At 71.5% G+C, this 104,074-nt stretch carries 107 protein-coding genes, 2 pseudogenes and 1 riboswitch; of the genes and pseudogenes, 55 read left to right on the plus strand and 54 right to left on the minus strand.

Translation table 11 applies throughout. The features are described 5' to 3' along the window. The 3 genes from J1M64_RS05850 to J1M64_RS05860 all read right to left on the minus strand — a co-directional run. Positions 1–192, minus strand: a 192-nt coding sequence (locus tag J1M64_RS05850; protein ID WP_206473433.1) for a hypothetical protein, incomplete at its 3' end; no start/stop codon positions are given. A gap of 130 nt (positions 193–322) precedes the next feature. Beyond that, entirely contained in the window at positions 323–1,459 is a 1,137-nt protein-coding gene (locus J1M64_RS05855) for an ArsO family NAD(P)H-dependent flavin-containing monooxygenase (protein WP_206473434.1), read from the minus strand. Beyond that, positions 1,456–2,613: an acyl-CoA dehydrogenase family protein gene (locus tag J1M64_RS05860; RefSeq protein WP_206473436.1), complete on the minus strand. Its 1,158-nt coding sequence runs from the start codon at positions 2,611–2,613 to the stop codon at positions 1,456–1,458. The genes J1M64_RS05855 and J1M64_RS05860 overlap by 4 nt, the downstream gene beginning before the upstream one ends. A 111-nt stretch (positions 2,614–2,724) precedes the next feature. Here J1M64_RS05860 and J1M64_RS05865 point away from each other — a divergent pair, with 111 nt between their 5' ends. Continuing rightward, a complete protein-coding gene (locus tag J1M64_RS05865) occupies positions 2,725–3,504 on the plus strand; it encodes a PIG-L deacetylase family protein (protein WP_082924063.1) in 780 nt (259 codons plus the stop codon). A gap of 7 nt (positions 3,505–3,511) precedes the next feature. On the opposite strand, the gene J1M64_RS05870 is transcribed toward J1M64_RS05865, so the two are convergent. From J1M64_RS05870 to J1M64_RS05880, 3 genes are read right to left on the minus strand one after another with little or no spacing between them, the layout of a single operon-like run. After that, positions 3,512–4,237 (minus strand): APA family fibronectin-binding glycoprotein, encoded by a 726-nt coding sequence (locus J1M64_RS05870; RefSeq protein WP_206473438.1) that lies wholly within the window; start codon positions 4,235–4,237, stop codon positions 3,512–3,514. Then, entirely contained in the window at positions 4,234–4,935 is a 702-nt protein-coding gene (locus J1M64_RS05875; RefSeq protein WP_067719108.1) for an alpha-ketoglutarate-dependent dioxygenase AlkB, read from the minus strand. The genes J1M64_RS05870 and J1M64_RS05875 overlap by 4 nt, the downstream gene beginning before the upstream one ends. Beyond that, positions 4,932–5,822 carry an inositol monophosphatase family protein gene (locus J1M64_RS05880; protein WP_206473440.1) on the minus strand — a complete coding sequence of 297 codons (891 nt, stop codon included), beginning with the start codon at positions 5,820–5,822 and terminating at the stop codon, positions 4,932–4,934. Before J1M64_RS05880 ends, J1M64_RS05875 begins: the two co-directional genes overlap by 4 nt. Before the next feature lie 133 nt (positions 5,823–5,955). On the opposite strand from J1M64_RS05880, the gene J1M64_RS19760 reads away from it, so the two are divergent. From J1M64_RS19760 to J1M64_RS05900, 5 genes are all read left to right on the plus strand, one after another. After that, complete coding sequence (locus J1M64_RS19760) at positions 5,956–6,600, plus strand: ABC transporter permease (protein ID WP_067719103.1); 645 nt, start codon at positions 5,956–5,958, stop codon at positions 6,598–6,600. Continuing rightward, positions 6,597–7,775: an ATP-binding cassette domain-containing protein gene (locus J1M64_RS19765; protein WP_307872381.1), complete on the plus strand. Its 1,179-nt coding sequence runs from the start codon at positions 6,597–6,599 to the stop codon at positions 7,773–7,775. Before J1M64_RS19760 ends, J1M64_RS19765 begins: the two co-directional genes overlap by 4 nt. Positions 7,776–7,861: 86 nt before the next feature. Further along, on the plus strand, positions 7,862–8,572 hold the full coding sequence (locus J1M64_RS05890; RefSeq protein WP_067719194.1) for an ABC transporter permease: 711 nt from the start codon (positions 7,862–7,864) through the stop codon (positions 8,570–8,572). Beyond that, positions 8,569–9,591, plus strand: a complete 1,023-nt coding sequence (locus J1M64_RS05895) for a glycine betaine ABC transporter substrate-binding protein (RefSeq protein ID WP_241261202.1) — start codon at positions 8,569–8,571, stop codon at positions 9,589–9,591. Before J1M64_RS05890 ends, J1M64_RS05895 begins: the two co-directional genes overlap by 4 nt. A gap of 80 nt (positions 9,592–9,671) precedes the next feature. Continuing rightward, complete coding sequence (locus J1M64_RS05900) at positions 9,672–10,556, plus strand: alpha/beta fold hydrolase (protein WP_253702204.1); 885 nt, start codon at positions 9,672–9,674, stop codon at positions 10,554–10,556. Here J1M64_RS05900 and J1M64_RS05905 read toward each other — a convergent pair. The 3 genes from J1M64_RS05905 to J1M64_RS05915 all read right to left on the minus strand — a co-directional run bounded on the left by J1M64_RS05905 (position 10,553) and on the right by J1M64_RS05915 (position 11,798). Next, positions 10,553–10,858 carry a hypothetical protein gene (locus J1M64_RS05905; protein ID WP_067719096.1) on the minus strand — a complete coding sequence of 102 codons (306 nt, stop codon included), beginning with the start codon at positions 10,856–10,858 and terminating at the stop codon, positions 10,553–10,555. The two genes, J1M64_RS05900 and J1M64_RS05905, sit on opposite strands and share 4 nt — an antisense overlap. 9 nt (positions 10,859–10,867) lie before the next feature. Then, entirely contained in the window at positions 10,868–11,299 is a 432-nt protein-coding gene (locus tag J1M64_RS05910; RefSeq protein WP_067719093.1) for an MmcQ/YjbR family DNA-binding protein, read from the minus strand. 70 nt (positions 11,300–11,369) lie between these two features. Next, positions 11,370–11,798: a hypothetical protein gene (locus J1M64_RS05915; protein ID WP_067719090.1), complete on the minus strand. Its 429-nt coding sequence runs from the start codon at positions 11,796–11,798 to the stop codon at positions 11,370–11,372. Between the two features lie 112 nt (positions 11,799–11,910). Here J1M64_RS05915 and J1M64_RS05920 point away from each other — a divergent pair, with 112 nt between their 5' ends. Further along, on the plus strand, positions 11,911–12,918 hold the full coding sequence (locus tag J1M64_RS05920) for a carbon-nitrogen hydrolase family protein (protein WP_241261203.1): 1,008 nt from the start codon (positions 11,911–11,913) through the stop codon (positions 12,916–12,918). On the opposite strand, the gene J1M64_RS05925 is transcribed toward J1M64_RS05920, so the two are convergent. After that, complete coding sequence (locus tag J1M64_RS05925; protein ID WP_067719088.1) at positions 12,897–13,787, minus strand: cation diffusion facilitator family transporter; 891 nt, start codon at positions 13,785–13,787, stop codon at positions 12,897–12,899. The genes J1M64_RS05920 and J1M64_RS05925 overlap by 22 nt on opposite strands. 69 nt (positions 13,788–13,856) lie before the next feature. Between J1M64_RS05925 and J1M64_RS05930 the strand changes: the two genes are divergently transcribed. From J1M64_RS05930 to J1M64_RS05940, 3 genes are read left to right on the plus strand one after another with little or no spacing between them, the layout of a single operon-like run. Continuing rightward, positions 13,857–14,291 (plus strand): NfeD family protein, encoded by a 435-nt coding sequence (locus J1M64_RS05930; RefSeq protein ID WP_067719085.1) that lies wholly within the window; start codon positions 13,857–13,859, stop codon positions 14,289–14,291. Between the two features lie 51 nt (positions 14,292–14,342). After that, complete coding sequence (locus J1M64_RS05935) at positions 14,343–15,665, plus strand: SPFH domain-containing protein (RefSeq protein WP_120285285.1); 1,323 nt, start codon at positions 14,343–14,345, stop codon at positions 15,663–15,665. 57 nt (positions 15,666–15,722) lie between these two features. After that, complete coding sequence (locus J1M64_RS05940; protein WP_206473441.1) at positions 15,723–16,367, plus strand: TetR/AcrR family transcriptional regulator; 645 nt, start codon at positions 15,723–15,725, stop codon at positions 16,365–16,367. Positions 16,368–16,380: 13 nt separating this feature from the next. Here the strand turns inward: J1M64_RS05940 and J1M64_RS05945 are convergent, their stop codons facing one another. From J1M64_RS05945 to J1M64_RS05975, 7 genes are all read right to left on the minus strand, one after another. Then, on the minus strand, positions 16,381–17,754 hold the full coding sequence (locus tag J1M64_RS05945; protein WP_067719077.1) for a TIGR01777 family oxidoreductase: 1,374 nt from the start codon (positions 17,752–17,754) through the stop codon (positions 16,381–16,383). A 10-nt stretch (positions 17,755–17,764) separates the two neighbouring features. Then, the gene (locus tag J1M64_RS05950; protein ID WP_082924061.1) at positions 17,765–18,511 is read right to left on the minus strand and encodes a lipocalin family protein; all 747 of its coding nucleotides are present in this window, start codon (positions 18,509–18,511) and stop codon (positions 17,765–17,767) included. Next, on the minus strand, positions 18,508–20,763 hold the full coding sequence (locus tag J1M64_RS05955; protein WP_082924060.1) for an MMPL family transporter: 2,256 nt from the start codon (positions 20,761–20,763) through the stop codon (positions 18,508–18,510). Before J1M64_RS05955 ends, J1M64_RS05950 begins: the two co-directional genes overlap by 4 nt. 14 nt (positions 20,764–20,777) lie before the next feature. Then, positions 20,778–21,587, minus strand: coding sequence for an alpha/beta fold hydrolase (locus tag J1M64_RS05960; protein ID WP_206473443.1), 810 nt, complete (start codon positions 21,585–21,587; stop codon positions 20,778–20,780). A gap of 122 nt (positions 21,588–21,709) precedes the next feature. Further along, entirely contained in the window at positions 21,710–22,432 is a 723-nt protein-coding gene (locus tag J1M64_RS05965; protein WP_067719071.1) for a histidine phosphatase family protein, read from the minus strand. After that, a complete protein-coding gene (locus J1M64_RS05970; RefSeq protein ID WP_067719068.1) occupies positions 22,432–23,784 on the minus strand; it encodes a phosphotransferase family protein in 1,353 nt (450 codons plus the stop codon). Before J1M64_RS05970 ends, J1M64_RS05965 begins: the two co-directional genes overlap by 1 nt. Then, complete coding sequence (locus J1M64_RS05975; protein WP_206473445.1) at positions 23,781–25,070, minus strand: acyl-CoA dehydrogenase family protein; 1,290 nt, start codon at positions 25,068–25,070, stop codon at positions 23,781–23,783. The genes J1M64_RS05970 and J1M64_RS05975 overlap by 4 nt, the downstream gene beginning before the upstream one ends. Before the next feature lie 221 nt (positions 25,071–25,291). Between J1M64_RS05975 and J1M64_RS05980 the strand changes: the two genes are divergently transcribed. Then, positions 25,292–26,260, plus strand: a complete 969-nt coding sequence (locus J1M64_RS05980) for a glucosyl-3-phosphoglycerate synthase (protein ID WP_067719063.1) — start codon at positions 25,292–25,294, stop codon at positions 26,258–26,260. Here the strand turns inward: J1M64_RS05980 and J1M64_RS05985 are convergent. The 4 genes from J1M64_RS05985 to J1M64_RS06000 form a co-directional block, all read right to left on the minus strand. Beyond that, a complete protein-coding gene (locus J1M64_RS05985; RefSeq protein WP_067719060.1) occupies positions 26,239–27,123 on the minus strand; it encodes a cytochrome c biogenesis CcdA family protein in 885 nt (294 codons plus the stop codon). The two genes, J1M64_RS05980 and J1M64_RS05985, sit on opposite strands and share 22 nt — an antisense overlap. A 10-nt stretch (positions 27,124–27,133) precedes the next feature. Continuing rightward, the gene (locus J1M64_RS05990) at positions 27,134–27,874 is read right to left on the minus strand and encodes a thioredoxin domain-containing protein (RefSeq protein WP_307872382.1); all 741 of its coding nucleotides are present in this window, start codon (positions 27,872–27,874) and stop codon (positions 27,134–27,136) included. A gap of 96 nt (positions 27,875–27,970) precedes the next feature. Beyond that, positions 27,971–28,924, minus strand: coding sequence for a M48 family metalloprotease (locus tag J1M64_RS05995; protein ID WP_241261204.1), 954 nt, complete (start codon positions 28,922–28,924; stop codon positions 27,971–27,973). Next, complete coding sequence (locus J1M64_RS06000) at positions 28,924–29,325, minus strand: BlaI/MecI/CopY family transcriptional regulator (protein ID WP_206473561.1); 402 nt, start codon at positions 29,323–29,325, stop codon at positions 28,924–28,926. Before J1M64_RS06000 ends, J1M64_RS05995 begins: the two co-directional genes overlap by 1 nt. A gap of 74 nt (positions 29,326–29,399) precedes the next feature. Between J1M64_RS06000 and J1M64_RS06005 the strand changes: the two genes are divergently transcribed. Further along, positions 29,400–30,038, plus strand: coding sequence for a hypothetical protein (locus tag J1M64_RS06005; RefSeq protein WP_206473447.1), 639 nt, complete (start codon positions 29,400–29,402; stop codon positions 30,036–30,038). Here the strand turns inward: J1M64_RS06005 and J1M64_RS06010 are convergent. Further along, positions 30,013–30,645 (minus strand): class I SAM-dependent methyltransferase, encoded by a 633-nt coding sequence (locus tag J1M64_RS06010; RefSeq protein WP_206473449.1) that lies wholly within the window; start codon positions 30,643–30,645, stop codon positions 30,013–30,015. The two genes, J1M64_RS06005 and J1M64_RS06010, sit on opposite strands and share 26 nt — an antisense overlap. Before the next feature lie 114 nt (positions 30,646–30,759). On the opposite strand from J1M64_RS06010, the gene J1M64_RS06015 reads away from it, so the two are divergent. From J1M64_RS06015 to J1M64_RS06025, 3 genes are all read left to right on the plus strand, one after another. Further along, the gene (locus J1M64_RS06015; protein ID WP_206473451.1) at positions 30,760–31,446 is read left to right on the plus strand and encodes a PIG-L family deacetylase; all 687 of its coding nucleotides are present in this window, start codon (positions 30,760–30,762) and stop codon (positions 31,444–31,446) included. A gap of 84 nt (positions 31,447–31,530) precedes the next feature. Then, positions 31,531–32,142, plus strand: coding sequence for a bifunctional 2-polyprenyl-6-hydroxyphenol methylase/3-demethylubiquinol 3-O-methyltransferase UbiG (locus J1M64_RS06020; RefSeq protein ID WP_206473453.1), 612 nt, complete (start codon positions 31,531–31,533; stop codon positions 32,140–32,142). Further along, complete coding sequence (locus J1M64_RS06025; protein ID WP_206473455.1) at positions 32,139–33,623, plus strand: MFS transporter; 1,485 nt, start codon at positions 32,139–32,141, stop codon at positions 33,621–33,623. The genes J1M64_RS06020 and J1M64_RS06025 overlap by 4 nt, the downstream gene beginning before the upstream one ends. A gap of 18 nt (positions 33,624–33,641) precedes the next feature. Here the strand turns inward: J1M64_RS06025 and J1M64_RS06030 are convergent, their stop codons facing one another. Both J1M64_RS06030 and J1M64_RS06035 read right to left on the minus strand, forming a co-directional pair. Then, positions 33,642–34,364: a nicotinamide mononucleotide transporter family protein gene (locus tag J1M64_RS06030; RefSeq protein ID WP_206473457.1), complete on the minus strand. Its 723-nt coding sequence runs from the start codon at positions 34,362–34,364 to the stop codon at positions 33,642–33,644. 100 nt (positions 34,365–34,464) lie between these two features. Beyond that, a riboswitch (FMN riboswitch) is annotated at positions 34,465–34,659 on the minus strand. A 101-nt stretch (positions 34,660–34,760) separates the two neighbouring features. Further along, entirely contained in the window at positions 34,761–35,240 is a 480-nt protein-coding gene (locus tag J1M64_RS06035) for a Rieske (2Fe-2S) protein (protein ID WP_241261205.1), read from the minus strand. 90 nt (positions 35,241–35,330) lie between these two features. On the opposite strand from J1M64_RS06035, the gene J1M64_RS06040 reads away from it, so the two are divergent. Together J1M64_RS06040 and J1M64_RS06045 are read left to right on the plus strand one after the other, a co-directional pair. Next, a complete protein-coding gene (locus J1M64_RS06040; protein WP_067719039.1) occupies positions 35,331–36,491 on the plus strand; it encodes a pyridoxal phosphate-dependent aminotransferase in 1,161 nt (386 codons plus the stop codon). A gap of 128 nt (positions 36,492–36,619) precedes the next feature. Next, a complete protein-coding gene (locus J1M64_RS06045; protein ID WP_163376198.1) occupies positions 36,620–38,464 on the plus strand; it encodes an acyl-CoA dehydrogenase in 1,845 nt (614 codons plus the stop codon). A 162-nt stretch (positions 38,465–38,626) separates the two neighbouring features. On the opposite strand, the gene J1M64_RS06050 is transcribed toward J1M64_RS06045, so the two are convergent. The 3 genes from J1M64_RS06050 to J1M64_RS06060 are packed head-to-tail and all read right to left on the minus strand — an operon-like array spanning position 38,627 to position 40,736. Continuing rightward, positions 38,627–39,592, minus strand: a complete 966-nt coding sequence (locus tag J1M64_RS06050; protein WP_067719170.1) for an NADPH:quinone oxidoreductase family protein — start codon at positions 39,590–39,592, stop codon at positions 38,627–38,629. A 21-nt stretch (positions 39,593–39,613) separates the two neighbouring features. After that, positions 39,614–40,051, minus strand: a complete 438-nt coding sequence (locus J1M64_RS06055; RefSeq protein ID WP_067719033.1) for a hypothetical protein — start codon at positions 40,049–40,051, stop codon at positions 39,614–39,616. A gap of 22 nt (positions 40,052–40,073) precedes the next feature. Then, a complete protein-coding gene (locus tag J1M64_RS06060; RefSeq protein WP_206473459.1) occupies positions 40,074–40,736 on the minus strand; it encodes an SDR family oxidoreductase in 663 nt (220 codons plus the stop codon). 176 nt (positions 40,737–40,912) lie between these two features. Here J1M64_RS06060 and J1M64_RS06065 point away from each other — a divergent pair, with 176 nt between their 5' ends. Continuing rightward, positions 40,913–42,175, plus strand: coding sequence for an Ig-like domain-containing protein (locus tag J1M64_RS06065; RefSeq protein ID WP_206473461.1), 1,263 nt, complete (start codon positions 40,913–40,915; stop codon positions 42,173–42,175). Between the two features lie 167 nt (positions 42,176–42,342). Here the strand turns inward: J1M64_RS06065 and J1M64_RS06070 are convergent, their stop codons facing one another. Beyond that, positions 42,343–43,818: a peptide MFS transporter gene (locus J1M64_RS06070; RefSeq protein ID WP_206473463.1), complete on the minus strand. Its 1,476-nt coding sequence runs from the start codon at positions 43,816–43,818 to the stop codon at positions 42,343–42,345. 226 nt (positions 43,819–44,044) lie between these two features. Between J1M64_RS06070 and J1M64_RS06075 the strand changes: the two genes are divergently transcribed. After that, positions 44,045–45,406 (plus strand): hemolysin family protein, encoded by a 1,362-nt coding sequence (locus tag J1M64_RS06075; protein ID WP_069390358.1) that lies wholly within the window; start codon positions 44,045–44,047, stop codon positions 45,404–45,406. Then, positions 45,403–46,506, plus strand: coding sequence for a hemolysin family protein (locus tag J1M64_RS06080; RefSeq protein WP_241261206.1), 1,104 nt, complete (start codon positions 45,403–45,405; stop codon positions 46,504–46,506). Before J1M64_RS06075 ends, J1M64_RS06080 begins: the two co-directional genes overlap by 4 nt. A gap of 40 nt (positions 46,507–46,546) precedes the next feature. Here J1M64_RS06080 and J1M64_RS06085 read toward each other — a convergent pair whose 3' ends face one another. Beyond that, complete coding sequence (locus J1M64_RS06085) at positions 46,547–47,050, minus strand: DUF4112 domain-containing protein (RefSeq protein ID WP_182634060.1); 504 nt, start codon at positions 47,048–47,050, stop codon at positions 46,547–46,549. 63 nt (positions 47,051–47,113) lie between these two features. Between J1M64_RS06085 and J1M64_RS06090 the strand changes: the two genes are divergently transcribed. Genes J1M64_RS06090 through J1M64_RS06100 form a run of 3 tightly spaced genes read left to right on the plus strand, consistent with a single transcriptional unit; the run spans position 47,114 to position 51,950 of the window. Further along, positions 47,114–49,108, plus strand: a complete 1,995-nt coding sequence (locus tag J1M64_RS06090; RefSeq protein WP_241261208.1) for a penicillin-binding transpeptidase domain-containing protein — start codon at positions 47,114–47,116, stop codon at positions 49,106–49,108. A gap of 9 nt (positions 49,109–49,117) precedes the next feature. After that, positions 49,118–50,089 (plus strand): SDR family NAD(P)-dependent oxidoreductase, encoded by a 972-nt coding sequence (locus J1M64_RS06095; RefSeq protein WP_206473465.1) that lies wholly within the window; start codon positions 49,118–49,120, stop codon positions 50,087–50,089. Between the two features lie 49 nt (positions 50,090–50,138). Beyond that, the gene (locus J1M64_RS06100; protein WP_163376193.1) at positions 50,139–51,950 is read left to right on the plus strand and encodes an acyl-CoA dehydrogenase; all 1,812 of its coding nucleotides are present in this window, start codon (positions 50,139–50,141) and stop codon (positions 51,948–51,950) included. A gap of 178 nt (positions 51,951–52,128) precedes the next feature. Here J1M64_RS06100 and J1M64_RS06105 read toward each other — a convergent pair whose 3' ends face one another. Continuing rightward, the gene (locus J1M64_RS06105; protein WP_163376192.1) at positions 52,129–52,806 is read right to left on the minus strand and encodes a fasciclin domain-containing protein; all 678 of its coding nucleotides are present in this window, start codon (positions 52,804–52,806) and stop codon (positions 52,129–52,131) included. A 492-nt stretch (positions 52,807–53,298) separates the two neighbouring features. Here J1M64_RS06105 and J1M64_RS06110 point away from each other — a divergent pair, with 492 nt between their 5' ends. The 3 genes from J1M64_RS06110 to J1M64_RS06120 all read left to right on the plus strand — a co-directional run bounded on the left by J1M64_RS06110 (position 53,299) and on the right by J1M64_RS06120 (position 56,368). Further along, on the plus strand, positions 53,299–54,858 hold the full coding sequence (locus J1M64_RS06110) for a molybdopterin-dependent oxidoreductase (RefSeq protein WP_374220842.1): 1,560 nt from the start codon (positions 53,299–53,301) through the stop codon (positions 54,856–54,858). 74 nt (positions 54,859–54,932) lie between these two features. Continuing rightward, on the plus strand, positions 54,933–55,514 hold the full coding sequence (gene sigK / locus J1M64_RS06115) for an ECF RNA polymerase sigma factor SigK (RefSeq protein WP_206473469.1): 582 nt from the start codon (positions 54,933–54,935) through the stop codon (positions 55,512–55,514). Beyond that, entirely contained in the window at positions 55,511–56,368 is an 858-nt protein-coding gene (locus tag J1M64_RS06120) for an anti-sigma factor (RefSeq protein WP_206473471.1), read from the plus strand. Before sigK ends, J1M64_RS06120 begins: the two co-directional genes overlap by 4 nt. A 61-nt stretch (positions 56,369–56,429) precedes the next feature. On the opposite strand, the gene J1M64_RS06125 is transcribed toward J1M64_RS06120, so the two are convergent. The 3 genes from J1M64_RS06125 to J1M64_RS06135 are packed head-to-tail and all read right to left on the minus strand — an operon-like array spanning position 56,430 to position 60,164. Continuing rightward, the gene (locus J1M64_RS06125; RefSeq protein ID WP_206473478.1) at positions 56,430–57,746 is read right to left on the minus strand and encodes a class I SAM-dependent methyltransferase; all 1,317 of its coding nucleotides are present in this window, start codon (positions 57,744–57,746) and stop codon (positions 56,430–56,432) included. Beyond that, a complete protein-coding gene (locus tag J1M64_RS06130) occupies positions 57,743–59,215 on the minus strand; it encodes an FAD-binding oxidoreductase (protein ID WP_206473479.1) in 1,473 nt (490 codons plus the stop codon). The genes J1M64_RS06125 and J1M64_RS06130 overlap by 4 nt, the downstream gene beginning before the upstream one ends. Before the next feature lie 10 nt (positions 59,216–59,225). Then, positions 59,226–60,164 (minus strand): sterol desaturase family protein, encoded by a 939-nt coding sequence (locus tag J1M64_RS06135; RefSeq protein ID WP_206473481.1) that lies wholly within the window; start codon positions 60,162–60,164, stop codon positions 59,226–59,228. 133 nt (positions 60,165–60,297) lie between these two features. On the opposite strand from J1M64_RS06135, the gene J1M64_RS06140 reads away from it, so the two are divergent. Beyond that, a complete protein-coding gene (locus J1M64_RS06140) occupies positions 60,298–60,888 on the plus strand; it encodes a DUF732 domain-containing protein (protein WP_206473483.1) in 591 nt (196 codons plus the stop codon). 11 nt (positions 60,889–60,899) lie between these two features. Here J1M64_RS06140 and J1M64_RS06145 read toward each other — a convergent pair whose 3' ends face one another. Next, positions 60,900–62,036 (minus strand): patatin-like phospholipase family protein, encoded by a 1,137-nt coding sequence (locus J1M64_RS06145; RefSeq protein WP_206473484.1) that lies wholly within the window; start codon positions 62,034–62,036, stop codon positions 60,900–60,902. 190 nt (positions 62,037–62,226) lie between these two features. Between J1M64_RS06145 and J1M64_RS06150 the strand changes: the two genes are divergently transcribed. Then, complete coding sequence (locus J1M64_RS06150; RefSeq protein WP_154830188.1) at positions 62,227–62,709, plus strand: DUF4262 domain-containing protein; 483 nt, start codon at positions 62,227–62,229, stop codon at positions 62,707–62,709. A 38-nt stretch (positions 62,710–62,747) separates the two neighbouring features. Continuing rightward, on the plus strand, positions 62,748–63,527 hold the full coding sequence (gene aroD / locus J1M64_RS06155; RefSeq protein ID WP_154830187.1) for a type I 3-dehydroquinate dehydratase: 780 nt from the start codon (positions 62,748–62,750) through the stop codon (positions 63,525–63,527). On the opposite strand, the gene J1M64_RS06160 is transcribed toward aroD, so the two are convergent. After that, positions 63,524–63,964, minus strand: coding sequence for an SRPBCC family protein (locus tag J1M64_RS06160; RefSeq protein ID WP_154830186.1), 441 nt, complete (start codon positions 63,962–63,964; stop codon positions 63,524–63,526). The genes aroD and J1M64_RS06160 overlap by 4 nt on opposite strands. 49 nt (positions 63,965–64,013) lie before the next feature. Here J1M64_RS06160 and J1M64_RS06165 point away from each other — a divergent pair, with 49 nt between their 5' ends. The 3 genes from J1M64_RS06165 (at position 64,014) to J1M64_RS06175 (ending at position 65,903) form a co-directional block, all read left to right on the plus strand. Then, positions 64,014–64,583 carry a DUF1697 domain-containing protein gene (locus tag J1M64_RS06165; protein WP_206473486.1) on the plus strand — a complete coding sequence of 190 codons (570 nt, stop codon included), beginning with the start codon at positions 64,014–64,016 and terminating at the stop codon, positions 64,581–64,583. A 250-nt stretch (positions 64,584–64,833) separates the two neighbouring features. After that, positions 64,834–65,391: a DUF2599 domain-containing protein gene (locus tag J1M64_RS06170; RefSeq protein ID WP_206473488.1), complete on the plus strand. Its 558-nt coding sequence runs from the start codon at positions 64,834–64,836 to the stop codon at positions 65,389–65,391. Next, positions 65,388–65,903 carry a GNAT family N-acetyltransferase gene (locus J1M64_RS06175; RefSeq protein WP_206473490.1) on the plus strand — a complete coding sequence of 172 codons (516 nt, stop codon included), beginning with the start codon at positions 65,388–65,390 and terminating at the stop codon, positions 65,901–65,903. Before J1M64_RS06170 ends, J1M64_RS06175 begins: the two co-directional genes overlap by 4 nt. On the opposite strand, the gene J1M64_RS06180 is transcribed toward J1M64_RS06175, so the two are convergent. Next, positions 65,827–67,335, minus strand: a complete 1,509-nt coding sequence (locus J1M64_RS06180; protein ID WP_206473492.1) for a hypothetical protein — start codon at positions 67,333–67,335, stop codon at positions 65,827–65,829. The two genes, J1M64_RS06175 and J1M64_RS06180, sit on opposite strands and share 77 nt — an antisense overlap. 45 nt (positions 67,336–67,380) lie before the next feature. Here J1M64_RS06180 and J1M64_RS06185 point away from each other — a divergent pair, with 45 nt between their 5' ends. Beyond that, positions 67,381–68,208 (plus strand): alpha/beta fold hydrolase, encoded by an 828-nt coding sequence (locus J1M64_RS06185; protein ID WP_206473494.1) that lies wholly within the window; start codon positions 67,381–67,383, stop codon positions 68,206–68,208. On the opposite strand, the gene J1M64_RS06190 is transcribed toward J1M64_RS06185, so the two are convergent. Then, positions 68,174–68,926, minus strand: coding sequence for a PAS domain S-box protein (locus tag J1M64_RS06190; RefSeq protein WP_154830180.1), 753 nt, complete (start codon positions 68,924–68,926; stop codon positions 68,174–68,176). The genes J1M64_RS06185 and J1M64_RS06190 overlap by 35 nt on opposite strands. 173 nt (positions 68,927–69,099) lie before the next feature. Here J1M64_RS06190 and J1M64_RS06195 point away from each other — a divergent pair, with 173 nt between their 5' ends. From J1M64_RS06195 to J1M64_RS20345, 3 genes and pseudogenes are all read left to right on the plus strand, one after another. After that, entirely contained in the window at positions 69,100–70,758 is a 1,659-nt protein-coding gene (locus J1M64_RS06195) for a long-chain fatty acid--CoA ligase (protein ID WP_206473496.1), read from the plus strand. A gap of 56 nt (positions 70,759–70,814) precedes the next feature. Next, positions 70,815–71,633, plus strand: a pseudogene (gene nadE / locus J1M64_RS20340) (ammonia-dependent NAD(+) synthetase); the annotation flags it as partial. Between the two features lie 24 nt (positions 71,634–71,657). Then, a complete protein-coding gene (locus J1M64_RS20345; RefSeq protein WP_307872384.1) occupies positions 71,658–72,215 on the plus strand; it encodes an isochorismatase family cysteine hydrolase in 558 nt (185 codons plus the stop codon). Between the two features lie 15 nt (positions 72,216–72,230). On the opposite strand, the gene J1M64_RS06205 is transcribed toward J1M64_RS20345, so the two are convergent. From J1M64_RS06205 to J1M64_RS06215, 3 genes are all read right to left on the minus strand, one after another. Beyond that, positions 72,231–73,238: a pirin family protein gene (locus J1M64_RS06205; RefSeq protein ID WP_206473509.1), complete on the minus strand. Its 1,008-nt coding sequence runs from the start codon at positions 73,236–73,238 to the stop codon at positions 72,231–72,233. A 71-nt stretch (positions 73,239–73,309) separates the two neighbouring features. Continuing rightward, a complete protein-coding gene (locus J1M64_RS06210; RefSeq protein WP_206473575.1) occupies positions 73,310–73,915 on the minus strand; it encodes a DedA family protein in 606 nt (201 codons plus the stop codon). Between the two features lie 74 nt (positions 73,916–73,989). After that, positions 73,990–74,622 carry a YdcF family protein gene (locus J1M64_RS06215; protein WP_206473511.1) on the minus strand — a complete coding sequence of 211 codons (633 nt, stop codon included), beginning with the start codon at positions 74,620–74,622 and terminating at the stop codon, positions 73,990–73,992. A 112-nt stretch (positions 74,623–74,734) separates the two neighbouring features. Between J1M64_RS06215 and J1M64_RS06220 the strand changes: the two genes are divergently transcribed. The 3 genes from J1M64_RS06220 (at position 74,735) to tpx (ending at position 76,816) form a co-directional block, all read left to right on the plus strand. Then, positions 74,735–75,403, plus strand: coding sequence for a DNA-3-methyladenine glycosylase (locus J1M64_RS06220; RefSeq protein WP_206473513.1), 669 nt, complete (start codon positions 74,735–74,737; stop codon positions 75,401–75,403). An 11-nt stretch (positions 75,404–75,414) separates the two neighbouring features. Further along, entirely contained in the window at positions 75,415–76,218 is an 804-nt protein-coding gene (locus J1M64_RS06225) for an adenylate/guanylate cyclase domain-containing protein (protein ID WP_132062913.1), read from the plus strand. A gap of 100 nt (positions 76,219–76,318) precedes the next feature. Beyond that, the gene (tpx, locus tag J1M64_RS06230; RefSeq protein WP_067718959.1) at positions 76,319–76,816 is read left to right on the plus strand and encodes a thiol peroxidase; all 498 of its coding nucleotides are present in this window, start codon (positions 76,319–76,321) and stop codon (positions 76,814–76,816) included. A gap of 77 nt (positions 76,817–76,893) precedes the next feature. Here the strand turns inward: tpx and J1M64_RS06235 are convergent, their stop codons facing one another. Both J1M64_RS06235 and J1M64_RS06240 read right to left on the minus strand, forming a co-directional pair. Then, positions 76,894–77,457, minus strand: a complete 564-nt coding sequence (locus J1M64_RS06235) for an NADPH-dependent FMN reductase (protein WP_206473514.1) — start codon at positions 77,455–77,457, stop codon at positions 76,894–76,896. Positions 77,458–77,523: 66 nt separating this feature from the next. Then, positions 77,524–78,336: a hotdog fold domain-containing protein gene (locus J1M64_RS06240; protein ID WP_206473516.1), complete on the minus strand. Its 813-nt coding sequence runs from the start codon at positions 78,334–78,336 to the stop codon at positions 77,524–77,526. 74 nt (positions 78,337–78,410) lie between these two features. On the opposite strand from J1M64_RS06240, the gene J1M64_RS06245 reads away from it, so the two are divergent. Continuing rightward, positions 78,411–79,883, plus strand: coding sequence for a cell wall metabolism sensor histidine kinase WalK (locus J1M64_RS06245; RefSeq protein ID WP_206473518.1), 1,473 nt, complete (start codon positions 78,411–78,413; stop codon positions 79,881–79,883). 219 nt (positions 79,884–80,102) lie between these two features. Here the strand turns inward: J1M64_RS06245 and J1M64_RS06250 are convergent, their stop codons facing one another. Together J1M64_RS06250 and J1M64_RS06255 are read right to left on the minus strand one after the other, a co-directional pair. Next, positions 80,103–80,789 carry a response regulator transcription factor gene (locus tag J1M64_RS06250; protein ID WP_154830172.1) on the minus strand — a complete coding sequence of 229 codons (687 nt, stop codon included), beginning with the start codon at positions 80,787–80,789 and terminating at the stop codon, positions 80,103–80,105. A 12-nt stretch (positions 80,790–80,801) separates the two neighbouring features. Beyond that, entirely contained in the window at positions 80,802–81,641 is an 840-nt protein-coding gene (locus tag J1M64_RS06255) for a serine O-acetyltransferase (protein WP_082924056.1), read from the minus strand. 84 nt (positions 81,642–81,725) lie between these two features. Between J1M64_RS06255 and J1M64_RS06260 the strand changes: the two genes are divergently transcribed. After that, positions 81,726–82,049 (plus strand): putative quinol monooxygenase, encoded by a 324-nt coding sequence (locus J1M64_RS06260; RefSeq protein WP_067718946.1) that lies wholly within the window; start codon positions 81,726–81,728, stop codon positions 82,047–82,049. Positions 82,050–82,073: 24 nt separating this feature from the next. On the opposite strand, the gene J1M64_RS06265 is transcribed toward J1M64_RS06260, so the two are convergent. Then, complete coding sequence (locus J1M64_RS06265; protein WP_119192546.1) at positions 82,074–82,892, minus strand: DUF1906 domain-containing protein; 819 nt, start codon at positions 82,890–82,892, stop codon at positions 82,074–82,076. 162 nt (positions 82,893–83,054) lie between these two features. On the opposite strand from J1M64_RS06265, the gene J1M64_RS06270 reads away from it, so the two are divergent. Beyond that, positions 83,055–83,969, plus strand: coding sequence for an SDR family NAD(P)-dependent oxidoreductase (locus tag J1M64_RS06270; protein WP_206473520.1), 915 nt, complete (start codon positions 83,055–83,057; stop codon positions 83,967–83,969). Positions 83,970–84,040: 71 nt separating this feature from the next. On the opposite strand, the gene dapA is transcribed toward J1M64_RS06270, so the two are convergent. After that, on the minus strand, positions 84,041–84,928 hold the full coding sequence (gene dapA, locus J1M64_RS06275; protein WP_206473523.1) for a 4-hydroxy-tetrahydrodipicolinate synthase: 888 nt from the start codon (positions 84,926–84,928) through the stop codon (positions 84,041–84,043). 126 nt (positions 84,929–85,054) lie between these two features. On the opposite strand from dapA, the gene J1M64_RS06280 reads away from it, so the two are divergent. From J1M64_RS06280 to J1M64_RS06290, 3 genes are read left to right on the plus strand one after another with little or no spacing between them, the layout of a single operon-like run. Beyond that, positions 85,055–85,399, plus strand: a complete 345-nt coding sequence (locus J1M64_RS06280; protein ID WP_206473525.1) for a hypothetical protein — start codon at positions 85,055–85,057, stop codon at positions 85,397–85,399. 11 nt (positions 85,400–85,410) lie between these two features. Then, on the plus strand, positions 85,411–86,784 hold the full coding sequence (locus J1M64_RS06285) for a hemolysin family protein (protein WP_206473527.1): 1,374 nt from the start codon (positions 85,411–85,413) through the stop codon (positions 86,782–86,784). Next, complete coding sequence (locus tag J1M64_RS06290; RefSeq protein WP_206473529.1) at positions 86,777–87,823, plus strand: hemolysin family protein; 1,047 nt, start codon at positions 86,777–86,779, stop codon at positions 87,821–87,823. Before J1M64_RS06285 ends, J1M64_RS06290 begins: the two co-directional genes overlap by 8 nt. Positions 87,824–87,855: 32 nt before the next feature. On the opposite strand, the gene J1M64_RS20170 is transcribed toward J1M64_RS06290, so the two are convergent. Next, positions 87,856–87,981: a hypothetical protein gene (locus J1M64_RS20170; RefSeq protein ID WP_256821000.1), complete on the minus strand. Its 126-nt coding sequence runs from the start codon at positions 87,979–87,981 to the stop codon at positions 87,856–87,858. Positions 87,982–88,230: 249 nt separating this feature from the next. On the opposite strand from J1M64_RS20170, the gene J1M64_RS06295 reads away from it, so the two are divergent. After that, positions 88,231–89,013, plus strand: a complete 783-nt coding sequence (locus tag J1M64_RS06295; protein WP_206473531.1) for a pirin family protein — start codon at positions 88,231–88,233, stop codon at positions 89,011–89,013. On the opposite strand, the gene J1M64_RS06300 is transcribed toward J1M64_RS06295, so the two are convergent. The 4 genes from J1M64_RS06300 to J1M64_RS06315 all read right to left on the minus strand — a co-directional run bounded on the left by J1M64_RS06300 (position 89,010) and on the right by J1M64_RS06315 (position 94,135). Further along, a complete protein-coding gene (locus J1M64_RS06300) occupies positions 89,010–90,749 on the minus strand; it encodes a BCCT family transporter (protein ID WP_206473534.1) in 1,740 nt (579 codons plus the stop codon). The genes J1M64_RS06295 and J1M64_RS06300 overlap by 4 nt on opposite strands. 92 nt (positions 90,750–90,841) lie before the next feature. Then, a complete protein-coding gene (locus tag J1M64_RS06305) occupies positions 90,842–91,450 on the minus strand; it encodes a CAP domain-containing protein (RefSeq protein ID WP_240341356.1) in 609 nt (202 codons plus the stop codon). 100 nt (positions 91,451–91,550) lie between these two features. Next, positions 91,551–92,510, minus strand: coding sequence for a diacylglycerol kinase (locus J1M64_RS06310; protein WP_082924055.1), 960 nt, complete (start codon positions 92,508–92,510; stop codon positions 91,551–91,553). Continuing rightward, a complete protein-coding gene (locus J1M64_RS06315) occupies positions 92,507–94,135 on the minus strand; it encodes an FAD-binding oxidoreductase (protein WP_241261235.1) in 1,629 nt (542 codons plus the stop codon). Before J1M64_RS06315 ends, J1M64_RS06310 begins: the two co-directional genes overlap by 4 nt. 155 nt (positions 94,136–94,290) lie before the next feature. Here J1M64_RS06315 and J1M64_RS06320 point away from each other — a divergent pair, with 155 nt between their 5' ends. Both J1M64_RS06320 and J1M64_RS06325 read left to right on the plus strand, forming a co-directional pair. Next, complete coding sequence (locus tag J1M64_RS06320; protein WP_206473538.1) at positions 94,291–94,887, plus strand: TetR/AcrR family transcriptional regulator; 597 nt, start codon at positions 94,291–94,293, stop codon at positions 94,885–94,887. Next, on the plus strand, positions 94,884–96,527 hold the full coding sequence (locus J1M64_RS06325; RefSeq protein ID WP_206473540.1) for a glycerol-3-phosphate dehydrogenase/oxidase: 1,644 nt from the start codon (positions 94,884–94,886) through the stop codon (positions 96,525–96,527). Before J1M64_RS06320 ends, J1M64_RS06325 begins: the two co-directional genes overlap by 4 nt. Positions 96,528–96,588: 61 nt before the next feature. Here the strand turns inward: J1M64_RS06325 and J1M64_RS06330 are convergent, their stop codons facing one another. Beyond that, positions 96,589–96,987 carry a MerR family transcriptional regulator gene (locus tag J1M64_RS06330; RefSeq protein ID WP_206473542.1) on the minus strand — a complete coding sequence of 133 codons (399 nt, stop codon included), beginning with the start codon at positions 96,985–96,987 and terminating at the stop codon, positions 96,589–96,591. Between the two features lie 132 nt (positions 96,988–97,119). On the opposite strand from J1M64_RS06330, the gene J1M64_RS06335 reads away from it, so the two are divergent. The 4 genes and pseudogenes from J1M64_RS06335 (at position 97,120) to J1M64_RS19780 (ending at position 99,998) form a co-directional block, all read left to right on the plus strand. Next, positions 97,120–98,685 (plus strand): SulP family inorganic anion transporter, encoded by a 1,566-nt coding sequence (locus J1M64_RS06335; protein ID WP_206473544.1) that lies wholly within the window; start codon positions 97,120–97,122, stop codon positions 98,683–98,685. A 91-nt stretch (positions 98,686–98,776) separates the two neighbouring features. After that, positions 98,777–99,340: a glycosyltransferase 87 family protein gene (locus J1M64_RS06340; RefSeq protein WP_206473546.1), complete on the plus strand. Its 564-nt coding sequence runs from the start codon at positions 98,777–98,779 to the stop codon at positions 99,338–99,340. Further along, positions 99,222–99,611 (plus strand): annotated as a pseudogene (locus tag J1M64_RS20525) (glycosyltransferase family 87 protein); the annotation flags it as partial. The gene J1M64_RS06340 and the pseudogene J1M64_RS20525, both read left to right, overlap by 119 nt. Before the next feature lie 60 nt (positions 99,612–99,671). Continuing rightward, the gene (locus tag J1M64_RS19780; protein WP_241261209.1) at positions 99,672–99,998 is read left to right on the plus strand and encodes a hypothetical protein; all 327 of its coding nucleotides are present in this window, start codon (positions 99,672–99,674) and stop codon (positions 99,996–99,998) included. On the opposite strand, the gene J1M64_RS06350 is transcribed toward J1M64_RS19780, so the two are convergent. Then, positions 99,950–100,726, minus strand: a complete 777-nt coding sequence (locus J1M64_RS06350) for an acetoacetate decarboxylase family protein (protein ID WP_067718905.1) — start codon at positions 100,724–100,726, stop codon at positions 99,950–99,952. The genes J1M64_RS19780 and J1M64_RS06350 overlap by 49 nt on opposite strands. A gap of 146 nt (positions 100,727–100,872) precedes the next feature. Between J1M64_RS06350 and J1M64_RS06355 the strand changes: the two genes are divergently transcribed. Continuing rightward, complete coding sequence (locus tag J1M64_RS06355) at positions 100,873–101,052, plus strand: hypothetical protein (protein WP_067718902.1); 180 nt, start codon at positions 100,873–100,875, stop codon at positions 101,050–101,052. Positions 101,053–101,122: 70 nt separating this feature from the next. Here J1M64_RS06355 and aspA read toward each other — a convergent pair whose 3' ends face one another. Next, positions 101,123–102,586 (minus strand): aspartate ammonia-lyase, encoded by a 1,464-nt coding sequence (gene aspA, locus J1M64_RS06360; RefSeq protein WP_206473548.1) that lies wholly within the window; start codon positions 102,584–102,586, stop codon positions 101,123–101,125. A 106-nt stretch (positions 102,587–102,692) separates the two neighbouring features. On the opposite strand from aspA, the gene J1M64_RS06365 reads away from it, so the two are divergent. After that, positions 102,693–103,514, plus strand: coding sequence for a phosphatase PAP2 family protein (locus J1M64_RS06365; protein ID WP_067718896.1), 822 nt, complete (start codon positions 102,693–102,695; stop codon positions 103,512–103,514). Continuing rightward, a partial coding sequence (locus tag J1M64_RS06370) for an O-acetyl-ADP-ribose deacetylase (RefSeq protein ID WP_206473550.1) occupies positions 103,511–104,074 on the plus strand: 564 nt, incomplete at its 3' end. The genes J1M64_RS06365 and J1M64_RS06370, both read left to right, overlap by 4 nt.

Here is a 104,074-nt window from a genome sequence, read left to right on the forward strand (position 1 = left end):
ACAGGCCACGAACCGGCGCGCCGCCGCACGATTCTCGCCCATCCACCCCTCCCGCGCCGCCGCCCGCAACCCCGACAGCGACACGGGCGCCGCGGAACCAGAGCCGCCACCAGACGGGGACGGACCACCGGCCGAGGGCGAGCCACCAGACGGGGACGGGCCACCGGTCGCGGCGTCTGCGTTACCGCCCATGTGCCCCACCCCCTGCCCGTCCGGCTACCTGATATCGAATCTGTGTTCTATGATACGCATACACATTCGAACAGGCAAGGGTTGAACATCATCAAATAGCCCCAGCCGAGAACACGCGGGACCGTCGTGCTCACGCCAGTGACGCAGCCACCGCCGCCTTCGCCCACTGCCCCACCCCGATAAGGGTCGCCGACGCCGCGCCGCACCAGTCGCCGTAGCCCAGCAGGAACAGTCCCGGGACGCCCGGCACCTCGACGCCACTCGTGAGGACCCGTCCGTCGCGACGCGGCAGCAACCCCCGCAAGTGACCCAACGCCGGCCGGAAGCCGGTGCACCAGATCACCGCGTCGACCGGCTCGCGTCGACCGTCCGACCACTCCACACCGGCCGCGGTGAACCGCTCGAACATCGGCGTCGCCTCCAGGAGGCCGGCGTCACGGGCCGCGCGGACCGGCGGCACCACGACGATGTCGCCCAGCTCGGCGATGCCGCCGCCGGACTCTCCCACGCCCCGGATGGCCGCGTTGGCGACGCGGAAGAGTTCGCGGCCGTCGACATCGTCGGGCAGGTAGCGGGGTGGGCCGGTTGTGCACCAGGTCAGCGACCCGCCGGAGTCGGCGAGTGGCCGGGCGAGGTCAGCGGCGATCTGGGCGCCGGAGTTCGCGCCACCGACCACCACGACGCGCCTGCCCTCGAGGTCCGACGGGCCCCGGTAGGCGGCGCTGTGCAGCTGCCGGCCACGGAAGTCGGCGGCGCCCGGATAGGTGGGGACGAAGGGGCGTCGATAGGTACCGGTCGCACTGATGACCGCCCGCGCGCGCCACGAGCGACCGTCAGCGGCCCGGATGAGAAACACCTCGTCGTCGTCATGGTCGTCGTCGTGGTTGTCGTCGTGGTCGTCGTGGTCGTCGTTGCTGTTGGCGGCGTAGCCACCCTCTCGCCCCGCTCCCGGCCGCTCCACGGCGACCACCGTCACCCCGCGCCGCACGGGGAGGTCGTAGTACTCCTCGTAACCGCGCAGGTAGTCCACGACGTGGGCCGCGTCGGGATTGGCGCCGTCGTCGGTGCGGGGCATGCGGCGGCCCGGCAGGGACGAGAAGTCGGCGGGCGAGAACAACCGCAGGGACGGCCACGTGTGCGGCCACGCGCCGCCGGGCTCGTTCGAGGCGTCGAGGATCTCGAAGTCCGCGCCGGCGCGGCGGAGATAGAAGCCGGCCGCGAGGCCCGCCTGGCCCCCGCCGATCACCACGACGTCGCGGTGGATCACAGCGCCCGACCGATGACCTCCTTCATGATCTCGTTCGTGCCCCCGTAGATCCGCATGACGCGGGCACCGGCGAACTTCTGCGCGATGGGGTACTCCATCATGTAGCCGTAGCCGCCGAACAGCTGGAGGCAGCGGTCGACCACGTCGTCGAGCATGTCGGTCGCCTGGAGCTTGGCCATCGACGCGGTGACGGCGTCGAGCTCCCCTGCGATCTCCCGGGAGATGCAGTGGTCGACGAACGTGCGGGTGGCCATGACCTGGGTCTTACAGTGCGCCAGCTCGAAGCGGGTGTTCTGGAAATCCAGGATCGGCTTGCCGAACGCCTGCCGCTCGCGGACGTACTCGAGCGTCTCGATGACGGCGGCCTCGGCCATGGCCAGCGCGTCCACGGCGATCGCCAGGCGCTCGCGCGGGAGCTGGTTTATGAGCTGGTAGAAGCCCTGCCCCTCCTCGCCACCGAGGAGGTTGGCGGCGGGCACGCGCATGTCGTTGAAGAACAGCTCGGCGGTGTCCGCGCCGTGGCGGCCCATCTTCTCCAGCACGCGGCCACGCTCGAAGCCCGGCGTCGAGGCCTCGACGGCGAACAGGGCCATGCCCTTGTGGCCGGCGTCGAGGTCGGTCTTGGCCACCACCACCACGAAGTCGGCGGAGCCACCGTTGGAGATGAAGGTCTTGGAGCCGTTGATGACGTAGTGGTCGCCGTCCCGCTTGGCGGTGGTGCGCACGCCCTGCAGGTCGGACCCGGCGCCGGGCTCGGTCATGGCGATGGCGGAGATCCACTCACCCGAGCAGATCTTCGGCAGCCACTCGCGCTTCTGCTCCTCCGTGGCGTAGTTCGCCACGTAGTGCGGGGTGATGGTGGAGCCGACGCCCATTCCGAAGGCGGTGTCGCCGGAGTGGACGAGCTCCTCGGTGACGAGGTACTCCATGCCCGGGTCGCCGCCCTGGCCGCCGAACTCCTCGGGCACGTCGAGGCAGATGAGGCCGGCCTCGCCGGTGCGCAGCCAGGTCTCGCGGTCCACGTGCTTCTGTGTGGACCACTTCTCCTGGTTGGGCGTCATCTCCTTGGCGAAGAACGCGCGGGCGTGCTCGCGGAGCAGCCGGTGGTCGTCGGTCTCCCAGGTGGGGCGGTAGTCGGGGAAGAGTGCGGACACTGGGGGCCTCCATGAGGGGACGACGACGACGATGAGGTTCGCGGCAAGTTTACGTGGGCCCGTTCCGGCGACGGCGGGCACGCGAGCACCGAGGAGGGCCATACTCGGGTCATGAACGATTCCCCGGACCGGCCAGAGAACGCAGCCCAGCCCGAGAAGGCCACCACCCCGGCATCCTCGGGCCATTCCGTGCCCGAGGCGTTCCCCACCGACTGGACCCGGGGGCTGGTCCTGGTCGCGCACCCCGACGACCCCGAGTACGGGATGTCCGCCGCGGTGGCGCGCTGGACGGCCGAGGGCCGCAGCATCGTCTACGTCCTGGCCTCCAGCGGCGAGGCGGGCATCGAGGGGATGGCGCCGGCGATCGCCGGGCCGATCCGGGAGGAGGAACAGCGACGGTCGTCGGCGATCGTCGGAGTGGACGAGGTGGAGTTCCTCGGTTTCCCGGACAGTCGGATCGTCAACAACGCCGAACTGCGCGACGCGGTGGCCGACGCGATCCGCCGCCATCGCCCGGACGTCGTCATCTCCCTGTACTCCGGTGAGGAGTTCGGGCCGGGGATGCCCAACCCGCGCGATCACATGGAGTTCGGCGCGGCCGTGGGGGCCGCGTACGACGACCTGGTCGCCGCGGTCGGGGTGGACGCCGCGGAGGGGCGTCCGCAGATGTGGTTCGAGTCCTCGCCCGAGATGACGCACTACGTCGACGTGAAGGGTTTCGTCGAGCCGGCCGTCGACGCGCTGGCCGAGCACTCCGAGTACCTGTCGGTGCTCGACCCGGAGACGCCGGTGCGGGACCAGGCGCGGGCGCAGGTCGAGACCGTGTGCGCGTCGCGTGAGGGACTCGCGGACGGGAACCCGGTGGTGGGCTTTCGGCGCATGCGGCCCTGAGCCGGCCTCAGGCCGGTTCGGCGGTCGATTCCCCCGGGCCCAGTGGCGCGTAGTACGCCTCGGAGGGCCGCAGACGCTCGACGATCTCGTCCGCCCACTCCGCGTGCGGCGACGCCATGGTGCCGTCGCCCGGACGACTGACGTAGGTCAGCCAGAAGCGCTGCGCGCCCTCGCCGACGACCGCCGAGTACACCAGCGCGCCCTCCGGGCCGATGATGTCCTGTGGGACCGTGGGGAGCACCCGGAACGACACCGACCAGCCGTCGCCGACGCGCGTGGAGAGCGGTTCGATCCGCTCCTCGACCGGCCGCCCCGGGACGGGGAGCAGGAACTGACCCATCCCGTTGACCAGTGCGAGCGCCGCGAGCTGGTTGTCCGGGTTCTCCGGGTCGAACAGGTCCTCGGTGAGCTGCCCCACCAACACGACGCCGTCCGAGCGGCTCGGATCGTCGGCAGCCGCGACCGGACTCATGACGGTACTGCCGAAGACCAGCTCCCCCGACTCCGCGCGCCACCCCTCGGGGACGCGGATCACCAGGCCTGCGTAGGGATCCACGTGATCGGAACCGGCCGCCACCTGGATCTTCGGGGACAGGGTGCGCACCCCCGGGGAGTACGTCGCCGACGAGACGACCACCGTCACGACCGCGGCGACCACCGCCAGGACGGCGACGAGCGCCACCACGAGAATGGTCCGGCTCCGGCCGGCGGACGGGTTCTGCCCTGACGTCATCCGCCCAGCGTAGGCGGCCGGGTTTCCCGCAGCGTGATGTTGACCCTCCCCGGCTCCGCGCCCAGCACCTCGCGGCACCACGCCGGGGCGGTGCCGTCGAAGACCTTCGGTACGCCGTGGAAGGCCATCCGCGACGGCCCGCCGAACACCACGAGGTCGCCCGACTCCAGGCGCACGTCGGTGTACGGGCGCCCGCGGTGCTCCGGGGTCCCGAAGCGGAACGTGCACGCATCACCCAGGCTCAGCGAGACGACGGGTGCCGTGCTCGCCTCGTCGCGGTCCTGGTGCAGGCCCATCGTGGATCCACGGCCGTAGAGGTTCACCAGGGCGGTGTCCGGGGTGTAGGCGGGGACGGGGTCGGGGGTCCGGTCGGCCGACCCCGCGACCACCGGCTCCACCGCCGCTGCCGCCGCGAGCCCGTTCCGCGCCGCCCGCACCAGCCAGTCCGGGACCGGCGGGACCACCTCGTCGTCGTCGTACCGGTACGGCACCCAGTGGCGCCCCAGGCTGAACGTGCGCACCGACATCCGGCCCCCGCCCGGCAGCACGATCGAGCGAGGCACGCGCATCGCGGCCCAGTCCACGCACGCCCGGAGGAGGAACTCCTGCTGCTCGCGGCTCAGCCAGTCGGGCACGTGCACGGCGCCGGGACCCAGGATGGTGGGCTCGCGGTCGACGCCGAAGAGCGGCTCGGTCACCCCAGGTCCGTGCCCAGCACCGCCCACGCCTGCTCCGCCAGCTCCGGGGTCGCGGCCGCCACGACCGTGCCGCCCTCGAGCGGCTGGCGGCCGTCCGGGCCGGTGATCACGCCGCCCGCGGCCTCGATGATCGGGATCAGCGCCACGATGTCGTACGAGTTCAGGTCGGCCTCCACGACCAGATCGACACGCCCCGCGGCGAGCATGCAGTAGGCATAGCAGTCCCCGCCGAAGCGCTGCAGGCGGACCCGGCGGCCGAGCTCGTCGTAGCGGCTGCGCACCTCGCCGTCGTCACCGAACATCGACGGGTGGGTGGTGTACATGATCGCCTCGGACAGCTCCGTGCACCCCGACGCGCGCAGGTCGATCGCGCCCGGACCGTCGGAGCGGCGCCGCACGGTGGCGCGGCCGTGCACCGCCGCGAAGGTCTCGCCCAGGACCGGCTGGTCCATCCACCCGGCCACGGCGCGGCCGTCCTCCACCACACCGACGAGCGTGCCCCACCCGGCCATGCCCGTCATGAACGCCTTGGTGCCGTCGATCGGGTCCAGGTACCAGGTCCGGGCGGCGCCGGCCGGCCCGGTCTCGCCGTTCTCCTCCCCCACGATCCGGTCGCCCGGGTAGACGTTCGAGATCCCCGCCCGCAGCAGCGCCTCGATCGCGCGGTCGGCCTCGGTCACCGGGTCGTAGCGCCCGTCCGTCGCGCCGTTCCCGGCCCGGCCGTCGCCGTTCCCGCCGTCGCCTGCCACGCCGTTCTTGTCCGCGGCGGCCAACGACTCGAGGTCACCGTGGAAGTGCCGGCGGGCGATGCGGCCACTGGCGGCGAGGAGCTCGTCGAGGCGCTCGGTCAGGTCGTGATCCAGGGGGCGTGCGGGCCGTGACGTCATGCCCCCATGGTGCACCACGCCCCGCCACCGTCCCGACGGATCGGCGCATGTGCGCCCTCGACGCCCACCGATGCGGCTACCGTGGGCGCACCCGAACACGGAACGCACCACCCACGGACGGAGCCGAAATGCGATGACCGCCCTGATGGACTTCATCTCCACCCGCCGCTTCCAACTCGCGACGGACTCGTGGCAGCACATCAGCGCCACCGTGCAGGCGGTGCTCATCGCGACGCTGCTCTCGGTCGCGCTCGGGGTGGCCGTGTACCGCAGTCGGTCGGGGTCCGCGATCGCCACCGGCCTGGCCGCCACCGCCCTGACCGTCCCGTCGTTCGCGCTGCTCGGCCTGCTCATCCCGGTCCTCGGCCTGGGCGTGCTGCCCACCATGACCGCACTGGTGATCTACGCGGTGCTCCCGATCCTGCGCAACACCATCGTCGGCCTGGACGCCGTGCCCGCGGCGACGGTCGACGCCGCCCGCGGGGTGGGGATGAGCCGGATCGGGGTGCTGGGCCGGGTCGAGATCCCGCTGGCGTGGCCGTCCATCCTCGCCGGGATCCGCATCTCCACCCAGATGTCGATGGGCATCCTCGCCATCGCCGCGTACGCCAAGGGCCCGGGGCTGGGGAACCTCATCTTCGCGGCCCTGTCCCGGGTCGGCACGCCCACCGCGCTGCCGATGGCGCTCACCGCGACCGTGCTCATCGTTGTCCTCGCGCTCGTCCTCGACGCGCTCCTCGTCCTGCTCGGACGTCTCACCATCAGGGGGAACCAGTGAGCACCTCAGAACCCGTCTCCGGCGTGCCGATCGTGCTGGACGACGTCACCAAGGTCTACCCTGGGCAGGAGCGCCCGGCGGTGGACCACGTCTCGCTCGAACTGCCCGCCGGGCGGACCACCGTGTTCGTGGGCCCGTCCGGCTGCGGCAAGACCACCACGATGCGGATGATCAACCGCCTCATCGAGCCCACCTCCGGCACGATCACGATCGACGGCGAGGACAACCGGACCCTCGACGCCGACACCCTGCGCCGCAGCATCGGTTACGCCATCCAGGCCTCCGGACTGTTCCCGCACATGACGGTCGCGCAGAACGTCGCCACCGTGCCGCGGCTGCTCAAGTGGAAAAAGTCGCGCATCCGTGAGCGGGTGGACCAGATGCTGGAGCTGGTCGGACTGGACCCGTCGGACTATCGCGACCGGTACCCCGCGCAGCTCTCCGGAGGTCAGCAGCAGCGCGTCGGCGTGGCCCGGGCGCTGGCCGCGGACCCGCCGGTGCTGCTCATGGACGAGCCGTTCGGGGCGGTCGACCCCATCACGCGCGCGTCGCTGCAGGACGAGCTCGTGCGGCTGCAGGACGAGCTACGCAAGACCATCGTCTTCGTCACCCACGACTTCTCGGAGGCGGTCAAGCTCGGAGACCGGATCGCGGTGCTCGGCCCCGGATCGTCGGTGCTGCAGTTCGACACCCCGGAGGCGATCCTCACCAACCCCGCCGACGAGACGGTGAGCGGGTTCGTCGGCGACGACGCCGCGCTGAAGACACTGACCCTCCGGCGCGTGGGGGACGTGGAACTGCAAGGGGCGACGACGGCGAGGGCCTCCGAGAGCCCGACCGATTTCGCGGCCCGGTTGCGCGGAACCAGCGACGAGTGGGCCGTGGTGCTCGACGACGCCGGCCGCCCCCTGCGCTGGGTGCGCGGGGACCGGGTGTCGCGAATGCCGGACCTGGGCTCGGGCGGGTTGCCGATCACCGGCACCGTGACGGTCGACTCCTCGCTGCAGGAGGCGCTGGACGGACTGCTGTCCACGGCGAGCGCCACCACGGTGGTCGTGGACCGGGACGGGGCCTACTGCGGCACCATCGGGATCGACGACCTGGTCGCCGAGTTGCGGCGTATCCACCACCGGCACAACGACGAGGGCCTCGCCGAGCAGGACGTGGCGCCGTGAGCGCCCCCGCCACGGCGACGCGCGCGGGCTCCGCTGGTCGTGGTGGCGCTGCCAATGGGGTCGCCGCTCTCCAGGACTCCGCGCGGCTGATCGTGCAACCGCTCCTCATCGTGGCCGCGGCCGTGGGCGTGCTGTGGTGGGCGTTCTCCGGCGAACTGGACGAGACACAGAAGGCCTCGCTCAACGCCGCCTCCATCACCCAGCGCACGCTCGAGCACGTGCAGATCACGGTGACGGTCGTGGCGATCGTCGTGGCGGTCGGCGTGCCGCTGGGGATCCTGCTCACCCGCAGGCGCACGCGGTTCCTCGCACCCGTGGCGGTGGGGTTCGCCAACATCGGCCAGGCGGCGCCCGCGATCGGCCTGATCGTGCTCCTGTTCCTGGCCACCAACCGGACAGGGTTCTGGATCGGTGTGCTGCCGGTCGCGTTCTACTCCCTGTTGCCGGTGCTGCGGAACACCATCGTGGGGATCCGTAACGTCGACCCCGCACTCATCGACGCGGCGCGCGGACAGGGGATGTCGAGCGGACGGGTCCTGCGCACGGTCGAATTGCCGCTCGCGGTGCCGTTCATCCTCGCCGGCCTGCGCACCACCCTCGTGCTGGCGGTGGGCACGGCGACGCTGAGCTTCCTCGTCGACGCCGGCGGGCTGGGGATCTTCATCGACACCGGATACCGGCTGCAGGACTACACCACCCTCGTGGTCGGCTCGGTGCTGGCGGTGTGCCTGGCGCTGTTCGTGGACTGGCTCGGCGGGGTCGGCGAGATCCTGTTCAATCCGAAGGGGCTGCGATGACCGGCACGATCCCCGCGCGCGCCGGGATGAGGCGGGCAGGGTTGACACGAACAAGGCGCCTGGTCGCCGCGCTCCTGGCCACCGTGATGCTGGCGACGGGATGTGGGCTCAACAACGGCGGTTCCGTCCCGCTGCCCGTGGGCCCCGGCCCCGAGGGCACCGTCCCCGCGCTGGAGGGAGTGCGCATCACGGTCGGCGGCAAGGACTTCACCGAGGGCGTGATCGCCAGCTACCTGGTGGAGTTCCTGCTGGCGGCCGCGGGGATGGAGGTGTCCGACATGTCGTCACTGGCCGGGTCGAACAGTTTCCGCCAGGCGTTGGTGACCGGGCAGGTCGACATCGGCATGGAGTACACCGGCACCGCGTGGATGAGTTACCTGGGCAACTCCGACCCCATCCGCGATCCGCAGGGGCAGTGGGAGGCGGTGCGTGACGCCGACCTGGCCGAGCACGACCTGAGGTGGCTGGCCCCCACCACCGTGGACAACACCTACTCGTTCGCGATGAACCGGGCCACCGCCGAGGAGACCGGGGTGCGCACGTTCTCCGAGTACGCCGAGTTGGCCCGGACCGATCCACAGGCGGCCCTGACCTGCATGGAGACCGAGTTCTCCGTGCGTCGCGACGGTTGGCCCGGGCTGGCGGAGGCCTACGGGTTCGACGCGGACGCCGTGCCCACGCCGATCATGCAGCCGGGGATCATCTACCAGGCGACCTCGGTCGGCCGGGAGTGCCGGTTCGGCGAGGTCTACACCACCGACGGCCGGATCAAGGGCCTGGACCTGCTGGTGTTGGAGGACGACCAGCGCTTCTTCCCCGTCTACAACCTCGCGACGGTGGTCCGCGGTGAGATGCTCGACGCGCACCCGGAGATCGAGGACGTCCTCGCCCCGCTGGTGGACATCCTCACCAACGAGGTGATGGTGGAGATGAACATGCGCGTCGACGTCGACGGCGAGGATCCCGCGCTGGTCGCGCGCGATTTCCTCGAGGACCGGGGGCTGGTCTCGGTGGAGTGACCCGGCGCGTGCCCCACGCGGCCGGATGCGCCCGCCCGCCCGGTGACACACAATCGGGTACCACTACCAGGAGGTGCCCTGTGTCCAGGAGGTCGATCGTCTCGCTGCCGCGGACGGCCGCGCGACTACCGCGGATGATCCCCGACCTGGCGCATCTGCCACCCGGGCGGATCGTCACGCTCGCGGACGGTGTCACCACGAAGGTCCACGACACCGGCGAGGAGCACCTCGCACCGGCGATCCTGCTGCACGGGATGGCGGCCACCGGGATGCTGAACTGGTACCAGACGTTCGAACGACTGCGGGGCGAGTACCGACTCATCACGTTCGACCAACGCTGGCACGGCAAGGGCTTCCACGGGGATTTCCGGTTCGAGACCCTCGCGGAGGACGTGCTGCGGGTCGCCGACCACCTCGACCTGGCGGCGCCGGTGGTGGGCGGCTACTCGATGGGCGGGATCGTCGCCCAGCTCGCGGCCCGCCGCGACCCCTCCCGGCTCGGTGGCCTCGTGCTGGCCGCCACCGGGACGGGCGCACAGCGCAATGCCCTCGAGAAGGTCGCACTCAGCGGGTTCACCCGCTCCCAGCCGCTGCTCAACACCGTTCCGGAGGAGGTCGGCGAGGTGGTGGAGGAACAGGTCGACGACGAGGCGCTCAGGCCGCACGCGTGGGCGCTGCGCGAGTTGTCGTCGGTCTCGCTCGCCACGCACCGCACCGTGATCGCCCAGGTGGCCGGGGTCAACTCGACACCCTGGCTCCACGAACTCACCCTGCCCGTCGCGGTGGTCAAGACCACCCGTGACCTCGCGTTCCCGCAGTGGATCCAGGACGAGATGGCCGATTTGCTGCCGCACAGCGCCGTGTTCCCGATCCACGCCGGCCACGCAGTCTGTGCCACCCACCCCGGCACGTTCGCCCGCCGGATGCGCACCGCGATCGGCTGGGTCGTGTCGAACGCGCGCTAGAGCGCCGAGTACCGCACCGCGGTCACCACGAACACCACCAGGGCGATCACGCCCAGGACCACGCCCGCCAGTGCGCGACGTGGGTTCGCATCGTCGTTGGTGAGCCAGCCGGTGGGCCAGCGGGCGAGCAGGCCGAACGCGACGGCCATCAGGCCCGCGAGGAACGCGATGATGTTGAGCACCGGCACCCACGAGATCACCAGGGCCCCGACACCCAGCACCAGCGCCCGGGTCCCCAGGTCCATGCCGTCGGACGAGCGCCTGCGTGGCGAGGCGGCCTCGGAGCGGGGGCGGAGCGGCATGAGTGCAGCCTAGTCGCCGGGGCGTCCCCGCTGGTCGTCCAGACGAGCGACCCGCCGGCCCCCGGCGGTCTGCCGGTACGAGGATTCGACGAGTTCGGCCACCTCATCCCAGTCCGGTCCACGGCCGCCACCGTCCACTCCACCGTCCAGCGGCAATGCCAGCCAGCCGGCCGGCCCGTAGTACGCCGGGACGTGGAATCGCTCGTCCTGCGCCAGCGCCGCGCGCTCCCCCGGATCCGGCAGGAACAGGAGTGCCCGGGCCAGGAGGGGGTCCGAGTGATCCCCCTTGACCGAGCCGCCGTACACCGCGAACACCTTGGTCGTGTACCAGGTGGGCCGGCCGTGCGAGATCTTCTCGCCGGCGTCCGGCAGCGCGAGGCACACCTCCCGCAGACGCGTCGGCAGAGGATCCGCGGCGTCGAACATGATCGGATGACCCACACGGCCGAGACTACGACCGCCGACCGCATCATCCCGGGCGAACGGTCGCCGAAACCCGCCGCGGGCCGACTCAGCCCCCGAACTGCCCCGCGACGAACCCCGCCAGCAGCACCGCGAACCCGCCCATCTCGCCGACGATGAGCGCCACCATGCCGATGTGCAGCGTCGCCGTGGGGTGCTCGAACTGGTTGGTCGTGTCCCTCCGCGCGCCGTGGAGGATGTAGCTGCCGATCGCCACCAGGAAGAAGAAGACCACCACCGCGGCCGCTGTCAGGTTCACCCAGGTCGGCCAGCTGCTCAGCTCGACGAACGCGGCGATGAGCAGCGTCGCGAACGAGTACAGCAGCGAGGCCCGGTGCGCGATGTCGACGTACGGGTGGGCGAGATGATCGGCGGTGGTGGCCATCTGCCGGTACTTCCACACCCCCAGGCCGAGCGCCAGCAGGAAGAGGAGACCCGCGGCGAGCAGGGTGAGGCGCGTGTCGAGGCCGAGTTCCATGGATCCTTCCGAAGTGCACTTGACAGCAGGGCGTGATTTGTATGCTTCACGACCATAGGACAGCACGCTGACCTGCGCGCTCGTTCGCGCGCGATCGCACACGGGAGGCCTCATGGACGCGCAGGTGGTGCACGCCGCGGCAGTGCAACTGGAAGGCGTGCCGGGGCGCGTGGACCTCACACTGGGTCGACTGGAGAAGATGATCGTCGAGGCCGCCGGGCGGGGCGCGCGCCTGATCGCGGTGCCGGAGTTCTGCACGTCGCCGGTGCCGATGCGCGGGCGGGTCCACGACGCGGTCCTTCCGCGCGAGAACGTGGCCGTCGAGATGTTCCGACGCCTCGCCGCACGCCACTCCGTCACCGTCGGTGGGTCGATGCTCGTGGCCGACGACGACGAGGTGTTCAACCGCTACCACCTGGTCGAGCCCGACGGACGCGTGCACATCCATGACAAGGACCTGCCGACGATGTGGGAGAACTGCTTCTACACCGGCGGCGGCTTCTACACCGACGGCAGCGACGACGGGGCGTTCGACACCGGGCTCGGCGGGGTGGGGGTGGCGAGCTGCTGGGAGCTGATCCGCACCGGGACCGTGCGCAGGCTCCGGGGGCGCGTCGCGGTGGCGGTGACCGGGACCCACTGGTGGACGGTCCCGGACAACTGGGGCGGGCTGACCCGGCGAGCGCTCGGTTCGCTCGCGCGGTACAACAGGGACCTGTCGGAGAACGCGCCGGCGGAGTTCGCCCGGCGGCTGGGCGCGCCCGTGCTGCAGGCCTCCCACTGCGGGACGCTGCGGTCGGATTTCCTCTTGTTGCCCGGTTCCGACGCATCGGTGCCGTACGCCACGGAGTTCGTGGGCGCCACCCAGATCGTCGACGCCTCGGGCACGGTCCTGGCCACCAGACGCACGGACGAGGGGCCCGGGATCGTCTACGCGGACGTGCCCCTCGGAGCCACGGACCCCGTCACGCCGCTGGAGGACCGGTTCTGGATCCCCGACCTGCCTCCGCTGCTACGCGGGTACTGGCACCAGCAGAACGTCGCGGGCAGGAGCTACTACCGCCGCCGAGGTCGCGTAGCCGGGCTGCGCGCGGCGCATCACAGGTGCACGTCGTTGTAGGCCCGCTCGTCCTCGATCGGCTCGAGGTGTGTGGTGATGTGCGAGCTCGGCAGGACCGCGTGGATCTCCTGCTCCACGGTCTCCACGAGGTCGTGCCCGCGTTCGACGCTCCACTGACCGGGCACCAACGCGTGGAACTCGACGAAGCGCCACCTGCCCGACTCCCTCGTCCGCAGTTCGTGGAAGTCGACGCGGCCGGGTTCGCGGTGGCGTTCGAGGACCTCCTCGATCGCCCGGTTGTCCTCGTCGGGGAGCGTGGCGTCCATCAATCCCATCCCCGATTCGTGTACCAGTCGATAGCCGATGAACAGGATGTTCAGTCCCACGCCGATCGCGACGATCGGGTCGAGCACCTCCCAGCCCGTGGCCCACGCGAGCGCCAGGCCGGCGACGACGCCGACCGACGTGATGACATCGGTGATGAGGTGTTTGCCGTCGGCCTTGAGGGTCGGTGACCGGTGACGGGTGCCCGCCCGCACCAGCGCCACACCCACCACGCCGTTGATCACGGCGGCCACCACCGAGATGGCCAGGCCGACACCGAGTGCCTCCAGCGGTTCCGGATTGATCAGCCGCTCGACGCTGACGACCAGGATGAACGCGGCGGCGACGAAGATCATCGCGCCCTCGACACCCGCGGAGAAGTACTCGGCCTTGGAGTGACCGTACTGGTGGTCGTCGTCGGCCGGGCGCTCGGCGACCGTGATGGCGCCGAGCGCGATCACCGCCGCCACGAGGTTGACCACGGACTCCGCGGCGTCGGAAAGCAGGCCGACCGAACCGGTGACCCACCAGGCCGCGATCTTGAGCACGATGGTCACGATCGCCGTGGCCACGGACAGCCACGCGAACTTCCTCAGAGTCGACACGTCCCAGCAGCCTAGTCCCGCACGCAGGAGACCTCCTGCCCGTCGCCCGTTGTCGGTAGGCTCGGTGTCATGCATGTGGGACTGGCCTGGCTCGGAGCAGCGGTGTTGCTCGCCGCCGGAGAGGCGGCCGGGGGCGAGCTGTTCATGCTCATGCTCGCCGGCGGCGCCCTCGGCGGCTCGGCCGCCTCGTTCCTGGGCGCGCCGGTCTGGGGGCAGGCCCTGGCGTTCGCCCTCGTCTCCCTCGTCCTCGTCCTGGGGGTCCGCCCCCTCGTCCGGCGGCGCCTGCTCGCCGCGCTTCCCGAGCACGACACCAACACCGCCGCGCTCACCGGCCGGGACGGCACCGTCGTCGAGGCGATCGGCGCGGGCGGCGGACTGGTCGAGATCGCGGGCGACACCTGGACCGCGCGTCCGCTCCTCGAGGGCGAGACGTTCGAGGCCGGGGACAAGGTCCTCGTGCACCAGATCGAGGGCGCCACGGCGATCGTCGTGCGTGGCATCTAGAAGGCGCTGGTCTTTAGCCAGCGGACACGCACGAGAAGCATCGGAGGAACCATGGAAGGCTTGATCTTCCTCGCCGTCATCGTCATCCTCATCGCCTCGGTGGTGGTGAGCTCGGTCAAGCTCATCCCCCAGGCGGAGGCCGCCGTCATCGAGCGGCTCGGCCGTTACCAACGCACCGTGAGCGGCCAGCTCACGCTGATCATCCCGTTCATCGACCGGGTGCGCGCCAAGGTCGATCTGCGCGAGCGGGTGGTGACCTTCCCGCCGCAGTCGATGATCACGGAGGACAACCTCACCCTGAGCATCGACACGGTGGTCTTCTTCCAGGTCACCGACCCCAAGGCTGCGGTCTACGAGATCAACAACTACATCGTGGCCGTCGAACAGCTGGCCACCACCACCCTTCGCAACGTCGTCGGTGGACTCACCCTCGAGCAGACGCTCACCAGCCGCGACATGATCAACAAGCAGCTGCGCGGGGTGCTCGACTCCGAGACCGGACGCTGGGGCCTGCGGGTGGCCCGGGTCGAGTTGCGGTCCATCGATCCGCCGATGTCCATCCAGGAGTCGATGGAGAAGCAGATGAAGGCCGACCGCGAGAAGCGCGCCACCATCCTCACCGCCGAGGGACAGCGCGAGGCCGCGATCACCACGGCGCAGGGTGCGAAGCAGGCAGCCATCCTCGACGCCGAGGGCAACAAGCAGGCCTCGATCCTCAACGCCGAGGCCGACCGGCAGTCCCGCATGCTGCGCGCCCAGGGTGAGCGCGCCGCCCGCTACCTCGTGGCCGAGGGCCAGGCCGCCGCGATCGCCCGGGTCAACGCCGCGGTCAAGTCCTCCAAGCCCACGCCGGAGATGCTGGCCTACCAGTACGTGCAGAACCTCCCGGAGATGGCCAAGGGCGAGGCCGCCACGATGTGGATGATCCCCTCGCAGTTCGGCGACTCGCTGGAGAACTTCGTCAAGTCCGTCGCCAAGAAGGACGACGACGGGGTGTTCCGCTACGAGCCGGCCGACGTCGACTCCGATGCCGATCTGCCGTCGGCGCCCGACGAGTGGTTCGACACCTCCACCGACCCGGAGATCGCCCGGTCCGTGGCCGCCGCGGAGGCGGCGGCCAAGGGTACGACCTCGGTGATGGACGAGCAGCCGAGCCGGCCCAAGCCCAAGCCCGGCGTGTTCGACATGGTCCCGGAGTCGGAGGGTGGCGTGGCGCCCGACAGCCCCTCGCAGTCGGCAGGCCAGGACACCCCCGCGATCGGCGGGCCCCAGGCTCCCGGGCCGGGGCAGCCGTCCGGGTTCGACCAGGCCGCTGACCAGCGGTCGGGCGAGGGTGCCTACCCCGTCGATGGTGGCGACCAGCCCCGGCGGTGACCCCCGACGGGTGGCATTCCGCGCAGCCACCTCGACCGGCCGTCGTAACATGGGGGCGTGACTCGTAACAGTGGCCTGGGTGGTGGCCGCACGCCCGATGCCGAGGATGTTCGGCTGATCGAGACGGCGTCCGCGGTGTTCGCCGAGCGCGGCATCAAGGGCACGAGCACCGACGACATCGCGCGGGCGGCCGGGGTCACCCGCGTGACCCTGTACCGGCGTCTGGGGCCGCGGGACGACATCCTCCGCGCGATCTACGCCCACGAGGCGCAGCGCCTGATGATGACCGTCAACGCGCGCTACACGCCCTTCGAGTCCCTGCAGTGGGACCCGGTGAGGCACATCGAGGACCTGCTGGTCGGGACCGTCTTCGACATCCGGCAGAACGAACTGCTTCGTCGGCTCATCGAGGTCGACAAGGTCGAGGCCATGGCGTTGCTCGCGGGCCAGTCCGACACCGTTCTGGACGCGATCACCGAGATCCTCGCCCAGTTCGTCCGCAGCACGTGGAACGCGGACGTCCACACCCGCCCGATGGACGACGAGGAGTGCGAGCAGCTGTCCCGCGAGGTCGCCGGCGTCGTGGGCCGGTTCCTCCACTCACTGGTCGTGATGACGGACGGCCCGCCCGCGGTCGACACGGAGGAGCAGATCCGGGCACTGGCCCGCCGCGTGCTCGTGCCGATGATCCTGCAGCGCTGAACGCTGCATCTCTCTACAGCCCCGCGGGGAGCTCCTTCGCGCCGAGTTCGTGGGCCAGCGCGCTCTCCAGCCGGGGGTGTCGGAAGCGGTGGTCCGCGCCGGCGAGCGCCTGCGGCAGGATCCGCTGACTGGCCAGGGCGAGCTCGTCCGAACCCCGCCCGCCCAGGACGATCGCCGGGGCCCACCCGGGTACCGGGACGATCGTCGGGCGCCGCAGGACCGAACCGAGGACACGGGTGAACTCGGAGTTGGTGACCGGTTCCGGGGCGGTGGCGTTGACCGGGCCCGTCACCTCGGGGTCGACGATCGCCCGCAGGTAGATGTCGGTGAGGTCGTCCAGCGAGATCCAGGACATCCACTGCTCTCCCGAACCGAGGCGGCCGCCGAGCCCGGAACGGGTGATGGCGGCCAGCGGCGGGAGCATCCCCCCGGAACCGGACAGCACGATGCCCGTGCGCACGTTCACCACCCGGGCCCCGGCGAGACGTGCGGGCTCGCAGTCGCGCTCCCAGTCGACGACGATGTCGGCGACCGGACCGGAGCCGGGAGCGGAGTCCTCGACGAGCCGCTCGTCGCCGCGGTCGGCGCCGTAGTAGCCGATCGCCGACGCGGACACGAGGGTGGTGGACCCGCCGCGGGCGGCGACGAGTTCGGCGAGACGACGGGTGGGGCCCACGCGACTGTCGCGGACGAGTTCGAGATGCCGGTCCGTGAAGCGCCCAGCGATGGGGGCACCGGCGAGATGGACCAGGACGTCGACGCCCTCGAGGAGGTCAGCGGCGGGATCGCCGGTGTCCCAGTGGCGCTCCCCCGGGCCACGGGCGTCGCCGCGGACGAGGCGGATGACCCGGTGTCCGGCGACCCCGAGCAGCGCGGTGAGGGCGGTGCCCACGAGACCGGAGGCGCCGGTGACGGCGACGGTCAGAGCGCGGTTGTCGTACCGGGCGAGGCTGTCGAGGTCGGCGGCCATCTGGCGGTACCGGTAGGCGAACACCGGCGAGAGCATCCGGCCGGGCACCCGGGCGTCGATCCTGTCGCCGAGCAGGGCGGTGCCGTCCGGACCGGCCGTCACCGTATGCGTGTGGACCCATCCGGTCGTCGCGGCGTACGGCTGGGACACGCAGCGGTCGACGAACCGCTCACCCTCGATGAAACCGGCGGGGTCGTGCTGCGCGAGCCAGCGGGGTCCGAAGCGGACTCCGAGAGGTCCCGGCAGCGCCGTACGCGGTTCGAGGACCGCCACGCCGTCCCGCAGTGAATCGGCCTCACTCACCGGTCGCAGCGGCATGAACGGGGGCGAGAGCCGGCGGAAGGCGCCGGGCGAGGCGAAGTAACGCCACGCCTCGTCGGGGGTGGCCGGAACCGTGCAGGTGAGATCGATGCTCATCGGGTGCTCATCACGGCAGGAGGCAGAGCGGGGTCACGTCGCCGCGGCCGCCCGCCATAGGAACGGTGAGGAAGGCGCATGACCACCAACCGCGGTCCTCGATCACATCGCGGACGGTGGACCACTGCTCGGCGTCGAGGACCGGCTCGCGACTGAGCACGAACCCGGACGACCGCGTGGGGTCGCCCACGATGGCCAGCGAGTAGTCGTCGGCCAGGTAGGTGATCCGGTAGTTGACGGGTCCGTTCTCGTCCTGGAACGGGACCATCGGGAAGTTGACCCGGAGCGAGGCGTTGGTGTCGGTGTCGCGGACCTTCGCCTCGCCCTCGATCACCGAGTCCGAGCTGATGGCCGAGCCGCACGAGTTGCGCACGGAGACCGTGCCGGGCGCGGTCACCGCGTACTCGGCCCTGGTGTCGTTGGTGCACTGCAGCGTGTAGGGCTGCGGGATGGCGGCGACCTGGAACCACTCTCCCTGGTACCGCTCGAGGTCGACGGAGTCGACCTGGGTGAGCTCGGGTCCGCCGAGGGAGCCCACGGCGACACCGTCGGGCAGGAGCTGCGAGGAGCCGCCGCCGAGGCGTCCGCCGTCGGTGACGTCCTGAGCGCTGGCCACGGGGGCGGTGCCCAGGCCCGCCGCGAGGAGCGGCGCGACGGCCAGGGCCGTCACCAGGCCTCGCAGGCGGGACCGGGACGGGCCGGAGCGGGGGCTGGTGCTGGTGCGGGCGGCGGTGCTGGTGCGGGCGGTGGTGCTCATGCGTGGATCTCCTCGGTCGTGGTGGGGCCGGCGCCGTGGTCGCCGGTGAGGCGGTCGGGGTCGTCGGACGCGGAACCTGCGGTGGCGCCGCGGCGGGTCTGTCCTCGCGGGTCACCCGGCCACCACACCTTGTCCCCCACGAGGGTGAACAGGGCGGGCACGACCAGGGTGCGCACGACGAAGGTGTCGAGCAGGACGCCGAGGGCGACGATCACGCCGACCTGGGTGAGCACGATCAGCGGAAGGACGCCGAGGACCACGAACACCGAGGCGAGCACGATGCCGGCGGAGGTGATGACGCCGCCCGTCAACGCGACGGCGCGGACCATCGCCTCCCTGGTGGCGTGGGTGGAGGCCTCCTGGCGGGCCCGGATGGTGAGGAAGATCGAGTAGTCCACGCCGAGGGCCACCAGGAACAGGAAGCTGTACAGCGGCACCGACACGTCCAGGCCGGGGAAGCCCAGGATCTGGGTGGTGACGAACGTGCCGAGCCCGAGAGCGGCGAGCGACGACAGCACGGTCGCCGCCATGACCAGCAGGGGCGCGACGACCGACCGCAGGACCAGAACCAGGACGACGAACACCACGAGCAGGATGAGCGGCGCGATCAGGGTGAGGTCCCGCAGGTTGCCCTGGGACGTGTCGACGGCCTCGGCCACCGACCCGCCCACCAGCGCCTCGGCACCGGGGACCGTGTCGACGGCCTCGCGGAGCGCGATCACGCTGTCCTCCGACCGGTCGGTCGCGGGCGCGGCGTCGAGGACCACGGTGACGCGGCTCCATCCCGTCCCGGACTCGCCGGCCGGGCGGGCGGACACGACACCCTCCACATCCCGGACCACCTCGGTGATCTCGCCCTCGGTGCCGGTGCGGGTGAGCACGGTGACCGGGTCGGTGACGCCGGCCGGGAAGTGCTCGGCGGCGGTCTCGAGCCCGGCGGCCGCCTCGGAGGGGGTACGGAACTGTTCGGTCTGGCTCAGGCCGATACGCGTACCGAACAGGCCGAGCGACAAAACGGCGAGGAGCAGGACGCAGGAGACGAGGACCGTCACGGGGCGCTTGACCACGCGCGCGGCGACGCGGCCCCAGACGCCCGGCGGGACGTCCTCGTCGAAGTCCCGCGGGGTCACGGGGGCGCCGTCGTCGGTTCGCGTGCCGGCAGGTCCCTCGTGCGGGCGCGGGATGAACGGCCAGAACAGGCCGCGGCCACACACGGCCAGGGCGGCGGGCAGCGCGACGAGCGCGTAGACCAGGGCGACGAGCAGGCCCACCGCCGCGGAGGCGCCGAGCGATCGGTAGTTGGGCAGGGCCGCCAGGAGCAGGGTGAGCAGGGCGAGCACGACCGTGACGTTGCTGGCGATGATGGCCGGGACCGCGCCCCGGTACGCGTCGCGGAGGGCGGTTCGACGATCCGAGGTCTTGCGGAGTTCCTCGCGGTAGCGGGACACCAGGAGCAGGGCGTAGTTGGTTCCGGCACCGAAGACGAGGACGGAGACGATGCCGGAGGTGGACCCGTCGACGGTGAAGTCGAGTGCTTCGCCGACCTTGGCGACGAGCAGCGCCGCGACGCGGTCGGCGACACCGATGATGATCAGCGGGACGAGCCACAGCACCGGTGAGCGGTAGGTGACGATGAGCAGTACCGCGACGACCAGGGCCGTGGCCGCCAGGAGTCGGAAGTCGGCGCCCTCGAACGCGGCGGCGGTGTCGGCGGCGAACCCCGGGCCGCCGGTGAGCTGGGCGCTGATGCCCTCGTCGAGACCGTCGGCGACGGCGTCCCTCATCTCCGACACCAGGTCGCTGGCCGCGCCCCCGGAGAGGAACTGGGCGTCGACCGGCACCAGCATGAGGGCGGCGGCGCCGTCCTCGGACGGGATGGGCCCCTCTGCGGGAGCACCGACGACCTCGGCCATGCGCTCGCCGGCGCCGACGGCCGCGGCGATGCCCTCGGGCCCCAGTTCGCCGCCGTCCTCGCGGGTCACCACGAGGACCGCGGGGACGGACTCGGACCCCGGGAACTCGCGCTGGATCTCGGAGACGAGGGCGGCCTCGGAGTCGTCCGGGAGCGTCTGTGGCCCCTGCGACGAGCCCTCCGAGGAGGCGAAGGCGAACACCGCGCCGCTCACGAGGAGCACGACCACGAGCATCAACCACGCGGAGAGCTTGCCCGTGACGACGCCGACCCACCCGTCGGCCGACCCCGACCGCCCCGTCGACCCTGACTTCTCTGCAGCCGAGCGCTCAGCTCTCATCGGTTCCCTTGTCTTCACACGTCGTATTCGGAGAGGAACGCCTCGAGGATGGTGGTGACCTCGTCGGGACGTTCCATGCTGGGCGAGTGCCCCGCACCGGGGATCTCGCGATAGCGCGAGCCCGCGATCAGCTCGGTGATCCGCCGGGACTTGTCCGGGGGCGTGGCCGCGTCCTCTGACCCCACCATGACCAGCGTCGGGGCGATGATGCGGATGGCCTCGTCCTCACACGGGTCACGGTCGGCGACGGAGTCGATGGCCTTGACCAGCCCCACGCGATCGGTGCGCTCGAGCTGGGTCATCCACTCCTGGACCCAGGGGGCGTCGAGATTGCCCTCGGCCAGCATGATCGGCGCCACCCGCGCACGCAGGGGCTTCATGCCGGCGACGCGGTACACCTTGGACAGCGTCTTGTACTTGCTGCGGTTGGCCGGCTCCTCCGCGGTGGCGGCGGTGTCCATGAGGGTCAGGGTGTGCACGATCTCCGGGTTGCGGGCGGCCAGGCGCATCCCCACGAACCCGCCCATGGACAGGCCCACGAAGTTCACCACCGGGATCTGCAGGTGCCGCAGGAGTTCGGACACGTCCACGGTCAGGGTGTCCATGTCGTAGCCACCCATGGCCCGCGGGGAGTTGCCCTGCCCGCGGAAGTCGATCGTCACGCACCGGTACTTGTCGCGCAGACGGGCGATCTGGTGCTGGAACATCCAGCCCGAGAACAGCAATCCGTGGGCGAAGAACACCACCGGGGCGTCCTGGCGTCCCGCGGGGGCGCCGGTGTCCGTGTAGGCGATCGTCGTGTGACCGCGCTGGAAGGTGGGCATCGTGGCGTTCTCCTGCCGTGCTCTCGCGGCCGCCTGGAACGGCCTCTACGGTCGTACGATACGACGCCCGCCCGGGCGCGAGGCGGCCTCGAGCCGATCCGACGTGCGGTCGGCCGACATCGTCACCTCAGGGTGACCAGTCGGCGCGGGTCGTCGGGCCCGGCCGCCCGCTCGAGGTGCTGGTGTTCGTTGACCGCGATACACGTCATCCCACCGCGACCCACCACGACCCGGGCGGTCCCGGTGTTCACCGTCACGCGCTGCAACCGGGTCCACAGCCCCACGACCCCCTCGGGGTCGGCGAGGAGGCCGGCGACCGCCAGGGAGATCGTGCCGGCGGAGGAGACGACGACGGTCGTCCGGCCGGTCCCGGACCTGGCGGCGGCGTCCGCCAGGGCGTCGTCGGCGTCACGCCGGTACTCGGCGAACGCCTCGAGGCCCGCCCAGTGCCCGAGGGCGGCGTCGAGTTGACGCTGGAACGCCTGCTTGGCCTCGTCGGAGGCACCGGCGGAGTCGAGGGTCCCGTGCTCGGTGGTCAGGCCGGCCACGCGGGCGGCCTCCAGTACCGCGTCGGCGTCGTACTCGGCCCAGCGCTCGTCGACCTCCACGGCGACGTCCTCGGCGGCGTCCCGGTCGTGGTGGGCGCGCAGGCCGGCGAGCAGGCCCTCCGCCGTCTCGCGCTGTCGGCGCAGGCCACCGTGGATGATCACGTCGGGCCGCAGCCCGCGGCCGGCCATGTCCTCGCCGGCCAGGCGCGCCTGCAGGTGACCGGTCTCCGACAACCGGTCGTAGTCGCCGCTGCCGAACGAGGCCTGCCCGTGGCGGACGAGGTGGATGGACCCCATCAGCGCCCACCACCCGTCGTGCCGGTGGGTCGCCCGCCGATCACGGGGAGATCGCCGATCACCGGCAGGCCTCCGAGCAGACCCGTCACCTTGCCCCGGACGTCGTGGACGCCCCCGGCGAGCAACGGGAGCACGACCCGCGGGACGCCGAGCAGTTCCGGGACCACGTCCCGCGGGGAGACCCTGGTCGGTGTGAGGCGACCGTCGCCCGTGCGGATGATGCGCAGGCACCGCTGCTCGAGGAACGCCACTCCGGGTCGGAAGGCGCGGAACGCCGGGTTGGTGGTCTGCCCGTGGAAGTAGCGGTGGTTGATCTGCTGGGCGATCACGGCCAGGCGGAACAGACCGAACACCTCGTAGAAGCGCCACTGCTCCGCGGTGATGTCCAGTCCGGCCCGGCGGGCGTACCGCTCGACGACCTGCTTGCGGGTGAGCATCCCGGGCGCGTGGGTGGGCTGGCGGCGGAACGCCTTGAACAGCGGGCCGTCGTCGTCTTGCACCCAGTAGGCCAGTGCGCCGCCGAGGTCCATGAGCGGGTCGCCGACGGTGGCCATCTCCCAGTCCAGGACGCCGATGACGTGGGTGACGTCGTCCGGGTCCAGCACGAGGTTGTCGAAGCGGAAGTCGTTGTGCACCAGGCAGTGGCCCACGTCGTCGGGCTGGTTGGCGTGCAGCCACTTCATCACCGGCGCGAAGTCGGGCACGTCCGGGGTGCGGGCGCGACGGTAGCGGGCGGACCAGCCCTCGACCTGGCGGCGCACGTATCCCTCGCCGCGGTCGAGGTCGCCCAGGCCCGCGGCCCCGACGTCCACCGAGTGGAGGTCGGCGAGCGCGTCGACGGCCGCCTCGGCGAGATGCCGGGTGGTGACCCGGTCCATGAGCAGTTCGCGGGGCAGCTCCTTGCGCAGGATGGTGCCCTCCATCCGCTCCATCACGTAGAAGTCCGAGCCGATCACCGAGTGGTCGCCGCAGAACCCCACCATGCGCGGCACCAGCGGGTACACCGGTCGCAGCGCCGACTGGACGCGGTGTTCGCGCTTCATGTCGTGGGCACCGCGGGCCTTCGTCCCGGCCGGCGGGCGGCGCAGGACCAGGTCCGCGCCCGGGTAGCGCAGCAGGTAGGTGAGGTTGGACGCGCCACCGGTGTACTGCCGGACCTCGGGGATGACCGGCTCGTCGTCGTCGCCCAGATTCACCCCCGCCAGCACGGTCGGGTCGTCGGGCGCGATCGACCGCAACCACGCGGCCACGGCCTCGACGTCGAACGCGTCCTCGCGGCGCACCGCGTCGGTTCCCGGGACGCGGCGCCGCAGGGCGGCGTCGCGGTCGGGCGTGCCGTCGCGGGCGGTCATCGGGTCGCTCCGGTCTTCTCGGTGCCACCGGTGGTGGCGGCGTCGCGGTAGGGCGCGAGCAGGGCCCGGGCGACGACGCCGAGGTGGACCTCGTCGGGGCCGTCGGCCAGTCGCAGCGACCGCGCGGTGGCGTACGCCCCGGCCAGGGGGAAGTCGTCGCTCATGCCGCCGCCACCGTGGAGCTGCAGGGCCATGTCGATCACCTGCTGCGCCATCTTCGGAACGGCGGCCTTGATGGCGCTGACCTCCACGGCGGCCTGTCCCTCGGTGTCGAGCTTCCAGGCGGCGTGCTGGACCAGCAGGCGCGCCTGGTCGATCGCGATGCGCGCCTCGGCGAGACGCTCACGGTTGCCGCCGAGGTTGACGATGGGTTTGCCGAAGGCCACGCGACCCGAGGCACGGCGGCAGGCCAGGTCCAGGGCCATCTCGGACAGGCCGATCAACCGCATGCAGTGGTGGACGCGGCCGGGCCCGAGGCGGCCCTGCGCGATCTCCGCGGCCTTGCCCGGACCGGCGATGATGCTGGACACCGGCAGTCGCACGCCGTCCAGGGTCACCTCGCCGTGGCCGAGCGGTTCGTCGTAGACCCCCTGGGCGGTGAGCATGCGCTCGACGCGGACCCCGGGGGCGTCCATCGGCACCAGGACCATCGAGTGGCGCAGGTAGCGGTGCGCGTCCGGATCGGACACGCCCATGAAGATGCCCACCTTGCAGTCCGGGTGGCCGACGCCCGTGGACCACCACTTCCGGCCGTCGAGGACGACCTCGTCACCCTCGATACGGGCGGTGGCGGCCATGTTCGAGGCGTCCGAGGAGGCCACATCCGGCTCGGTCATGAGGAAGGCGCTGCGGATCTTCCCGTCCAGTAGCGGGTCCAGCCACCGGTCCTTCTGCTCCTGGGAGCCGTACTTGAGCAGGACCTCCATGTTCCCGGTGTCCGGGGCGTTGCAGTTGAACACAAGCGGGGCGAGGAACGAGCGGCCCATCTCCTCGGCGACCGGCGCGTAGTCGGTGTTGCTCAGGCCCGTGCCGCCGTGGGTGCCGTAGCGCTCGGCGTAGGGCCCCTCGTGTCCGGCCGGGAGGAAGAGGTTCCACAGTCCCTGCTCGCGGGCGCGGGCCTGGAGCTCCGGGACCCGCGGATCGACCGCCCACGGATCCTCCCCTGCCAGCCGGCGCCGGGCGATGTCGGCGTGGATCTCCGGCTCCACCGGGGCGATGTGGGTGTCGATGAACTCGCGGACGGCTGCGGTGAGATCAGCGGCGCGGGGCGAGGAGGAGAAGTCCATGGGTTCATCGTGGCACAGCCCGACGAACGGGTCCCGGCTCCGCGGCGTCTCCACGTGCGGGCCGGGGCCGGGGGTCGCTGTGACGACCCACCGGCCGGGCGGGCCGGGGCCGGGGGTCGCGCGCGGGCCCGCCGACGGGTGACCCACAATGGCGAGACGGAGACCCCCTCCGCGACCCGCCCGGCCGGTGGGTCGTCACAGCGAGAGCGAGACGCCCGACGATGCTGCCGGACACCGAGGGTTGGTTCCGACGCCGGAGCCTGACCGCCCGGGACTTCGACGCCGCCGGGGTGGCCGCGGCGAAGGCCGGCCGACGCCTGTCGGTGGTCCTGCCCGCCCGCGACGAGGAGGCCACGGTCGGCGCCATCGTCACCGCGCTGCGCGAGCACCTGGTGGAGGCGGTGCCGCTGCTCGACGAGATCGTCGTGATCGACTCCGACTCCACCGACGACACCGCGCGGGTCGCCCGCGCCGCCGGCGCCGTGGTCCACGCGCAGTCCGAGATCCTGCCGGAGTGGGGGTCGGTCCCGGGCAAGGGCGAGGCGTTGTGGAAGTCCCTCGCGGTGACGACCGGGGACGTGGTGGCGTTCATCGACGCCGACCTGCGCGACTTCGACCCGACCTTCGCCGTGGGATTGCTGGCCCCGCTGGTCCTGGATCCGTCACTCGGCTTCGTCAAGGGGTGCTACGACCGACCGCTCGCGGACGGCGTCACGGTGGCGCCCTCGGGCGGCGGTCGGGTGACCGAACTCGTGGCCCGGCCACTCATCGACGCCTGGTGGCCGGAGCTGGCGGGGTTCGTCCAGCCACTGGCCGGGGAGTACGCGGCCACCCGGGAGGTCCTCGAACGGATCCCGTTCGCGCGGGGCTACGGCGTCGAGCTCGCGCTCCTGGTGGACGTGTGGGAGTTGGTGGGGCTCGACGCGATGGCGCAGGTGGACCTGGGCATCCGGCGGCACCGCAACTCCCCCGACGACTCGTTGGCCCGGATGGCCGCGCAGATCCAGCTCACCGCGCTGGACCGGCTGGTCCGCGGTGGCCGCGTCACCACGACGGTGCGACCGGATCAGCGGCTCACCACGTTCACCCGGTCGCCGGCGGGGGCCTACTCGCCCACCACCACGCGCATCGAGACCGGCGACAGGCCCCCGATGTGCGAGGTGAGGGTTCAGCCGCGGGCGGGCTCCTGATCCTCGGGGCTGCGGGCATCCGGCTCCTGCCGCGCCCGCGCGCGGCGCCGGTCGCGTAGCACCCACACCGCGAGGCCGACGGCGACCAGGGCGAGTGCCGCGACGACGAACCACAGGTCGTCGATCCCGGCGACCCGGCGCTCGATGGCGGCCTGCAGGTCGAACTGGGCGTCCACGCCCATCACCGAGCCGAGGGCCGCGGTGCCGTCGGTGAGGATGAACAGCAGTCCCACCGCGATGAACAGCACCCCGGCGATGAGTGAGGTGGTGTGCGTGCGGACGGGCCCCAGGGTGACGTCGCGACCGCGGATCCATCGCCGACGCGACACGCCCAGCCGGTCCCACGCCAGGGCGAGCACCGCGAGCGGGACGACCATGCCGACCGCGTAGGCGCCCATGACGGCCGCACCGTAGGCGGGCGAACCCCCGGCCATCGCCAGGGTGAGGACACCGCCGAGCAGCGGGCCCGAGCAGAATCCGGCGAACCCGTAGAGGGCGCCCAGCGCGAGGACGGCCACGGGGCCGCTGCCGGTGACGCGGGACGAGGCGTCCGAGAGTCCGGGGAGCCGGAAGCCGCCCCCGATCGCGGTGTAGACACCCAGGGCGACGACGACGAGGCCACCGATCAGCGTCACGGTCCCGCGGTGGACGGTGAACAGCGAACCGATGGCCCCGACCCCCGCCCCGAGCGGGACCAGGACGATGGCGAGGCCGAGCAGGAACAGCCCGGTCCGGGCGAGGAGCACCCGGCGGGTGCCGAAGGCGTAGGCGAAGAAGGCGGGCAGCAGCAGGGCCGAGCACGGGCTGAGGATGCTCAGGACGCCGCCGAGGAATCCGCCGATCAGTCCGATCTGTTCGGTCATCGGGCCCACGTCACCCGTCGAGTGAGCTGTCGATGACGTTGCGGAACGTCTCCGTGGAGCGGGCGCCGATGATGCCCGTTCCGTTGATGAGGAACGTCGGGGTCGAGGTGGCACCGAGTGCGGTGGCCGCCTCGTAGTCGGCCCGGATCGCCTCGTCGTACCGGTCGCTGGTCATGTCCTCGCGGAAGCGCTCGATGTCGGCGACGCCGGCCTCGCGGGCGTACCCGACCAACTTCTCCTCGCCGAGGTCCGGATGACCGCGGTCGGGGGAGTCGGCGAAGACCACCTCGGTGAACTCCCAGAACCGGCCCTGGTCGGCGGCGGCGCGGCCGGCTCGCGCGGCGGCCATCGACTGCTCGCCGAAGATCGGCAGGTCCCGCCATTCGATCCGCAGCTCGCCGCTGCCGACGTATTCCTCGACCAGGGCGGGCTCCACCTCGCGGGAGAACTTGGCGCAGAACGGGCAGCGGAAATCGGTGTACATGGTCATCACGACCGGCGCGTCGACGGGCCCCATGGCCATCGGGTCGCCCTCCTCGAAGCGCGCGATGCCCTCCATGGACTCCGGGCCGGGAGCCTGTTCCGGGCTGGTCTGCCGATCGTCGGACACCTCCGACGTCCCCGCGGCGGACCCGTCGGCGGACGGTTCGCCCCCGCCCACCTCGCGGGCGAGGAGGATCGCCACGAGGGCGAGGAGTACGGCCACCACGAGGGACAACGCGATGACCGGGACGCTCGGACGACGGGGCACTTCGGGGCTCCTGCGGGTGCGATCGGGGATGGGACCGACCCGCGAGCGGGCCACTTCCTACTACGTTTCATAGTAGTTCGCGGCGGTGGCGCGATGTCAACCCGCCAGCGCGGAGCACATCCCCAGCACGAGCGTCGTCGCCGCGGCCGCGGAGATCGCCGCCGGGGAGACCGCGTGCACGAGCGCCAGCGCGAGACCGGGCCCCGTCCCCCGGGGTCCGGCCGGACCCGAGGACAGGACGGCCACCCGGCCGGCCGGGGCACCGAGCTCGCCGAGGGCACCGCGCACGGCCGCCGCACCACCGGCACCGAGCGCGGCCCGCCGGTCCGCGGCCAGCTCGGCGAGGACGGACACCTCCGCTGCTGCTCGCCGCAGCAGGGGCACCGGCGAGAACACCGTGCGCAGTGCCGCCGCCGACGTCACCGCGACGTGGTGACGCCCCCGCAGATGCGCGATCTCGTGGTCGAGCACGGCCCGCCGGCGCTCCTCGCCGAGATCCCACAGGGCGGTGGAGGCCACCACCGTCCCGCCGGGCGAGGCCGACCCGCGTCGCCCCACGCCCGGGAACCCGCGCGTCGCCGCCCCCGGCAGTGCGTAGGCGACGGGTTCGTCGTCGGCGATCCACCACACCCGTACCCCGTCGACGTGGTCGGTGGCCTCGACCAGTGACCGCAGCGACCGGGCGTGCGCCCGCGCCGAGCGCCGGGCCCGGGACATCGCCGCCACGACCACCGCGACCGCGGACACCGCCGCCACCACGGCCACCGCGACGACCACGCCACGGACGGCGGCCGGCCACACGCCGCTCGCCGCCGGATCGAACATCGTCGCGCACGCCGTGGCGGCGGTGGCGGCGGGCGCGAACCCCCTCAGCGGCTGCACGTGCATCACCACCGGGGCGGCGACGAGCAGGGTCACGAAGACGACGCCGGTGCCGATCCAGGCGCCCAGCGCGACGCCCGGCCGCGCCGCCGCGTCCACGGCGCGACGCAGGTAGGCAGGGCCGGCGGCGCCGACGACCAGCGCCGCGAGCAGCATCCCGATGCCCATCAGGTGTCCCCGCCGCCGCGGAGGCGCGCGGTGATCCTGCGGAGCACTCCCGCCTCCTCCGGGGCCAGGTCTCCACCCTCCCTCGAGACGAAGTGCAGGAGGAGCTTCTCCGCGTCGCCACTCGACCGGAGCAGCTCCCCCAGGGCGTCGGCGCCGAAGTCCTCGCGGCTGCGCGCGGGCCGGTACCGGTACCCGCGTCCGACCTTCTCGCGCGTCACCGCCCCTTTGTCGTACAGGTGCGCCAGGACGGTCATCACGGTCGTGTAGGCCAGTGGCCGCCGGTCCGCGAGCCGATCCGAGACCTCGCGGACGGACAGGTCGTCGCTGTCACCCGCGCACTCGTCCCACAGCACTTCGAGGACGGCGGTCTCGAGCTCACCGAGACCGGGCAGCGAATGCACCACGACAGCGCTCCTCCCGATCGATCTACCAGGGCCGGTGGCGGATACCCCGCCGGTATGCTGACCATGGTGGCATGACCCACTCGTCCGGCGCGTCGGCCGCCCCCCGGAACGCGCCCGCTCCCGAGACCGCCCCTTCCGAGGCCGCGTCGTCCGGGATCGCGTCGTCCGAAATCACGTCGACCCCGGCGGTGTTCGCCCCCGCCCGCGCCGCCCTGGCGGCGCTCGGGACCTTCCTGCTGATCGGCATCCCCACCGACATCCTGCCCAACCCGGTGTTCGGCCGCGAGATCCCCGTCCGCTGGTGGGAGTACCCGGTGCTCGCCGCCACCGTACTGCTCACCGCCGCCTGGTTCGGCATCCGGTCCGCGCGGGAGGCCGGCGTCGGCAGCGCAACCGGGCACCCCGCCGGAGCCGAGCCGTCCGAACGCCCTGCGCTGGTCACCGTGGGCGTGGCGACCGCCTGGTTCGCGGTGGCGTGCCCCGTCTGCAACAAGATCGTGCTGATCCTGCTCGGCACCACCGGCGCGCTCGGGGTGTGGGCCCCGCTGCAACCGTGGCTCGCGGCCCTGTCGCTGGCACTCCTGGCCGGCGCCGTGATCTACCGGTGGCGGGCCCGCCCCTGCGCCGATGGCGGGTGCGCGTCCGGCGCCTGCGCGGTGCCGCCCACCGGGAGCGGGGACCGCGCTACCGACGCCGGGCGGACCCGCTGAGCATCGGCGTCAACGGCACCACCGGCGGGAACGGACGGGCCTGCAGGCCGGAGACGTCGAAGCCCGCCTCCGCGACGTGCCGGGCGGTGTCGCGGTTCGGGTGACACCCGCCTCCGAGTCGGCTCCACACGGGTTCGATCCGGTCGGCGACGCGACCCAGTCGACCGTCCGCCCGGACGTGCTCGAGCAGACGCAGCTCGCCGTGCGGGGCGAGCACCCGCCGGGCCTCGGCCAGGGCGGCCGGGACGTCGGGGACGGTGCACAGGACGAGCCCGAACACCACGGCGTCGGCCTCACCGTCGGCGAGCGGGAGCGCCTCCGCCACCGTGTCCACCACCTCGACGTCGACCGCCGCCCGCTGTGCGTGCCGGCGGGCGTACGCGCGCAGGTGCGGGTCCGGTTCGACCGCCACCACCCGGGTGACCTCCGGCGGGTAGTGCTCGAAGGTCACCCCGCTGCCGGCACCGACCTCCACCACCGTGCCCGACAGGCCGTCGACCAGACGACGTCGCGACTGGGCCAGGCCGATCCGCTCCAGCACCGGGCTGGCCACCACCCATACGCGGGCGAAGAGTGAGGCATCCTTCCGTTCGCGAGACCTATTCATGCGAAGATACGGTACCGGGTATCCGCCGGCCCCGGGGCCGGTCCAGCGATTGCCACCGACACAGCTATTCCCACCGACACAGCTATTCTCACCGACACAGGGAGGTCCGCCGCGATGCGCACGACGACCGGACTACCGGACTGGGACACGGTCCTGGCCGTGGTCGCCCACCCCGACGACGAGTCCTTCGGCCTCGGCGCGATCCTCTCGACCCTCGCAGCCGCGGGCGCGCGGGTCCACGTCCTCTGCCTGACCCGGGGCGAGGCCTCGACCCTCCACGGGGCGCGTGGAGAGGAGATCGAGGGAGACCTGTCGGTGATCCGCGAGCGCGAACTACGGGCCGCCGCCGACGCGCTCGACGCCCGCGGGGTCACCCTCCTGGACCTCCCCGACGGTGGACTGACGGCGCTCGGTGCGGACGCGATCGACGACGCGGTCGAGCGGGAGATCGAGGCGGTGCGGCCGGACGGGCTGGTCGCCTTCGACTCCACCGGCATCAGCGGCCACCCCGACCACGTGGCCGCCACCGCGGCGGCCGTCCGCGCGGGCGAGCGCCACGACCTGGGGGTGCTGGCGTGGGTCCTCCCCGACGCCATCTGCGCCACGCTGGCGGGCGAGGGGTACGCGGGATTCCTCGGGCGCCCGGCCGACGAGATCGACCTGGCCCTGACCGTCGACCGTGCCGCGCAGCTGGCCGCGGTGGAATGTCACCCCAGCCAGGCCGTCCCGGGCAGCGTGCTGTGGAGGAGACTGGAACTGCAGGGGGACACCGAACACCTCCGGTGGCTCCGCCACCCCTGAGAACCGTGCCTGACAGCCGAGCCTGGCAGCCGTGCCTGGCAACCGAGCCTGACAACCGTGCCCGAACCGAAAGGACCACCGCCCGTGGACGCCTCCGCATGGAACGCCCGCTACCTCGCGCAGCCCGATGCGTGGGGCACGACCCCCGCCGCCCGGATCGTCGCCGAGGTGACGGCCGCCGAGGACACCGGGCTGGACGTGGGCACCGCCGTCGACCTGGCCTGCGGTGACGGTCGGCACGCGCGGTGGCTCGCCGCGCACGGCTGGCAGGTGCAGGCGGTCGACTTCTCCGAGGTCGCCATCGAGCAGGCCCGCGCCAAGGACTCCGACGACGGACGCAGCGGCAGCGTCGACTGGGTCGTCGGCGACGCCACCACCTGGGCCCCGTCCGAGGCCGTCGACCTCGTCGTCGTCGGGTTCCTCCACCTCGACCTCCCCGCACTGACCGCCGTGCTGCGCAGCGCCGGAACCTGGCTCCGCCCCGGCGGCCGCCTGGTCTACCTCGGCCACGCCGCCGAGAACCTCCGCCGCGGCGTCGGCGGCCCGCAGGACCCCACCGTGCTCCCCGACATCGCTGACCTCGCGCGCGGCGCCGAGGGCCTCGAGGTGGTCTCGCTGCGGCACGACCTGCGCCCCGCCGGCAAAGCCACCGCCGTCGACGTGCTCCTGCACGCCCGGACCTGGGGCGGGGCGTGACCCGCACCGGCGACGCCACGCACACCGCACCGGAGGCGGGCCGGACGACGGCGCAGCGACGGATCCTCACCGTCCTCGTCCTGGCCCAGCTGCTCGCCGGGGCCGGACTCGCCGCGGGCATCACCGTGGGCGCGCTGCTCGCCGAGGACCTGCTCGGTGGCCCCGGCCTGTCCGGGCTGCCGTCGGCGCTGTTCACCGGAGGCTCCGCCCTCGCCGCGATCGCGGTCGGCAAACTCTCCCAGGCCCGCGGCCGCCGCCCGGGCCTGGCCGCCGGATTCGCGGTCGGCGCACTCGGCGCGGTCGGCATCGTCGCGGCCACCGCCCTCGAGTCGCTGCCGCTGCTGTTCCTGTCGTTCGTCATCTACGGCTCCGGCACGGCCACCAACCTGCAGGCCCGCTACGCCGGCGCCGACCTCGCCACCGACGCCACCCGCGCCCGCTCCCTGTCCTACGTCCTGCTCGGCACGACCGCCGGCGCCGTCGCCGGGCCCAACCTCGTGGGGCCTACCGGCGTCGTCGCCGAGGCGCTCGGCCTGGCCCCGCTCGCGGGACCGTTCCTGCTCGCCGCCGCGGCGTACGGTGGCGCGGCACTCGTCATCTCCCTGCTGCTGCGGCCCGATCCCCTGCTCGAGGCGCGCAGGATGGAGATCGCGGCGGCGGAGGCGGGGCTCACCTCGTCGTCGTCATCGTCGTCGTCACTGTTGTCGTCGGCGCCGTCGTCGTCCCCCTCCCCCGCCGCGGACGCCGCCGCCACCGCCGCCGACTCCGAACGGCACGCCGTGGCACCGGTGCCGACCCGCATCTGGACGGCCGATGTCATCACCGGTGTCGTGGTGATGGCACTGACCCAGTTCGTCATGGTCGGGCTCATGACCATGACCCCCGTGCACATGCGCGCCCACGACCACACCGTGACCGTGGTGGGCGTCGTGATCTCACTGCACGTCGCCGCGATGTTCCTGCCCGCGCCCCTGTCCGGGCTGCTCGTGGACAAGTTCGGCACCCGCGCCGTGGCGGTGTCCGCGGGCCTCGTGCTGTTGGCCTCCGGCGGGCTCGCCGCTATGGCCCCGCCGCAGTCGACGGCGCTCGTCGCGCTGGCGTTGATCCTGCTGGGGCTGGGCTGGAGCCTGGGCCTGGTCGCCGGCACGACCGTTCTCACGACGTCCGTCCCGACCACCGTGCGCGCCAGCGTCCAGGGGCAGGCCGATGTGGCCGTGGCGCTGTCCGGCGCGGCCGGCGGTCTGCTGTCCGGCCTGGTGTTCGCGTGGATCGACTTCCGCGGGCTGGGCTTCACGCTCGCCGCCCTGTCGCTCGTCGTGGTGGCGGCCGTACGCCCGCGGGGACCAGCTCGGCGTCACCGTGGTGTCGCAGCGCCGCCCACGACGCCTGGTCGGGGCCCTCTCCGGGTTGTTCACTCATTCCCGGTGCTGGAAGGGGTTCATCGTGCCGGGGTCCACGTTGGGCCCGGCGGGGGGGGCTGACACCAGGACAGGCCGTGGTCAGCCGACCGGCAGCTGCTCCCGCCGCTGCCCGGCGGGACCGGCGGCGTCCGCGCGTTCGGCCAGATCCACGCGCCACCACACCAGGAAACCCCAGATCACAAACGCGCCGTACACCAGGTACAGCGCCGCCGACGGGTAGTAGCCGGCCTTGAGCAGCAGCGGCACCCCCACGATGTCGACGCCGATCCACAGCAGCCAGAACTCGGTCCACCCGCGGGCCATGCCGTAGGTCGCGAGGATCGACCCGGTGAAGATCCACGCGTCGGCCCACGGCCCCCACGAGCCGAGCTGGGCGAAGATCCAGCCGAACACCAGGGTGCCGGTCACCATCCCGATGACGAGACCGGCCCGCTGCCGGCCGGTCGCCCAGTGCGGGTGGACGGCCACCGCGCCGGCGGCCGAGCCTCCGGGCATCGCGGCGCTCGCACGCCTGGACTGCGACCACCGCCACCAGCCGTAGACGCCCACCGCCAGGAACATGACCTGCCGGCCGGCCTGACCGTAAAGGTCCACGTCCTGCGGGGTGTGGAAGACGCCGCCGAGGAAGACGGTCAGAAGGGTGAGATTGCCGACGATTCCGACCGGCCACGCCCACACCACCCGACGCATACCGCCGATGGCGGCCGCCAGGCCGAAGACGTTGCCGACGATCTCGCGCCACAGGATCGGAACGCCACCGATCATCAACTGCGCGTCGAGGAATTCCACGAGAAGGCTCATCGTGTGCCCCTTTCACGGGCTCTACACAGACGGCCCAGGGCTTGTGACACGACGCCCGCCCGGCCACGGTCGTCGTCGACCGGGACCGCGTCGGGTGACGCGGGGTTCTCTTCCATCCGGACTATGACCGTCGGCCCCGGGATCACACCGGGTCTGCTGACCCCCGCGTACGTGGAGTGGCCGGACCGGGAGTCCAACCGCACCGCGGGTGCGGGGCGCTCGCGGGCTCGCCGCCGGCCATGGGGCCGGTGACATCACCGCCGGTGGGGAGTTTCACCCCGCCCTGAGAACGTGTTCCCGTTCTACCCCTGACCGTGGCCGCGCCGCAAGCCGAGGCGGCGGCGGGTCGGCGGGCGCGGAGGCCGGCGGGGCTGCTGTCGCGGGCGGCGGCGGGCGTCAGCCGAGGGTGAGCTGCCCGCCGGACTCCGTCACCGGGATCGCGTCGAGCGGGCGCGGGGCCGGGGGCAGGGTGTTGCGGCCGTCGGTGGCGTCGTACTCGGCGCCGTGGAGCGGGCACCGCAGCGTCATGCCCTCGATCACCTGGACCACCCCGCCCTGGTGGGTGCAGCGGGCCGAGTAGGCGACGAACTCGCCCTCGACGGGCTGCGCGACGATCACCGTGGCCTCGCCGGCCCTGAACTGCTTGGCCGTGCCCGGCGGGACCTCGGCGGCGGGGATGGTGGTCGCGGGGACCGTGGTGGTCTGCTGCACCGTCGACGGGGGCTGCGCGGGCTCGGTCATGCCGCAGGCCGAGGCGATGCCCGGCAGCAGGATGATCCCGGGCAGGGCGGCCAGCACCGCGCGGCGCTGGGTGCACGGCCCGACGGCGGCGGCTCCACCGGTCGAGGCGGACGTGGCGGCGAGGGGCTCGGTCATGCCGCCCATGGTATCGGTCGGCGCCACCCGTCCTGCGTGTGCCGAACACCGTGGGCCGAACACCGTGGGCCGAACACCTAGGCTGCCCGTATGACGGTCCGCAGACTCCGACCCCACGCCACGACGATCTTCTCCGAGGTCTCGCAGCTGGCCACGCGGTTCGACGCCATCAACCTGGGCCAGGGCTTCCCCGACACGGACGGACCGGAGTCGATGATCGAGGCGGCCGCACGCGCCATGCGGGAGGGCCACAACCAGTACCCGCCGGGCATCGGCACCCCGGAACTGCGCCGGGCCGCCGCCGACCACGAGACCGCCCACACCGGACTGGTGCACGACCCGGACACCGAGGTGCTGGTGACGGTCGGCGCGACCGAGGCGATCGCCGCCGCGGTGGTGGGCCTGGTGGAGTACGACGACGAGGTGGTCGTGATCGAACCGTATTACGACTCCTACGCAGCCACGGTGGCGATGGCCGGCGCCACCCGTCGCGCCGCGAGGATGGTCCGCACGGGCGGCGAAATCCGACTCGACGTGGACTCGTTGCGGGACGCGTTCTCCCCGCGGACGCGGGCCGTGCTGGTGAACTCGCCCCACAATCCCACCGGGGCCGTCCTGCCGCGCGAGGACCTCGAACAGATCGCCGCGCTGTGCCACGAGTTCGACGCGATCGCCATCTCCGACGAGGTGTACGCCCACCTCACCTACGACGGGGTGGAGCACGTGTCGATTGCGACGCTGCCCGGGATGGCCGAGCGGACCCTGCGCATCTCGAGCGCCGGCAAGCTGCTCAACTGCACCGGGTGGAAGATCGGATGGCTCACCGGGCCGGCGGACCTCGTGGCGGGGGCCCGCACCGCGCGGCAGTACATGAGCTTCACCGTCGCCTCGCCCCTGCAACTGGGCGTCGCGCACGCCCTGCGTCACGAGCAGAGATGGATCGCGACGCTGCGGCAGGACATGCAGGCTCGGCGGGACCAGTTGGTGGACACGCTCTCGGGTGTCGGGTTCGACCTCGTCGTCGCACAGGGCACGTACTTCCTCACCGCGGACCCGCGCCCACTCGGGGTGACCGACGCGGCGGCCTGGTGCCTGGAGTTACCGGAGCGGATCGGCGTGGCGGCGGTGCCGTTCGCCCCGTTCACCGACGCCTTCTCGGCGGAGTGGTCCCACCTGGTGCGGTTCGCGTTCTGCAAACGGCCCGAGGTGCTCGACGAGGCGGGGCGACGGTTGCGAGCCCTTCGGGGGTAGTGGGTCCGCCACCGTCACCAATCTTTCGGACTGCGGTCCGTAATCGCGCCGACCGCGGGGCGACGTGCTCTACGGTGGGCACGTGACGCGCCACCCGGTGCGGACCACCGTCGTCGGAAAGGCCCCGCGTGTCCCACTACCGCAGCAACCCACGTGACCTGGAGTTCGTCCTGTTCGACGTGTTCGGTCTCGACGAGATCCTCGAGCGCGACGACGCCACCGAACTCGACGGCGACACGGTCCGCACCATGCTCCGGGAAGCCGCCGCGCTCGCCGAGGGACCGGTCGCCGCGTCGTTCACCACCGCCGACCGCAACCCGCCCACCTTCGACCCCGAGACCCACGAGGTCACCCTCCACCCCGACTACGTGGCCTCCGTCCGCGCCTGGCAGGACGCCGGCTGGGGCCTCGTCGGCGTGGACCCGGCCGTCGGGGGCGTGGCCGCACCGCGCCTGGTCACCTGGGCGATCAGCGAGTTCCTCGTGGGCGCCAACCCGTCGATCTTCATGTACCTGTCCGGTCCGCTGTTCGCCGGGATCATGCACTCGATCGGCAACGAGCAGCAGAAGACGTGGGCCACCAAGATCATCGAGCGCAACCACGGGTCGTCCATGATGCTCACCGAGGCCGAGGTCGGCTCCGACGTGGGCGCCGTGCGCACCAAGGCGATCGAGCAGCCCGACGGCACCTGGCACATCGAGGGCACCAAGCGGTTCATCACCGGCGCCGACACCGGCGACCTGTTCGAGAACATCTGGCACCAGGTGCTCGCCCGACCCGAGGGCGCCGGCCCCGGCACCAAGGGCCTGAGCTACTTCCTCGTGCCCAAGTACATGCCGGACCCGGAGACCGCCGCGCCGGGCGAGCGCAACGGCGTCTACGTCACCGGCATCGAGAAGAAGATGGGCCTGGCCGCCTCCGCGACCTGCGAGGTGGCTTTCGGCGCGCACGGCCGACCCGCCGTGGGGTTCCTGGCCGGTGACGTCCACCTGGGCATCAAGCAGATGTTCAAGACCATCGAGGCCGCCCGGATGATGGTCGGCACCAAGGCCATCTCCACCCTCTCCACGGGCTATCTGAACGCTCTCGAGTTCGCGCGCGAGCGGGTCCAGGGCAACGACATGGCCGACGCCGGCAACCCGGACGCCACGAAGGTCACCGTCATCCACCACCCGGACGTGCGCCGGTCGCTGCTCACGCAGAAGGCGTACGCCGAGGGGCTGCGCGCGGTGTACCTCTACGCCGCCGCCCACCAGGACATCGTGTCCGCCGAGGTCGTCTCCGGCGCCGGGCCCGAGCTCGCGCACACGGTCAACGACCTGCTCCTGCCCATCGTCAAGGGGGTGGGCTCCGAGCGGTCCTACCAGTGCCTCGCCGAGTCACTGCAGTGCTTCGGCGGTTCCGGGTACCTCAAGGACCACCCCGTCGAGCAGTACCTCCGCGACGCGAAGATCGACTCCCTCTACGAGGGCACCACCGCGATCCAGGCGCAGGATTTCTTCTTCCGCAAGATCATCCGCGACGGCGGGACCGCACTGGGCCACGTCGCGGCGCAGATCCACCGCACCGTGGACGAGGCAGGAGCCGCCGAGGCCGGTCCCGCCGAGCTCGAGACCGCGCGCGCCGGGGTGGCCGGCGCCCTGGCCGACGTCGAGTCGATGGTCGGCACCCTCACGGAGCACCTCATGGGCGCCCAGGAGGATCCCGAGAAGCTCTACCTCATCGGGCTCGGAGCGGTCCCGCTGCTCATGGCCGTCGGCGACCTCATGGTGGGATGGATGCTCCTGCGCGAGGCGGGCGTGGCGCTGGACCGGCTGCCGGAGGCGACCGGCGACGACCACGACTTCTACACCGGCAAGGTGACGGTGGCGAACTTCTTCGCCCGCGCCCACCTGCCGCAGGTCGGCGCCGCGCGGGCCACCATCGAGGCGCTCGACGTGGACGTCATGCACATGCCCGAGGGCGCGTTCTAGGTCGGGGCCTTCCGGCTCGGCCCGCCGGGGCGGCAGCGCACCTCGTCGTCGTCGATCCCGGCCCGCCCCGCCCCTCCCTCGTCGAGAAGAGCGTTTCGCCCGCGTCTGCCGAGTAGAAGTGGGCGAAACGCTCTTCTCGACGGGGACCTGGGACGGGGGGACTCAGCGGCCGGTGGTGAGGACGATCTTGCCCACCGCGCCGCGGCCGTCCATGAGCTCCAGGGCCTCCGTGGCCTGCTCCAGGGGGAACTCGGCGCCCACCAGCGGGTCGAGCTTGCCGGCGGCCAGCAGCGGCTCGACCTCGGCCCACTGCTTCTGCAGGTAACCGGGATTGGACATCCAGTACTCGCCCCAGCCCACGCCCACGGCGCTCTTGTTGCCCAGCAGCAGGCGGTTGACCTTGACCGTGGGGATCTCGCCGCCGGTGAACCCGATGACGAGGATCCGCCCCTCCTGACCGAGGGACCGGATGGAGTCGGTGAACCGGTCACCGCCCACGGGGTCGACGACGATGTCGACACCCTTCCCACCGGTGAGGTCCTTCACGGCGTCCTTGAAGCCCTCGGGCGCGATCGAGTCGCTCGCCCCGGCCTTCAGCGCCAGGTCCCGCTTCTCCTCCGTGGAGGCCACGGCGATGACGCGGGCACCCATCGCGGTCGCGAACTGGGTGGCCGCGATCCCGATCCCGCCGCCCGCGCCGTGGACCAGCACCGTCTCCCCCGCCTGCAGCCGGCCGCGGTGGGCCAACGCGAAGTGGACGGTGAGCACGTTCATCGGGATCGAGGCGCCCTGCGTGAACGACAGGCTGTCCGGGAGACGGAACACCTGACCGGGATCGGCCGAGACCACCTCGGCGAACCCGCCCAGACCCGGGAACGCACACACGCGGTCACCGGCGGCGAACCCCGAGCCGTCGGGGGCGGACCGCACCACGCCCGCCACCTCCGAGCCGGGGACGAACGGAAGCGGCGGCGAGATCTGGTACTTGCCGCGCGTCTGCAGCACCTCGGGGAAGGTCACCCCGGCGGCGTGGACGTCGATCAGCACCGCACCCGCGTCGGGCTCGGGGACGTCCACCACCTCGAGAGCGGCGGGTCCGTCATGGCTGGAGATGTGGATGGCACGCATGCGGTCCATAGTGTCAGCCCGTCACCGAACGCGTGCGCCCTCCGCCTCACGCTGGTGCCGCCGACGGCGGAGCAGGTGCAGGGCCAGCCCCACCGCCACGAACACCTGGCCGATCTGGAAGGCCAGCGCCATGACGATGAACTCGCGGCCGAACGTCGTCGGCGAGATCAGGAGGGCTGCGCAGATGCCCAGCAGGACGACCGTGATGAGCTGCCCGCCCGCCAGGAACCGCCGCGGATTCGTGGTGAGCTGGCGACGGAACGCCATCAACAGCGAGTTGAGCGCCACCAGCAGACACACCGGGACGCCGATCTGGGCCGGGAACAGGAACAGCACCACGAACAGCGGGTGGGAACTGAGGGTGACCGTGCCCTCGAACAGGAACTGCGGAACACTCCACAGGGCCGTGAGCAGCGCGCAGATCACCGAGATCCACGAACCGCCCACGAGGATCCTCACGCGGAGAGAATAACGCCGCCGGTCACTCCCTCGTCAGCGCCTCACCGATCGGGATGTCGCCGTCCGAGAATTCGATGGTGCGACCGGCGGTGTCCGGTCGGCGCAGGACGGCGGCGATGACGGCGGCCACCGCGTCCCTGCTGGTCGACCGGTCCTCGCGCTTGTCGTCGCCCACCCCGATGGTCTCGCCGCCGGGCTCGTCGGTCAGCGCCCCCGGCCCGAGGATCGTCCACCCCAGGTCCGAGTCGCGCAGGTGCGCGTCCGCGGCGCCCTTGGCCTCCGCGTACGGGAAGAACGAGTCGTCCTCCGGGACGCCGTGGTCGGGGCCCGCACCGTCGTAGGAGACCATGACGTAGCGTCCCACCTCCTCGGCGGCGCTCGCGTCCATCGAGCGGATGGCGGCGTCACGGTCCACCGCGAAGGTGCGGTCGGGGTTCCCGCCGCCGGCGCCGGCGGTCCAGACGACCGCCCCGCTGCCGCGCACGATCTCGCGGAGCCCATCGACGTCGAGCGTCTCCACGTCCGCGACGATAGGGTTCGCACCCGCGGCGCGGACGTCGTCGGCGTGATCGGGATTGCGGATCACCGAATACACCTCGGCACCCGCCTCGGACAGGATCCTGGCGACGCGGAGGCCGACCTTGCCGTGGCCGCCGATGATGGTCACTGGTTTGTCGATAGTCATCTCTCCGTTGTACGCCTCCGCGTTCGCCAGCGGGGACTCCCCGGTTCGATCACGAATCCACAACGACCGGGCGTCCGTCGGTCCGGCGATTGGCCCGGTGTCGGACCCGGAGTGCATCATGTGGACATAAGCCGGGACTCACCGGCGGCCCCGCGTTCGTTCTTTCGGAGTACCGCATGTCCCTGTCCAGGTCTCGAACCCACTCTGCTCGGGCGGTGCCGGGTCCCCTCGGCCTGCTCGCCGCTCTCCTCGCCCTTCTCCTGGTCACCGCCGGGTGCACGATCCCGATGCCCGTCGGTTCCGCCGGGGAGACGACGCCCACGACTCCGACCTCCGAGGCGCCCGCCCCGGCGACGCTGGAGGTGACCCCGGCCGACGGTGCCACGGAGGTCGCCGTGGTGGACGGTGTCCGGGCCACCGTGGAGAACGGGACCATCACGGACGCCGTGCTCACCAACGATGCCGGCAAGGAGATCGAGGGCGAACTCTCACGCGACGGTTCCCAGTGGAAGCCGGCCGTCACCCTCGGATACGGGCGCACCTACACCCTTGAGATCACGTACGAGGGCGCGGCCGGCGGGAGCCGGAGCGACACCCGCACGTTCACCATGGCCGATCCGCTGGCCGTCGTCACGCCCAGCCTCGTCACCACGGGCGGGGCCGCCCTCGAGTCCGACCGCGAGTACGGCGTCGGGATCATCGTCGCGGCCAGGTTCGACCAGCCGATCGCTGATCGCGACGAGGCCGAGAAGCACATGACGGTCACGACGACCCCCGAGGTCGAGGGCAATTGGTTCTGGCTCAACGACTCGACCGCGCACTGGCGACCCCGCGACTACTACGAGCCCGGCACGCGCGTGCAGGTCGCGCTGGACGTCGAGGGACGCAGCCTCGGCGGCGGGCAGTGGGGCGGGGCGAGCGCGGAAGCCGACTTCACCATCGGCGAGCGTCGCGTGGCGATCGCCGACGACGCGACCAAGACCGTCACCGTCTACCACGACCAGAAGCCCGTGAGGGTCATGCCGACCTCCATGGGCAAGGGCGGATGGGCCACCTACGGCGACGTGACGATGCACTTCTGGACCCAGCCGGGCAACTACACGGTGCTCGACAAGGCCAGTTCCGTGGTGATGGATTCCTCGACCTACGGCCTGCCGTTGTCCGCCGGGTACAAGGTGACCGTCGACCACGGTGTGCGCCTCACCAACGACGGGATCTACTTCCACGCGCTCGAGTCGTCGATGTGGGCACAGGGGAACACCAACACCTCTCACGGCTGTCTCAACCTGTCGCCCACCGACGCGAAGTGGTACTTCGACCAGGCCGTGACGGGCGACGTCGTGGAGGTCAAGGGCACGGGCGGACCCGAACTCGGGGTCTGGCAGAACGGTGACTGGTCGGTGCCGTGGGAGGTCTGGCAGTCCGGCTCCGCCGACTGACGTCCCCCCCACGCGGCCCGCGCGGCCCACGCGGCCCGCGCGGCCCACGCGGCCGATGCGACCCACGAAATCTGCTATCCGGATTCCTGATCGGCGCTCCCGAATGGAGTAGCCGATCCGGAATCCGGATAGCGGATCTTCTTGTCTCGTGGTGTCTGAGGGCGGAGTCAGCGCACGCCCATCATGTTCTTCCTGATCCACGGCGACAACGCGGCCATGATCCCGGCCAGGACGATCGAGGCGACGCCCAGCACGAGGAAGTAGTTGCGCTCGGCGCCGGCGTCCGTCGGGTCGTAGTACCCCGCGAGCACGCCGGACAACGCGCTGCCGATCGAGACGCTGAGGAAGAACAGCGCGACCATCTGCGTCTTGAACGCCTCCGGGGCGAGTTTGGTGGACAGGGACTGCCCGACCGGTGAGAGCAGCAGCTCGGCCATCGTGAACAGGAACAGGATCCCGACGATGCCCAGCAGCGGCGTCGCCACACTGCCCACGAAGAACAGGAACACCAGGTAGGCGATACCCATGATGAGGTTCGCGAGGGCGAACTTCATCGGGCTCGAGGGCTGACGGTTCCCGAGCTTGACCCAGAGCGTCGCGAACACGGCGGCGAAGATGATGATGAACAGCGGGTTGATGGACTGCACCCAGCTCGCCGGCATCTCCCAGCCGCCCAGATTGCGGTCCAGTCGCTGGTCGGAATAGATCGCGATCACCGTGAACTGCTGCTGGAACAGGGCCCAGAACGCCACCGACGCCACGAACATCGGGATGAACGAGACCACCCGGCTGCGTTCGACCGGCTCCGTCTTCGCACTGGTGATGAGGAGGGCGAACAGTGCGATCGCGCCGATCACCGCGATCGCGGTGACGATATCCGCCAGCGACTCCAGCGGCACCAGGCCGGTGGCGATGGCCGCCACGACGAGCAGTACCACGACCGCGCCGATCCCCAGGTAGCGGACCCGCTGCGCCCGCGGGAGCGGGTCCGGGACGACAGCGCCGACTCCCTTGAGGGTGGCGCCGCGCATCGCGATGTACTGGATGAGACCGACTGCCATACCCGCGGCCGCCGCCCCGAAGCCCCAGTGGAAGCCGTAGTTGTCCCACAGCACTCCGGTGAGCAGCGGGCCCGTCAGGCCGCCGATGTTGACCGCCATGTAGTAGATCGAGAACGCGGCGTCACGCCGGTCGTCGGTCCGGCGGTACATGTCACCGACCACCGTGGAGGTGGTGGCCTTGAGCGTTCCCGCACCGACACCGACCAGCACGAGGCCGATGCCCAGGCCGATCGCCCCGGGCACGAGCGCCAACGACAGGTGGCCGAGCATGATCATCACGGCCGCGCCGAACAGCGTTCGCTCGGCGCCGAGGAGGCGGTCCGAGACCCAGCCGCCCAGGATCGCGGAGGCGTACACCAGACCGCCGTACGCGCCGACGATCGAGGCTGCGATCTCCTGGGAGTAGCCGAGTCCGCCGTCGCCGACCGCGTAGTAGATGTAGTACGCCAGCAGACCCTGCATGCCGTAGAAACTGAACCGCTCCCACAGTTCGATTCCCGACAGGTTCGCCAATCCGAGTGGGTGGCCGAAGAACCTGCGGTCCGAATCGGCGAGAGCCACCTCGGCATTCCGAGTTGTCATGTAAGTCAGTGATACTCCTGCTCCCCGAGCCAGACAAAACCGGTGCCGCGCGAGCTGCCCCGCAGGGGTGGGAGTCGACAATCGGTGCCCCAGACGGGAGAATCGGACTGATCAGCCCGGGCGATCTGCCCCGGGCGCAATCGAGAAGCGCAGGAGCACCTCCAGTGAGCCGAGCCGACACCCCGGCCCGATCTATCAGCCCCCTTCACCGAAGGGGGGACACCGGATGAGCATCGCGCTCTCACTCCTGGTCGGCGTCGTCGTCGTCCTGGCCATCACCGCGCTCACGGGCTACTTCGTGGCGCAGGAATTCGCCTTCATGGCCGTTGATCGCTCGCGGATGGGGGCTGCCGCCGAAAAGGGCGACCCCGTCGCCGACCGCGTACTCGGGGTCACCAGGCGGACCTCGTTCATGCTGTCGGGTGCGCAGCTGGGCATCACCGTCACGACCCTCGTCGTCGGCTACGTGGCCGAGCCACTCATCGGGCGGGCCCTGGGCGAACTACTCGGTCTGGCCTCCGTTCCACAGGCCATCGGCGTCGGCGTGGGCACGGTCCTGGCCCTGCTGTTCTCGACCGTCGTGCAGATGCTCTTCGGCGAGCTCGTGCCCAAGAACCTGGCGATCGCCAAACCCGAACCCGTCGCCCGCTGGTTGGCGCGGTCGACCACCATCTACCTGGCGCTGTTCGGCTGGCTCATCGGGCTGTTCGACAAGGCGTCCGAGGCCCTGCTCAAGGCCGTCGGCATCGAGCCGGTGCACGACAAGGAGCACTCCGCCACCGCCCGCGACCTCGAGCACATCGTCCACGAGTCCAGCGAGACCGGCGAACTCTCCCCCGAGCTCAGCCGCCTGTTGGACCGGATGCTCGACTTCCCCGGACAGCCGGCGGAGCACGCGATGATCCCGCGCTCCCGTACCGACGTGGTCCGCGGGGAGGACGCGGTCCCGGACGTGCTGTCGAAGATGGCCACCGGCCACACCCGCTACCCCGTGGTCGGTGAGGACTCCGACGACGTCATCGGCATCGTCGACCTGCACGACCTGCTGGTGATCTGCGACGACGAGCGGGACACCTCCCTGACCCTGGTGTCGGAGGTCATGCGGGCCCCGATCGTCGTGCCCACCTCCCTGCCGTTGCCCGAGGTGGCGGCGCGCCTGAGCGAACAGAAGGCCGAGATGGCCGTGGTCGTCGACGAGTACGGCGGGTTCGCCGGAGTCGTGACGATGGAGGACATGGCGGAGGAGATCGTCGGGGAGATCGCCGACGAGCACGACCCGCAGGCCGCCGGGGACGCCCCGGTCAGTGAGGGGTTGGGCTGGGTCCTGGGGGGCGACACCCACCTGGACGAGGTCGAGCGCCTGCTCGACATCACCCTGCCCGAGGTCGACGCCGAGACGCTGGGCGGCCTCGTCGTCGAGACGATCGGTGACCTGCCGGACGTCGGCGACCGGGTGGACATCCCGCTGCCCGACACCGACATCCTCGAGGAGGTCTCCGCCGATCGCGTCCTGCGGGCCGAGGTCCGTCGTCTCGAGCGTCGCGTCCCCGCCGAGCTGCATATCGTGGTCGAGGAGGCCACACGATGACCCCCACCACGACCCTCATGGCCGCCGAGGCCCAGTCCGGACTCATGAGCAATCCCTGGGTGGTCCTGGCCGCGACCGTCCTGCTCATCGCGGCGTCCGCGTTCTTCGTGGCCGTCGAGTTCTCCCTCATCTCCGCGCGGCGCCACCGCCTCGAGGACGCCGCCGCCACCAGCAGGGCCGCCCGGGCGGCCCTGCGCAACGCCTCCGAACTCACCCTCCTGCTGGCGGGTGCGCAGCTGGGGATCACGCTGTGCGCGCTGGCGCTGGGGTCGATCACCAAGCCCGCCGTGCACCACTGGCTCACCCCGGTATTCTCCGGCTGGGGCCTGCCGTTGTGGACCGCCGACGTCATCGCGTTCATCCTCGCGCTGATCATCGTGACGTTCCTGCACCTCGTGGTGGGCGAGATGGCCCCCAAGTCGTGGTCGATCACGCATCCCGAGTACTCGGCCACCCTGCTGGCTATTCCGATGCGGGCGTTCCTCTGGCTCACCCGCCCACTCCTGGTCGCCCTCAACGCGATGGCGAACAACATCCTGCACCGGCTGGGTGTCGAGTCGAGAGACGAGGTGTCCGCGGGCCAGGACGCCGATTCACTGCGCGAGCTCGTGCGGCACTCCGGCGAGGCGGGGACCCTGGACGACACCCATCAGCGCCAGCTGCTGAGCGCCCTCGAGCTGCAGGAGCTCACCGTGGGCGACCTGCTCGGGGAGCGCGGGGTCGACACGCCCGCCGCGCCGGAGGAGATGTCCTCCGTCGGCGCGGACGCCACCCCGGGCGAGATCCGCGACACCGCCCGCCGCACCGGCCACCTGCGGCTACTGGTCCTCGAGAACGACACCGCCGTCGGCGTGGTGCACGCGCGGGACGCCATCGACGTGGAGGGGCCGGCCACCGCCCGCGAACTCATGCGGTCGAGCCTGTCCCTCGAGCACGACCTGACCGTCGCCGAGGCGTTCCGCCGGATGCGCGACGCACGGGCGCACCTCGTCGTCGTCGAACAATCCGGCGGGCACCCGGGCACCCACGTCTCCGAGGTCCGCGGCGTCCTCACCCTCGACGACGTGGTCCGTCGCCTCCTGCCCGTCACCTCGGGGTAGATAGGCGGGGGGTAGATCGGCGCAGGTGGACCGGCGCGGGTCAGATCCGGCTGATGAGCCAGACCACGCCGAACAGCGCCAGCCCGGCTATCCCCAGCAGGACCAGCAGCATGAGCCCGACCGCGCCGATCGCCCTCAGCAGGTAGCCGCGCGCCCCGGTGTCGACGCGTCTGCCGTCGGCGATGGTGCGGTCGACCAGCCGCAGGTTCTTGGACGTGGCCTTGTGGGCGGCATCGGCGACGTCACCGACGAACGGGATCAGCCCGAGCACGGCGTCCACCAGGTAGTTCCAGCCCATCCGGAACAGGATCCGCACGGGCACCCGGTTGCGCACCGCCTCGGCGAACACGGCGGCCGCGAACACGGTGCCGACCGCGTCGCCGACCACCGGGACCAGCCCGATCACCGGATCCAGACCGACGCGATAGCGGGTGCCGGGGATGCGGACGAGGTCGTCGAGCACGCGCGCGAGACCGGTGGTGACCGGGGAGACACCGGTGCGGTCGACGGGTGCCGGGGCGGGGTCGGGACGGTCGGGGTTCACGGGCCCGAGCCTACGGTCCGCGCTCCCGGTGCGCCCGGGCCCGGGATCTGGTTTCGTGGAGAGATGATGCCCACGCCCGCCTCTCAGCCGAGTCTCCGCCCGCTGCGGCCCCACCGCGATCCCGGCGCGACCCGGCACCCGCATCGTCGCGCCGCAGGCCTCGTGGCGGCGGCCCTCGCCGTCGTCGTGGTGGGGTCGGGGTGCGCCGCGCTGACCGGTGACACCGGTGCCGACGAGGTGGACCAGTTCCTGGCCGCACTCACCCGCGGCGACGTGGCGGGCGCGGCCGGACTGACCACCGACCCGGCCGCCGCGGAGGAGACCATCATCGCGAGCGTCGAGGGGATGGGACTGCCCGGGATCTCCGCGGCCACCACGGGCGACGACGGGCGTCCCGACCGCGACCCGGTGACGGTGGAGATCACGTGGGACATGGGCACCGCCGGCGGTGACCGGGACGAGGGCGGCGACGACGGTTCCGGTGACGACGGTTCTGGTGGCGACGACGACGAGGCGGGCTCCGGCCCGGCCGGCGGGGACGAGACGGCCGACGCCGGGACGCGCAGTGTGACCACCCGCGGCGAGGTGCGGACGACCGAGGTGGGCGACCAGTGGAAGGTGCAGTGGGCGCCGACGGTGCTCGACACCCGGCTGGCGGAGGGGGGCCGCCTCACGTTCGCCGAGGAACTCGACTGGGACACCGACATCCTCGACCGGACCGGCGAGCCGCTCATGCAGTGGACGCCGGTCACCGCCGTGACGCTGGCACCCGACGCCGCCGGCTCGGCGGACGCGGTCGCATCGCTGGTCAGCGGGGCCGCACCGACGATCACCGGGCAGACGATCCGCGACGGGATGGCCGAGGCGGGCGACCAGCCGTACCAGGTCGTGACACTGCGCCCCGCGGACATCGACCCGATCCGCGATCAGCTCGCCGCGGTGCCGGGCGTGAGCCTGCCGGAGCAGGGCCAGCTCATCCGCACCGACCGCGACCTGGACTCCCCCGCCCTGACCGGCCTGCCCGACGCCTGGATCGAGGCGCTGCAGTCCGAGGGCGGCTGGTCGGTGCAGATCGTCAACCCCGGCGCCGAACCGATCGAGATCGGTGGCGCACCGGCCGGGGAGGTCGACGACCTGGTCTCGATGATCCAGATCTCGATGCAGCGTGAGGCCCAGCGGGCCGTGGACGGCAGCGGGTTGGCCGCGTCGATCGTCGCGATCCAGCCCTCCACCGGCGGCGTGCTGGCGGTGGCCCAGAACTCCGCCGCCGACCGGCAGGGGCCGGTGTCCCTCGAGGGCCGCTTCCCGCCGGGGTCGACCTTCAAGGTGGTCACCACCGCCGCAGCGCTCTCCGCCGGCGTCGTGGGCCCGGACGAGATCGTGCCGTGCCCGGCGTCGGTCACCGTCTCGGGCCGGACGATCCCCAATGACGACGACTTCGAACTGGGCCCCGTCCCCCTGGAGACGGCGTTCGCCCGGTCGTGCAACACCACTCAGGCCGTGATCAGCGACCGCCTGGAACCCGCGGCGATGAAGGACACCGCCGCGAAGCTGGGCCTCGGCGTCGGGTTCTTCACCCCGGGGCTGAACACCTACACCGGTGAGGTGCCCGTCACCGAGCAGGGCCCGGGCCGGGTCGAGGCGGCGATCGGGCAGGGCGAGGTACTGGCCAGCCCGTTCGGCATGGCGGTGATAACGGCGTCGCTCGCGAACGGTGGCCGGATGATCCTGCCGCAGCTCATCGACGGGATGCCCGCGGTCGCCAACGACTCCCCGGAGCCGCTCGACCCGGCCGTGGTCGACACCCTGCGCCGCTACATGGTGCAGACCGTGCAGTCGGGCACCGCGACGGCCGCGAGGTCCGTGCCCGGACTGGGCGGCAAGACCGGCACCGCCGAGGTGGGCAGCGGGCCGTCGCACGGCTGGTTCGTGGGCTTCACCGGGGACATCGCGGTCGCGGTCCTCATCGAGGGCGCCGACTCGTCCGGCCCAGCGGTGGAGATGGCCGCCGACTTCCTCGGGGGTGTCGGACAACCGGCACCGCTGGCCGCTCGGTAGTTTCGGCACATGCGCCTGCCCAAGGTCTCGCTCCCTGAATTGACCCTGTCCGATCTATCCCTGCAGAATCTGCCGCTGCCCGGCCTGGACCGGCTGCCGTTCTCGTCGTCGTCCCCCTCCCCCGCGGACACCCACCGCCGCGTCCTGGTGACCGGCGGTGCGTCCGGCCTCGGTCTGGCCCTGGCGACGGCGTTCCTCGAGCGCGGTGACCGGGTGATCATCGCCGACCTCGCCCCCACCGACGACCGCCCCGACTCCGTGCCCGCCGACGCCCACTACCTGCGGCTCGACGTGCGCTCGGAGGACGAGTGGCAGGCCGCACGCGCCGAGGTCGAGCAGATCTGGGGCGGCCTGGACGTGCTCGTCAACAACGCCGGCATCGCCCAGGGCGGCCGCATCGAGATGCTCACCGAGGACGACTGGCGGCAGATCGTCGACATCAACCTGCTCGGCGTGGCGCGCGGATGCCGCACCTTCGTCCCGATGCTCAAGGCACAGGGCAGCGGTCACCTCGTCAACACCGCCTCGCTCGCCGGACTCGTCCACCCACCCACCATGTCCTCCTACACGGCGGTCAAGGCGGCGGTCGTGGCGATCTCCGAGAGCCTGCGGTGGGAACTCGAGCCGTTCGGCGTGGACGTGTCGGTGCTGTGCCCGTCCTTCTTCCGCACCAACCTCGCCTCGAGCCTCAACGCCTCCGACCCCGCCGCCAGCGGGTTCGCGAGCAAGCTCATCGACCGCTCCGAGCGGGGCGCCGACGAGATCGCCGCGGAGGTGATGACGGGCCTGGACGCCAAGCAGTTCCTCATCCTCCCCGACCCCGACGCCCGCAAGTCCTACCGCGCCAAGCGGTTCCTGCCCGCCGCGTACGCCAGGACCATGCTCGGCATGGGCCAGAAGTTCGCGGCGGCGACACGGGCCACGGGCGGGGCGGGCGCCACGGACGGGGCAGGCGCCGAGGCCGGCGGAACGGGCGCGTGAGCACCGGGGGCGGCCCCCGCTGGTACCGCCCGCTAGTACCCTGCGGGGCATGACCCCCTCGCACCTGCTCTCCCGCGCCGACCTCGATTTCCTCCTCCACGACTGGCTCCGCGTCGCCGAACTGTGCGAACGGGAGCGGTACGCGGAGCATTCGCGCGTGACGATCGACTCCGTGGTGGACCTGTCGGTCGAACTCGCCGAGAAGTACTTCGCACCCCACTTCCGCAAGGCCGACCTCACCGAGCCCCGGTTGGTCGGCGAGGACGTGGAGCTCATCCCCGAGATCGGCGAGGCGCTGGCGAAGTTCGCCGAGGCCGACCTCGTGGGTGCGGCGATGGACGAGCGGGTCGGCGGGATGCAGCTGCCCTACACCGCCTACCTGGCGTGCATGGCCTGGTTCTACGCCGCGAACATCTCCACCGCGGCCTACCCGCTGCTCACGACCGGCAACGCCAACCTGCTCATCGAGCACGGCTCCGACGAGCAGATCGAGCGGTACGTCAAGCCGATGATCGAGGGCCGCTTCACGGGGACGATGTGCCTGTCCGAGCCGCAGGCCGGGTCGAACCTCGCCGACATCACCACCCGGGCCGAGCCGCAGCCCGACGGCACGTACCGGCTGTTCGGGCAGAAGATGTGGATCTCCGGCGGCGAGCACCAGATGGCCGAGAACATCGTGCACCTGGTGCTGGCGAAGGTTCCCGGGTCGCCGGCGGGCACCCGCGGCATCAGCCTGTTCGTCGTGCCGAAGTTCCTGGTCGCCGACGACGGCACGATCGGCGAGCGCAACGACATCGTCATCACCGGCCTCAACCACAAGATGGGCTTCCGCGGCACGGTCAACACCATGCCCACGCTCGGCCAGGGCATGCACACCCCCGGCGGTGAGGCGGGCGCGGTCGGGTACCTCGTCGGAGAGGAGAACACCGGCCTCAAGAAGATGTTCACCATGATGAACGAGGCCCGGCTCGGCGTGGGCCTCGGCGCGACCGCCATCGGCTACACCGGGTACCTCAAGTCGCTGGACTACGCCCGGAACCGTCCCCAGGGCCGGCAGGTCGGGGCGGACCCGTCATCGCCGCAGGTCATGCTCACCGGCCACGCGGACGTGCGCCGCATGCTGCTGGCCCAGAAATCGTACGTGGAGGGCGCCCTCGCCCTGGGGCTGTACTGCGCGCGACTGGTCGACGACGAGAAGACCGGATCCCCGGAGGAGTCGGCGGCGGCGAAGATGCTGCTCGACGTCCTCACCCCGATCGCCAAATCGTGGCCCTCGCAGTGGTGTCTCAAGGCCAACGAGCTCGCGGTGCAGGTGCTGGGCGGGGCCGGCTACACCATCGACTACGACGTGGAGCAGCACTACCGCGACAACCGTCTCAACCCGATCCACGAGGGCACGCACGGCATCCAGGGCCAGGACCTGCTGGGACGCAAGGTGATGGCCGGTGGCGGGGCCGGGTTGGCCGCGCTGACCGGGCGGATCACCCAGGCGTGTGACCGGGCTGCCGAGGCGGGCGGGTCCGCGGCCGAGATGGCCGCGCTGCTGCGCCCGCGCGTCACCCGCCTCATCGAGGTCACCACCGCGCTGGCGGAGGTGGGGGCCACGGATCCGGAGGCCTTCCTGGCCGACGCCACCGAGTACCTCGAGGCCGCCGGGCATGTGGTGATCGCCTGGATCTGGGTCGAACAGGTGATGGCACTGGGCGCGCGCACCGACGACGAGGACGACGCCTTCGCCGCGGGCAAGCTCAGGGCCGCGGAGTACTTCCTGCGCCGCGAGCTCCCGATCGTCGACGCCAAGTTCGACCTGCTCGCCGCGGGCGACCGCACGACGCTGGACATGCGCGACGACTGGTTCTGACCTCTGGTTCTGGCCCGCTCCTGGTGGCCGGACCGCGCCCGGTTCGGCCGACCGCTCGGCGGCGACGCACGACGAAGCCCGGGCCGGCGCTCTCGCGTCGGCCCGGGCCTCGTCTCGTCTGGTCGACCTCACCGGATGGGCGGGAGTTCAGGGCACCCGTCCGCGGCGATCGGTCAGATCACTCCTCGGGGATGAGGACCTGGTCGATGAGGTAGACGGTGGCGTTGGCGGTCTCGACGCCACCGCAGACCACGTTGGCACCGTTGACCATGAGCTCGTCGCCGGAACCGGTCACATCGACGTCAGCGCCGTTGAGAGTGGTCTGCATCCCGGAGATCTCGTCGGGCGTGATCTGGCCCTCCACGACGTGGTAGGTCAGGATGCCGGTGAGCAGGTCGGCGTCGGTCTGGAGCGCCTCCATCGTCGCGTCATCGATCTGCGCGAACGCGTCATCGACGGGGGCGAAGACGGTGTACTCGCCGTTGTTGAGGGTGTCGACGAGGTTGACGTCCGGGTTGACGCCGCCGGACAGGGCGGCGGTGAGGGTCGTCAGCAGCGGGTTGTTGGAGGCGGCCGTGGCGACCGGCTCCATCGCCATGCCGTCGACCGAGCCCGGGCCCTCCGGGTTGGCCTCGGCGTAATCCGCGCACCCGGGGCCGACGAGCATGCCGGCCGGCTCGGCCTCCATGGACGAGGTCTCGGAGGAGGCGGTGGTGCTCATCATGGAGCTGGCGGTGCCCTCGGCGGTGGTCTCGGTGTCGCCTCCGTCGTCGGTCGAGCAGCCGGCGAGGACGAGTCCGGAGACCGCGGCGGCTGCGGCGATCGAGGCGACTCGGCGGGAGATCGTGATGCCCATTGTGCTGTCCTTTCGGTGGAGCCCCTGTGGTGTGGGGCTCTGTGCGGTGGGTCACCAGTGCTTCGCCGCCCCCCGTGATCCGGATGGGTCCGGGCCGAAAGTTTTTCTCGGGCCGCCAGCCGCAGCCACCTGCCGCCGCCCGTCACGATGGCGTCTCGCGTGAACAGATGCGCAGGCCAGACGCCCTCCCCGGGGGCGGCGGTCGCCGGCGCGTCCATCCGCGCGAGCAATGCGCCATGCGCGGGAGCGGATGCCGATCGCGGGGCGTCGGGGAGGTGTCCCGGTGACGCCGGGCACCGCGCGGGGTGAGGCCGCGCTGACTCCCGGGGGTCGCCGGGGGTGCGCCCGGCCGTGCAGGCCCGCCGGGCAGGCCGACCGGGCCGTCCGACCGGGCTCCGGCTCCGAATCAAGGACGTGAACACTCCACAGACCCGATCCCTCGTCGCGGCCAGAGCCGGCGCGGGCCTCCTCGCCACCGGTCTCGCCGTCGCGGTGGGTCATGCCGTCGCCGGAGTCGTGGCCCCCGGGTCGTCGCCGTTCCTCGCCGTCGCCGACTCGGTGGTCGACCGGGCCCCCTCCGCGGTGCGCGAGGTGACGATCGACGCACTCGGTACCGCCGACAAGCCTGCACTGATGGCCGGGCTGGCGGTCATCCTCGTCGTGACGGGCGTGGTGGTGGGCCTCATCGAGCGCCGGGGGCGCCCCGCCGGCACGATCGTGCTCGCCCTTTTCGGTCTCATCGGCACCGCAGCGGCGGTGACCCGGCCGACAGCGGGGCCGCTGTGGGCACTGCCGACGGTGCTCGGTGCGATCGTCTCGATCGTGGCCCTGCGGGCGATGATCGGCGCCCTGTTCCCCGCCTTCCCCGTCGCCGCAGCCGCCGGAGGCCCGGAGGGGGCAGCCTCCGCCCGCACCGCGGAAAGTCCCTCCTCGCCCGGCGCCGCCGCGGCGGAGACCGCGACGCGGCGGGATCCCGACCGTCGACGCTTCCTGGTCCTGGCCGGGTCGGCGGTGGCCGTCATCGCCGCGGCCGGTGCCACGGGAATGGCCCTGACCCGCCGCGCCGCCGAGGCGGTGGCCGAACGCACCGGGTTGCAGTTGCCCCGGGTCCTCGCGCGGAACGCCGCGCCTGCCGTGCCGACAGGTGTGGTTCCGGACGCGCCCGGCGTGACCCCGTTCCTCACCGACAACGACGAGTTCTACCGGATCGACACCGCTCTCCGGGTCCCCTCGCTGAGGACAGCAGACTGGCGACTGCGCATCCACGGGATGGTGGAGCGCGAGATCGAGCTCGACTGGCAGTCGCTGATCGACAGGGAGGCCCGCGAGCGCATCGTCACCATGACCTGCGTGTCCAATGAGGTCGGTGGCGACCTGGTCGGTACCGCGAGCTGGACCGGTTTCTCCATCGCCGACCTGCTCGCCGAGGCCGGGCCCCTGCCGGACGCCGACATGCTGCTGTCGACGTCGGTCGACGGCTGGACGGCCGGTACCCCACTCGAGGCCCTGACCGACGGGCGCGACGCCCTGCTGGCCGTGGGGATGAACGGCGAACCGCTTCCGTTCGAGCACGGCTACCCGGTTCGGCAGGTGGTTCCCGGGCTCTACGGATACGTCTCGGCGACCAAGTGGGTCGTGGACTGGGAGGTCACCCGCTTCGACCGGGCCAGTGCGTACTGGACGGATCGCGGGTGGGCGGAGCGGGGTCCGATCCGGACGGCCAGCCGTATCGACCGGCCCGCGCCACTCGCCGAGGTGCCGCCCGGGCCGGTCGTGGTGGCGGGTACCGCCTGGGCGCAGCGTCGCGGTATCGAGCGGGTCGAGGTCCGGGTCGACGACGGTCCGTGGCGCGAGGCGCGACTGTCCGAGGAGTACTCGGTCGACACCTGGCGGATGTGGTCGTGGACCTGGGACGCCGAGCCCGGCCTGCACACCCTGCACGTCCGCGCGACGGACGGGACCGGCCGGGTACAACCCGAGGAGCGGCGGGCGCCCGTCCCGAGCGGCGCCACGGGCTGGCACAGCCGGACGTTCCGGGTGGTGACGACATGACCCTCATGGACATCCGCAGGCCGCCGACACGACCGCCCCGCGACCCGGACCGCATTGGCCCTAGACTGGTGACCGTGTCCGAGCCAGTCGCCCCGCCACTGACCGACCCGGGGCGCCTGCTCGAGCTCGCCGCCTCCGGTGACCTCCAGGCCTTCGGCCGCTTCTACGACCTCATGTCCCCGCGCGTCTACGGCCTGGCCCTACGGGTCCTGCGGGACCCGGGTTACGCCGAGGAGACCGTGCAGGAGGTCTTCCTCCAGGTCTGGAAGCAGGCTGCCGACTACCGGCCGAGTCTGGGATCGGTGCAGTCCTGGCTGCTGACCATCACGCACCGTCGGGCGGTGGACCGGGTCCGGTCGGAGACGTCCGCCGCGCGGCGCGACGAGATGGACGCGGCGTCGGACTTCACCCGGTCCGGAGACATCGCGGAGCAGGTCACCGAGCAGATCTCCCGCGACGAGGACGCCGCGGAGGTCCGCAGATGCCTGGGGACCCTCACGGACAACCAGCGCGAGTCCATCGAGATGGCCTATTTCTCCGGACAGACGTACCGCGAGGTCGCCGACCATCTCGGCACCGCGCTACCAACCATCAAATCGAGAATCCGCGACGGTCTCCGTCGCCTGAAGAACTGCCTGGGAGGTGAGCTGTCATGAGCATTCGTCACCATGATCATCCGTCGGACCTGGGCAGCGTCCGTCCCGAGGACCTCGACCTCTACGCCCTGGACGCCCTGGACGAGCACGAGGCCGAGGCCGTCGAGACGGCGTTGGTCAGTGCGTCGCCCGAGGAGAAGTCGTCCATGCTGGCGCACATCGCCTCGACGCGTGAGGTCGTCGCCGGCATCGTCGCCGACGCCGGGATCGACACCGCGCCTCCGCCGCAGTTGCGGGATCGCGTCCTGGAGTTGGCCGCTGCCGGTGCCCCCCGCGGGCCGGCCCGGCCGGCCGACGCCGGGGACACCGACCGGGATCAGCCCGGCGGAGGCACCGACGTGGTCGACCTGAGCCGGGAGCGCGAGCGCCGGCGACCCGGTCCGCTGTCGTTCCTCGCCGCCGCGGCGGCCGCCGTGGTGCTGGTCGCCGGTGGCGTGACAATCGGTCGCATCACCGACGGCGCAGGGGGCGACAGCTCGGTGCCCGTCGCGGCCCCGCCGTCGATGCCCGGCAAGGTCACCTCGCTGCTGGCGGCGGAGGACCTCGCGGTGGTCCGCGGCCAGGTCGGCGCGACCGGTACCGCCACCGTCCTGGCGTCCAAGACGGCGGACATGGCGGTCATCTCGATGACCGACCTCCCCGAGCCGGCCACCGGCCGCGCCTACCAGCTGTGGTTGATGGGTGACCATGAGCCCATCTCGGCGGGGACCATGGAGTCCGGCCAGGTCGGACCGTCGCCCTCGGCGCAGATCGACGGCATCCGCAACTCCGAGCAGATCGGCATCACCGAGGAGCCCGCGGGTGGATCGCCGGCGCCGACCGGTCAGGTCCTCCTGGCCCTCGATATCGACTGACCCGGCGTTCCGGCTGCGCAGGCGATGCCCGCGCGGGCGGCCTGCCCCTCGAAGGCCTTCGTCAGGCCTGCCACCACGGCCGCAGCGGCACATCCCAGGTCATGGTGTCGCCCAGCCGGACCGCCAGGATCTGGTGCAGCTGGATCTTGTTGTGCTCGAAGCCGTACTGGCACGCGCCCATGTAGAGGCCCCACAGTTTGGCCATGGGCTCGCCGACCTCATCGACCGCCTCGTCCCAGTGTTCGACCAGGTTGGCGCACCAGTCCCGCAGGGTGAACGCGTAGTGCTGGCGCAGGTTCTCCTCGTGCACCACCTCGAAGCCCGCGTTCTCGGCCTCCAGGTGCACGGTCCCCGCGCCGGCGAGCTCACCGTCGGGGAAGATGTACCGGTCGATGAACTGCCCCGCCTTGACCATGCGCGAGTTGTCCGGCCGGGTGATGCAGTGATTGAGCAGGCGCCCGCCGGGCCGCAGATAATTGTGCAGCCGGGTGAAGTAGTCGTGGTAGTTCTTGCGGCCGATGTGCTCGGTGATGCCGATCGAGCTGACGGCGTCGAAGTCGCGTTCGGGTACGTCCCGGTAGTCCTGCAACCGGACCTCCGCGAGGTCACCCAGTCCGTCGCGCGCGATCGCGGCCTGTCCCCACTCGACCTGTTCCTTGGACAGGGTCACGCCGATCACCCGCACGCCCCGCGCGGCGGCGTAGCGGACCATGCCGCCCCAGCCGCACCCCACGTCGAGCAGCCGGTCGCCGGCCTGGAGACCCAGCTTGTCGAACACCAGCCGGTACTTGTTCTCCTGCGCCTCCTCGAGGGAGGTGTCGGGGGCGGTGTAGCAGGCGCACGTGTACGTCATGGATTCCCCGAGGATCCACTCGTAGAAGCGGTTCGACACGTCGTAGTGGTAGCTGACGACCTCGGAGTCCCGCTCCTTGGAGTGTCGGCGCATCCCCGACACCACCCGCTTCCACGCGGGCTTGACCTCCATGGGCGGCGTGGGGAGGAATCTGATGTTCTCCGTGCCCACCGCCCGGGCGATCCGGGCGAGGGTCCGGGCATCGGGGGTGCGGGTCATGTGTTTGCGGAAGACCTCGAGCGCCCCGAACACGTCGTGGGGCGCCCCGGGGTGGACACCGTCCATCTCGAGTTCACCCATGAGGTAGGCCCGCGCGAGCCCGAGGTCACCGGGGGCGGTGACGAAGTACTGCAGCGCCTTCTCGCTCTTCAGCCGCAGCACCAGGTCACTGTTCTCCGGTCCGATCGAGGACCCGTCGTAGGCCTCGATCCGCAGGGGCGGTTCACCGGCGGCGAAGGCGCCGATGATCTCGCCGATCGTCATCTTCCCCGGGGCACCAGCGGTCCCCGCACTCGTCGTGGTCACCGTGCACCCACCGCCTTGTCGTAGAGGGTCGCGAACCTGCCCTCGGGATCGAATTCCGTCTTGAGCCTGCCAGCGTGGTCACCGCCGTAGAGCTGGGCGAACTCCTCGCGGGAGTAGAAGACCTCCGAGTACAGCGACTTGTGACCGCCGAGCCTGGAGACCTCCTCCTCGATGCGCCGGTTCCACGCCCCCTCGGCCATGCCGGGTCCGATCGGCGCGGACGACCAGAAGCCGATGTTGACGTAGGTCGTGTCCGGGGCCAGCGGGTACAGCGGCCAGGGCCGGTCGGAGCCTGGGCCGCCGCCCACGCCGGGCGAGGGGCTGGACTCGCGCAGGCGCAGCGGGCAGATCCACAGTGGCTCGATGGGCACCTCGCGCAGGAACCACTCGAGGAAGTCGGCGGTGTGGTCCATGGTGACCTCCACGTCCTGCACCACCCGCTCGCGCGGGCCCTCGCCCTTGAGTGCGCCGATCCTGTTGCCCAGGTCGTACTTGTGGTCCAACCCGATGATCTTCCAGTACGCCGAGCTCCTCAGCAGCTGTTGCGGCCAGAACCTGCGAATGCGCGGATTCTGCACACCGAACGCCCGGGAGCACCAGAACCAGTCCGTGTCCCAACGCCAGAGGTAGTCGCGGATGGTCAGGCGGTCGCGCTCCACCGAGCCGGCGGGACCGCCGTGTTGGATCGAGCGGTAGAAGATCGCTTGCTTGTCGGCCACCCCGGTGTAGTCCGAGACGGGCCCCGGCTCGTCGGTCCGCCGACCCAGGCACAGGTACGACTCGTCGGCCGAGAACACGACCCCGTCGAGGAAGTCGACCTCCTCGTCGTCGTATCGCTCGTCCTCGCTGATCCGCGCCAACGCCGACTCGAGCGCGGTGAGGGAGTCGAATCGCACGTGTCGCAGTTCCACGAAGCGCCCCACCGGTTCGAGCGCGATCCGCAGACGCACCGCGTACCCGAGCGAGCCGTAGGAGTTGGGGAAGCCACGGAAGAGCGCGCGTTCGCGCTCGGTGCCGTCGGGGCGGGCGGTGACGATCTCGCCGGTACCGGTGAGCACGTCCATCTCGAGCACGGACTCGTGCGGTAGGCCCAGGCGGAACGAGGAGGACTCGATGCCCAGCCCGGTGACCGCGCCACCGAGGGTGATGGTCTTGAGCTGCGGCACCACGTACGGCATCAGCCCGTGCGGCAGCGTCGCGTCGACCAGGTCCTCGTAGGTGCACATGCCCTGGACGTCGGCGGTGCGCGCCTCGGGGTCGACGGAGATGACGCGCGTGAGACCGGAGGTGTCGAGACCGGGCGACGACGACGAGGCGCGCGGCCGGAACAGGTTGGACGTCCGCTTGGCCAGCCGAACCGGTTCACCTGCGGGCACGGCCCGGAAGCTCTCGACCAGTCGCCGCACGCCTTCGTCATGTCGGGCGGTACCCACGACGAGTGGGTCGGCGAGGCTGGTGGCAGTTCCCATGCGCCCCACCCTAGTGCGGCTCGGGGACCCCGGCGCATGATCGGGGGATGGGTGCCGGCACCGGGGCGGGCCTCCACCCCGGTGGGCCGAACGCGTAGCCGAGCCGCTCGCGCCAGCTCGCGGCACCGCGGAGGTCCCGCCAGATGGCGACGTACTCGTGCGTCTGGAGCCAGAACGGGTTGTGCGAGGTCACCGGCGTCGTGAGCCCGTAGGTGGGCCGGTGGGTCTCGGGGCGGAAGGTGCCGAACAGGCGGTCCCAGATGATGAGGATCCCGCCGTAGTTGCGGTCCAGGTACTCGGCGTCGCTGCCGTGGTGCACGCGGTGGTGAGAGGGGGTGTTGAACACGAACTCGACCGGTCCGGGCAGCCGACCGATGCGCTCGGTGTGCACGAAGAACTGGTAGACGAGCGAGATCGAGAACCCGGTGAAGACCATCCACGGCGGCACCCCCAACAGCGGTAGAGGCAGCCAGGCGACGATCTCGCCGGAGTTGTTCCACTTCTGGCGCAGGGCGGTCGCGAAGTTGTAGTACTCGCTCGAATGGTGGGCCTGGTGGGTGGCCCAGACGAGCCGGATCCGGTGCGCGCCGCGGTGGTACCAGTAGTAGAGGAAATCGGTGCCGACGATCGCGAGGACCCACGTGTACCAGGCATCCGACGGCAGATGCCACGGCGCGAGGTAGACCCACACCGCGGCGTAGATCACCAGGCCGATCAGCTTCCCGACCAGCCAGAACGCCTGCGAACCGGCGCCCATCAGGAGCGAGGTGACGGCGTCCCGAGGCTGGTAGCCACTCGGCTCCCGGGCCTCGAGCACCCGCGCCGAGATCCACTCGATGGCGACGAAGGCGATGAACACCGGAAATGCCAGCAGCACCGGCTCGTGCAACGGGTCCGCCAAAGCCCCCAGCGCGCGGCCCAGCGACTCGGAGTACCCCGTCTCGTTCACGTCTCGATTGTGACACCACTCACAGACATTCGGGCAATCGGACCCGACCGGGCCGCACACGTGAATTACCCTCGCCACAGCACCGGCCCCGCGGGCCGGTGTCGCACAACCGACTTGACGAGGAGGACCCACCGTGACCGTCACACCCCGGTCCGCACGGACCCGTTCCCGCACTCTCGCCGCCGTGTCCGGCCTCGCCGCGTTGGCACTGGCCCTGGGGGCCTGCGGCGAGGAGGGCGAGGCCGAGCAGGCCGTCGGTGAGGCCACCAGCGCGGTGGGCTCCGTCGCCGCCGAGGCCACGTCGGCGGTGGGTGACGCGATGAACGACGGCGGCGAAGGCGGCGAGGGCGGCGCCACGACCGGCAACGGCCCGCAGCCCGAAGGCTCCGAGGAAGGTGGGGGCGAGAGCCCGAACCCGGACGAGGAGTTCCTGAACGACATCCAACGCGTCGGCGTGGACACGCCGGACGAGCAGGACTACATCACCCGGGGTCGCGACGCCTGCACCTCGTTCGACGAGGGGACCGGCTACGTCGACGTGCTCCAGATGTACAACGACGCCCACCCCGACGCCCCCGTGACCGAGGCACCGGCAGTGGTGACGGCCGCGGTCAAGGCGTACTGCTCGCAGCACCTGCCACTCGTCGGCGACGGAGGCGAGAACGGCGGAGGCGAGAACGGCGGAGGCGAGAACGGCGGAGGCGAGAACGGCGGAGGCACCTAGTACCGACCCCGTCAGATCCCGGCGCGGTCGAGCGCCTCGGCGGTGAGGCGGCGGCCCAGCGCGATCAGCTCGTCCGCCCGGTGGAAGTCGAACGTCGAACACGCGTCCGAGGGGACCTCCACCAGGACATCGGGGCGGTTGCCGGCCATGCGGTAAGCCGTCACGATGCTCTCCATCGCCTCGATGGTGTGGGTGACCACGTCGAAGATCCGTAGGGACCCGGGAAGGGATTCCTCGGCATCGGCGGCGACCTCCTGCTCGCCCTCGTCGACCACCTCTTCCACCACGTCAGACGGCTGACCGGGCACCCGGTCCCCGGCCGCCCCGTCGTCGACACCGTCGACCAGGTCGTCCACCGCGTCACCGCTGCCGTCCGATGAGTCCTCGTCCTCCGGAACAGCCGGATCCTGACCGAATCGCGCGGCGATCAATCGCACCAGGTCGCCGTCGCGGACGTCCGCCGCCGCGGTCCGGATCCGACCGGTCAGCTTGCCCGCCGGCCCCGGCCCGGCCGGGACGCCTCTCCGGGAGATTTTGGGCTCGGCCTCGGGGGACACCTCGTCCGGATCCGAACTCTCCTGGAACGTCGACCCTCGGATCCCGGACCGACGCCCCGTCAGCGAGACCGCCAGCAGCAGGTCGCTGTTCACGGGCGCCAACGGTTCCAGCGGGACGGGGTTGGTCACGCCACCGTCGACGATCAACCGCCCTCCGACCAACGCCGGGGTGATGACGCTGGGGATGGCGAACGACGCCCGCACCGCCACGTCCGCGGGACCGCGGGTGAACCAGACCTCCCGGCGGGCCCGCAGATCGGTGGCGACGGCGGTGAACGGGATCTCCAGGTCCTCGATGCGGACGTCGTCCAACATCGCCCCGATCACCGCCATGATCCTGTTCGCCCGGATGGCGCCGCCGCCCGCGAAGGAGACGTCGAGGAGCCGCAGGACGGCGGGCTGGGTCAGGCCCCGCACCCACTCCTCGAAGTCGTCGAGCTTGCCGGCCGCGTAGAGAGCACCCACGACGGCACCCATCGACGCCCCGGAGACACCGACCACCTCGTGTCCACGTGCCTGCAGCTCACGGATCACGCCGATGTGCGTGTATCCACGCGCCCCGCCCGAGCCCAGTGCCAACGCGACCCTCACAGGCGCCCCTTCCGGTCGAGTCCGACCACGCGTCCCCCGCGTGTCCGCCCCCAGTGTGCACCCGTCCCGTCCGGGTACAGGACGTCAACTCCACGGTCCGTGTCGTAGGTGGGATCTACCGTCAGCATCGCATCGAGCACCTGTTCGACGCCGGGCACCGGGCCCGATACACCCGCACAGAGGAGATCCCATGTCCCACACCGCCATCCCGCCCCGTACCGGCTCCGCCTACGCCCCCACCATCGACCGCGACATGCTGCGGGTCGCCGCTAACGTCGAGCGCTCCGGGATGCACGTCGTCCACGTCGGCGAGGGCTGCGACTGCGGAGACTGCGCCGCCACACCACTTCCTCCGGACGACAGGTTCGGCTACACCATCGGACTGACGGATCTGGGGCACCCCGAGTTGCTCGTGCGGGGCCTGTCGGCGCGGGAGACCGCCGATCTGCTGGGCCGGTGGGGCGAGACCGTCCTGGCCGGCCAGGTCTTCGATGCCGGGCACCTGCTGTGCGAGGGCTCCGGCGGCCCGACCTGGGAACTGGTCCCCGTACGCCGGCCGTCCCGCACCCTGCGCTGGGCGGGCAGGTACTACCGCACCTCCGGAACCGGGGGCCTGGCCGCGCTGGAGTTGATCCCGGCCCGCCGGCCGTGCCCCTGCGAGGGGTGTAGCTGACGGTCCGGGCCCGGCGGGGGTCGTCGTAGGGTCTAACCATGCCCCGTCACCAGCTGCACCTGGATGCGCGTTCGCCGTCGATCATCGTCCCGATCACCGCCGGCGACCTCACGCAACTGGAGCAGCAGGCCGCGGCGTTGGCCGACGATCCCGTGGTCGATCTCGTCGAGTGGCGGGTCGACCTCTACGAGCCCGCCCCCGCCCGGTCCGGGGCGGCCGCCGCCGAGGCCGGGACGTCGACCGATCCCGGCCCGGCGGTGGCAGCGCTCGAGGCCCTGGCCGGGCTGCTTCCGGACACTCCGATCCTGGCCACGTTCCGCACCACGGCCGAGGGCGGTAGTGCCGGGATCACCGACGACGCCTACATCGCGCTGGTCGCATCTCTCGCGGCGACCGGCCTGGTGGCGGCGGTGGACGTCGAGCACAGGCACCCGCGGGCGGCACGGGCGATCGAGGCGGCCCACGCGCACGGCACCTCGGTGGTGGCGTCGAACCACGACTTCGATGCCACCCCGCCGGCCGCGGAGATCGTCGCTCGACTGGAGGCCATGGAAGCCGCCGGGGCGGACGTGGCCAAGATCGCCGTGATGCCCCGCTCGGCGGCCGACGTGGTGACGCTGATCGCGGCCACCGAGAGTCGCCACCGCGTCGCCGGTATTCCGCTGATCACCATGTCTATGGGCGCGCTCGGGGCGGTGACGCGTATCGGCGGCGGCACGTTCGGATCGGCGGCCACCTTCGCCACCGTGGGCGCGGCTTCGGCGCCGGGGCAGTTGCCGGCGGCCGGGGTGCGGGCCGCGCTCGATCTGCTGGGTTAGCCGTAGCGCCGCAGGACCTCCTTGCGGAGGCCGGAGGTGGCCACGTCCGCGATGTGCTTCTGGGCCTTCTTGAGCATCACTCCGGGAAATTTGATCTTGAGGTCCACCTCGAGGTCGAAGACCACCTCGGTGGTGCCGTCGCCCTTGTCCGTCAGCACATAACGCGCGTTCTGCACATTCTGGGTGCTGCTCTCGACGAGCGACCAGCTCACCTCCCCGTCGTACCACTCATACCGCACGACCATCTCGTCGGTCACGCCGTACTGCGCGATCTTCTCCCACACCACGATCGGCCACCCCTCGTCGTCGGCCTCGCGGATCTCGACCTCGCGGTGGGCCTCCGACCAGTCGACGAGGGATTCGACGTCGGCGAGGACCTCCATGATCTCCGGGATGCCGGCCTCGATCGTGGTCACTGACTGCACTGACACTGCCATGGTCGCCAAAGTTACCCTCGCGGCCCGCCCGTGGTGCGAGGATCGGTCCATGATCGCCGCAGCCGGTCCCGGCGGGTCGAGCGCAGACCGCAAGGTCGCGTTGCTGCGGGGGATCAACGTGGGCAGGTCGGCCAGGATCGCGATGGCGGACCTGCGGGCCTGCACCGAGGAGTCGGGCTGCACGGAGGTGAGAACCGTCCTCGCCACCGGGAACGTTGTGCTCACCGACCCACGCACCGAGGACGAACTCCGGGCGGTGCTCGAAGCCGCCTACGCCGACAGGTTCGGCTACGACGCGGTGGTGCAGGTCCTCACCCGCGATGCGGTCGAGGAGGCGGTGGCGGCGTACCCGTTCGAGTCGCTCGACGAGCACCACGACTACGTCGTTTTCTCCGATGACCCGGCGGTCACCCGGGCGGTCGCCGAGGCGATGGGCGCGGCGATCGAGCCCGGCGGCACCGAGGTTGTGACAGCGGGATCAGGGTGCGTGTACTGGCGGGTTCCCAAGGGGGCGACGCTGAACTCGGCCGCCGGCAAGGCCTTCGGCAACCGAGCGCATGACCGTCACCTGACGAGCAGGAACCTCCGGACGCTACACAAGATCCTCGCGGTGGGCTGAGACGCGTCAGGGCCCTTGGACGGACGCGCCGATCGTGTCGACGAAGGCAGCGAGGGGCCCGAAGATCGCGGGGAAGATCCCGTCCCACATGGCCTGCAGCTGGGAGAGGTCGAACGGGGGCATCGGTCACGCTCCTTCTGTGGGAGGGGTGGCGTGCGGGCTCTCCGCCTGCGCCGGGTTCCCTTCCGCAGACAGGATCCTCTGCACACGTGCTCGGACGCAACCCTTTGCCCGTGGCAGACTGCGAGCGATGTCCCACCGCCCGCCCACCGGATCCACTGCCGCCGCACTCGGCGCCGTGCTGTTGGCGGCCATCGCGCTGGGTGGGTGCTCGTCGGACCCGCGGGAGCCCGCGCCCGGGGACGCGGGCGCGACGTCCGTGTCCACCTCGGCGGCGCGGGTGCCGACGGCCGCGCCGCGGGAGTCCCCGCCCCCGGCGCGGTCGTCGTCCCCCGCCACCGACAGTCCCGTCCCCTCGGAGTGGGGCTCGCCCTCGCCCGTCCCGCCGTTCATCGAGGCCGCGACCTGGGGCGACTCCGACTACGGGGTGACGCTCGAGGTCGCCCCGTCCACCGCCGGCCGCCAGGCGTGGGGGGACGACGATTCGCGAACGGCCTGGCGGGAGGTCGTCCGGCTCGTCCCCGAGGCCGACAGCCCGGGGATGTGGGAGCAGTTCGACTGCCACTGGACCTGGGCGCGACTGCTCGAGCCGGACAAGCCCACCTGGAATCTCGAGCCGTGGCGGCCGGTGGTCTCGCCCGAGCGCATGCTGGCCGAGGGGTGCAACCCGGGAGGGCCGGAGGTGTGAGGGCGATCCGCCGCGCCACCGTGGCCGACGCCGCCGGTTGTCTGGACGTGTACGCGCCGTACGTCCGCGAGACCACGGCGACGTTCGAGACCGAGGTGCCGCCGGTCGACGAGTTCGCGGCGCGGATCGACCGGGCACTGGCGGGGTACGACTGGCTGGTGGCCGAGCTCGACGGCCGGATCGTCGGGTACGCCTACGCCGGGCCGGTCAAGGACCGCGCGGCGTACCGCTGGTCATGCGAGGTGGGCGTCTACGTCGATCCGGGCGCGCACGGCCTCGGGTTGGGGCGGTCGCTGTACCGGGAGCTGTTCGCCCGGCTCGAGGCGGCCGGGTTCCGCCGACTGCTGGCGATCGTGACCCTTCCCAACGAGCCGAGTGTGGCTCTACACCTGGCCATGGGGTTCCGCGAGGCGGGCCGGCTGGAGCGGATCGGGTTCAAGCACGGGCGGTGGCTCGACGTGGGGTGGCTGCAGGCCGACCTGGGACCGGAGTCCGGCGCGCCGCCCCACTGACCTGCTCGTGGTCTGCCTCGACCTGCCCGCCCGGCCCGGTGCGACCGGCGGCCGGGGTGGCGCGGCGGACCAGCCCGGCGCACAGCTCGTCGAGCCAACCCCCCACCGACCCGCGGGCGGCTTCGGTGCCCGGATAGCGGCAGCGCACGTGCAGCCCCGAACCGCTGACCACGAACCACACCATCACCCCGTCGGTCCGGATCGCGGCCGACACGTGCTGCGGGCTGAGGCTCAGGTCCACGTCAACCGGCAGGCGGCGGTGGTCGAGCCACGAGATCGCGAACATCCCCGGGGTGTGCGGCATCCCGCCGTACGGGGCGAGTATCGGCCCCAGTGCGTGCGAACCGAGGTCGACGGCCTCGCGCACGGCCACCGCGCACGCGGCCGGGTCGGGGTCGTCGCACTCGATCACGGAGTTGGTGATGAACCACCCCACCGAGTCGTTCCAGCGGGCGGAGCGCACATCGTGGCGGGAGTGCACAGGCAGGACCGCGCGCAGGCCCACCCCGGCGCGGCGGTGGAGTACGGCCGTCATCTCGGCGATCGCCAGCGAGATCATGCGTACTCCGCCGGCGGCGGCCGCCTCATCCAGGGCGGCGACCCCGGCCGGGTCGAGCACGTCGCGCACCTCGACCACCTCCTCGAGCGGGGTGGAGATGTCGCCCAGGTCGAGCGGGAATACCGGCATCTCACCGCCGCCGCGGGCCAGGATCGCGGCCCAGCGTCGGTGCACCTCGTCCGGCGCGGGCGGGCGGGCGGCGAGCTCGGCGGTGTGGGCGGCAAACGCCGTCGCCGGCGGCAGGCAGGTGCCCGGTTCGAGGCCGCAGGCCAGGTCGTCGAGGCACGAGCAGAAGTCGCGCATCAGCACCAGCAGCGACCAGGCGTCGACGTGGCAGTGGTCGAGCCCGATCACCACGACCGGCCGCTCCCGCTCGTCCCGCGGCTCCACCAGGCACAGCGCGTGCGCCGGCCGGGCGAACGGGCAGCACGCCTTGTCGAACACCCGGCGCAGGACGGCCCTCGGGTCCTCCTCCGGCTCCGCGGGCGGGGTCCGCCACCCGAGTGGCCGCACGGTCACGGGCCGAAGGCGCAGCTCGTCGTCGTTGTCGTCGTCACGGTCGTCGCGGTCGTCGCGGTCGGTCCTCCCCTCGTGCTCGTCGCGGTCGTACCCGCCTCCGGTGAGCACCGTGCGCAGCGTCTCGTGGCGCGCGACCACCGCGAGCCACGCCCGCGCGACCTCGTCCCGGTCGGCCGGGAACGGCAGCGTGAACGCCACGGCCATCCACGAGCCCGGGCGGGGGCCGAGCGAGGCGTGGCGCGCCTGGTCGAACGAGGGGGATCGATCTTCGCCGTGAGCTGGGGTGACATCGGTCGCAAACCGGTGCACGACGCCGTCGGGGAGCGACATCCGCGTTACGGTGGTGAGCCTCATGGCCCGGACGGTAGGGGCGGCGTGTTACGGGGAAAGGCGCGAAGTGTGACGACGACGAGACGGCTCGACGCCCGGCCCGGCGGGGACGGGCCCGCGCTCGCCCGCGACGTACGCGGGGACGGGCTGCCGGTGGTGCAGTTGCACGGGCTCAGCTCGAGCCGGCGCCGCGACGAGGTGTTCGGCCTCGACCTCACGGCGGGCCGCGACGGCCTGCGGGTCGTGCGCTACGACGCCCGCGGTCACGGTGAGTCCCCGGGCACCGCGGACCCGGACGACTACACGTGGCCGGCGCTGGCCCGCGACCTGCTGGCGCTCCTCGACGAGGAGTTCCCGGGCCGGCGCGTACACGGGGTGGGGCAGTCGATGGGCTCGGCCACGCTCCTCACCGCCGCGGCCGCCGAGCCGGACCGGTTCGCCTCCCTCACGCTGGGCATCCCGCCGACGGTGTGGCAGTGGCGGCGGGAACAGTCGCGGGTGTACGAGCTGGCCGCGCGGCAGGTGGAACGCTGGGGCGGGGCCCGGTGGTCCGAGGTGACCCGGCAGCCGCCCACCTCGCCGGCCATCGACCCGGCCCGGCCGGTCACCGCGCCCGACGTGGCGGACGAGTGGCTGCCCGCGGCGTTCCGGGGGGCGGCCGCGACCGACCTGCCGCCGGAGGAGCAGATCGGGCGGCTGCGGATGCCGGTGCTGCTGCTGGCGTGGCCGCAGGACGCCTCCCACCCGCTCGAGGTGGCCGAGCACCTGCTGGAGCTGCTGCCGGACGCCCGGCTCGAGGTCGCTCGCTCCCCGACGGAGGTCGAGGCGTGGCCGCGGGCGGTGTCGGCCTTCATCGGGGGCCTCACTGACGAGACCGCAGCAGCCCCGCCTCGTTAGCGCGGGTGGCCACCGCGGCGCGACTGCGGGCGCCGAGCCTGGTGATGATGCGGCTGACGCGGTCTTTGACCGTGTGCACGCTCAGGTGGACACGGTCTGAGATCTCCTGGTTGGAGTAGCCGTCGGCGATCAGGGCGATGATCTCGAGGTCGTCCTGCAACCCCATCACGCGCGCCGTCTCGAGCTGGAGCGAGCTCTCCACGGCGTCGAGCGCCTGTTCCGTCCGGCCCGGGTCACCGCCGGCGCCGCCGACCATGAGGTTGAGGCGCCGGTAGACCTCGAGCGCGGCGCGCTGCTGCTCCTCGAGAAGCTCCAGGCGCCTGGTCTTGGTGGCCAGGCTGGCCTGGAGCCGGCGCAGCTCGGTCATGTCCCGGCCGACGCCCTGCCGGCCGACCAGCCGGCCGCCGCGGTAGATGTTCCCGGCGTGGATTTCCAGGTCTCGGACCTGGCCGTCCGGCTGCAGGATCCGCGTCTCGAAGTAGCGCCCAGGGTCGGCGCTGGCCATCCCCAGTCGGAAGTGCTCGACGGTCTCCGCGAGAGCGTCGGGGTCGATGACCTTGGCGAAGTGCTCGCCGATCAGATCCGCGAGGTCCCAGCCGAAGATCCGTTCGCCGGCGGGGTTGATGTAGGTGAACCTGCCGTCGGTGTCGACGGCGTAGACGACATCCGCGAGCCGGGCCAGGAGGTCCCGGTAGTCGAGGGACGGATCGTCGTGCATCAGCCCAGGCTACGGCAGCGTGTGTGCCCGGCCCGGCCCGCCGGGGCCGGCACCCGTTCGGGTGATCCTCCACGACTTCCGGGGGTGTCACCGCGATCACGAACCCGGCGAGAATGTGAGTCAGACGACACTGCGACCACCGCGAGCGCCCCGACAACCCCCAGGAAACCATTGTGACCTCCACCGCCACCCCGTCCGCGTCCGCGATCGCCACCCGCCTGTCGGAATCGGGCACCCTCGCCGACCTGTTCCTCGCCACGGCTGCCGCCCACCCGGGCGAGGTCGCGCTCCGCTCCCACGAGACGGGAGCCGAGGTCACATACGCACAGGCCCGGGCACGGGTCGGGGCGATCGCCGGCACGCTCCGCGAGCTGGGTGTGGCCCCGGGCGAGCCGGTCGCCCTGATGCTGCGCAACCGACCGGAGTTCCACCTCGTGGACACCGCCGTGACGGTGCTCGGCGCCGTGCCGTTCAGTCTCTACAACACGTCGGCGCCGGATCAGCTCGCCTACGTCCTGGCGGACGCCGGTGTGAAGACCATAGTGACCGAGTCGGCGTTCGTCGGGGTCCTCGGGGCTGCACGGGGGTCCGCCCCGGCGGTGGAGCGGCTCGTCCTGGTGGACGAGAGCCCGGACGACCACGACGACCTGCTGCGCGAGTTGGCCGCCGAGGAGACCGCTTTCGACTTCTCCTGCGCCGAGGCGATCCGCCCCGACGACCTGCTGACGCTCATCTACACCTCCGGCACCACGGGGCCGCAGAAGGGCGTCGAGCTCACCCACGAGGGCATGATCACGCAGCTTCGCGGAGTCCATCACGCGGTCCCGCTGCCGGGACACGGGCGCCAGATCTCGTTCCTGCCCGCGGCCCACGTGGCCGATCGCTGGACCTCGCACTACTCCGGCTTCATGGCCTACGCCAACACGGTGACGTGCGTGGCCGACATGGCGGAGCTGCCGGCCGCGCTCGCGGCCACGCGCCCGACCCTGTTCGGCGCCGTCCCGCGGGTATGGGAGAAGCTCAAGGCCGCGCTCGAGGCGGGTTACCCGGGTGACGCCGTGGCCGACTCCGTCGCGAACCCGCAGGTAGCCGAGGCGCTGCGGGCCAAGATCGGACTCGACGAGGCCCGCTGGGTCGTGACCGGGGCGGCCCCGACCCCTCGCGGTGTCCTGGAGTTCTTCACCGCCCTCGGCCTCCCGCTCTGCGAGATGCTGGGGATGTCCGAGGTCTCGTGCTGTGTGGCCACCAACACCCCGGACGCCATCAAGCTCGGGAGCGTCGGAAAGCCGCTCGACACCGTCGAAGTCCGGATCGCCGAGGACGGCGAGGTGGCGGTGCGCGGCCCGCAGGTCATGCGGGGGTACCGCGGTGCGCCGGAGAAGACCGCCGAGGCGATCGACGGCGACGGGTGGCTCCACACGGGCGATATCGACCGGCTCGACGAGGACGGCTACCTGTGGATCGTCGACCGCAAGAAGGAGCTGATCATCAACGCGGCCGGCAAGAACATGTCCCCGGCCAACATCGAGATGGCCATCCGCTCGGCGGGCAACGCGATCTCCCACGTGGCCGTGATCGGCGATCAACGCCCCTACAACGTCGCCCTGATCGTGGCGGACCCGCAGCGGGCGGGCGACCCGCAACTCGAGAAGGCGATCCGGGCGCAGGTCGATCGCGCCAACGCCACGCTGTCGCGGGTCGAGCAGATCAAGAAGTACACGGTGCTCCGGCAGGACTGGCGCCCCGGGCACGAGCTCACACCCACGATGAAGCTGCGACGCCGGGTGGTCGACGATCTCTACGCGGCGGAGATCGAGCAACTCTTCGCCTGAACGTGGCCACCGGCCTCCGGTGGCGCGCCGCCGCGGCGCATCCACACAATGGGGCCATGCGTGAACTTCAGAGGACGATCATCGACCACCTCGGGGTGAAGCCCGAGATCGACCCGGCCGCCGAGGTCGACCGTCGGGTGCGGTTCCTCGTGGACTACCTGCGGGCGAGCGGCGCCAAAGGGTACGTGCTGGGACTGTCCGGCGGGGTGGACTCGACACTGGCCGGTCGTCTAGCCCAGCTCGCGGTGGAGCGGATCCGCGCGGAGGGCGGGGACGCGGTGTTCGTGGGGATGCGCCTGCCCTACCGGGTGCAGCACGACGAGGCCGACGCCGTCGCCGCGGTGGAGTTCGTCGACGCCGACGAGACCGTGACCGTGAACGTCGCACCGGGGGTCGACGCCCTCAACGGGGCGATCCGGGAGGGCACGGGGGCCGAGCTCACCGACTTCACGAAGGGCAACGCCAAGGCGCGCCACCGCATGGTCGCCCAGTACGCGCTTGCCGGGGACCGCGGACTACTGGTGATCGGCGCCGACCACGCCGCCGAGAACGTCACCGGGTTCTTCACGAAGTTCGGCGACGGCGCCGCGGACGTGTTGCCGCTGTCGGGCCTGAACAAGCGTCAGGGGCGCGCGCTGCTGCGCCACCTCGGTGCGCCCGAACAGCTGTGGGACAAGGTTCCCACCGCCGACCTGCTGGACGAGAACGAGGGCCAGACCGACGAGGACGAGCTCGGCCTGCGCTACGACGACATCGATGACTACCTCGAGGGCCGCGACGTCCCCGAGCACGTCGCGCGGACGATCGAGTCGGTGTGGCACCGTAACCGGCACAAGCGCACCACGCCGGTCGAGGTCTCGGACACGTGGTGGCGTCCGGGGGAGCAGACCGCTCTCGTGGTGATCGACATGCAGAACTCGTACTTCGAGTTCCCCGAACTGGCGACGGTGCGCGACGAGCTGGTGCCGCGGGTCAACGAGCTCATCCGTACCGCCCACGACGCCGGACGACCCGTCGTGCTGGTGCGCACCGAGCACTCCCGCGACAAGTCCACGTGGACGCTCAACATGTGCGAGGACGACCAGGGCTTCGCGTTCCCCGGCACCGAGCAGGCGCAGTTCCTCGACGAGTTGGCCACGGGCGATCACGTGGAGGTGGTCAAGACCCGCGACAGCGCCTTCTTCGAGACCGAGCTCAAGGCCCGGCTCGAGCAGCTCGGCGTGGACCACCTGCTGCTGTGCGGGGTGTCGACGCACAGCTGCGTGTCGCAGACGGCGATCGACGGATTCGCCGAGAACCTCCACGTCGCGGTCGCCCGCGGTGCCATCTCGTCGGACAACTCCGCCCTGTCGGAGGCGCTGCTGGACTTCTGCGCCGACCAGATGCGCCAGCCGATCATCGACCAGGAGGCCAGCCTCGAGCTCCTGCGAACCGGCGCCTGGCCCGACGGGGACTGACCCGACGGCCGCGGTCTAACCCACCGGCCGCGTGACGCGGCCGTCGGGGTAGCGGGCGAACCGGGTCTCGCCGCGCGGGTGGACGGGGTCGTTCTGCGGCAGGTCCCAGGTGCCGAACACGCCGGCGCGGTACTCCTGCATGGCGGTGACGATGTCCTCGCGGGTGTTGCCGACGAACGGCCCCTGCTGGACGACCGGGGCGCCGATCGGCCGGGCCTGCAGGACGAGGAACGACGCGCCCTCGTCACCGGCGGTCACGGTGACCGTCTCCGGGGCGAGGACGGCGGCGTCGTACCCCAACTGCCGGTCGTCGACCGTCAGCGGCCCGCCGTAGTTGTAGAGCACCCGGTTCGCCGAGGGGTCGGCACCGGGTAGCTCCGTGCTCACGCCGGGGTCGAGGGTGACGATCCAGATGGCCAGGTGGTTCTCCGGTCGCGCCGCCCAGGAGTGTGGGGGCGGGTCGAGCGCCCGCACGCCGTCGATCTCCCCGGCGATCAGGCGGAACCTCGCGGCGGCGCCATCGGCTCCGCGGACGACGACCGGGGTCTTCTCGGACCAGAACATGTCGAAGTGTGGCTCGGCGGACTTGTCCTCGGGTGCGAGGTTGAGCCAGATCTGGAACAGCTCCATGGTGTTGGGCCGCTCGGTGTCCAGGAGCGGGAACATCTCCGAGTGCGAGATCCCGGAGCCGGCGGTGAGCCACTGGGTGTCGCCGTGGCCGAAACGGGCCGCCGCGCCGAGGGAGTCGGCATGGTCGACCACGCCGTCGAGCACCACGGTCACGGTCTCGAACCCGCGGTGCGGGTGCTGGGGGAAGCCGGGGACGGTCTCACCGTGGTACATCGACCACCCGTCCTTGCCCGAGAAGTCCTGACCCAGGGACCGGCCTGCGAGGGAGGCGGCGGGACGCATGGTCTCGCCCTCGGCCGGAGGGAACTCGTCACGGTGATGGACGGCGAACAGGAACGGGTCGAGGCCCGGCCACTGGCCTCCGAGCGGGACGACCTGGCGGATGGCGGACATGGTTTCCTCCTGCGGTGCACGGGTGCCGGGGTGCACGGGTGAGCTGACACGACTTTTTGCTGTCACATCAGTTAACCGCGTGGGGCGTCGCGGTGTTCCCGCTGCTCCCTGAACTCCAGGTAGGCACGCCGCCCCAGGAACACCACCAGCAGCACCACGATCGCCGCGACGACGGCGTTGGACGCCCATCCCGCCACCGACTCGATCCGGTGCCACTGTCCCCCCAGGAGGTACCCGGCCACCACGAACAGCGAGTTCCAGATCAGACTGCCGGCCGTGGTGAGCAGCACGAACAGCAGGAGGCTCATCCGCTCCACACCCGCCGGGATGGAGATCAGGCTGCGCACGACGGGCACCATGCGACCGAAGAAGACCGCGCCCCGGCCGTGGCGGGTGAACCAACCCTCGGCCTTGTCGAAGTCCGCGACCTGGATCAGGGGGACCCGGTCGAACAGCGCGCGGACCCGCTCGGCACCGAGCCAGAAACCCAGACCGTAGGCGAGGATCGCCCCCAGCACGGACCCGAGGGTGGTCCAGAAGATCGCACCGGCGAGGGTGAACGTGCCCTGCGCCGCGCTGAACCCCGCCAGCGGCAGGATGACCTCGCTGGGGATGGGCGGGAAGACGTTCTCCAGACCCACGACGAGGGCCGCGCCGGGCCCGCCGAGCGCCTCCATGACGCCCACGGCCCAGCCGGCGATCCCGCCGAGATCACCCTCGGTCGAAAGGATCACAGGAGCGGCGACCTCGATCAGCCCCGCGCGACCACGCCGGTGACCGGGATCCGGCCGTCCACGGCCTGGCGGAAGTTGAGCACCGCGCGCTTGACGTGGTCGCCGGTGGTCACGACGACGGCGCCGGTGGTGCCGCGCTCCCGGAAGATCCGGTCGGTGAACTGGGCGTTCTGCACCGTGGAGGCGGAGTTCCCCTCCTCGGTGATCCGGAACGGCGCGATCCCGGCGCCACGCAGCCAGTCGCCCATCGCGCGTGCCTCGGTGCGCCCGTTCTGCGGCACGCCGCCGGTGACGATGATGCGGGCGGTCGGGTACGCCTGCGCCAACCGGTATCCGGTCCGCAGTCGCTCCTCGAGCACGGGGCGGATGCCGCCGTCGGGGAGAAGTCCGGCACCCAGGATGACGATGTCGGTGGTGAACGGGTTGACGGTGAGCACCGCGGGATCGTCCACGGTGGGGACCTCGAAGTCCCCACACAGCGCCAGCAGCTCCTGGCCGACGTTCTGGCAGCCGAGCATCGTCAGGCCGCTGTACAGCGCGACGCCCGACGGCACCTCGGCCGACCCGGCGGAGGCGGTGCCCGCTCCGGCGCCCAGCGCGAGAGCGGCGGCGGCCGCGACGGCGGCGAGACGCCTCTGAGTTCTACGCACGATAACGGTCCTCTCCCGAGCAGTGTCGTGACCCGTTGGTTATCGCATTGTGCGTGAAGGTCGTTACCTGTGACACGGGGAGGTCACGCGCGACCCGCGTACCCTTCACGGCTTGCCGGAAGGATACGACAGGGTCACGGCCGTGCGGTACCTCCGCGATGCCGACCCACACCTGCGCGCGCACATCGACGCCGTCGGTCCGTGCACCCTCACCCCGACGCCGGACACGGGGCCGCACACCCTCTTCGACCGGTTGGCCTCGTCGATCCTGTCCCAGCAGCTCTCGGTGAAGGCCGCCGCGACGATCGCGGGCCGGCTGCGCGGGCGGGCGACGAGCGACGCCCAGCTCGACCCCGCGCTCGTGGCCGCACTGTCCGACGAGGAGCTGCGGGCGTGCGGGGTCTCGCGGCCGAAGGTGGCCGCCCTGCGGGACCTCGCCGATGCGGTGCGTGGGGGTCGGATCCCCACGCTGGGGGAACTGAGGGACTACGACGACGACGAGGTCATCTCCTCCCTGACGACGGTCCGCGGGATCGGCCGGTGGACCGTGGAGATGCTGTTGATTTTCCTGTTGGACAGACCCGACGTGTTCCCCGTGGCCGATGTCGGGGTGCGGCGGGGTTTCGAACGGGTGCTGGGTCTGGACGACAAGGCCTCCCCCGCGATGATGCTGGACCACTCGGCCGGCTGGGCACCGTACCGGTCGGTGGCGTCCTGGTACCTGTGGCGGGCGGTGGACCAGACGGGCGAGGCGGCCCCGGCGCCCACCTCCTCGTCCTAGGCTTCACGACCATGGCGAACCTCTACTGGGAGCGGGTGCGGGCGGCGACGGCCCGCGCCGCGGCGGGCGCACGAGACGTCAACCGTCATCCCACGTCGGTCGAACTGCTGCGGCGGGCCCGGCGGGCCCTGCCCGGGGACGCCGGTTTCGGCGACCCGCTCTCGGCCGCCGGCCGCGACAGCGCGGGGACGATCGCCCGGGTGGCCGGCCGGCTGTTCGACGAGCAGCCCACCGCGTCCCGGGAGGTGACGCTCGGCGGGCTCCAGGTGTGGCACGCCGTGCTCGAGCGCACGGGGCGGGCCGGCGGCGGGAGCGAGGTGACCATCGTGTTCACCGACATCGTCGGGTTCTCCGACTGGGCGATGCGCGCCGGCGATGAGGAGTCGCTGCAGCTCCTCCGACGGGTCGCCGCGGCCACCGAACCCGAGGTGCTCGCCCACCGTGGCGCCGTCGTCAAACGTCTCGGCGACGGACTGATGGCCACGTTCCCGTCTCCCCAGCTGGCGCTGGACGCGGTGGCCGCCTGCCTGGACGGGGTCGCCGGCGTGGAGGTGGCGGGCTGGCGTCCGCGGTTGCGGGTCGGCGTCCACACCGGGCGCCCGCGCCGGATCGGGGACGACTATCTCGGCATGGACGTCAACGTCGCCGCGCGGCTCGCGGAGAAGGCCGGCGCGGGCGAGATCCTCATCAGCGAGTCCACCCGCGCCGGACTGGACCCCGACAGCGTGGCGACCCGCCCCAAGCGGACCTTCCGGTGGGGCGGGGTCAAGGGTGTGCCCGACGGGATCGCCGTCTACGTGGCGACCCCGCGCTGAGGAGTTCGGCGGGACCGGGAGCGGGGAACCCGCCATCCGCCGCCCCACCCCGGAACCGGCCGGACCACCGCCGACCACCGGCATCCGGTAGAACGGACGCATGGCAACCACCAATTTCAAGGGCAACCCCGTCAGCACGTCCGGCGAGCTCCCCGCCGTCGGCTCCAAGGCCCCGGATTTCGAACTCGTCGGCACCGACCTCGCTCCCGTGACCTCCGGGTCGCTGGCCGGCAAGAAGCTCATCCTCAACATCTTCCCCAGCGTCGACACGGGCGTGTGCGCCCAGTCGGTGCGCACCTTCCACGAGAAGGCCTCCGGCCTGGAGAACACCGAGGTCGTCAACATCTCGGCCGACCTGCCGTTCGCGCACAAGCGCTTCTGCGCCGCCGAGGACATCGAAAACGCCACCGCCGGCTCGACCTTCCGCAGCGACTTCGCCGCGGACTACGGCGTCAAGATGACCGACGGCCCCATGGAGGGCCTGCTGGCCCGCTCGGTCGTCGTGGTCGACGCCGAGGGCAAGGTCGTCTACACGCAGCTCGTCGACGAGATCACCACTGAGCCGGACTACGACGCCGCGCTCGCCGCCGTGAACTGAGCGCACCGCAGCGAACGACGAGGCCCGCCCCCGACGAACGGGGGCGGGCCTCCTCGTGTGGTCTACCGCGCCGCGACTCAGGCGCTCGCGTCCACCAGGGAGAAGCGGCGGGTGGCCTGCTCGAGCTGATCGAACAGCGTCGCCAGCTCCTCGGAGCGGCGCTCCGCGGGCTGCACGCCCTCGGGGCCGAACTCGGTGAACAAGCTCAGCGAGATCTGCTGACGCACGCCGTACATGTGGAAGTTGGCCACTATCTGCCGCCAGTGCTCCACGGCGCGCACACCACCCTCGGCTCCGTAGGAGACAAAGGCGACGGGCTTGTTCGCCCACTCGCTACCGAGCGAGTCGAAGGCGTTCTTCAGGCCGCCCGGGACGCTGTGGTTGTACTCGGGGGTGACAAAGACGAAGGAGTCGTACGAGTCGATGGTCGAACTCCAGCGCTGCACCCGCTCGTCGGAGTATTGCTTTTTCGCCGCGCCCGGCACCGTGGCCGAGGTGAGCAGCGGGACGTCGAACGACTTGAGGTCGACCAGCTCATAGGTGGCGTCCTGCCGCGCCTGCGATTCCTGCGCGACCCACTCGGCCACGGTCTGCCCGGAACGCTCCTCTCGGATGCTGCCCAGAATGATGCCGATCTTCACGTACGGTCCCCTCTCGTCGTGCGGGTTACTGACGACGAGAACACTACTTGATTGACGTGACACCTACTACCGGTGGCCGTAGACCGTGACCGTCGCCACGGCACAGACACGCCCCCGCTCGTCCCTCGTCGTCACCTGGGCGATGCCCCAGCTCCGCCCGTCGTGCAGGACCTCGGCCCGGACCGTCACCGGCTGCACCAGCGGGATCTGACGCACGTACCGCACGTCGAGTGAGGACGAGCTGACCTCGCGTTCGTGCGGGAACACCGCGGCCCCGGCGACCTCCGCGGCCGCCGCGAACACGCCGCCGTGCAGATTCCCCAGCGGGTTGGCCAGCGCCGGCTCCGGCGCGATCACGCCCTCCACGACGCGGGTTCCGCCCGGGCCGTCGTCCCGCTCGTCCAGCGTCAGGCACAGGACCTCGGCCAGCGTTCCCGGCGCGAGTCTGGACGGCCACGGCGGCTCGTCGTCGTACCCGTCCGGGTCCACGGCTCCCGCGATCTCCATGGATTTGACCAGTCCGGAGGCGATCACCCCGCCGTCGTCGTCGACGACCTCACCGCGCGTCGTGAGGCAGTGACCGTCGTCGCCCAGGTGGTCCGTGCGGATGCCCAGTCCCGCCGATCCCGCGCGCGGGCGCGCCAGCAGGTCCATCCGCAGCTCGGTGGTGACCGTCCACATCCCCTCGGGGCGCCGGCGGTGGTTCTCCGACCCCAGGCCCGAATCCACCAGGACCGCCAGACCGCCGGTGGCGAAACGCCCCGACGGGTCGGTGAACTGGTCGGCGACCGGCTGGTGCCAGCTCACCGAACCGTCCGGGTTCGGGCTGAACGTCAACCCCAGGCGGGGCTCCGGACCGTCGTGCTGCGATTCTCTCACCCGCCGACGCTAACACGTGTTCTCGTTCACTCCCCGCGACCGCGCGCGCCGGATCGCGTCCGCACAATGGAGTCGTGCTACTGAACCGCGAGGCCCTCACGACCCCCCGCCGCTGGCCCATCCGCGTCGCCACGACCGTGATCGCCACCGGCATCGTCATCCTCGTGCTGGCGGCAGCGGCGGGCGGTGCGTGGCTGCTCCTGCGGTCGGCCGTGCACGGCGCGATCGACTCCGCCGACCGCTCCCGGGCGGTCGAGGTGGCGGGTGGGCTGGCGGCCCGGGGTCCGAAGGCGTCCCTCGAGCTGGTCTCCGAACCGCTGTCCGGGGTGGACCTGGTGCGGGTCGTGGCGCCCGACGGCCGCGTCCTGGCCGGTCAGGTCACCCGCGGGCTCGAGAACGTCCCCGCGCTCCCCTCTCCCGCCCCCGGTCAGGTCATCCAGCGCGACCTCGACGCCCCGAACGGCGCCGACCTCCGCCTCACCTCCGTCGGCGTGGAGGTCCGCGGGGGAACGTTCGCCGTGGACGTGGCCACCGACACCGACCGCTACGACTCCCTCCTGGCCACCGGCGCGGTGCTGTTCCTGGCGTTCGTCCCCGTCGCCGGCCTGGCCACAGCCGTGTTCGTCCACTACGCCATGGGGCGGGTGCTGCGGCCGGTCGAGTCGATCCGCTCCCGCGTCGCCGAGATCTCCGCCTCCGGCCGTGGCGAGCGGGTCCCGGTCCCCGAAGCCGAGGACGAGATCTCCCGCCTGGCCCGGACGATGAACGCCATGCTCGCGCGCCTCGACGCCGCCCGCACCGCACAGGTCGCGTTCGTCGGTGACGCCTCGCACGAGCTGCGCAGCCCGCTGTCCACGCTGTCGACGATGCTCGAACTGTCCTCCACCTCCGGCACCCCGGTGGACGTGGAGACCGTCGACGAACTGCTCCTGCCGGAGGTGCAGCGGATGCGCACGATGGTCGAGGACCTGCTCCTGCTGGCCAAGAACGACGAGCGCGGCCGGCCGCTGCGCCGCGACGACGTGGACCTCGACGACATCGTGCTCTCCGAGGCCGCCCGGCTGAGGGGCCTCGTCGGCGGAGGCAACGGAGGCGACGGCAGCGGCGGGCTCGAGGTGGCGGCCTCGGTGGAGCCCGCGCGCCTCGTGGGCGACGCCGATGCCCTGCAGCGCGTGGTGCGCAATCTCGTCGACAACGCCCGCCGCCACGCGCGCGACCGGATCGCGCTGCGGCTCACCGTCGACCGCACGACCCCCGGGGCGCCGCGCGCGGTGGTGTGTGTGGACGACGACGGCGAGGGCGTTCCGCCTGATCAGCGGGATTCGGTGTTCGATCGCTTCGCCCGCCTGGACGCGGACCGCGCGCGGGGCAAGGGCGGATCGGGCCTGGGTCTGGCGATCGTCGCCGAGATCACCCGCTCCCACGGCGGCTCGGTCCGGGCGGAGGGCGCCCCCGGCGGGGGCGCGAGGTTCGTGGTCGAGCTGCCGGTCGAGTCACTGGACGACGACGTCGACGACATCCCCACCGGCCCGGCCCGGCCCGCCTGAGCGGTCATCCCGCACAGGGTCCCGCCCCCTGCGCCCGCGCACATCCGCTCCCGCGCCTGGCGTCTCGCTCGCGCGCCTGTACACATCAACAACAGCCGCCCGCAACCATGGCGTCTGGCCTGCGCATCGGTTCACGCGAGACGCCATGGTGGCGAGCGGCTGTGGCAGGACGGATGGCCACGCGCAGACGCCGGCGAGGAGTGGGCGAAGTGGCCCGGCTCAGGGGCGCGCCGCGACGCTGTCCACCAGTCGGTAGCCCTGCCCGCGGACGGTCTCGATGGCGCGGGCCCCGAACGGGGCGTCGATCTTGCGTCGCAGGTAGCCGACGTACACCTCGACGATGTTGTCGTCACCGTCGTAGGCGGCGTCCCACACGGCCCGCATGATCTGGACCTTGGACACCACCTGGTTGCGATGGCGGATGAGGTACTCGAGCACCGCGTATTCACGCGCGGTCACGGTGATCCGCGTATCTCCGCGGCGGACCTCCCGCGCGGCCGGGTCCACCACGAGGTCGCCGGCCTCGAACGTCGCCGGGCGCTCCGGCGCCCCCCGCCTCACCAGAGCCCGGAGTCGGGCCTCGAGGACGACGAACGAGAACGGCTTGACCAGGTAGTCGTCGGCGCCCAGGTCGAAGGCGTCGGCCTCGTCGTATTCGCCGTCCTTGGCGGTGAGCATGAGCACCGGGGTCCAGACCTCGCGGCGTCTCATCTCGCGGACGACGTCGTACCCGCTGCGCCGCGGCATCATGATGTCCAGCACGACCACGTCGAAGTCGTCGGCGCAGGCCATCTCGAGGCCCTCCTCACCGTCGGCGGCGGTCTCCACGGCCCAGCCGCCCGTGACGAGTCCCCGGCGCACGCTCTCGCGCAGCGCCGGCTCGTCGTCGACCACCAGGACCCGCATCGGCGTGTCGTCCTACCCCTCGGGGTCGATCTCCTGGTCCATCCGCTCTGCGGGGACCAGCGAGTCGGCGTGCCGCCGGACCACCTTCGCGGGGACCCCGGCCACGGTGGTGTGGGGCGGGACCTCGTGCAGGACCACCGATCCCGCGGCCACCCTGGAGCAGGCGCCCACCCGGACATTGCCCAGCACGATCGATCCCGCGGACAGCAGCACGCCGGAGCCGATCTTGGGATGACGGTCGCCGTCCTCGTTGCCGGTGCCGCCGAGGGTGACGCCCTGCAGGATGGACACGCCGTCGCCGATCACGCAGGTCTCGCCCACGACGATCCCGGTGGCGTGGTCGACGAGGATGCCCGAGCCGACACGGGCCGCGGGATGGATGTCCATCGCGAACACCTCGGAGATCCGGCTCTGCAGGAACGACGCCGCCATGACGCGCCCGGAGTTCCACATCTCGTGGGCCACGCGGTGCACCTGCAGGCCGAGGAAGCCCTTGGCGAAGAGGTAGGGCACCAGGTAGTTGGGGTACGCGGGGTTGCGCTCGAAGCTCACCACGAGGTCGGCCGCGACGGCCTCCAGAACGTGGGGATGCTCCACCAGCACCGCCCGGATCTCCTTCTCCAGCACGTGCCGACCGATCTCGGGGGTCGCGACCCGGGAGGCGGCGAGGCGCGCGAGGGATTCGCCGAGGTCATCACAGCCGTCGATGAGGTCCAGGACCAGTCCCGCGATCAGCGGTTCGTTCCTGCTCGAGGTCGCGTCCAGCGACAGGCGGTTCCAGACGGCGCGGACGGAGGAGTCGGCCTCTGCCCGCGGGACGCACGGGTTCTCGGTGCTCATCTCGATGGTCACCTGATACAGCGTATGCCTGCCCCGGCGGTCGGGGCGAGTCACACCTCCCTCGACGGCCCGCTCCCCGCGCGGCAGGATGGGGCCATGATCCTCATCAACGTGCGTTTCGACGTCAAGCCCGAGTTCGCCGAGTCCTGGCTCGAGTTCACCCGCGAGTTCACCGAGGCCACCCGCGCCGAGCCGGGCAATCTCTTCTTCGACTGGTACCGGTCGCCGGAGTCCCCGAACACCTTCCTGCTGTGCGAGGCCTTCCGGGAGGGCGACGCCCCCGCCCAGCACGTGAACTCCGACCACTTCGCCGAGTTCACCGGCTCGGCCGCCCCGCACCTCGAGCGGACCCCGCGGATCATCAACACCACCGCCGAGGGCGAGGAGTGGGGGACGATGGGCGAGATCACCGTCGAGTAGGCGACGACCCCGCCGGACGTCGCGTCAGATCGAGCTGCCGAGCGCCGACTGCGCGAGAGCGATCGGGTCGACCGGCCACCACTGGCCGTAGTCGAGCGCGTAGACACGGTTGAGGTCGGACACGACCCCGCCGACGGTGACCTGCTGGCGGACCGGCAGCTGGTGGATCGTCGCGCTCGGGTTGAGGCGCCCACCGGAGCCCCAGTCGTGCTGCCAGAAGTACCGCCCGAGGCCGGTCTGACGGCACCAGTCGATGGTGGGGGCGTTGGCGTACACGCCGAGCTCCATCCCCGCGCCGTGGAGATGGGCGCGCCAGCGCTCAAGGTACGGGCGGATCTGGTTGTCGAACTGCCACCGGGTGGGGTTGTCGTCGATCGCGACGTACATCGGCACGCCGGACGGCCCGCCGGCCTCGCGGTGGATCCGGATCCCGATCGGGGCGTGGCGGTCGCCGCCCGCGGCGCCTTCCCTCCAGTCGGCGGTCTCGGCACGCCCGTACTGGTAGCAGGAGACCATGTTGAGGCCACTGCGGCGGAAGTCGTCGACCTCGCGGCGCAGCAGCGGCTTGCCCGTCATCCACTCGGCGCCGGGGCGACGGTTGGAGCAGTACCGCACGGCGCCCATGTGGCCGGCCGCGCGGATCGACGCCGCCGACGGCGGGCCGGAGGCGTAGTCGAGCAGTGTGCCGATCGGGACGCCGACACCCGCCCCCGGCAGCGCACCGAGCCCGGCGGGGATCGAGGACTGGGCACCCACCGCGGGGGTGATGCCCGCGGCGAGGGCGCCCGCCCCGGCGGCGCCGATGCCGGCGCGGCGCAGGAAGGTTCGGCGGTCGAACGTCATGGGGCTACTCCGGGATCTCGAGGAAGGGGCACGCGGGGGCACGTGTGACACGTGGGACCCGCACACCCGACGAGTGTGTCACAAGGACGTCGCGAAGGATATCCCGGCGTTACCACACGGACGGACCACCACAGCGCAGGCACGGCTGGTTGACTGATGTTCATGACTCGAGCGCACAGATGGTCCGCCACCGACATCCCAGACCAGACGGGCCGGACCTTCGTGGTCACGGGCGCCAACGGCGGGATCGGGCTGGCCACCACCGCCGCACTCACCGCCCGGGGCGCCCGGGTCGTCATGGCCTGCAGGAACGAGGAGAAGGCGCAGGAGGCGCGCGCGACGCTCCCCGCCGGTGACCGGGAGCGCGCGCAGGTTCGCCTGCTCGACATGGCGGACCTGGACTCCGTCGACGCGTTCGTGGCGGCCACGGCGGCGGAGGGTGCGCCGGTCGACGTGCTGATCAACAACGCCGGCGTTATGAACATCCCTCACGCCCGCACCGCGCAGGGACACGAGATGCAGTTCGGGGTCAACGTGCTGGCACATCACGCGCTCACCCTGGGGCTGGAGCAGATGCTGACGGACCGGGTCGTGTGGCTGGGCTCGCTCGCCCACCTGCGCGGACGACTCGACTCCGACGATCTCGACATGGACGTGCGCGGCTACCGCCCCATGGCGGCGTACGCGGACTCCAAGTTGGCGTGCATCATGCTGGGCTACGAGTGGCAGCGCCATTTCGAGCGGTCCGGCAGCGGGCTGCGGTCGGTCGCCGCCCATCCCGGTTACACGGCGACCGACCTCATCCGCCAGAGCGGTAACCCGCTGGCGGACCGCTTTTTCGAGTTGGGCAACTCCATCACGTGGGCGGGCCTGACACCGGAGATGGGTGCGCTGTCCGTGCTGTACGCGGCGACGGTGCCCGGCCTCGCCGGTGGCGAGTTCGTCGGCCCCGATCGCCTCGGGGGCCTGCGCGGGCATCCGAAGCCCGCCCGGTCGGGTCGCCGTTCGCACGACCGGACCACGGCCGCCGCACTGTGGCGGCGGTGCACGGAGATGGCCGCGTTCCAGCGGGCATGACGAGGGTCACGACGACGACGAGGTCATCCCCCGCAGAGTGGTGACCGTGGTCGGCCGGTGGCCGGGATGGGTCAGCCGAGCCCGGCCGCGGCCAGCCCGTCGCGCAGCCTGGTCAGGTGCTCGGGCGGCCCCTGGAGGAGGGGCATGCGCAGGCGGTCCGAGCCGATGAGGCCGGCCTCCTTCAGCGCCGCCTTGACCTGGATGGCGCCCTGCGAGGTGTGCATGATCGCGTCCACGGCCGGGATGAGGCGGGTGTGGATCTCGCGGGCCCTCGGCAGGTCGCCGGCGTCGACGGCGTCGATCATCGCCCGGTAGTCGTCGCCGGCGACGTGGCCGACGACCGAGACGATGCCGGTGGCACCGAGGGCCAGGAAGGCCAGGTTGAGCACGTCGTCGCCGGAGAACCAGAGCAGGTCCGTCTCCGCCATGAGTCGGCTGGCCTCGAACAGGTCACCCTTGGCGTCCTTGACCGCCCGCACCCGGGGGATCTCCGCCATCCGCCGGATGGTGTCCGTCGCCAGGGCGGTGCCGGTGCGGCCGGGGATGTCGTAGGCCATGATCGGGCGGTCGGCCGCCTCGGCGATCATCCGGAAGTGCTCGACGATCCCGTGCTGGGTGGGCTTGTTGTAGTACGGGGTCACCACGAGCAGGGAGTCGGCGCCACGGGCGATCATCTCGCGCGCCGCACGCATCGAGTGCTCGGTGTCGTTGGTGCCGCAACCGGCCATGACCTTCACCCGGTCGCCGACGGCCTCGACGACGGCGGCCACGCTGTCGTAGTCCTCGTCGTCGGTGGTCGTCGCGGACTCGCCGGTCGTGCCGTTGACCAGCAGTCCGTCGTGGCCGTGATCGGCGAGATGGACCGCGAGCCGCTGCAGGCCGTCGAAATCGATCGAGCCGTCGTCATGCATGGGGGTCACCATCGCGGTGATGACCCGACCGAAGGGATTGTCCGACATGCGCACCAGACTAAGCCACGGTGACGCGGTCGGGAGATTCCGACGTGAGGGGTGCCCACGGGACTAGGGTCGTCAGCACCCCGGCGCCGGGGACCGGCGTCCACCACCGAGACCGCGGAGGCGATTGTGACCGACCAGACCCGACCCGACGACCCCGCGCGCATCCCGGAGGAGCCCCCGGAGTCGTTCGGCAACACCATCGACGGATCGGGGGCCGGCGACGGCAGCACCTCCCGGGGCGGGGACGAGGCGGACACCGCCACCGGGTCCGCCGCCACCGAGTCCGCCGCCGACCGGGCCGCCGGGGGCGCGACCCCGCACGACTCCGCGGGAGCGGCGAGCTCAGCTGCGACGTCCGGCGCGGGCGGGGACGGCGCCGCCGAGCGCGCCGAGCAGAAGAGGGTGTACCAGACCCCTGAGCAGCCGGATCACGCCGTGGGCGGCTCGGACGGTACGGCAGACGGCCAGTAGCGGGGCCTGACGTGGCCATCGCCCTGACGCTCACGCTGGCGTTGGTACTGCTCATCAGTGCCAACGCCCTGTTCGTGGCCGTCGAGTTCGGGTTCCTCACCGTCAACCGGGACGACGTGCGTGCGGCCGGCTCGGAGGGCGATCGCATCGCCACGACCCTCGACGGGTCCCTGGCCAGGACCTCGACGAACCTGTCGGGGGCCCAGCTGGGCATCACGGTCAGCAGCCTCCTGGCGGGATACCTCACCGGTCCCTCCGTGGGGGAGCTGATCACCGGCGCCCTCGGCCTGTCGGGGATGTCCGAGCCGGCGGCCCGCGGCATCGCGATGACGGTGGCCTTCGTCGTCGTCACCTTCCTCCAGATGGTCTTCGGCGAACTGGTCCCCAAGAACTGGGCCATCGCCGCTCCGATGCGGGTCGCGCGGCTGGTCGTGATCCCCCAGAGGATCTTCATGGCGGTGTTCGGCTGGCTGGTCACGGGCCTCAACACCACCGCCAACGTCGTCCTGCGGTTGCTCGGGTTCACCCCGCAGGAGGAACCCGGCGAGGCACGGTCACCCGAGGAGCTGCGGGCGTCGGCCGCGCGGTCGGGCCGTCAGGGCGCGATGGACCCGCACACGGCCGAGCTGGTGACCCGCTCGATCTCGTTCGGGGAACACCGCGCGGCGGACGTGATGGTGCCCCGTCCGCTGGTGACGTTCCTGCGTGACCACACCGCGCAGGACCTGCTCGACACGGTGGCCGCGACGGGCCGGTCGCGGTTCCCCGTCCTCGGCGCGACCGTCGACGAGGTGGTGGGCGTCGTCCACTACCGGCAGGCGTTGGCCGTGCCTGTCGACGAGCGCGCCCGGACGCCGGTGCGGGAGATCGCCACCGAGGCGACCGTGGTGTCGGAGGTGATGACGCTCGACCCGCTCATGCGGCTGCTCCGTCAGACCGATCTGCAGATGGCCGTGGTGGTGGACGAGTTCGGCGGGACCGCGGGGATCGTCACCCTGGAGGACCTGGTGGAGGAGATCGTCGGCGAGATCGATGACGAGCAGGACCGTGCGTCGCGCACCCACGAGTGGGTCGACGACGACACCGTGCTCGTGGGCGGGATGATGCGGCCCGACGAACTGGGCGCCATCCTGCGACTGGAGATCCCGCCGGTGGAGACGGTGTCCACCCTGTCCGGGCTCCTGTCCGAGGCGGTGGACCGACTCCCCCGGGTCGGCGACGAGACCGAGTTGGACGCGCACGACCACATCAACCGCGACGACGACGACCTGCCGACGCGGGCGCGTGTGCGCCTGCGGGTGGAATCAGTGCGCGCGCACCGGGCCGAGCAGGTGCGCGCCATCGTCCTGCGGGACGAGCCCGAGGCGGTGGACCCGGATGAGTGACGGCGTGGCATTGCTGGTCCTGGTGGCCCTCCTGCTGGGCAACGGGTTCTTCGTCGCCGCGGAGTTCGCGATGGTCTCCGCGCGGCGCGACAACCTGGAGCCGCACGCGGCCGAGGGCAGCACGCGCGCACTGTGGTCGCTGCGCGGCATGGAGAACGTGTCGCTGTCGCTGGCGGCCACGCAGCTCGGCATCACGGCCTGCTCGTTGCTCATCGGCGCGGTCGGCGAACCCGCCATCGCCCATCTCATCGAGCAGCCGCTGGGCTGGTTGGGCGTGTCCACCGGGTTCGCGCACCCGATCGCTCTGGTGATCTCCCTGCTCATCGTCACGTTCCTGCACATGGTGCTCGGCGAGATGGTGCCCAAGAACATGGCGATCGCCCGGCCCGCGGCCGCGGCCCTCCTGCTCGGCCCGGTCCTGCGGGTCTTCGTGCTGGTGTTCCTGCCCGCGATCTGGCTGATGAACAAGTCCGCGGACGCGGTGGTGAGGTACGTACTGCGGGTGGAACCGCGTTCCGAGGTGGAGACCACTTTCACGGTGGACCAGATGCACGGGATGGTCGCCGCGGCCGGGGACTCCGGCCTCCTCGACGAGGACGAGACGCTGCTGCTCGAGGGCGCGCTCGAGTTCGATCACGTCACCGCCGCCGACGTCCTCCGGCCGATCGCGGAGGTGGACTCGATCGAGGAGGACTGGTCCACCGGTGACGTGCAGCAATTGTGCGTGCGGACGGGGCACTCGCGGTTCCCGGTGCGCCGCGGAGGCGCGTACGTCGGCTACGTCCACGTCAAGGACACCCTCGGCGACGACCTGTCCCAGCCTCTGCGCCGGGATCGGATCCGCGATCTGGGGATCGTGCCCGCGGAGACCCCTCTCGACGACGTCCTGGAGGCGATGCAGCGGGCCCGGGCCCACCTGGCGGTCGTCGACGATCGCGAACACGGCGAACCCGATCCGGGCGGGCTGCTGGTCCTGGAGGACGTCCTCGCCGAACTCGTCGGCGAGGTCAGGGATGCGACGCCCGGAGCCGAGCAGTAGGGCGCCCGAGCAGCAGGAAGGGCCCCGAGGATTTACCGGACCTTGTCGGGGTTGGTGTCGAGCACCCGACCGAGGGTGTTGTCCACGACGATCTGCGCCACCCCGCTGTATGTGGCCACGCCTACTCGCACCGTGGTGGCCAGCGCGTTCTGCAACATCGTGGAACCTCCTGCTAGTCGGTGTGACACCCGTCACTCTACGCTCGTCGGCGGCGGGCCGCTGACAGATAAACAAAATTTCTGGACAGTCGTTCTGAACGATCGCCCGAACGGTTGCCCCAGACCCTAAGGCGCCGCCTCAATTGCCGCCACCGATGGGGGCGTCGTTCGGACTGCCGTTCGGGCCGCGCCATTGGCCGATGCTATAGTTGATGCGTCATCCATAACCGGGGAGGGGGCGTCGAGCCCATGTCCGACATCCGTATCCACCGGTCCCGGTCGCGCTCGCACGACGCCGGCGGGTGGCTGGACTCCCGCCACTCCTTCTCGTTCGGCAACCACCAGGACCCGATGAACACGCACTTCGGCCGCCTGCTGGCGAACAACGACGACCGCATCGCCCCCGGCTCCGGATTCGACACGCACGGCCACCGCGACATGGAGATCGTCACCTGGGTACTGTCCGGCTCGCTCGTGCACCAGGACTCCGAGGGGCACAGCGGGATCATCTATCCCGGACTCGCGCAGCGGATGAGCGCGGGTTCGGGGATCCTACACTCCGAACGCAACGACGGCTGGCGTGACGGCTCGGTCCGCACCGAGGCCGCCCCCGCCGACCCGGTCCACCTCGTCCAGATGTGGGTCGTCCCGGACGAGACCGGCGGGGATCCCGGGTACGAACAGCTGGAGATCGAACCGGCGGAGCTGGAGAACCAGCTCGTCGTCGTCGCCGGAGGGCTACCCACCCACGCCGACCGCGCCGCCATCCGGATCCGCAACCGCACGTCCGCGCTGCACGCCGCGCGACTGGGACCCGGACGGACCGTCCAGCTCCCCGATGCGCCCTACCTTCATCTCTACGTGCCCCTGGGCTCGGTGGCGCTGGAGGGCGCGGACCGACTGGACACCGGCGACGCCGCACGGATGACCGCCGCCGGGGGGCGGCGTGTCACCGCCGGCGACCACGGCGCCGAGATCCTCGCGTGGGAGATGCACGCGGGCATGACGATGCTCGACGTCCGCGGCCACTAGCTGCTCTTGTCCTCCGCGGCCGTCCCCTTGTCGTCGCCGGCCGACTGGGGGGCACCGTCGTCCTGCTCCCCGTCCCCCGGGATGTGGTAGAGCGGGTGCACCGGCTCGGGCGAGGGCGCCTCCTCGTGCTTCTCGAGCTCCTCGGCCGAGTAGGCGCGGTGCCACTGGCGGGTGATCGTGGGCGGCCTCTCCCCCATGTCGCTGCTGATCCCGCGGACCAGGCTGTACATCATCACGAAGCCCATGATGAAGAACGGCAGGCCGATGACGGTGATGACCTCCTGCAGCGCGGTGAGCCCACCCTCGCCGGTACCGGCGAGGATCGTCGCGCCGACCGCGCCCATGAGCACACCCCAGATGACGCGCTGGTGGGTCGGCGAGGCCTGGACCTCGTCGTCCTTACCGGAGGCGATCATGTCCACGACCATCGACGCGGAGTCGACCGACGTGGTGAAGAAGATGACGACGAGGACGACTGCCAGCCCGGAGATGAAGGTCGCCAACGGGTAGTTCGACAGGAACGCGAACAACGCACCCGGGATGTCGCCGTCATCGACCACGGCCTCGACCAGACCACCGGAGCCGAAGAGCTCGATGTGGAACGAGGCCATGCCGAAGATCCCGAACCACAGCACCGAGAACGCCACCGGCAGGCCGAGTACGCCGAAGACGAACTGCCGGATGGTGCGGCCACGACTGATCCGGGCGATGAAGATGCCGACGAAGGGCGACCACGTGATGGTCCAGGCCCAGTAGAAGACGGTCCAGGTGTTCTGCCACGACGCCAGGTCGTCGGAGGCCGGGAAGACGTTGTTCCACAGCGCCAGCTCCGGCAGGGTCGACAGGTAGACGCCCAGCGACTCGACCGTGCCCTTGAGCAGGAACAGTGTGGGGCCGGTGACCAGGACGAAGATGAGCAGCGCGACGGCCATCGCGATGTTGAGATTGGACAGGCGCTTGATGCCCTTCTCCAGGCCCAGGGCCACGGAGATGCAGGCGACGGTGGTGACCACCGCGATGATGAGCACCTGCACGACCGGTGACATCGCGATCCCGAACAGTTCGTTCAGACCCGCGTTGATCTGCAGGGTCCCCAGACCGACCGACGTCGCCACGCCGAACACGGTGCCGACCAGTGCCACGATGTCGATCGTCTTGCCGAGCGGGCCGAAGATCTTGTCCCCGAGCAGCGGGGCGAAGATCGAGCTCACCCGCGGCGGCATCTTGCGCTTGTAGATGAAGTACGCGAAGGCGAGCGCGGGCAACGCGAAGATCGTCCAGGTGTGCAGGCCGAAGTGGTACAGCGTGAACGCCATCGCCTCGGTGGCCGCGTCCCGACTGCCGGGCTCGACGCCGCCGCGCGGCGGCGTCGCGAAGTGGGAGATGGGCTCCGCCACGCCCCAGAACATGAGGATGGTGCCGATCCCGGCCGCGAACAGCATGCCGAACCAGGTGAGTGTGGAGTGCTCGGGCAGCTCGTCGTCCCCGCCCAGGCGGACGTGACCGAACCGGCTGAGCGCGATCCAGATGAGGAAGCCGAGGAACGCGGTGACCCCGAAGATGTAGAACCAACCGAGGTTGGTCATGATCCAGCCGGACGCGGTGCCGAATACGCTGCCCACCCATTCGCCGGCGAAGAACGTCACCACGACGAAGGCCACGATGACCCCGACGGTCGTGAAGAACACCCCCGGATCGGTCTTGAGCCTCAGTGCTCTCAGTATCCGTTCGGACATGCTCTCCCCCGTCGTCTCGGCTCTACCCGGGCGCCGGTGCCGCCGGATCGAGTGGTTCAGTCAGAGTGCTGCTTCTACTTATTGTCGGGCTTCTAGTACGCGAAGTTGTGTACCACGAATACCTTCCCGCCGCTCGAATAGGCGATTCCCATACCGGCGGACCGGTACCCGGGATCGAGGAGGTTTTCGTTGTGTCCGGGCGAGTTCTTCCACAGGTCGACGAGGCAGGTCGCGCCGCAGTGGGTCCCGGCGGCGACGATGTTCTCCCCGTAGCCACGGCCGATCAGGGCGGTGTTGTGGACCACCTCGTCGCGGGCGGCGAGTCGGTCGGCCCAGGCCTGGGCCTCACGGTCGAGTTCCGGGTTGGGCGCCAGCGTCCCGAGCGCGCGGCCGATGCGGTACGCGTCGATCTCGCGGACGATGCCCTCGCGCAACCCGCCGCCGACGGCCAGGGCGGTGATGTCCTGGTAGGCCATCTCGCTGGAGCCGACCGCAGCCCACGCCTCGGGAGGCAGTGCGGCCCGCACCTGGGAGACGAGACCGTCCACCTGGGGGACCAGGTGGGCCGGGATCAGGTGCTGCGGGATGAAGGACGGCAGGGTCCGGTCAGCCGTCTGGGCAGAGGCGGTCGCGGCCCCACCCAGAAGGGTGGCGGCGGTGACGGCGATCGTCGCGAGTGACGCGATGGGACTGGTGCGCATGGTGGTGATCATGCCGTCTCGGTGCGCCTGAAGCGAACCGATTGGCCGATGAGGTAACAGGACGGGCGCGGGACGGCGTCAATGCTGTGACCAGCAGATATCAGCGATGCTGGTGTGACTGGAGTGGCTCACGGGGTACGAGGAACCGACCCGCTCCGGGGAGCACCTCGACGGTCACCGGAAGGGGCGCGATGGCGTCCCCGTCGGCGAAGGCCTCGACGTCCGCGGCCTCGAGTCGGACCGTCCGGCACCGCCTCGTCGACACGCCGCGCAGACCCACGTGGGCACCGGAGTAGATCGAGGGGAAGTGCCGCATGAAGCGGAGTTTGGAGATCTTCCCGACGTAGCAGACGTCGAACAACCCGTCGCTCCGGTCGGCGTCGGGTGCGATCTTCATGTCCCCGCCGTAGCTGCGGGTGATCGCGAACGCGCTGAGCAGGACCTCGGTCTCGACGGTGTCCTCGCTCGGCAGCCCGGCGTCGAAGACCATCCGGAAGCGCCGGGGACGGTAGGTCGGGAACTCGATGATCGAGGCGAGGACGTAGCGCAGGGGCCCGCGGAGGAGTCCCATCTCGTTGACCCGCCGGTTGACCTTCGAGTCCAACCCGGCGCACAGCACCGAGGCGAACACCGTTGGTTCCCCGCCGTCCGGGGTGGCCCGGCCGAGGTCAACGGTCTCGACCCGGCCGTCGGCGACGACGTCCGCGGCGGCCTCGGGATCGCCCAGGGGGATGCCGTATTCGCGGGCCAGGTCGTTGCCGGTGCCCGCCGGGATGATGCCCACGGGCACATCGGTGAAGGCCTGCGCCTGCACGGCGATCGAGACCATCCCGTCTCCACCGCACACCACCAGCGCGTCGGTCCCGTCGGCCACCGCCCGCCGCGCCAGCGCGAGGGACTCGGTCGCCCCGCCTCCGGCTAGCCGGGTGACCTCGAGACCGTGCGCGCGCAGCCGGTCGGCGGCCCGGCCCGCCACCTTCTCTCCGCGTCCCCCGCCCGCGGCGGGGTTGACCAGCAGCGTGACCGCCCCGATCCGGCGGTCGGACAGCTGCGCGCTCATGGGATGAGTGTGCCCGGGTTGCACACGCCGTGGGGGTCGACGGCGCTCTTCACCGCGCGCAGCATCCGCAGTCCGACCTCGCCGATCTCCGACTCCAGATACGGGCGGTGGTCGACGCCGACCGCGTGGTGGTGGGTGATCGTGCCGCCGGCCGCCACGATCGCCTCGGAGGCCGCCCGCTTGGCATCGAGCCACTGGGCGACGGGGTCCGGCCCGCGCTGGCCAGCCACCACGGTGAAGTAGAGGGACGCACCCGTCGGGTAGACGTGGCTGATGTGGCACATGACCAGCGCCGGCGTTCCGAAGGCCTCGAGCGAGGTGGTCAGCGCCTCCGTGACCGCGGCCCGCAGTGCCGGCAGGCGGGACCAGTCGGTGGCGGTCTCCAGGGTCTCCACCAGCGCGCCGTTGTCCAGCAGCGCATCGCGCAGGACCGGGGCCCCGAAGCGGCCGTGTTCCCACGACTGCGCGGGCCCCGGGCCCAGCGAGGTGCCGCCGTGCGTGATCAGGACCTCCCGCGTCTCCGCGTGCCGGGACCCGGCATGGGCGGCCGTGCCCTCGAACAGGCAGAGACACAGGCAGCCGCCGGAACCGTCCTCGTCGTCGGTGGCACCAGAGTCAGCGTCAGCATCTACGGCCCGTTCGCCGATCGACTCGGTCGCGGTCGCGAGGTTCACCATCGTCTCCGTCTCGTCGGACAGGCGGATGACCGTCGGGCCCGTCCCCTGCTGCTCGACCGCGCGCAGCGCCGCGGCGCCGGTGGCGAAGTCGGGAAAGCGGAACGCCTCGTGCCGCACCACCTCCGGCACCGGATGGATCCGCACGCGCACCCGGGTGCACACGCCGAACGCCCCCTCCGATCCCAAGAGCCACTGCCGCAGGTCCGGGCCCGCGGCCGACGCCGGGGCCCGGCCCGCCTCGATCACGCCGACCGGAGTGACCACCGTCAGCCCGCGGACCATCTCGTCGAAGCGCCCGTACCCGGCGGAGCTCTGTCCCGAGGACCGGGTCATGGCGTAGCCGCCCAGCGTGGCGTAAGGGAAGGACTGCGGGAAGTGCCCGAGCGAGAAACCGTGCTCAGCCAGCAGTTCCTCGGCCCGCGGACCCGTGACGCCCGCCCCGAGGACCGCCTCCCCCGACTCGGGGTCGATCGACTCGAGACCGTCGAAATGGGCCAGGTCGACGCTCAGCACGGCCCTGTTCGTCCCGGTGTCCGGGTCCAGGCCGCCGACGACGGAGGTGCCGCCGCCGAAGGGGACGACCGCGACCTTCTCGGAGGTGCACCAGTCCAGGAGGGCGGCCACCTCGTCGTCGTCCCCCGGGGCCACCACCGCATCGGGGCAGTCCACGGCCGGCCTCGTCCGCCACGCCAACAGGTCGGGCGTCGACTTGCCGCGGGCGCGCGGAAGGCGCTGCGCGTCGTCGACCGAGACGTCGCCGGGGCCCACGATGTCGGCCAGTGCGGCGAGATCGGCGTCGGTGAGTCGCGACGGAGAGGCGGTCACCGCGGCCGGGTCGAACGTCCGCCCGGTCTCCGCGGTCACGCCGAGCACGTCGCGCAGCAGGGCGCGGATGCTCTCGCTCAGCTCCGTGGCCTCGGCGGCCGTCCCCCACCGGGGCAGGTCCATCGGCGGTAGCGGCAGGCGGCCGGATCGGTGCTTGTCAGCGGGGTTCACGTCGCTCATACTGGGACACTAGAGCACGATCTGTTCCGCTCACGGGTTTTCGTCGGGTGACCCGGCACCGATCCGCGCCCCGCGGGACCCGCCGCGAAGGAGGCCCGGTGACCGTTTCCTCCCCTTCGCGCCACACCACGCGGGACCGCGCGCTCACCGCCGCCCGGGCCGCGATCCTCGAGATCGGCCCCAGCCGCACCACGATGGTCGAGGTCTCGCGCCGATCCGGCGTCGGACGCACCACCCTCTACCGGCACTGGCCCGACGTCAGCGCACTGGTCGCCGACCTCCTCACCCGCGAACTCACCGGCGTGGTCGAGCGCGTCGGCCCGGACCTGCTGGAGGGCGCGGTCCACGATGCCGGCGAGTTGGCCCGCCTGCTGTGCGCGATGGCCGACGAGGTGCGCACCGACCCCCTGCTCGACGCGCTGCGCCGACACGAGAGCGGCATGCTCGCCGAGTACGTGTTCCGCCGGCTCGGCACGTCCCAGCACCGACTCATCGGGTTCCTCCGCGACGTCCTCGCCCGCGCCATAGCGGCCGACGCCCGCCTCGCCGGCCGCGACCCCGACCGCATGGCCACCATGCTCTACCTCGCGGTCCAGGGCGCCGTGCTGTCCGCGCCGCTCGCCGACCCGCCGCTCGACGCGGACTCGTGGCGCGCCGAGCTGCACCTGCTCGTCACCGGGTATCTGGGCCTGTGACCGGCCACGCGGAGACGGGCCCCGGGCCCACCGCGCGCCCCGGGCCCACCGATGCGAGGGCCCCGTCCACCGCGCTGTCCGCCGGTCGACGCGCGCGCGAGCTCGCCGAGCTGCGCGGCCGCTCCACTCCCGTGGACCTCATCGTGATCGGCGGCGGCATCACGGGCGCGGGGATCGCGCTCGACGCCGCCTCTCGCGGACTCGAGACCGTATTGCTGGAGGCCCACGACCTGGCGTTCGGTACCAGCCGATGGTCCTCCAAGCTCGCCCACGGCGGGCTGCGCTATCTGGCGACCGGCAACGTCGCGATCGCGCGCCGCTCGGCCGTCGAGCGTGGCATCATGCTCGAGCGCACCGCCCCCCACCTCGTGCGCCCGCTCGCGCAGGTTGTGCCCGTCTACCGCGACACCCAGCCGGTGGGGGCCGTGCTGCCGGGCCTCGGGTTCGTCGCCGGTACCGTGCTCTCCCGTCTCGCCGGGACGCGCGCCGACCGCCTGCCGGGCGCGCGGGTGCTGGGCCCGCGCCGGGTCGCCGAGTACGTCCCGGGCGTGCGCCGCGACGGCCTGCGGTTCGGCCACCTCAACTGGGACTGTCAGCTCGTCGACGACGCCCGCCTGGTCACCGCCGTCGCGCGCACGGCGGCCGGGCACGGGGCCCGCGTCATCACGCGGGCGCGGGTGCTGGAGGCGAGCGCCACGCGGGTCACCGTCCGCGACGAGCTCGGCGCGGGCGTCGCGGGTGGCGGCGACGACGACGAGTTCACCCTCTCCGCGCGGGCCGTCGTGTCGGCGACCGGCGTGTGGGCCGGCCAGACCACTCCCGGCGTGCGCGTGCGTCCCTCGCGTGGCACCCACCTGGTCCTCGACGCGGCCGCGTTGGGCCATCCCGTCGGCGCCCTCACCGTGCCGGTGCCGGGTGAGACCAACCGCTTCTGCTTTGCCATCCCGGCCGAGTTCGGGCGACTGCACGTGGGCTTGACCGACGTCGACGCCCCCGGCCCGGTGCCGGACGTGCCGGAGTCGACCGAGGCGGAGATCGACTTCCTGCTGGATGTCGTCAACCGGGCGCTCGAGGTGCGGCTGACCCGCGACGATGTGCTGGGCACCTTCGCGGGCCTGCGCCCCCTGGTCGATTCCGGCGACGGCGACACGGCCGACCTCTCCCGCGATCACGCCCTGCTCACCTCGGACAACGGCATCGTCACGATCACCGGCGGCAAGCTCACGGAGTACCGGCTCATGGCCGAGCAGGTGGTCGACCTCGTCGCGGGGCGTGCAGGACTCCCCGCCGGTCCGTGCCGGACCGCCGACCTCCCGCTCGTCGGGGCGCCGGGGCATCCCGTGGCCGCGGTGGCGGCCACCTCCGCCGGACTCCTCCCCGCCTCCCTGGTCGCGCGCTACGGCCAGGAGGCCGGCACCGTGGTGGCGGCCAGCCTGCTGGACCGGCCGCTGGAGGCGGTGGCCGAGGGCCTCGACGTCACCCGCGCCGAGTTCTCCTACGCGGTCACCCACGAGGGGGCGCTGACCGTCGACGACGTCCTCGACCGTCGCAGCCGCATCGGGCTGGTGGCCACCGATCGGGCCGCCGCCGAGCCGGTCGCCCGTCAGGCCCTCGCCGCGGGACGGGCCGCCGCGGACTGACTGCCGGTACGCCTTCCGCGCCTGCCGCGACCCGACTGGAGCCGACGGGCGCCGGGAGGCCCTAGTCGAATCTCCTGACCAGCTGCAGGAACTCCGTGCCGTAGTCGAGCTGGGTCTGCAGGTCGCGATAGCGGGCCTCCGCCTCCGAGCGGATCTCCTCGACCGTCGTCCGGGCCGCGTGCCAGGCGTCGAGCTCGACCGATCCCGAGCCGCGGCCCGCGGAGAGGACGTCCGTCGCCCGGAGGAACTGCCTCATGCGTTCCAGCGAGAACCCCAGGGGTTTCATCCGCCGCACCAGGAACAGCCGCTGGACATCCGCATCGGTGTAGAGCCGGAAACCGCCGGCGGTGTGACCGGAGGGCACCACCAGGCCGAGTTCGTCGTAGTGGCGGAGGGTGCGGATCGACAGGCCGGTGATCTCGGCGACCTCGCCGATCTTGCGCACCGCGTCGTCCGACATCGTTCTCCTCGTGGGCTTGTTCACACTCATCGGCTCGGGTTCGCGCTCGACCAACTCTACCGCTACGGTACATTCAGAATCTCCCGCTACGGGAGAGTCTGTCATGCCCCTACATGGTGAGGAAAGTTCTCCGTGACAGCTCCCGCGACCACGCCCGCGGCCTCTCCCGCTCCCGGCGTCGACGATGACGGTCTGGCGCCCGTCGGTGTCCTCGCGTCATTCAGGTACGCCCTTTCCTCGGCCCGGCGGCTGCGCACCGAGGTGCTGGCAGGACTGGTCGTCGCCCTCGCGCTGATCCCCGAGGCCATCTCGTTCTCGATCCTCGCCGGAGTCGACCCGCGGGTGGGGCTGTTCGCCTCGTTCACGATGGCCGTGACGATCGCCTTCACCGGCGGGCGGCCGGCGATGATCTCCGCCGCCACGGGCGCGATCGCTCTGGTCATCGCCCCCGTGGCGCGTGACTACGGAATGGACTACCTCGTCGCCACAGTGCTGCTGGCCGGCATCTTCCAGGTGGTCCTCAGCCTGATCGGCGTGGGCCGGCTCATGCGCTTCATCCCCCGCAGCGTGATGGTCGGGTTCGTCAACGCCCTGGCGATCCTCATCTTCACCGCGCAGATCCCGCACCTGCTCGGGGTGCCCTGGCTGGTCTACCCGATGGTCGCGGCCGGCATCGGCATCATGGTGTTCTTCCCCCGGCTCTCGGCCGCGGTTCCCGCACCGCTGATCGCGATCGTGGCGATCACCGCCGTCGTGGTGCTGTTCGGCTGGACCATGCCCAACGTGCGCGACCAGGGTGAACTGCCCGACTCGCTGCCGTCGCTGTTCATCCCCGACGTGCCGTGGACCATGGAGACGCTCCAGATCATCGCCCCCTACGCCCTGGCGATGGCCCTGGTCGGGCTCATGGAGTCCCTGATGACCGCCAAACTCGTCGACGACCTCACCGAGGTGCGCACCGACAAGACCCGCGAGGGCTGGGGCCAGGGTGTGGCCAACATCGTCACCAGCTTCTTCGGCGGCATGGGCGGTTGCGCGATGATCGGCCAGACCATGATCAACGTCAAGCAGTCGGGCGCCCGCACCCGCCTGTCGACCCTCCTGGCGGGCGTCTTCCTGCTCATCCTTGTCGTCGCACTGGGCGACATCGTCGGCCTGATCCCCATGGCCGCTCTCGTCGCGGTGATGATCATGGTCTCCGTGGCCACCCTGGACTGGCACTCCATCCATCCCCGCACCCTGCGTCTGATGCCGCTCAGCGAGACGGTCGTCATGATCGTCACCGTGGCCGCCACCGTGATCACCCACAACCTGGCCATCGGCGTCGTCCTCGGCGTCCTCACCGCGATGGTCATGTTCGCCCGCCGGGTCGCGCACATGACGAGCCTGGAGAAGGTCTCGGAGCTCGACGTGAATCACGACGGCACCATCGACATCCGTACCTACCGGGTCCGCGGGGAACTGTTCTGGGCCTCCAGCAATGATCTGGTCTACCAGTTCGACTACTCGGGCGATCCCCAGCACGTTGTCATCGACCTGACCGAGGCCGACATCTGGGACGCCTCCACCGTGGCCACCCTGGATGCGATCAGCCACAAGTACGCGGCCAAGGGCAAGACGGTCGAGATCATCGGCCTCGACGGGGCCAGCCAGGAGCGACTGGAGAAGCTCTCCGGCAACCTCGGTGAGGGGCACTGACCTGACCCAACCCGGCCTGACCAGACCAGACCAGACCAGACCGTATCCTGGTCGACCGCACCCCGTTCCGGACCGAAAGGAGCGCTACCCGATGCACACCCTCCCGAAGCCGGGGAGCGCGCTGCGCCTGGCAGGTCTGATCCTGACCGCGGCCGTGATCACCGCGGTCATGGTGCGAGCCGCGACCGAGTTCATGCTGGACCTCCAGGTGTTCCAGGACGCCGGACGGGCCCTGCTGGCCGGGGCGGACCTGTACTCCGAGGGCTTTCCCACCCGCTCGGGCTTCAGGTTCATCTACCCGCCGTTCGGCGCCGTCGTCTTCCTGCCGCTGGCGCCACTCGGAGCCACTGTCGCCCAACTCGCCTGGACCGCCGCCACGGTGGTCGCGGTCTGGGCGATCCTGGCCATGGCCGCGTCCCGGCTCCAGCTTCAGGGCGCACGAACCCTGGCCCTGGCACTGACCGGCGTGGCGCTGCTGTTCGAGCCGGTCCGCGCGAACATCGGGGTTCGGCCAGATCAACATCTTCCTGTTCCTCATGGTCACCGCCGACGTCCTGGGCTTCACTCCCCGCCGCGCCCGCGGCGTCTTGCTCGGCCTGGCCGCCGGCATCAAGATCACCCCGGCCGCGTTCGGCGTTCTGTTCCTCGTCCGTAGAGACTGAGCGTCCCTGGCACGGGCGGTTGGGACAGTCGCGGCCACGATCGGCCTCGGGCACCTCATCCGCCCGGCCGAGTCCTGGCATTTCTGGACCGCCGAGTTCTTCCTCACCGAACGGGGCGGCACACGGCACTTCGTCCCCAACCAGGCCCTGAGCGGCCTGCTGGCCCGGGCCCGGATCCCCGCCGAGCACCTCGACCCGCCCGTCTACGGCTTCTTCCTGCTCGTCGCCGCGGCAGCCACCTGGGGAGCCTGGCGACTGACCCGGGACAACCGGCCCGTCGACGCCCTACTCCTGGTCGCCCTCGGGGTCTTCATCGCCTCTCCGGTGGCGGTGACCCACCATTGGTCCGGCGTGGTCATCGCCATCCCGCTACTACTGACCGCCCGGCGCAGACCGGTCCGGATCGCGGTGGCGGTCCTGGTCCTCACCCACCTGATCGGCACGCACTACGCCTATGCGCTCACCGCGGTCGACCCAGCCGCCCACGTGCTGCAGTGGCTCATCGGCAACGCGCAGGGTGTGAGCGGAATCGCCGCGTTCGCGGTGCTGCTCGGCGACGCCGCTCTGGGCGACGCCGCTTTGGGCGGCGCCCCCGGGCGGCGTCAGCCGATCCGTTCGGGCGCCTGGAACTCGGCCTCGAACCTGTCGTAGGAGAAGGTGGCGAGGGCGCGGGCGCGGTCCAGCCCGAGTTCGCGTACCGCCTCGGCGAACCGCGCGACATCGGCGTCGCTGTCATCCGCGCCCGTCGCGATCGTCACGCGAGCGCCGCTCAGCGGACGCATCCGCCCACCTCGGGCGGTGGCCTCGGCCGTGACCCGCACCGGCTGACCGTCGAGGACCTGCACGCAGTTCATGGCGAGTGATTGGCTGCCGGGGATCGGGACACCGACGCGGGTATCCAGCCTGAGATCGACCCCGCCCGCGCCCGCCGACCCGACCGCCCCGAGACGGGCATCGTCGAGCGCCCCGCCGGCGGTGCCGACCATGTCGCCCTTCCACTTGGGAAAGCCCCACAGCTCGTTGCCCGCCGCGAGGGTGAAGTCCTGGTCCACCGGCAGTTCGTGGATGTGCACCAGCGTCCCGTGGCCCGGCACCTTGAGCTGGAAAGCCACTCCCATCTCGTGGTACGCACCCAGGACGTTGCCGGGCACGTCGTGGTACCGCACGTGGATCATGATCGCGGGGGTCCGGCCGCCGGGTAGTGCCACCGGCTCGGCGCCCGCAGCGTCGAGAACGGCGGACTGACGGCCGGCCGCGATGAGCCGGCGGACGACGGCTGCCCGGGTGAGGAACGCCGCGCCGGAGACCGAGGCGGACACGACGGGGACCGGGAAGGTGATCTCGCGCCCGGCGACGACGCGGGAGGTGGGAGAGCTCATGGTGCGACGGTAGCGGGCGCGCGGGCCGGAATCATCAGTTTGCGCGGCTAACGATCGGGGCGGCGGGTCCGATATCACCTGTGTAGGCCAGCTCACGTCCCGCCGCCCGGTTCGCGGCGCGACCACCGATCCATCTGGAGGCACTCATGCTCAAGGCCATCGCCGACTTCTTCGCCCAGTTCGACTACACCGTCGGCTCGTCCGCCGCCATCAACGCCGCGATCTCGGGCTCGTCCGCATTCATCGACCAGCAGTTCGGTTTCGACAGTTCGCTGGGGAACCTCGCCGTAAGCAGCATCGGCCGCGTCGGCGAGCCCCCCGCCTGACACGGCTCACCCTGACACGGCTCACCCGGGTCGGAGTCGGACCGCCCTGGTCCGACTCCGACCCGGCGGCTCAGGCCGTGGGGCCGGTCATATCCTGCCCAGGTTGTGCCACGTCCCGTGTACCACCTTTTCCCTTGTACTTCGGCCGCAGGAGGTTGGACGGCGACAAGATGTCATCGAGCTCCGCCGCCGACAGCAGCCCCATCTCCAGCACCACCTCCCGGACCCCGCGGCCCGACCGGGCGCACTCACGGCCGACCCGGTCACCGTTGTGGTGGCCGATGATCGGGTTGAGGTAGGTGACGATCCCGATCGAGTTCATCACGTTCTGGCGGGCCACCTCGACGTTGGCGGTGATCCCCTCCACGCACTTCTCGGTCAGCGTCTCGATGGCGTTGGTCAGCAGGGAGATCGACTCGAACATCGCCTGGGCGATCACCGGCTCCATGACGTTGAGCTGGAGCTGACCTGCCTCGGCGGCCATGGTCACGGTGACGTCGTTGCCGATCACCTTGAAGCACACCTGGTTGACGACCTCGGGGATCACCGGGTTGACCTTGGCGGGCATGATCGAAGACCCGGCCTGCAGCTCCGGCAGGTTGATCTCGTTGAAGCCGGCGCGCGGCCCCGAGGACAGCAGCCGCAGGTCGTTGCAGATCTTGGAGACCTTCACCGCGGTCCGCTTGAGGGCGGCGTGGACGTTGACGTAGTCGCCGGTGTCGCTGGTGGCCTCGATGAGGTTCATCGCGCCGGTGACCGGCAGTCCGGTGACGGCCCGCAGATGTTTGATGACGGCGCGACGATAGTCGGGCGGGGTGTTGACTCCGGTGCCGATCGCGGTCGCACCGAGGTTGACGTCGAGCAGCATCCGGGCCGCGGCGCCGAGGACGTGGAGTTCCTCGTCGAGCGTCACGGCGAAGCCGCCGAACTCTTGGCCCATCGACATGGGGACCGCGTCCTGCAGCTGCGTGCGCCCCATCTTGAGGACCTCGCGGAATTCCTCGGACTTGTCGTAGCAGGCCTCCCGCAGGGCGACGATCGCCGGTTCGAGCCGTTCCAGCGCGTGCCACAGGGCGATGCGGAATCCGGTCGGGTAGGCGTCGTTGGTGGACTGTGAACGGTTGACGTCGTCGTTGGGGCTGACGATGTCGTAGGAGCCCCTGGGGTGGCCGAGGCGCTCGAGGGCGAGGTTGGCCACGACCTCGTTGGTGTTCATGTTCACCGAGGTGCCGGCGCCGCCCTGGAACTGGCAGGAGGGGAACTGGTCCATGCAGCGCCCGTCGACCAGGATCTCGTCGCAGGCCCCGACGATCGCCTTCGCCACCGTCTCGTCGAGGACACCCATCTCGAGGTTCGCGAGCGCGGCGGCCTTCTTCACCATGACCATGCCGCGCACGAAGTCGGGGATGTCGCTCATGGTGGTGGCGGTGATCGGGAAGTTCTCGACGGCCCGGACCGTGTGGATGCCGTAATAGGCCTCCGCCGGGACCTCCTTGGTACCGAGCAGGTCATGTTCCACACGGGTCTGGCTCATTCGTCCTCCGCCTCTCGGGTCGCCTGCGGCCCACCCTAACCGCGCCGCACCCGACCTCGCGGCGATCCACCGGCGGGAAGGCCGCCGCTCTGCCTAGTGTGGTGGCATGTCGCGCACGACGACCTCCCGTCGCTCCCGAGCGTTCAACTCCGCTCGGGACATCCTGCGGCAGCTGTACCCGTCGGACGGGGTGCTGGGGAGCATCGTCGACCGGCGCGAGATGCCGCTGCCGCGCGGGACGTGGACGATCTTCGGGGTGGCGTTCGTGGGGTTCGCGACCCCGGTGATCGGATTCGTCGAGCTGGCCGAGCGCATCCGCGGCGATGCGGGCCTGCCCTTCGACCGGCCCGTCATGCTGTGGCTGCAGAGTCGCCATTCGCCGCGCAACACGCGCATCGTCCGGGCCGTCACCGAACTCGGCGGAGTCACTGCGGTGCCGTTGTTCGCCCTGGCCACCTCGGCGTATCTGGTCTCCGTCCGGGGCAGTCGCCGGCCCGCCGCACTGTTGACGGTGTCCCTGGTGGGGTCGACGATCATCAATTCGGTGCTCAAGGCCCTGTACCGGCGGGGTCGGCCCACGTTCTTCACCCACATCGTGGAGGAGAAGAGCTACTCGTTCCCCAGCGGTCACGCCATGGCGAGCGCGGCGTTGGCCGGGTGCGCCTGCGTCCTGGCCTGGCCAACGGCGTGGCGTTACCCGGTGATCGTCGGGTCCGCGGGGTACGTCCCGGCCATCGGCGTCACCCGCATGTACCTGGGTGTGCACTTCCCGAGCGACATCCTGGCCGGCTGGTGCGTGAGCCTGGCGTGGGTGGGCGAGGTGGCGACCATCATGTGGTTGATGGACCGCCTCGACGACTCGCCGACGCCGATGATCACCCGCCGGAGGTCGGCCCGCGAGGCCGTGGCGCCCGGGGTGTCGGGATGACGACGACGAGGCGCGCCCGGATCGAGCTGGGCCACGGCGACATCACCCGGATGGCCGTCGACGCGGTGGTCAACGCGGCCAACAGTTCCCTGCTCGGGGGCGGCGGCGTGGACGGGGCGATCCACCGCGCGGGCGGGCCGACGATCCTGGCCGAGTGCCGGGAGCTGAGGGCGGGCCGCCTGCGCGACGGGCTGCCGACGGGACAGGCCGTCGCGACCGGTGCCGGAGATCTCCCCGCCCGCTGGGTCATCCACACCGTGGGCCCGGTCTACGAACGCACCGGCGGCGCCGAAGCAACGGGCGGCACGGGCGGCACCGGCGCCGGAGCGCTGCTGGCCGGCTGCTATCGCAATTCCCTCGCCGTGGCCGATGAGCTCGGCGCCCGCACGGTGGCCTTCCCGCTCATCTCCGCCGGGGCCTACGGCTGGCCGCGCGAGGACGCGATCCGCACCGCGCTCGGGACTCTCGCCGGCATCGACACCGAGGTGGAGTCCGCCACGCTGCTGCTGTTCGACGCAGCCACCCTGAGCTTGGCCGAGCAGTGCCTCGCCGAGATCCGG

It is taken from the genome of Dietzia sp. KRD202 (assembly GCF_017168155.1).
Classification (GTDB): domain Bacteria; phylum Actinomycetota; class Actinomycetes; order Mycobacteriales; family Mycobacteriaceae; genus Dietzia; species Dietzia kunjamensis.

Coding starts and splice junctions, on each gene's coding strand:
- J1M64_RS05865 (WP_082924063.1), top strand. CDS start 2,725: ATGAACGATTCCCCGGACCGGCCAGAGAACGCAGCCCAGCCCGAGAAG.
- J1M64_RS05870 (WP_206473438.1), bottom strand. CDS start 4,237: ATGACGTCAGGGCAGAACCCGTCCGCCGGCCGGAGCCGGACCATTCTC.
- J1M64_RS05880 (WP_206473440.1), bottom strand. CDS start 5,822: ATGACGTCACGGCCCGCACGCCCCCTGGATCACGACCTGACCGAGCGC.
- J1M64_RS19760 (WP_067719103.1), top strand. CDS start 5,956: ATGACCGCCCTGATGGACTTCATCTCCACCCGCCGCTTCCAACTCGCG.
- J1M64_RS05895 (WP_241261202.1), top strand. CDS start 8,569: ATGACCGGCACGATCCCCGCGCGCGCCGGGATGAGGCGGGCAGGGTTG.
- J1M64_RS05905 (WP_067719096.1), bottom strand. CDS start 10,858: ATGCCGCTCCGCCCCCGCTCCGAGGCCGCCTCGCCACGCAGGCGCTCG.
- J1M64_RS05915 (WP_067719090.1), bottom strand. CDS start 11,798: ATGGAACTCGGCCTCGACACGCGCCTCACCCTGCTCGCCGCGGGTCTC.
- J1M64_RS05920 (WP_241261203.1), top strand. CDS start 11,911: ATGGACGCGCAGGTGGTGCACGCCGCGGCAGTGCAACTGGAAGGCGTG.
- J1M64_RS05930 (WP_067719085.1), top strand. CDS start 13,857: ATGCATGTGGGACTGGCCTGGCTCGGAGCAGCGGTGTTGCTCGCCGCC.
- J1M64_RS05935 (WP_120285285.1), top strand. CDS start 14,343: ATGGAAGGCTTGATCTTCCTCGCCGTCATCGTCATCCTCATCGCCTCG.
- J1M64_RS05945 (WP_067719077.1), bottom strand. CDS start 17,754: ATGAGCATCGATCTCACCTGCACGGTTCCGGCCACCCCCGACGAGGCG.
- J1M64_RS05950 (WP_082924061.1), bottom strand. CDS start 18,511: ATGAGCACCACCGCCCGCACCAGCACCGCCGCCCGCACCAGCACCAGC.
- J1M64_RS05955 (WP_082924060.1), bottom strand. CDS start 20,763: ATGAGAGCTGAGCGCTCGGCTGCAGAGAAGTCAGGGTCGACGGGGCGG.
- J1M64_RS05960 (WP_206473443.1), bottom strand. CDS start 21,587: ATGCCCACCTTCCAGCGCGGTCACACGACGATCGCCTACACGGACACC.
- J1M64_RS05965 (WP_067719071.1), bottom strand. CDS start 22,432: ATGGGGTCCATCCACCTCGTCCGCCACGGGCAGGCCTCGTTCGGCAGC.
- J1M64_RS05970 (WP_067719068.1), bottom strand. CDS start 23,784: ATGACCGCCCGCGACGGCACGCCCGACCGCGACGCCGCCCTGCGGCGC.
- J1M64_RS05975 (WP_206473445.1), bottom strand. CDS start 25,070: ATGGACTTCTCCTCCTCGCCCCGCGCCGCTGATCTCACCGCAGCCGTC.
- J1M64_RS05980 (WP_067719063.1), top strand. CDS start 25,292: ATGCTGCCGGACACCGAGGGTTGGTTCCGACGCCGGAGCCTGACCGCC.
- J1M64_RS05985 (WP_067719060.1), bottom strand. CDS start 27,123: ATGACCGAACAGATCGGACTGATCGGCGGATTCCTCGGCGGCGTCCTG.
- J1M64_RS05995 (WP_241261204.1), bottom strand. CDS start 28,924: ATGGGCATCGGGATGCTGCTCGCGGCGCTGGTCGTCGGCGCCGCCGGC.
- J1M64_RS06005 (WP_206473447.1), top strand. CDS start 29,400: ATGACCCACTCGTCCGGCGCGTCGGCCGCCCCCCGGAACGCGCCCGCT.
- J1M64_RS06010 (WP_206473449.1), bottom strand. CDS start 30,645: ATGAATAGGTCTCGCGAACGGAAGGATGCCTCACTCTTCGCCCGCGTA.
- J1M64_RS06015 (WP_206473451.1), top strand. CDS start 30,760: ATGCGCACGACGACCGGACTACCGGACTGGGACACGGTCCTGGCCGTG.
- J1M64_RS06030 (WP_206473457.1), bottom strand. CDS start 34,364: ATGAGCCTTCTCGTGGAATTCCTCGACGCGCAGTTGATGATCGGTGGC.
- J1M64_RS06035 (WP_241261205.1), bottom strand. CDS start 35,240: ATGACCGAGCCCCTCGCCGCCACGTCCGCCTCGACCGGTGGAGCCGCC.
- J1M64_RS06040 (WP_067719039.1), top strand. CDS start 35,331: ATGACGGTCCGCAGACTCCGACCCCACGCCACGACGATCTTCTCCGAG.
- J1M64_RS06050 (WP_067719170.1), bottom strand. CDS start 39,592: ATGCGTGCCATCCACATCTCCAGCCATGACGGACCCGCCGCTCTCGAG.
- J1M64_RS06060 (WP_206473459.1), bottom strand. CDS start 40,736: ATGACTATCGACAAACCAGTGACCATCATCGGCGGCCACGGCAAGGTC.
- J1M64_RS06065 (WP_206473461.1), top strand. CDS start 40,913: ATGTCCCTGTCCAGGTCTCGAACCCACTCTGCTCGGGCGGTGCCGGGT.
- J1M64_RS06070 (WP_206473463.1), bottom strand. CDS start 43,818: ATGACAACTCGGAATGCCGAGGTGGCTCTCGCCGATTCGGACCGCAGG.
- J1M64_RS06075 (WP_069390358.1), top strand. CDS start 44,045: ATGAGCATCGCGCTCTCACTCCTGGTCGGCGTCGTCGTCGTCCTGGCC.
- J1M64_RS06080 (WP_241261206.1), top strand. CDS start 45,403: ATGACCCCCACCACGACCCTCATGGCCGCCGAGGCCCAGTCCGGACTC.
- J1M64_RS06090 (WP_241261208.1), top strand. CDS start 47,114: ATGATGCCCACGCCCGCCTCTCAGCCGAGTCTCCGCCCGCTGCGGCCC.
- J1M64_RS06095 (WP_206473465.1), top strand. CDS start 49,118: ATGCGCCTGCCCAAGGTCTCGCTCCCTGAATTGACCCTGTCCGATCTA.
- J1M64_RS06100 (WP_163376193.1), top strand. CDS start 50,139: ATGACCCCCTCGCACCTGCTCTCCCGCGCCGACCTCGATTTCCTCCTC.
- J1M64_RS06105 (WP_163376192.1), bottom strand. CDS start 52,806: ATGGGCATCACGATCTCCCGCCGAGTCGCCTCGATCGCCGCAGCCGCC.
- J1M64_RS06120 (WP_206473471.1), top strand. CDS start 55,511: ATGAGCATTCGTCACCATGATCATCCGTCGGACCTGGGCAGCGTCCGT.
- J1M64_RS06130 (WP_206473479.1), bottom strand. CDS start 59,215: ATGGGAACTGCCACCAGCCTCGCCGACCCACTCGTCGTGGGTACCGCC.
- J1M64_RS06150 (WP_154830188.1), top strand. CDS start 62,227: ATGTCCCACACCGCCATCCCGCCCCGTACCGGCTCCGCCTACGCCCCC.
- aroD (WP_154830187.1), top strand. CDS start 62,748: ATGCCCCGTCACCAGCTGCACCTGGATGCGCGTTCGCCGTCGATCATC.
- J1M64_RS06160 (WP_154830186.1), bottom strand. CDS start 63,964: ATGGCAGTGTCAGTGCAGTCAGTGACCACGATCGAGGCCGGCATCCCG.
- J1M64_RS06165 (WP_206473486.1), top strand. CDS start 64,014: ATGATCGCCGCAGCCGGTCCCGGCGGGTCGAGCGCAGACCGCAAGGTC.
- J1M64_RS06170 (WP_206473488.1), top strand. CDS start 64,834: ATGTCCCACCGCCCGCCCACCGGATCCACTGCCGCCGCACTCGGCGCC.
- J1M64_RS06180 (WP_206473492.1), bottom strand. CDS start 67,335: ATGAGGCTCACCACCGTAACGCGGATGTCGCTCCCCGACGGCGTCGTG.
- J1M64_RS06190 (WP_154830180.1), bottom strand. CDS start 68,926: ATGCACGACGATCCGTCCCTCGACTACCGGGACCTCCTGGCCCGGCTC.
- J1M64_RS06205 (WP_206473509.1), bottom strand. CDS start 73,238: ATGTCCGCCATCCGCCAGGTCGTCCCGCTCGGAGGCCAGTGGCCGGGC.
- J1M64_RS06210 (WP_206473575.1), bottom strand. CDS start 73,915: ATGGAGGCGCTCGGCGGGCCCGGCGCGGCCCTCGTCGTGGGTCTGGAG.
- J1M64_RS06225 (WP_132062913.1), top strand. CDS start 75,415: ATGGCGAACCTCTACTGGGAGCGGGTGCGGGCGGCGACGGCCCGCGCC.
- tpx (WP_067718959.1), top strand. CDS start 76,319: ATGGCAACCACCAATTTCAAGGGCAACCCCGTCAGCACGTCCGGCGAG.
- J1M64_RS06250 (WP_154830172.1), bottom strand. CDS start 80,789: ATGCGGGTCCTGGTGGTCGACGACGAGCCGGCGCTGCGCGAGAGCGTG.
- J1M64_RS06260 (WP_067718946.1), top strand. CDS start 81,726: ATGATCCTCATCAACGTGCGTTTCGACGTCAAGCCCGAGTTCGCCGAG.
- J1M64_RS06265 (WP_119192546.1), bottom strand. CDS start 82,892: ATGACGTTCGACCGCCGAACCTTCCTGCGCCGCGCCGGCATCGGCGCC.
- J1M64_RS06270 (WP_206473520.1), top strand. CDS start 83,055: ATGACTCGAGCGCACAGATGGTCCGCCACCGACATCCCAGACCAGACG.
- dapA (WP_206473523.1), bottom strand. CDS start 84,928: ATGTCGGACAATCCCTTCGGTCGGGTCATCACCGCGATGGTGACCCCC.
- J1M64_RS06290 (WP_206473529.1), top strand. CDS start 86,777: ATGAGTGACGGCGTGGCATTGCTGGTCCTGGTGGCCCTCCTGCTGGGC.
- J1M64_RS20170 (WP_256821000.1), bottom strand. CDS start 87,981: ATGTTGCAGAACGCGCTGGCCACCACGGTGCGAGTAGGCGTGGCCACA.
- J1M64_RS06295 (WP_206473531.1), top strand. CDS start 88,231: ATGTCCGACATCCGTATCCACCGGTCCCGGTCGCGCTCGCACGACGCC.
- J1M64_RS06300 (WP_206473534.1), bottom strand. CDS start 90,749: ATGTCCGAACGGATACTGAGAGCACTGAGGCTCAAGACCGATCCGGGG.
- J1M64_RS06305 (WP_240341356.1), bottom strand. CDS start 91,450: ATGCGCACCAGTCCCATCGCGTCACTCGCGACGATCGCCGTCACCGCC.
- J1M64_RS06310 (WP_082924055.1), bottom strand. CDS start 92,510: ATGAGCGCGCAGCTGTCCGACCGCCGGATCGGGGCGGTCACGCTGCTG.
- J1M64_RS06315 (WP_241261235.1), bottom strand. CDS start 94,135: ATGGACCTGCCCCGGTGGGGGACGGCCGCCGAGGCCACGGAGCTGAGC.
- J1M64_RS06330 (WP_206473542.1), bottom strand. CDS start 96,987: ATGTCGGACGACGCGGTGCGCAAGATCGGCGAGGTCGCCGAGATCACC.
- J1M64_RS06340 (WP_206473546.1), top strand. CDS start 98,777: ATGCACACCCTCCCGAAGCCGGGGAGCGCGCTGCGCCTGGCAGGTCTG.
- J1M64_RS06350 (WP_067718905.1), bottom strand. CDS start 100,726: ATGAGCTCTCCCACCTCCCGCGTCGTCGCCGGGCGCGAGATCACCTTC.
- J1M64_RS06355 (WP_067718902.1), top strand. CDS start 100,873: ATGCTCAAGGCCATCGCCGACTTCTTCGCCCAGTTCGACTACACCGTC.
- aspA (WP_206473548.1), bottom strand. CDS start 102,586: ATGAGCCAGACCCGTGTGGAACATGACCTGCTCGGTACCAAGGAGGTC.
- J1M64_RS06365 (WP_067718896.1), top strand. CDS start 102,693: ATGTCGCGCACGACGACCTCCCGTCGCTCCCGAGCGTTCAACTCCGCT.